This is a genomic window from Amycolatopsis sp. NPDC051102 (genome assembly GCF_040682815.1).
GTDB lineage: Bacteria > Actinomycetota > Actinomycetes > Mycobacteriales > Pseudonocardiaceae > Amycolatopsis.
The window spans coordinates 286585-397001 of record NZ_JBFBBT010000006.1 but is presented as its reverse complement, the minus strand read 5'-3'; the positions used below and the strand labels follow the sequence as shown (position 1 = coordinate 397001).

The 110417-nt window shown below is 72.0% G+C and carries 96 protein-coding genes, 1 tRNA gene and 1 pseudogene (1 of these 98 running past the window's edge); 61 read left to right on the top strand and 37 right to left on the bottom strand.

Features of this window, described 5'->3' with window-relative positions; genetic code table 11:
• Window positions 1-66: 66 nt before the first annotated feature.
• The 8 genes from AB0M93_RS20850 (at window position 67) to AB0M93_RS20815 (ending at window position 8038) form a co-directional block, all read left to right on the top strand.
• Window positions 67-996 carry an ABC transporter permease gene (locus AB0M93_RS20850; protein ID WP_364275769.1) on the top strand — a complete coding sequence of 310 codons (930 nt, stop codon included), beginning with the start codon at window positions 67-69 and terminating at the stop codon, window positions 994-996.
• Window positions 989-1942, top strand: coding sequence for an ABC transporter permease (locus AB0M93_RS20845; RefSeq protein WP_364275768.1), 954 nt, complete (start codon window positions 989-991; stop codon window positions 1940-1942). The genes AB0M93_RS20850 and AB0M93_RS20845 overlap by 8 nt, the downstream gene beginning before the upstream one ends.
• A gap of 5 nt (window positions 1943-1947) precedes the next feature.
• Entirely contained in the window at window positions 1948-2943 is a 996-nt protein-coding gene (locus AB0M93_RS20840; RefSeq protein ID WP_364275766.1) for an ABC transporter ATP-binding protein, read from the top strand.
• The gene (locus tag AB0M93_RS20835) at window positions 2936-3934 is read left to right on the top strand and encodes a dipeptide ABC transporter ATP-binding protein (protein ID WP_364275764.1); all 999 of its coding nucleotides are present in this window, start codon (window positions 2936-2938) and stop codon (window positions 3932-3934) included. The genes AB0M93_RS20840 and AB0M93_RS20835 overlap by 8 nt, the downstream gene beginning before the upstream one ends.
• Before the next feature lie 73 nt (window positions 3935-4007).
• Window positions 4008-5729 carry a S8 family serine peptidase gene (locus tag AB0M93_RS20830; RefSeq protein ID WP_364275762.1) on the top strand — a complete coding sequence of 574 codons (1722 nt, stop codon included), beginning with the start codon at window positions 4008-4010 and terminating at the stop codon, window positions 5727-5729.
• Window positions 5730-5793: 64 nt separating this feature from the next.
• A complete protein-coding gene (locus AB0M93_RS20825) occupies window positions 5794-6390 on the top strand; it encodes a hypothetical protein (protein ID WP_364275760.1) in 597 nt (198 codons plus the stop codon).
• Window positions 6391-6479: 89 nt separating this feature from the next.
• Entirely contained in the window at window positions 6480-7256 is a 777-nt protein-coding gene (locus tag AB0M93_RS20820; protein ID WP_364275758.1) for a hypothetical protein, read from the top strand.
• Window positions 7253-8038 (top strand): hypothetical protein, encoded by a 786-nt coding sequence (locus tag AB0M93_RS20815; RefSeq protein ID WP_364275756.1) that lies wholly within the window; start codon window positions 7253-7255, stop codon window positions 8036-8038. Before AB0M93_RS20820 ends, AB0M93_RS20815 begins: the two co-directional genes overlap by 4 nt.
• Before the next feature lie 37 nt (window positions 8039-8075).
• On the opposite strand, the gene AB0M93_RS20810 is transcribed toward AB0M93_RS20815, so the two are convergent.
• Window positions 8076-9569 carry a peptidase S10 gene (locus tag AB0M93_RS20810; protein ID WP_364275754.1) on the bottom strand — a complete coding sequence of 498 codons (1494 nt, stop codon included), beginning with the start codon at window positions 9567-9569 and terminating at the stop codon, window positions 8076-8078.
• A gap of 71 nt (window positions 9570-9640) precedes the next feature.
• Here AB0M93_RS20810 and AB0M93_RS20805 point away from each other — a divergent pair, with 71 nt between their 5' ends.
• The 4 genes from AB0M93_RS20805 (at window position 9641) to AB0M93_RS20790 (ending at window position 13454) form a co-directional block, all read left to right on the top strand.
• Window positions 9641-10324: a uracil-DNA glycosylase gene (locus AB0M93_RS20805; protein ID WP_364275753.1), complete on the top strand. Its 684-nt coding sequence runs from the start codon at window positions 9641-9643 to the stop codon at window positions 10322-10324.
• 84 nt (window positions 10325-10408) lie between these two features.
• Window positions 10409-11743, top strand: coding sequence for an NAD(P)/FAD-dependent oxidoreductase (locus tag AB0M93_RS20800; protein WP_364275751.1), 1335 nt, complete (start codon window positions 10409-10411; stop codon window positions 11741-11743).
• Between the two features lie 194 nt (window positions 11744-11937).
• The gene (locus AB0M93_RS20795) at window positions 11938-13260 is read left to right on the top strand and encodes a ricin-type beta-trefoil lectin domain protein (protein ID WP_364275749.1); all 1323 of its coding nucleotides are present in this window, start codon (window positions 11938-11940) and stop codon (window positions 13258-13260) included.
• Window positions 13261-13377: 117 nt separating this feature from the next.
• A tRNA-Leu gene (locus AB0M93_RS20790) sits at window positions 13378-13454 on the top strand.
• A 178-nt stretch (window positions 13455-13632) separates the two neighbouring features.
• Here the strand turns inward: AB0M93_RS20790 and AB0M93_RS20785 are convergent.
• Both AB0M93_RS20785 and AB0M93_RS20780 read right to left on the bottom strand, forming a co-directional pair.
• Window positions 13633-13827: a hypothetical protein gene (locus AB0M93_RS20785; RefSeq protein WP_364275747.1), complete on the bottom strand. Its 195-nt coding sequence runs from the start codon at window positions 13825-13827 to the stop codon at window positions 13633-13635.
• Between the two features lie 39 nt (window positions 13828-13866).
• The gene (locus tag AB0M93_RS20780; RefSeq protein ID WP_364275745.1) at window positions 13867-17694 is read right to left on the bottom strand and encodes a hypothetical protein; all 3828 of its coding nucleotides are present in this window, start codon (window positions 17692-17694) and stop codon (window positions 13867-13869) included.
• Window positions 17695-17834: 140 nt separating this feature from the next.
• Between AB0M93_RS20780 and AB0M93_RS20775 the strand changes: the two genes are divergently transcribed.
• Window positions 17835-18590: a PIG-L deacetylase family protein gene (locus AB0M93_RS20775; RefSeq protein ID WP_364275744.1), complete on the top strand. Its 756-nt coding sequence runs from the start codon at window positions 17835-17837 to the stop codon at window positions 18588-18590.
• Window positions 18591-18633: 43 nt separating this feature from the next.
• Here AB0M93_RS20775 and AB0M93_RS20770 read toward each other — a convergent pair whose 3' ends face one another.
• Complete coding sequence (locus tag AB0M93_RS20770) at window positions 18634-19998, bottom strand: sialidase family protein (protein ID WP_364275742.1); 1365 nt, start codon at window positions 19996-19998, stop codon at window positions 18634-18636.
• A 254-nt stretch (window positions 19999-20252) separates the two neighbouring features.
• Between AB0M93_RS20770 and AB0M93_RS20765 the strand changes: the two genes are divergently transcribed.
• The 10 genes from AB0M93_RS20765 (at window position 20253) to AB0M93_RS20720 (ending at window position 28624) form a co-directional block, all read left to right on the top strand.
• Complete coding sequence (locus AB0M93_RS20765; protein ID WP_364275740.1) at window positions 20253-22676, top strand: tetratricopeptide repeat protein; 2424 nt, start codon at window positions 20253-20255, stop codon at window positions 22674-22676.
• Window positions 22677-22805: 129 nt separating this feature from the next.
• Window positions 22806-22973: a hypothetical protein gene (locus AB0M93_RS20760; protein WP_364275738.1), complete on the top strand. Its 168-nt coding sequence runs from the start codon at window positions 22806-22808 to the stop codon at window positions 22971-22973.
• A gap of 73 nt (window positions 22974-23046) precedes the next feature.
• Entirely contained in the window at window positions 23047-23553 is a 507-nt protein-coding gene (locus tag AB0M93_RS20755; RefSeq protein ID WP_364275736.1) for a MauE/DoxX family redox-associated membrane protein, read from the top strand.
• Complete coding sequence (locus AB0M93_RS20750; RefSeq protein WP_364275734.1) at window positions 23553-24050, top strand: TlpA disulfide reductase family protein; 498 nt, start codon at window positions 23553-23555, stop codon at window positions 24048-24050. The genes AB0M93_RS20755 and AB0M93_RS20750 overlap by 1 nt, the downstream gene beginning before the upstream one ends.
• Window positions 24051-24052: 2 nt before the next feature.
• Window positions 24053-25849 (top strand): ABC transporter ATP-binding protein, encoded by a 1797-nt coding sequence (locus AB0M93_RS20745; RefSeq protein ID WP_364275732.1) that lies wholly within the window; start codon window positions 24053-24055, stop codon window positions 25847-25849.
• Window positions 25846-26268, top strand: a complete 423-nt coding sequence (locus AB0M93_RS20740) for a S26 family signal peptidase (RefSeq protein WP_364275730.1) — start codon at window positions 25846-25848, stop codon at window positions 26266-26268. The genes AB0M93_RS20745 and AB0M93_RS20740 overlap by 4 nt, the downstream gene beginning before the upstream one ends.
• A gap of 62 nt (window positions 26269-26330) precedes the next feature.
• Window positions 26331-26495: a hypothetical protein gene (locus AB0M93_RS20735; RefSeq protein ID WP_364275728.1), complete on the top strand. Its 165-nt coding sequence runs from the start codon at window positions 26331-26333 to the stop codon at window positions 26493-26495.
• A gap of 67 nt (window positions 26496-26562) precedes the next feature.
• Window positions 26563-27075 carry a sigma-70 family RNA polymerase sigma factor gene (locus tag AB0M93_RS20730; protein ID WP_364275726.1) on the top strand — a complete coding sequence of 171 codons (513 nt, stop codon included), beginning with the start codon at window positions 26563-26565 and terminating at the stop codon, window positions 27073-27075.
• Window positions 27072-27743 (top strand): OmpA family protein, encoded by a 672-nt coding sequence (locus AB0M93_RS20725; RefSeq protein WP_364275724.1) that lies wholly within the window; start codon window positions 27072-27074, stop codon window positions 27741-27743. The genes AB0M93_RS20730 and AB0M93_RS20725 overlap by 4 nt, the downstream gene beginning before the upstream one ends.
• 23 nt (window positions 27744-27766) lie before the next feature.
• Window positions 27767-28624, top strand: a complete 858-nt coding sequence (locus tag AB0M93_RS20720) for a helix-turn-helix domain-containing protein (RefSeq protein ID WP_364275722.1) — start codon at window positions 27767-27769, stop codon at window positions 28622-28624.
• Between the two features lie 55 nt (window positions 28625-28679).
• Here AB0M93_RS20720 and AB0M93_RS20715 read toward each other — a convergent pair whose 3' ends face one another.
• On the bottom strand, window positions 28680-29183 hold the full coding sequence (locus AB0M93_RS20715) for a MarR family transcriptional regulator (RefSeq protein WP_364275720.1): 504 nt from the start codon (window positions 29181-29183) through the stop codon (window positions 28680-28682).
• 128 nt (window positions 29184-29311) lie between these two features.
• Here AB0M93_RS20715 and AB0M93_RS20710 point away from each other — a divergent pair, with 128 nt between their 5' ends.
• On the top strand, window positions 29312-30253 hold the full coding sequence (locus AB0M93_RS20710) for an NADP-dependent oxidoreductase (protein ID WP_364275718.1): 942 nt from the start codon (window positions 29312-29314) through the stop codon (window positions 30251-30253).
• 19 nt (window positions 30254-30272) lie between these two features.
• On the opposite strand, the gene AB0M93_RS20705 is transcribed toward AB0M93_RS20710, so the two are convergent.
• Window positions 30273-30644, bottom strand: coding sequence for a cupin domain-containing protein (locus AB0M93_RS20705; protein ID WP_364275716.1), 372 nt, complete (start codon window positions 30642-30644; stop codon window positions 30273-30275).
• Window positions 30645-30790: 146 nt separating this feature from the next.
• On the opposite strand from AB0M93_RS20705, the gene AB0M93_RS20700 reads away from it, so the two are divergent.
• Window positions 30791-33433 (top strand): LuxR C-terminal-related transcriptional regulator, encoded by a 2643-nt coding sequence (locus tag AB0M93_RS20700; protein ID WP_364275715.1) that lies wholly within the window; start codon window positions 30791-30793, stop codon window positions 33431-33433.
• Here the strand turns inward: AB0M93_RS20700 and AB0M93_RS20695 are convergent.
• Window positions 33405-34472, bottom strand: a complete 1068-nt coding sequence (locus AB0M93_RS20695) for a HAMP domain-containing sensor histidine kinase (protein WP_364275713.1) — start codon at window positions 34470-34472, stop codon at window positions 33405-33407. The two genes, AB0M93_RS20700 and AB0M93_RS20695, sit on opposite strands and share 29 nt — an antisense overlap.
• 259 nt (window positions 34473-34731) lie before the next feature.
• On the opposite strand from AB0M93_RS20695, the gene AB0M93_RS20690 reads away from it, so the two are divergent.
• From AB0M93_RS20690 to AB0M93_RS20665, 6 genes are all read left to right on the top strand, one after another.
• The gene (locus AB0M93_RS20690; RefSeq protein WP_364275711.1) at window positions 34732-36234 is read left to right on the top strand and encodes a cellulase family glycosylhydrolase; all 1503 of its coding nucleotides are present in this window, start codon (window positions 34732-34734) and stop codon (window positions 36232-36234) included.
• Between the two features lie 91 nt (window positions 36235-36325).
• Complete coding sequence (locus AB0M93_RS20685) at window positions 36326-37135, top strand: serine hydrolase (protein ID WP_364275709.1); 810 nt, start codon at window positions 36326-36328, stop codon at window positions 37133-37135.
• Between the two features lie 216 nt (window positions 37136-37351).
• Window positions 37352-38485: a thioester domain-containing protein gene (locus AB0M93_RS20680; RefSeq protein ID WP_364275707.1), complete on the top strand. Its 1134-nt coding sequence runs from the start codon at window positions 37352-37354 to the stop codon at window positions 38483-38485.
• A gap of 206 nt (window positions 38486-38691) precedes the next feature.
• Entirely contained in the window at window positions 38692-39519 is an 828-nt protein-coding gene (locus AB0M93_RS20675) for an AraC family transcriptional regulator (RefSeq protein WP_364275809.1), read from the top strand.
• Between the two features lie 78 nt (window positions 39520-39597).
• On the top strand, window positions 39598-40431 hold the full coding sequence (locus tag AB0M93_RS20670) for a carbohydrate-binding protein (RefSeq protein ID WP_364275705.1): 834 nt from the start codon (window positions 39598-39600) through the stop codon (window positions 40429-40431).
• A gap of 124 nt (window positions 40432-40555) precedes the next feature.
• Window positions 40556-41302 (top strand): alpha/beta fold hydrolase, encoded by a 747-nt coding sequence (locus AB0M93_RS20665; protein ID WP_364275703.1) that lies wholly within the window; start codon window positions 40556-40558, stop codon window positions 41300-41302.
• A 49-nt stretch (window positions 41303-41351) separates the two neighbouring features.
• Here AB0M93_RS20665 and AB0M93_RS20660 read toward each other — a convergent pair whose 3' ends face one another.
• Both AB0M93_RS20660 and AB0M93_RS20655 read right to left on the bottom strand, forming a co-directional pair.
• Window positions 41352-42368 carry a glycoside hydrolase family 19 protein gene (locus AB0M93_RS20660; protein ID WP_364275808.1) on the bottom strand — a complete coding sequence of 339 codons (1017 nt, stop codon included), beginning with the start codon at window positions 42366-42368 and terminating at the stop codon, window positions 41352-41354.
• Window positions 42369-42759: 391 nt separating this feature from the next.
• Complete coding sequence (locus tag AB0M93_RS20655; RefSeq protein ID WP_364275701.1) at window positions 42760-43008, bottom strand: hypothetical protein; 249 nt, start codon at window positions 43006-43008, stop codon at window positions 42760-42762.
• Between the two features lie 313 nt (window positions 43009-43321).
• Between AB0M93_RS20655 and AB0M93_RS20650 the strand changes: the two genes are divergently transcribed.
• Complete coding sequence (locus AB0M93_RS20650; protein ID WP_364275700.1) at window positions 43322-43498, top strand: zf-HC2 domain-containing protein; 177 nt, start codon at window positions 43322-43324, stop codon at window positions 43496-43498.
• Between the two features lie 35 nt (window positions 43499-43533).
• Here the strand turns inward: AB0M93_RS20650 and AB0M93_RS20645 are convergent, their stop codons facing one another.
• A complete protein-coding gene (locus AB0M93_RS20645; protein ID WP_364275698.1) occupies window positions 43534-44481 on the bottom strand; it encodes an AsnC family transcriptional regulator in 948 nt (315 codons plus the stop codon).
• Window positions 44482-44589: 108 nt separating this feature from the next.
• Between AB0M93_RS20645 and AB0M93_RS20640 the strand changes: the two genes are divergently transcribed.
• Window positions 44590-45933 (top strand): MFS transporter, encoded by a 1344-nt coding sequence (locus tag AB0M93_RS20640; RefSeq protein WP_364275696.1) that lies wholly within the window; start codon window positions 44590-44592, stop codon window positions 45931-45933.
• On the opposite strand, the gene AB0M93_RS20635 is transcribed toward AB0M93_RS20640, so the two are convergent.
• The 3 genes from AB0M93_RS20635 to AB0M93_RS20625 form a co-directional block, all read right to left on the bottom strand.
• The gene (locus tag AB0M93_RS20635; protein WP_364261497.1) at window positions 45911-46318 is read right to left on the bottom strand and encodes a hypothetical protein; all 408 of its coding nucleotides are present in this window, start codon (window positions 46316-46318) and stop codon (window positions 45911-45913) included. The genes AB0M93_RS20640 and AB0M93_RS20635 overlap by 23 nt on opposite strands.
• Window positions 46319-46362: 44 nt before the next feature.
• Window positions 46363-47232 carry an oxidoreductase gene (locus AB0M93_RS20630; RefSeq protein WP_364275694.1) on the bottom strand — a complete coding sequence of 290 codons (870 nt, stop codon included), beginning with the start codon at window positions 47230-47232 and terminating at the stop codon, window positions 46363-46365.
• A 237-nt stretch (window positions 47233-47469) separates the two neighbouring features.
• Window positions 47470-48651, bottom strand: coding sequence for a glycoside hydrolase family 3 N-terminal domain-containing protein (locus tag AB0M93_RS20625; RefSeq protein ID WP_364275692.1), 1182 nt, complete (start codon window positions 48649-48651; stop codon window positions 47470-47472).
• 151 nt (window positions 48652-48802) lie between these two features.
• Here AB0M93_RS20625 and AB0M93_RS20620 point away from each other — a divergent pair, with 151 nt between their 5' ends.
• From AB0M93_RS20620 to AB0M93_RS20600, 5 genes are read left to right on the top strand one after another with little or no spacing between them, the layout of a single operon-like run.
• On the top strand, window positions 48803-49381 hold the full coding sequence (locus AB0M93_RS20620; protein ID WP_364275690.1) for a LuxR C-terminal-related transcriptional regulator: 579 nt from the start codon (window positions 48803-48805) through the stop codon (window positions 49379-49381).
• Between the two features lie 9 nt (window positions 49382-49390).
• Window positions 49391-50647, top strand: a complete 1257-nt coding sequence (locus AB0M93_RS20615) for an extracellular solute-binding protein (RefSeq protein ID WP_364275688.1) — start codon at window positions 49391-49393, stop codon at window positions 50645-50647.
• A 6-nt stretch (window positions 50648-50653) separates the two neighbouring features.
• Complete coding sequence (locus AB0M93_RS20610) at window positions 50654-51559, top strand: sugar ABC transporter permease (RefSeq protein ID WP_364275686.1); 906 nt, start codon at window positions 50654-50656, stop codon at window positions 51557-51559.
• Window positions 51556-52380: a carbohydrate ABC transporter permease gene (locus tag AB0M93_RS20605; RefSeq protein ID WP_364275684.1), complete on the top strand. Its 825-nt coding sequence runs from the start codon at window positions 51556-51558 to the stop codon at window positions 52378-52380. Before AB0M93_RS20610 ends, AB0M93_RS20605 begins: the two co-directional genes overlap by 4 nt.
• Complete coding sequence (locus AB0M93_RS20600) at window positions 52377-53774, top strand: GH1 family beta-glucosidase (protein ID WP_364275682.1); 1398 nt, start codon at window positions 52377-52379, stop codon at window positions 53772-53774. The genes AB0M93_RS20605 and AB0M93_RS20600 overlap by 4 nt, the downstream gene beginning before the upstream one ends.
• Here the strand turns inward: AB0M93_RS20600 and AB0M93_RS20595 are convergent.
• On the bottom strand, window positions 53733-57362 hold the full coding sequence (locus tag AB0M93_RS20595) for a BTAD domain-containing putative transcriptional regulator (RefSeq protein ID WP_364275680.1): 3630 nt from the start codon (window positions 57360-57362) through the stop codon (window positions 53733-53735). The genes AB0M93_RS20600 and AB0M93_RS20595 overlap by 42 nt on opposite strands.
• 388 nt (window positions 57363-57750) lie before the next feature.
• Entirely contained in the window at window positions 57751-60948 is a 3198-nt protein-coding gene (locus tag AB0M93_RS20590) for a BTAD domain-containing putative transcriptional regulator (protein WP_364275678.1), read from the bottom strand.
• 293 nt (window positions 60949-61241) lie between these two features.
• Between AB0M93_RS20590 and AB0M93_RS20585 the strand changes: the two genes are divergently transcribed.
• The 4 genes from AB0M93_RS20585 to AB0M93_RS20570 are packed head-to-tail and all read left to right on the top strand — an operon-like array spanning window position 61242 to window position 63752.
• Entirely contained in the window at window positions 61242-61487 is a 246-nt protein-coding gene (locus AB0M93_RS20585) for a WXG100 family type VII secretion target (protein ID WP_364275676.1), read from the top strand.
• A complete protein-coding gene (locus tag AB0M93_RS20580; protein ID WP_364275674.1) occupies window positions 61484-61729 on the top strand; it encodes a hypothetical protein in 246 nt (81 codons plus the stop codon). Before AB0M93_RS20585 ends, AB0M93_RS20580 begins: the two co-directional genes overlap by 4 nt.
• Before the next feature lie 46 nt (window positions 61730-61775).
• Entirely contained in the window at window positions 61776-62378 is a 603-nt protein-coding gene (locus AB0M93_RS20575; RefSeq protein ID WP_004560905.1) for a response regulator transcription factor, read from the top strand.
• A 48-nt stretch (window positions 62379-62426) separates the two neighbouring features.
• Window positions 62427-63752 carry an amidase family protein gene (locus AB0M93_RS20570; protein ID WP_364275673.1) on the top strand — a complete coding sequence of 442 codons (1326 nt, stop codon included), beginning with the start codon at window positions 62427-62429 and terminating at the stop codon, window positions 63750-63752.
• 190 nt (window positions 63753-63942) lie between these two features.
• On the opposite strand, the gene AB0M93_RS20565 is transcribed toward AB0M93_RS20570, so the two are convergent.
• From AB0M93_RS20565 to AB0M93_RS20550, 4 genes are all read right to left on the bottom strand, one after another.
• Window positions 63943-65097, bottom strand: a complete 1155-nt coding sequence (locus tag AB0M93_RS20565; protein WP_364275671.1) for a cell division protein DivIVA — start codon at window positions 65095-65097, stop codon at window positions 63943-63945.
• 198 nt (window positions 65098-65295) lie between these two features.
• On the bottom strand, window positions 65296-67290 hold the full coding sequence (locus AB0M93_RS20560; protein WP_364275669.1) for an SDR family oxidoreductase: 1995 nt from the start codon (window positions 67288-67290) through the stop codon (window positions 65296-65298).
• Window positions 67291-67389: 99 nt separating this feature from the next.
• Window positions 67390-68202, bottom strand: a complete 813-nt coding sequence (locus AB0M93_RS20555) for a class F sortase (RefSeq protein ID WP_364275667.1) — start codon at window positions 68200-68202, stop codon at window positions 67390-67392.
• Between the two features lie 4 nt (window positions 68203-68206).
• The gene (locus AB0M93_RS20550; protein ID WP_364275665.1) at window positions 68207-69667 is read right to left on the bottom strand and encodes a hypothetical protein; all 1461 of its coding nucleotides are present in this window, start codon (window positions 69665-69667) and stop codon (window positions 68207-68209) included.
• A gap of 316 nt (window positions 69668-69983) precedes the next feature.
• Between AB0M93_RS20550 and AB0M93_RS20545 the strand changes: the two genes are divergently transcribed.
• Both AB0M93_RS20545 and AB0M93_RS20540 read left to right on the top strand, forming a co-directional pair.
• Complete coding sequence (locus AB0M93_RS20545) at window positions 69984-70817, top strand: Bax inhibitor-1/YccA family protein (protein WP_364275664.1); 834 nt, start codon at window positions 69984-69986, stop codon at window positions 70815-70817.
• A 154-nt stretch (window positions 70818-70971) separates the two neighbouring features.
• Window positions 70972-71721, top strand: coding sequence for a hypothetical protein (locus AB0M93_RS20540; RefSeq protein ID WP_364275662.1), 750 nt, complete (start codon window positions 70972-70974; stop codon window positions 71719-71721).
• Window positions 71722-71780: 59 nt separating this feature from the next.
• Here the strand turns inward: AB0M93_RS20540 and AB0M93_RS20535 are convergent, their stop codons facing one another.
• The gene (locus AB0M93_RS20535; RefSeq protein ID WP_364275660.1) at window positions 71781-73001 is read right to left on the bottom strand and encodes an acetyl-CoA C-acetyltransferase; all 1221 of its coding nucleotides are present in this window, start codon (window positions 72999-73001) and stop codon (window positions 71781-71783) included.
• Window positions 73002-73114: 113 nt separating this feature from the next.
• Between AB0M93_RS20535 and AB0M93_RS20530 the strand changes: the two genes are divergently transcribed.
• The 6 genes from AB0M93_RS20530 (at window position 73115) to AB0M93_RS20505 (ending at window position 79984) form a co-directional block, all read left to right on the top strand.
• On the top strand, window positions 73115-74062 hold the full coding sequence (locus AB0M93_RS20530; protein WP_364275658.1) for a pentapeptide repeat-containing protein: 948 nt from the start codon (window positions 73115-73117) through the stop codon (window positions 74060-74062).
• Window positions 74063-74505: 443 nt separating this feature from the next.
• Window positions 74506-75876 (top strand): cystathionine beta-synthase, encoded by a 1371-nt coding sequence (locus AB0M93_RS20525; protein ID WP_364275656.1) that lies wholly within the window; start codon window positions 74506-74508, stop codon window positions 75874-75876.
• Between the two features lie 128 nt (window positions 75877-76004).
• Window positions 76005-77543, top strand: a complete 1539-nt coding sequence (locus tag AB0M93_RS20520) for a hypothetical protein (RefSeq protein ID WP_364275654.1) — start codon at window positions 76005-76007, stop codon at window positions 77541-77543.
• 351 nt (window positions 77544-77894) lie between these two features.
• Window positions 77895-78347 carry a hypothetical protein gene (locus AB0M93_RS20515; RefSeq protein ID WP_364275652.1) on the top strand — a complete coding sequence of 151 codons (453 nt, stop codon included), beginning with the start codon at window positions 77895-77897 and terminating at the stop codon, window positions 78345-78347.
• Entirely contained in the window at window positions 78348-78776 is a 429-nt protein-coding gene (locus tag AB0M93_RS20510) for a hypothetical protein (RefSeq protein WP_364275650.1), read from the top strand.
• Between the two features lie 50 nt (window positions 78777-78826).
• Window positions 78827-79984 carry a cystathionine gamma-synthase gene (locus AB0M93_RS20505; protein ID WP_364275648.1) on the top strand — a complete coding sequence of 386 codons (1158 nt, stop codon included), beginning with the start codon at window positions 78827-78829 and terminating at the stop codon, window positions 79982-79984.
• Between the two features lie 3 nt (window positions 79985-79987).
• Here AB0M93_RS20505 and AB0M93_RS20500 read toward each other — a convergent pair whose 3' ends face one another.
• Both AB0M93_RS20500 and AB0M93_RS20495 read right to left on the bottom strand, forming a co-directional pair.
• Window positions 79988-80464: a TIGR03618 family F420-dependent PPOX class oxidoreductase gene (locus AB0M93_RS20500; protein ID WP_364275646.1), complete on the bottom strand. Its 477-nt coding sequence runs from the start codon at window positions 80462-80464 to the stop codon at window positions 79988-79990.
• An 81-nt stretch (window positions 80465-80545) separates the two neighbouring features.
• Window positions 80546-80818, bottom strand: coding sequence for a hypothetical protein (locus tag AB0M93_RS20495; protein WP_364275644.1), 273 nt, complete (start codon window positions 80816-80818; stop codon window positions 80546-80548).
• Window positions 80819-80913: 95 nt separating this feature from the next.
• Between AB0M93_RS20495 and ilvA the strand changes: the two genes are divergently transcribed.
• Complete coding sequence (ilvA, locus tag AB0M93_RS20490; RefSeq protein WP_364275642.1) at window positions 80914-82116, top strand: threonine ammonia-lyase; 1203 nt, start codon at window positions 80914-80916, stop codon at window positions 82114-82116.
• On the opposite strand, the gene AB0M93_RS20485 is transcribed toward ilvA, so the two are convergent.
• From AB0M93_RS20485 to hppD, 6 genes are all read right to left on the bottom strand, one after another.
• Window positions 82113-82937: a ferredoxin gene (locus tag AB0M93_RS20485; protein ID WP_364275640.1), complete on the bottom strand. Its 825-nt coding sequence runs from the start codon at window positions 82935-82937 to the stop codon at window positions 82113-82115. The genes ilvA and AB0M93_RS20485 overlap by 4 nt on opposite strands.
• A gap of 3 nt (window positions 82938-82940) precedes the next feature.
• A complete protein-coding gene (locus AB0M93_RS20480; RefSeq protein WP_364275638.1) occupies window positions 82941-84509 on the bottom strand; it encodes a TNT domain-containing protein in 1569 nt (522 codons plus the stop codon).
• A 36-nt stretch (window positions 84510-84545) separates the two neighbouring features.
• A complete protein-coding gene (locus AB0M93_RS20475; protein WP_364275636.1) occupies window positions 84546-89096 on the bottom strand; it encodes a hypothetical protein in 4551 nt (1516 codons plus the stop codon).
• Window positions 89096-89404 carry a type VII secretion target gene (locus AB0M93_RS20470; protein WP_364275634.1) on the bottom strand — a complete coding sequence of 103 codons (309 nt, stop codon included), beginning with the start codon at window positions 89402-89404 and terminating at the stop codon, window positions 89096-89098. Before AB0M93_RS20470 ends, AB0M93_RS20475 begins: the two co-directional genes overlap by 1 nt.
• A 10-nt stretch (window positions 89405-89414) precedes the next feature.
• On the bottom strand, window positions 89415-89954 hold the full coding sequence (locus AB0M93_RS20465; protein WP_364275632.1) for a YbaB/EbfC family nucleoid-associated protein: 540 nt from the start codon (window positions 89952-89954) through the stop codon (window positions 89415-89417).
• Window positions 89955-90076: 122 nt separating this feature from the next.
• Window positions 90077-91276 (bottom strand): 4-hydroxyphenylpyruvate dioxygenase, encoded by a 1200-nt coding sequence (hppD, locus tag AB0M93_RS20460; RefSeq protein WP_364275630.1) that lies wholly within the window; start codon window positions 91274-91276, stop codon window positions 90077-90079.
• A 109-nt stretch (window positions 91277-91385) separates the two neighbouring features.
• On the opposite strand from hppD, the gene AB0M93_RS20455 reads away from it, so the two are divergent.
• Window positions 91386-91859, top strand: coding sequence for an Lrp/AsnC family transcriptional regulator (locus AB0M93_RS20455; protein ID WP_364275628.1), 474 nt, complete (start codon window positions 91386-91388; stop codon window positions 91857-91859).
• Between the two features lie 403 nt (window positions 91860-92262).
• Here AB0M93_RS20455 and AB0M93_RS20450 read toward each other — a convergent pair whose 3' ends face one another.
• From AB0M93_RS20450 to AB0M93_RS20440, 3 genes are all read right to left on the bottom strand, one after another.
• Complete coding sequence (locus AB0M93_RS20450; RefSeq protein WP_364275626.1) at window positions 92263-93075, bottom strand: MBL fold metallo-hydrolase; 813 nt, start codon at window positions 93073-93075, stop codon at window positions 92263-92265.
• A 52-nt stretch (window positions 93076-93127) separates the two neighbouring features.
• Window positions 93128-93628 carry a transcription elongation factor GreA gene (greA, locus tag AB0M93_RS20445; RefSeq protein WP_364275624.1) on the bottom strand — a complete coding sequence of 167 codons (501 nt, stop codon included), beginning with the start codon at window positions 93626-93628 and terminating at the stop codon, window positions 93128-93130.
• Window positions 93629-93823: 195 nt separating this feature from the next.
• On the bottom strand, window positions 93824-94279 hold the full coding sequence (locus AB0M93_RS20440; RefSeq protein ID WP_364275622.1) for a DUF4307 domain-containing protein: 456 nt from the start codon (window positions 94277-94279) through the stop codon (window positions 93824-93826).
• 134 nt (window positions 94280-94413) lie between these two features.
• On the opposite strand from AB0M93_RS20440, the gene mca reads away from it, so the two are divergent.
• Entirely contained in the window at window positions 94414-95331 is a 918-nt protein-coding gene (gene mca / locus AB0M93_RS20435) for a mycothiol conjugate amidase Mca (protein ID WP_364275620.1), read from the top strand.
• The gene (locus AB0M93_RS20430; RefSeq protein ID WP_364275618.1) at window positions 95328-95663 is read left to right on the top strand and encodes a hypothetical protein; all 336 of its coding nucleotides are present in this window, start codon (window positions 95328-95330) and stop codon (window positions 95661-95663) included. Before mca ends, AB0M93_RS20430 begins: the two co-directional genes overlap by 4 nt.
• 57 nt (window positions 95664-95720) lie before the next feature.
• Here the strand turns inward: AB0M93_RS20430 and AB0M93_RS20425 are convergent, their stop codons facing one another.
• Both AB0M93_RS20425 and AB0M93_RS20420 read right to left on the bottom strand, forming a co-directional pair.
• The gene (locus AB0M93_RS20425) at window positions 95721-98213 is read right to left on the bottom strand and encodes a polynucleotide kinase-phosphatase (RefSeq protein ID WP_364275616.1); all 2493 of its coding nucleotides are present in this window, start codon (window positions 98211-98213) and stop codon (window positions 95721-95723) included.
• Window positions 98210-99577 carry a 3' terminal RNA ribose 2'-O-methyltransferase Hen1 gene (locus AB0M93_RS20420; RefSeq protein WP_364275614.1) on the bottom strand — a complete coding sequence of 456 codons (1368 nt, stop codon included), beginning with the start codon at window positions 99575-99577 and terminating at the stop codon, window positions 98210-98212. The genes AB0M93_RS20425 and AB0M93_RS20420 overlap by 4 nt, the downstream gene beginning before the upstream one ends.
• Before the next feature lie 65 nt (window positions 99578-99642).
• Here AB0M93_RS20420 and AB0M93_RS20415 point away from each other — a divergent pair, with 65 nt between their 5' ends.
• Together AB0M93_RS20415 and AB0M93_RS20410 are read left to right on the top strand one after the other, a co-directional pair.
• Window positions 99643-101610, top strand: coding sequence for a thioredoxin domain-containing protein (locus tag AB0M93_RS20415; protein WP_364275612.1), 1968 nt, complete (start codon window positions 99643-99645; stop codon window positions 101608-101610).
• Window positions 101611-101695: 85 nt separating this feature from the next.
• Window positions 101696-102253: a hypothetical protein gene (locus AB0M93_RS20410; protein WP_364275610.1), complete on the top strand. Its 558-nt coding sequence runs from the start codon at window positions 101696-101698 to the stop codon at window positions 102251-102253.
• 171 nt (window positions 102254-102424) lie between these two features.
• Here AB0M93_RS20410 and AB0M93_RS20405 read toward each other — a convergent pair whose 3' ends face one another.
• Both AB0M93_RS20405 and AB0M93_RS20400 read right to left on the bottom strand, forming a co-directional pair.
• Window positions 102425-102853, bottom strand: a complete 429-nt coding sequence (locus AB0M93_RS20405; RefSeq protein ID WP_364275608.1) for a hypothetical protein — start codon at window positions 102851-102853, stop codon at window positions 102425-102427.
• Window positions 102854-102872: 19 nt separating this feature from the next.
• Window positions 102873-103595 (bottom strand): annotated as a pseudogene (locus AB0M93_RS20400) (DUF6745 domain-containing protein).
• Window positions 103596-104039: 444 nt separating this feature from the next.
• On the opposite strand from AB0M93_RS20400, the gene AB0M93_RS20395 reads away from it, so the two are divergent.
• The 3 genes from AB0M93_RS20395 (at window position 104040) to AB0M93_RS20385 (ending at window position 107945) form a co-directional block, all read left to right on the top strand.
• Window positions 104040-105413 (top strand): glycosyl hydrolase family 28 protein, encoded by a 1374-nt coding sequence (locus tag AB0M93_RS20395; protein WP_364275606.1) that lies wholly within the window; start codon window positions 104040-104042, stop codon window positions 105411-105413.
• Between the two features lie 80 nt (window positions 105414-105493).
• Window positions 105494-107383: an acyl-CoA dehydrogenase gene (locus AB0M93_RS20390; protein WP_364275604.1), complete on the top strand. Its 1890-nt coding sequence runs from the start codon at window positions 105494-105496 to the stop codon at window positions 107381-107383.
• A gap of 103 nt (window positions 107384-107486) precedes the next feature.
• The gene (locus AB0M93_RS20385) at window positions 107487-107945 is read left to right on the top strand and encodes a hypothetical protein (protein ID WP_364275602.1); all 459 of its coding nucleotides are present in this window, start codon (window positions 107487-107489) and stop codon (window positions 107943-107945) included.
• 57 nt (window positions 107946-108002) lie between these two features.
• Here AB0M93_RS20385 and AB0M93_RS20380 read toward each other — a convergent pair whose 3' ends face one another.
• Window positions 108003-108749 carry a PRC and DUF2382 domain-containing protein gene (locus tag AB0M93_RS20380; protein ID WP_364275600.1) on the bottom strand — a complete coding sequence of 249 codons (747 nt, stop codon included), beginning with the start codon at window positions 108747-108749 and terminating at the stop codon, window positions 108003-108005.
• Between the two features lie 308 nt (window positions 108750-109057).
• Here AB0M93_RS20380 and AB0M93_RS20375 point away from each other — a divergent pair, with 308 nt between their 5' ends.
• Window positions 109058-109531 (top strand): carboxymuconolactone decarboxylase family protein, encoded by a 474-nt coding sequence (locus tag AB0M93_RS20375; RefSeq protein ID WP_364275598.1) that lies wholly within the window; start codon window positions 109058-109060, stop codon window positions 109529-109531.
• An 88-nt stretch (window positions 109532-109619) separates the two neighbouring features.
• On the opposite strand, the gene AB0M93_RS20370 is transcribed toward AB0M93_RS20375, so the two are convergent.
• Window positions 109620-110285 (bottom strand): hemolysin III family protein, encoded by a 666-nt coding sequence (locus AB0M93_RS20370; RefSeq protein WP_364275596.1) that lies wholly within the window; start codon window positions 110283-110285, stop codon window positions 109620-109622.
• An 89-nt stretch (window positions 110286-110374) separates the two neighbouring features.
• Between AB0M93_RS20370 and AB0M93_RS20365 the strand changes: the two genes are divergently transcribed.
• Window positions 110375-110417, top strand: the 5' portion of a protein-coding gene (locus tag AB0M93_RS20365; protein ID WP_364275594.1) for an isoprenyl transferase. The gene runs 734 nt beyond the window's last position; the window shows 43 of its 777 coding nt (coding positions 1-43); it begins with the start codon at window positions 110375-110377; its stop codon lies beyond the right edge, outside the window.

Here is a 110417-nt window from a genome sequence, read left to right as displayed (position 1 = left end):
GAGTGGCAAGGCGAGTTCTAACTCGCCTTGCCACTCACGACGGCCGGCGCGCACTAGGAACTCGTCATGATCCGCTATGTCCTGCGACGGCTGCTCCAGCTGATCCCGGTGTTCTTCGGCACCACGTTCCTCATCTACGTCCTGGTCTGGGCGGTGCCCGGCGACCCGTTCTCCGGCAAGTGCGGGCAGACCGCCTGCCCGCCGTCCTACATCGCCCAGATGACCGAGAAGTTCCACCTGAACGACAACATCTTCGTGCAGTACTTCAAGTACCTGGGCAGCCTGTTCACCGGCGACTGGGGGGAGACCTTCAACGGCACCTCGGTCGGCGACCTGATCGCCACGTCGTACCCGATCACGCTGCGGCTGGCCGTGATCGCGGTGCTCATCGAAGCCGTCATCGGGCTGTCCGCCGGCGTGCTCACCGGCCTGCGCGGCAAGGGTTTCCTCGACAACCTCGTGCTGGTCTCGACGACCTTCCTGATCTCAATCCCGGTGTTCGTCACCGCGATCGTGCTGCAGCTCGCCCTGGGCGCCAACGGCCTCGGCTGGATCGAGGCGAGCGTCTCGGACGACCCGAGCATCGGCGAACTCATCGTGCCGGGCATCGCGCTCGGCAGCCTGTCCATGGCGTACGTGGCCCGGCTGGCGAGGACGAGCATCGCCGAAAACCGCCGCGCCGACTACGTCCGGACGGCGATCGCCAAGGGACAGCCGCAGAGCCGGGTCGTCCTCGTCCACCTGCTGCGCAACTCGGTCATCCCGGTGCTCACCTTCCTGGGCACCGACCTGGGCGCGCTGATGGGCGGCGCGATCGTCACCGAAGGCGTGTTCAACATCAACGGCCTCGGCGGGCTCATCTTCCGCGGCATCCAGAACCGCGAGAGCGCGACCGTCGTCGGGGTCGTCGTCCTGCTGGTGCTGGTGTACCTGCTGATGAGCCTGATCGTCGACCTGCTGTACGCCGTTCTCGACCCGAGGATCCGCTATGACTGACCCGAACCTGGTGGGCGGCGGCGGGGCCGACGCGGCCGAGCTGTCCCGTGTGGACGACTCCGCGACCGGCCCGCAGAAACCCCGCAGCCTGTGGAGCGACGCCTGGCGTCAGCTGCGGCGCAAGCCGGCGGTCATCGCCTCGGCGGTGATCATCCTGCTCATCGTGCTGATCGCGATCGCGCCCGGCCTGTTCAGCTCGCGCGACGCGGGGTTCAGCGATCTGACCCGCGCCAACGAAGGCCCGTCGGCGGACGCCTGGTTCGGCTACGACAACCAGGGCCAGGACGTCTACGCCCGCACGATCTACGGCACCCGCGCGTCGGTGCTGGTCGGGGTGTTCTCGACGCTGCTGACCGTGCTCTTCGGCTCGGTGGTCGGCATCCTCGCCGGGTACTACGGCCGGCTCGTCGACAGCCTGCTGTCGCGCTTCGGCGACATCTTCGCCGGCCTGCCGTTCGTGCTCGGCGCGATCGTCATCCTGACGACGTTCAACGCGCCCGGCACCAACCCCGGCGCGGTCACGATCATCGTCCAGGTGGTGTGCTCCATCGCGGTGCTGAGCTGGCCGGTCGGCATGCGGATCATGCGCTCGGCGACGCTGGTGGCCAAGCAGCTCGACTACGTCAAGGCCGCGCGCGGCCTCGGCGCGAGCACGCCGCGGATCATCTTCCGGCACCTGCTGCCGAACACGATCGCACCGGTGCTGGTGTACGGCACCATCGCGCTCGGCGCGTTCATCGGCGCCGAAGCCACGCTCGCCTACCTCGGCATCGGCGTGCGCGCGCCGGTGATCTCGTGGGGCGTGCTGATCGCCGACTCGCGGGACTACTTCCGGAACGACCCGCACATGCTGCTGTTCCCCGGTGCCTTCGTCACCCTGACCGTGCTGGCCTTCGTGATGCTGGGTGACGGCATCCGCGACGCGCTCGATCCGAAGTCGAGGTAGCTCCCTTGTCGGACAACGAACTCCTGCTCGAAGTCGAAGACCTGCACGTCGAGTTCCGGACCAGCGACGGCGTGGCGAGCGTGCTCAACGGCGTCGGCTACTCCGTGCACGCGGGCGAAACGCTCGCCGTGCTCGGGGAATCCGGTTCCGGCAAGAGCGTCACGGCCCAGACGGTGATGGGCATCCTCGACGTGCCACCCGGCGTGATCACCGCCGGTGCCGTCCGCTGGCGCGGCGAGGACCTGCTGACGGCGTCCGAAGAACGCCGCCGCGAGGTCCGCGGCAGCGAGATCGCGATGATCTTCCAGGACGCGCTGTCCGCGCTGAACCCGGTGTTCACCGTGGGGTTCCAGATCGAGGAACAGCTGCGCGTCCGGCTCGGCATGTCCAAAAAGGACGCCCGGAAGCGCGCGATCGAACTGCTCGACATCGTCCGCATCCCGGCCGCGGAACGCCGGATCAAGGACTACCCGCACCAGTTCTCCGGCGGCATGCGCCAGCGCGCGATGATCGCGATGTCGCTGGCGCTCGACCCGGACCTGCTCATCGCCGACGAGCCGACCACCGCCCTCGACGTCACCGTGCAGGCCCAGATCATGGACCTGCTGCACGAGATCCAGACCGAACGGAAGATGGGGCTCGTCCTCATCACCCACGACCTGGGCGTGGTCGCGGAGGTCGCGGACCGGATCGCGGTGATGTACGCGGGCCGGATCGTCGAGCAGGCCGACGCCGTCGAGCTGTTCCGCGCGCCGGCCCACCCGTACACCGCCGCGCTGATGGACTCCCTGCCCCGGCTCGACCTCAAAGGACAGACGCTGGAAACCATCAAGGGCCTGCCGCCCAGCCTGCTGGACATCCCGCCGGGCTGCCCGTTCCACCCGCGGTGCAAACGGGCCGAGGACCGGTGCAGCGTCGACGTTCCGCCGCAGCACGCGATCGGCTTCGGCCGCACGAGTGCGTGCCACTTCGCCGAAGAGGTGGTGAGCTCCCGTGCCTGATCCCATTCTCTCGGTCAAAGACCTGCAGAAGTACTTCCCGGTCCGCACCGGCATCCTGTTCAAGAAGACGATCGGCCAGGTCAAGGCGGTCGACGGCGTCTCGTTCGACCTGCTGCCGGGCGAGACGCTCGGCGTCGTCGGCGAGTCCGGCTGCGGGAAGTCGACGCTCGCCCAGGTCCTGATGCGCCTGGAGGAACCGACCGGCGGCACCGCGCAGTTCGAGGGCCGCGACATCTTCGCCATGCGCGGTGCCGAGCTGCGGAAACTGCGCCGCGAGATCCAGATCGTGCTGCAGGACCCGTACACCTCGCTCAACCCGCGGATGACCGTCGGCGACATCGTCGGCGAGCCGTTCGAAATCCACTCCGAAGTCGCCCCGAAGGGCTCGCGCGCGGGCAAGGTGCGGGAACTGCTGGAGGTGGTCGGGCTCAACCCCGAGCACCTCAACCGCTACCCGCACCAGTTCTCCGGCGGCCAGCGCCAGCGCATCGGCATCGCGCGGGCGCTCGCGCTGCGGCCCAAGGTGATCATCTGCGACGAGCCGGTGTCCGCATTGGACGTTTCGATCCAGGCGCAGGTGATGAACCTGCTCGGCGACCTGCAGACCGAGTTCGGCCTGTCCTACGTCTTCATCGCGCACGACCTTTCCGTGGTGCGGCACCTGTCCAACCGGGTAGCGGTGATGTACCTCGGGAAGATCGTCGAGCTCGGCACCGACGAGGAGATCTACGAACGGCCGTCGCACCCGTACACCCAGGCGCTGCTGTCCGCGGTCCCGGTGGCGGACCCGGCCGTGCGCGGGCGCCGCCAGGTGATCCGGCTGACCGGTGACGTGCCGAGCCCGCTGGATCCCCCGTCCGGGTGCCGGTTCCGCACGCGGTGCTGGAAGGCGCAGGACCGGTGCGCGACGGAGGTGCCGGAACTGGTGCCCAGGACGGACGGGCACTTGTCAGCTTGTCACTTCGCCGAGCAGAAGTCGGTTGTTCCATAACGTACTTTTTGCCGTTGTACGTGCTATGTCCGGTCTATACGGTGCAGGAACGCATTCTGCGAGGAGGAGAAACGTGAAGAGACCCAGGCTTCTGGCCGCGGTGCTGGCCGTGCCGCTGTTCGGCGCGGTGTCCGCGGTCGCGGTCCCGGCCGCGTCGGCGCAGCCCGCGCTGTCCGGCCCGGCGACCGAATTCACCGTGCTCGCCAAGGACGTCCAGAGCATCGCGACCGCGCAGCAGGCGATCAAGGCCGCGGGCGGCACGGTCCTGGAGACCAACACCGCCGTCGGCCTCATCAAGGCCAGCGCGCCGGCCACCGGGTTCACCGAGCGCGTGTCCGCGAACCGCGCCGTGTTCGGTGCGGCCAAGGCGCAGGTCATCGGCTCGGTGCCGAAGAACGGCAAGAAGACCAAGAGCGACAACGTCGAGAAGGAAGGCCGCGGCGCCGCCTCGCACAAGGCCGCCGCGAACAAGGCCGTCGGCATGGACCCGCTGGACGACCAGCTCTGGGGCCTCAAGTCCGTCCGCTCGGACCTCTCGCGCACCAAGCAGCCGGGCAGCAAGCAGGTCAAGGTCGGCGTCATCGACACCGGCATCGACGGCACGCACCCCGACATCGCGCCGAACTTCGACGAGGCCGATTCGCGCAACTTCACCCGCGACATCCCGACCGACGTCAACGGCGTCGAGGTCGACGGCCCGTGCGAGTTCCGCGGCTGCGTCGACCCGGTCAACCACGACGACGGCGGCCACGGCACGCACGTCGCCGGGACCATCGCCGCCGCGGCCAACGGCTTCGGCGTCTCCGGCGTCGCGCCGAACGTGACGCTGGTGAACATCCGCGCCGGCCAGGACTCGGGCTACTTCTTCCTGCAGCCGACCGTCGACGCGCTGACCTACGCCGGCGACGCCGGCATCGACGTGGTCAACATGTCGTTCTACACCGACCCGTGGCTGTACAACTGCACGGCGAACCCGGCGGACTCGCCCGCCGAGCAGGCGGAGCAGCGCACGATCATCGAGGCGACCCAGCGCGCGCTGAACTACGCGCACCGCAAGGGCGTCACGATGGTGGTCGCGCTGGGCAACCAGCACACCGACCTCGGTGCGCCGCAGCCGGACACCACCAGCCCGGACTACCCGGCCAACACGACGCACCCGCGTCAGGTGGACAACAACTCCTGCCTCAACCTGCCGGTCGAGGGCAACCACACGATCGGCGTGAGCTCCTTCGGGCCGTCCCAGCGGAAGGCGGACTACTCGAACTACGGCCTCGAGCAGATCTCGGTGTCGGCGCCGGGCGGGTTCTTCCGCGACGGCTTCGGCACGCCGTGGTACCGCACGGTCGAGAACGAGATCCTCTCGACCTACCCGAAGAACGTCGGTGTCGCCGAGGGCAACATCGACGCGGACGGCAACATCACCGAAGCCGGCCTGGCGGCGGGCGTCAAGAAGGCGACCGCCCCCGACGGCCGCGTCGGCTACTACCAGTGGCTGCAGGGCACGTCGATGGCGACCCCGCACGCGACCGGCGTCGCGGCGCTGATCATCTCGCAGTACGGCAAGAAGTCGCACGGCGAGTTCGGCATGGACCCGGACAAGGTCCAGCGGGTCCTCGAGGGCACGGCGGCGAAGATCGCCTGCCCGGTGCCGCGCACGGTGGACTACCTCAAGGAGGGCCGCGACGCGACGTTCACGGCCACGTGTGAGGGCGACCCGTCGTTCAACGGCTTCTACGGCCACGGCGCGGTTGACGCCTACGCGGCGGTGACGCGCGGTTCGCAGTACCTGAAGTAGCGATCGCGGAAACGGCCCGCCCCGGCCCCGGGGTGGGCCGTTTTCCGTGCGAGGGGGAGACGGGATGGACTCGGGCGACCTGCGGGACACCGTGCTCGCGGCGCTGCAGCGGTTCTGGGCGCCGATGCTGTTCGACGACCTGGCCATGGTGCTGGCTCTGGAGCACGACGTCGACGTCGACGAAGAAACCCTGGCGGCGCTGGCGGCCGCGGACCGCGCGGACTTCGCGGCCGGGGTCGAGCGGCCGGTCTGGCTCTGCCCCGCGCTGGAGTACCGGAACGGCGAAGCCAACGACGAGTTCCTCACCCGGTCCGACTGGCCGGTCACAGCCCGGGTCGTCCGCGAGGTGCTGTCGGAAAGCCAGGAACTGTGGCTGCTCAAGCAGTTCCTGGTCATCCCGGACCGGACGGACCCGTCACCGCAGCTTGACCGGCTGCACGAACGGATCCAGGACCTGAGCATCCACCTGCCGCCGGAGCGGATCGCGGAGAAGAAGGCGGACCCCGACTGGGACGAGCAGCGCATCGACGAGCTCGAGCTCTGGTGGATGCTCGCCGAGGACCTGCACGGCGAGCTCCGGCGCCACGAGCGCATCGCGGAGGCCGGCGCCATCGGCGCGCTCGAAGCGCTGCCCCGGCTCGAGCGGTACTTCGGCGCCTGAGGCAACCTCTCCTGCGCGGCGCGCGTGTACGGGGGATGCGTGGACCGGCGAGCCGACCCGGCGGTCCACGGCCGGTGAGGGGGGAACGCATGGTGGTGCCGGATCAGCTGACGGCCGCGGAGGCCGACCTGACGAGGGCGTGGCTCGCGCGTCGCGGCGTCGAGGTGGACCGGCCGACGCCGCTGCTGGCGCTGCGCGTCGGGGCTCGCGAGCAGGCCCGGCGGTCGTACCCGCTCTACGGGGCCCTCCTCGGCGCGATCTGGGCCGTCGTCATCCTGCTGCCGCCGATTCCGGTGCCGGCCAAGTTCGTGCTGGTCAGCGTGCTCTTCACGGCGTATTCGCTGCTGCAGTGGCGCCGGGTCCGCCCGCGCGAACGCCTCGCCGCCCGGCTGGCTCCCGGGGGCGCCCGGCCGTCGTTGCGGACCACGGCCGCCCAGGTGGGCTGGTGGTACCTGGCGTCGGTGGCGATCACGTTCGCCGGCGGCGCGGTGCTGTGCGCCGCGCGGTTCGCGACCAGCCCCGCGGCCGGCGCGGGCTGGGCAGCGGCGCTGGTGATCGGCGCCGCCGGGACGGCCCTCGTGCTCGGTCCGGTGCTGCGCGCCCCGGTGATCGCCGAGGACCCGGCGTCGCTCGGCGTCGACGCGGCCTTGCGCGCCCTGGATGCCCTGAGCTTCGCGCCCGCAGTGGGCATCACCATGCTCGCCTGGATCGACCTCGACGCCACCTGGCCGTCCGTGCCGCCGTGGTTCCCGGTGCGGGTGGGCTACCTCGTCCTGGCGTTCGGGGCGATGATCGCCGCCGCGGTCCGGTACCGGCGCCGGTACCGCCGGCTGCCGCTCGGCACCTACGGAACGGCGGCCCGGTGAGCGCCCCGGTGGTGACGGACACCGAGCGCGCGGCGGCCGGCCGCTGGCTGGTCCGGCACGGCGTCGAGGTGCCCACGCTGACCGACCTGCTGGCCCTGCGCCTCGGTATCCGCGGTGGCGCCCGGCCACCCCGATGGTGGCGGTGGGCGCTCGTGGCCACGTTGACCGCGGTCGCGGCCAACGTGGGTTACGCGTCCCTGGACTACCTGCCCGGCGTCCGCGGCGCGGAACTGACCGACAGCGCGTTCGTCTTCTTCGTCGTCATCGCCCTCGAGCTGGTCAACTGGCGGGCGGTGCGCCTGCGTGACCGGCAGGCACTGGCGTCGCTCGGCACGCGGGCGATCGAGCGCCCGCCCGGTCCGGGGCTCGGCGCCTGGGACGTCGCGGCCCTGCTGATCACCTTCGCCGGCGGCGCCGCGCTCGGCGTCACGATCTTCGTGACGACGCCGTTCCGGGCATACGCGTGGAGCTGGCTCGGCCTGCTGGCGCTCGGCGGCGTGGTGACGGCGGTCATCCTGACCGGCGTCCTCCGGCGCCCGGTCATCGCCGAAGACGGGACGTCCCTCGCGGTGGACAGCGCCGTGCGGATCCAGGACCTGCAGCTCGCGATGCCCGCGGCCTACGCGGTACCCGTGCTCGTCGACCCGATCACCGAGCACGCGCAGCCGCCGGCGTACACGCCGTGGCTGATCGGGTACGCGGTCCTCGCCGTGGCGACGCAGGCCGTCGCCGGCTTCGTGAACGTGCGGCGGCGCCGGGCGATCCTGGCCGCGGTGGCCTGACGGTGGTGCCCGGCCGCGCCGGGCACCACCGCGGCCCTCAGCGGTTCGACGCCCGCTTGACGAACTTCGCCAGGTCCTTCGACTGCTGCACCCGGGTCGGCTCGTGGACGTACATCATGTGCCCCGCCGGGTAGTACGCCGTGTCGATGTTGTCCCGCAGTTCCTCGGGGATCTGCAGGTGGGCCAGCACGTGCTCGGCCGCGAAGTACGCCGTCGCGCCGTCGTAGTGGCCGAACGCCACGTGCACGCGCAGGTGCGGGTTCGCGCGCATCGCCGCGCTGAGCGAGTCGACCACCGACACCGAGCGGCCCTCGAAGTCCGAGTACGACCACGCCTTGAACGTGTCTTCGCTGATGAGCTCGTACGGCAGGTCGTTCTCGTAGCCGAGCTCGGCCCGCACGTAGTGGTTGAACGCCGCCGCGTACGCGCCGACCACGCGGGAGATCGACGGGTCGTCGCTCATGTGCTCGCGGCCGCCGTCCGGCTCCCACGTCGTGAACCGGCCGTCCATCCGGCCGACCGTCAGCCCGCGGTCGCGCAGCAGCTCGGTGAAGAACCGGACGTGCTCGATCCGCAGGTTCACCCGGTCCACATAGGACTCGGACAGCCCGGTCAGCGACGCCAGCGTGGCCACCGCCTCCGCCTTGTCCTGAGTGGACAGCCGGGCGCCGCGGGCCAGCGCCCACGGCAGCTCCTTCGCCGCGAAGTCCTCCGCGTCGGCGAGGACGTCGTCGAGCGGGCGCTCGCCGTGCAGGCCGTGGTAGTGCGCGATCGCCGCGTACGTCGGCACGTACAGCGAGTAGGGGAGGTCGTTGCCCTCGGTGAACTGCAGCGTGCCCAGGTCGAGCACGGACGAGATGAGCAGCAGGCCGTTCAGGTAGAGCCCGTGCCGGTCCTGCAGGTGCGCGGCCAGCCCGGCGGCGCGCAGCGTGCCGTAGGACTCGCCGGCCAGGAACTTCGGCGACAGCCAGCGCTGGTGCCGCGACACCCACAGCCGGATGACTTCGCCGACGGACTCGATGTCGCCCTTGAAGCCGTGGAAGTCCTTGGTCTCGCCGCCTTCGGACGCGCGCGAGTAGCCGGTCGACACCGGGTCGATGAACACCAGGTCGCTGTGCGCCAGCAGCGTTTCGGGGTTGTCGGCCAGCCCGTACGGCGGCGGCACCAGGTCGTCGACGTCGCCCGAAAGCACCCGGCGCGGCCCCAGCAGGCCCATGTGCAGCCAGATGCTCGACGAGCCGGGGCCGCCGTTGAAGGCGAACGTCACCGGCCGGGAGCCGGGGTCGGCGTCGTCGAGGGTGTAGGAGGTGACGAAGACCTCCGCCTTCGCCTTGAAGCCCTCGGACTTGCCGTCCTTGACGATCTCCTTGCGGAGAACGATCCGCCCCGCCTTCGCCGTGTACGCGAGCTTCTTGCGCTTCACGGTCAGGGTGTGCCGGGTCGTGACGATGTCGTCGGTCGGCTCGGCCGGGATCTCGGTCGTTTCCGCGGCCTTCTGCTCAGGAGCCTCTTCGGGGGTCGTGTCCGCCATGGAGACAACTTAGTCGGCGGCGGCGCGGGCCTGTGGCAGGGTGACTTGGTGCACACCGAGGACGCGCCGCGATGAGGTCACTGGCCGAGCTGGACGCCGCGGTCGCCGGCTGCCGGGCCTGCCCGCGGCTGGTCGCCTGGCGGGAGGGCGTCGCGGGCACCAAGGCCGCCTTCCGCGGCGAGCGGTACTGGGCCCGCCCGGTGCCGGGCTTCGGGCCGCCGGACGCGTCGCTCGCCGTCGTCGGGCTGGCACCCTCGGCGCACGGCGCCAACCGCACCGGCCGCATGTTCACCGGCGACCCCTCGGGCGACTTCCTCTTCCGGGTCCTGCACGAGGTCGGCCTCGCGTCGCAGCCGACGTCGACGGCGATCGGCGACGGGCTGGAGCTCTACGGCACCCGGCTCGTCTCGCCGGTGCGCTGCGCCCCGCCGGAGAACAAGCCGACCCCGGCCGAGCGCGACACCTGCCGTCCGTGGCTCGCCGAAGAACTGGCACTGTTACGTCCGACACTGCGCTCGGTCGTGGTGCTCGGCGCGTTCGGGTGGCAGGCGTTGCTGCCCGTGCTCGAGGCGGCCGGCTGGGCGGTGCCGCAGCCGCGGCCGGCGTTCGCGCACGGTGCCGTCCTCGAACTCGGCGACCTGCGGGTTTTCGGCTGTTATCACGTCTCGCCGCGCAATGTCCAGACACGGCGCGTGACCCACGCCATGGTGGCGGACGTCTTCCGGGCCGCGACCTCGGTGACAGGTCAGAACTGAATCGTTACGGAAACCGCAGCGACGCTGGTCACAGCCGGATGGGGCCCCCGAGCGAGGTCGCGGCGAAGGTGTCACCATGAGGACATGGCTGCTGCGAAGTCGAAGTCGGAACCGACTCGGATCCTCGTCCTCGGTGGTGGGTACGTCGGGCTCTACACGGCGTACGGCCTCCAGAAGATGCTCCGGGCCAACGAGGCGTCCGTGACCGTCGTTGACCCGCAGCCCCACATGACCTACGCGCCGTTCCTCCCGGAGGCCGCGGCCGGCGCGATCGAGCCCCGGCACGTGGTCGTGCCGCTGCGGCGGGTGCTCAAGCGCTGCCACGTGCTGACCGCGCGCGTCACCAAGATCGAGAACGAGAAGAAGTCCGTCACGGTCGAGGCGGCCGACGGCCACGTCGAGCAGCTGGGCTACGACATCCTGGTCGTCGCGCTCGGCGCCGTCGCGCGCATCCTGCCGATCCCGGGCCTGGTCGAGGAGGGCATCGCCTTCAAGACCATCGGCGAGGCGATCTACCTGCGCAACCACATCATGACCAAGCTCGACGAGGCGGCCAGCACGCTCGACCCCGAGCTGCGCAAGCGCCTGCTGACCTTCACCGTGGTCGGCGGCGGGTTCGCCGGCATCGAGGCGCTGGCCGAGCTCGAGGACATGACCCGGTTCGCGGTCGAGAACTACTACCCGAACATCAAGGTCTCCGACATCCGCTGGGTGCTCGTCGAGGCGGCCGGCCGGATCCTGCCCGAGGTCCGCGAGACCCTGGGTGTCTACACGGTCGAGCAGCTGGAGAAGCGCGGCATCGAGGTCTACCTGTCGACCGCGGCGAAGTCGTTCGAAAACGGCCACGTCGTGCTGTCGGACGGCACCGAGTTCGACACCGACACGATCATCTGGACCGCCGGCGTCAAGGCCAACCCGGTCGTGGGCCAGTCGGACCTGCCCGTCGACAAGCGCGGCCGCCTCGAGGCGACCGCCGCGATGCAGGTCGTCGGTCACCCGGACGTGTGGACCGCGGGCGACAACGCGGCGATCCCGGACCTCTCGCGCACCGAAGAGGACCCGACGGCGACCTGCCCGCCGAACGCGCAGCACGCCGTCCGCCAGGCCCGCCTGCTGGCGAAGAACATCATCAAGGTCCTGCGCGGCGGCAAGCCGAAGGACTACTACCACAAGAACCTCGGCGCAGTGGCGAGCCTCGGCCTGCACAAGGGCGTGGCCGACGCGCTGAACCTGAAGATCAAGGGCTTCCCGGCCTGGCTGTTCCACCGCGCGTACCACCTCAAGGCGATGCCGACGTGGAACCGCCGGATCCGGATCCTGTTCGACTGGATCCTGGGCGGTCTGTTCCGCCGCGAGGTCATCTCGCTCGGCCAGATCAACAACCCGAAGGACGAGTTCGCGCGCGTCTCGAAGTCCTGACGCTTTCCGCTCGGCTGCCCCCGGTCCTCGTGGCCGGGGGCTTTCGGCGTTTTCGGGGTTATTGCACGGAAAGCCCGGCTGTGTGCCGGTGAGCGGCATGGTCTGGACAACTGGGCCGGTGGGCGGGTAAACCCTTTCTTCACAACGCGGATTAAGTCCGCTCCCGCTCCGCCCCTCGGTCCCCTGGAGCCTCCATGTCCTTCACCCGTACCAGAGCTGCCCTCACGGCGGCGGCGCTGAGCGCCGCGGTCGTCGCGGTGCCCTCGGCCGCCGCGGCCGGGCCGGCGTTCCCGGCCCACTACGCCGCGCCGTACCTCCAGATCAGCGACGCCGACGCCGGCGACATGGCCGCCGACCTCAGCGCCACCGGCACGAAGTTCTTCACGCTGGCCTTCCTGACCCCGCAGTCCGGCTGCACGCCGGTGTGGGAGGCGAACGGCACCGGCGTCGGCTCGTTCAAGTCCCAGATCAGCGCCCTGCAGGCGGCGGGCGGCAACGTCATCCCGTCGTTCGGCGGCGCGGAAGGCGGTGAACTGGCCCAGACCTGCACGAACACCGCCAGCCTGACCGCGGCGTACGCGAACGTGGTCAACACGTACGGCACGCCCCGCCTGGACTTCGACATCGAAGGCGGCGTCCTCGGCGACACGGCGTCGAACCAGCGTCGCAACTCGGCGCTGGCGGCGCTGCAGCAGCAGAACCCGGCGGTCCAGGTGGACTACACGCTGGCGGTCGACCCGTCGGGCATCCCGTCGAACGAGCTCGACCTCCTGCGCGACGCGAAGAGCAAGGGCGTCAAGGTCAGCGTGGTCAACCTGATGGTGATGGACTTCTACGACGGCCAGCCGGTCCTGGGCGACGCCCTGTCGGCGGCGCGCGCGTCGGCGTCCCAGCTGGCGAGCCTGTACGGGATCTCGACGTCGGCGGCGTACGCGATGATGGGCCTGACACCGATCGCGGGCCGCAACGACGACGGCGCCCAGTTCAGCCAGTCCGACGCCCAGCAGCTGGAGACGTTCGCGGCGCAGAACGGCGTCGCGGAGCTGTCGTTCTGGGAGCTCCAGGACTACGACCGCGCCACCGGTTACGCATACTCGCGCATCTTCAACGCCATCTCCGGAAGCACCCCGCCACCACCGGCGGGCGGCGGCACGATCACGGGCTACGGCGGCAAGTGCGTCGACGTGGCGGGCGCGTCATCGGCAAACGGCACGGCGATCGACCTGTACACGTGCAACGGCACGAACGCCCAGCAGTGGACGTCGACGTCGGGAACGCTGCGGGCGCTGGGCAAGTGCCTGGACGTGGCCGCGGCGGGCACGGCGAACGGGACGAAGGTCCAGCTCTACGACTGCAATTCCACGGGCGCCCAGCAGTGGAGCCGCTCGGGAAACCAGCTGGTGAACCCGGCCTCGGGCAAGTGCCTGGACGCAACAGGCCCGAGCTCGGCGGACGGCACCCCGCTGCAGATCTGGACATGCACGGGCGCGGCGAACCAGTCCTGGACCTTGAACTGACGACGCGGGTGGCCTCCGGGGTTGGGGGCCACATCGCGGAAGCGTTGCGTGTGCTGAAGTCGCCGCAATGTCAGGGTTACCGGACAGAAGCAACCCTGATCACCTAGAGTGTGCGGTGCCCCCGTAGCCCAACCGGCAGAGGCAGTCGACTTAAAATCGATTCAGTGCGGGTTCGAGTCCCGTCGGGGGCACCAAACACGCTGGTCAACGGCTCGATGCGGGGCGCGGTGAAGATCAAGAGCCCAACTTTCCCCGGCCCTCGGCGCCCACGCGACCGGAGGGCGGCTGCAGTGGGGTCATAGACCGAGGGGGAATGTTCTCGCCTGACGGGCAGGTTTTCGAGACGGCCGCGTCGGGCTCAGGAGACTGAACTCAGTCTTCGACGACCTCTTCGACGTGGCGCACGTAGGCATTGTCGCGGCGTTTGGTGCGATCGAAGATGAATTCGTTCGACAGGCCCCTTCCTTGCAGGACGGGAATCGCTTCGGCCATGTCATCGGATTCGGCGGTCAGTGACCCATCGGAATGAAGGGTCATCAGCCTGATTTTTTCTCCCGTGTCCGACATGACTGCATAAAGTATACGAGTCGGCATCAGAAACTCCATTCACTCGCCCCAGCGGCTTTGCTTTTTGATTTCCGCGAAGCGCTTCATCATATCATCGTACCACTCGCTTCGGTACGGGAGGAACTCCGATCGAAGGGCTTGGAGTGCGCTTTCGAACTGATCGATCTCGGCGCGACTCAAATCATTCTTGCGCCAGCGGTTGTTCTTGAAGTCGTAATATGCCCTGGCGAAGGTCTTGTGTGTCCAGCCGGAGAGGTTCTTGCCGGCCTCCGACCATGCTTCGCCCTGGTCGATGCCGACGACCTCGCCGTTGACGATCATGAAGTTTCCGGGGTTTCGGTCCTCATTGCCGATCAGTGCATCCAGCAGCCCGAGTCGCCGTCCCGATCCGGTTGCCATCAGCCGCTCCAGTTCGGGGGTGTTGCCGTGCAACGTTCGTCCGCGGGTTCCTTGGACGTAGTCCATCAACAGCTCGGTCTCCGAATAACGGAATGCCGCGGGTACCGGGGTTCCGATGGCGCGCGCGACGAGGAATCCAAGTCGCTCGGCCTCGGCGCGGTCATCTGCGCTCCGCATGGACCGGCGTTCGGCCGTGGTGGCACTGGCCATGTAAGGGGTCTCGTCGAACGCGACTTTGCGTATCGCCTTCTCGCCGGTCGCGAACGTCAGCAGCTCCACCTCGGAAGAGCCATCTTCCATGGGCTCCCGCCGGGTGACCAGCCGGTCCACCCCCTTGGTCAATTCGACCAGATGCCTGATTCCGTCGTAGGTCTTGTGCCAGAGGTTGACCGGACCGCTCTTCTCCTCCGGGCTGTTCGAGCCGGCAAAACGGAGCGTGGTCTTCTTCGGTCCGAAGCTCTCGATGATCAGCGACAGTCGCTTGATCTTGTGCTTGCGTCGGATCGACGGCAGTTTCTTGTCGATGTCCGCGACGCTCGCGCCGGGATGCGCAAGGGCCTTGGCTTCCCGGAGGGCCTTGGCCACAGCGTCTTTGGCCGGACGGTCGCGCTTGTCCTTGTCAGGCTTGCCGGGTTTGGTGGCGTCGCGAGGCCGAAGCGGTCTGTCCCGCCTGGGCTTGCGAGTTCGACGGCGACCGTCGGGGCGCCTCGGCCTGCGGGGTCGGGTCTTCTTGGGATGGCGCTTGGGCTTGATCTTGCTCCACAGCTTCTTGACCAGGCCGACGATCTTGTCGATGACCCAGTCGATGGCCCGGTTCACCGGGCGCGCAAGCTTCTGGAAAACCTCCTTGACCTTCCCGGCGATCCCACCGATACCCAGCAGGGCCGCCAAAGCGCCGATCAGGACCGGGATCGCGCGGGCCAGCGCGCGTTCCACCAGCGCCGGAACGCCCCCCGTGCCGCCGCGGGCGATCGCCAATACCGCGTCCAGGACCGCGTTGACGAATTCGATGATCTGGCGGGCGTTGGTCACGATGAACCGGATGATGTCGATGATCATCTTGCACGCGCGGATGAACGCCGATGCGGGGTTGAACAGGGACACGATCCAGGTGATGCCCGCGACGATGATCGTGGGGAGCAAGTACGAGACCAGATTGCCGATCAGGTCCTTCTTCAGGTCGCCGACGCGGGTTTTCAGGTCGTCCCACATTCCCGCCACGCCTCGGCGTTTGACCTCGGCGACCAGCGGGACCGCGGTCTCCGCGGCCACCAGGGCCTGGTTGGGGACCTTGCGGGCCAGGCGGGCGCGGATGTTGGGCCAGGAAAGGCCCAGGATCGCGGCGATCAGGCTGAGGATGCCGAGGAGGTCGAACGTCTTGGGCAGTTGCAGGCCCATGGTCGCGCCGGTGCCCAGCAGCCACGCCAGTACGCCGGCCTCCAGGTGGCGGCCTGCGTTCTTCATGAACAGCTTCAAGCCGCCGCCGACGCCGGTGACGAGGTTGCCGAGGAAGCCGATCGGGTCCTTCAGGATGGCGCCGATGGCCGATACCGCCTTGCGCAGGACGCCCAGCAGCATGCGGCCCAGCTCGAGGATGGCCGTGATGGCGCCGCCGATCGCTTCGGCTGCCTTGGCCACCAGGCCCTTGTTCTTTTCCTTTTCGGCGGCGATTTCGTCGTCTACTGCCTTGACCGCGTCGGTGTACTTCGTGGCCAGGGTGTCGACCAGTTCGGTGCCCTTGTCGTCGACGGTGTCCGTGAGTTCGTCGAACTTGCTTTCGAAGTCCGTCGCTGCTTCGCGGCCGATCGCCTTCAGGTCGGCCGGGAGTTTGTCGACTGCGGCCTTCAGTTCGTTGCGGCCGGTGGCGATGCGGTCCTTGGCGCGTTTCAGTTCGGTTCCCACCGTGTCGGCGATTTCGGTGATGATCCGGTCCATCGCCGCGAGGTAGTTGTCCCGCGCGTGTTCGTAGATGCGGTTGGCTTCCTCCGGGAGGCCCGCGAACAGGTCGTTGGTCCACCGTGCCCAGCCGAGCGGGCCGCTGTAGCGCTCGTCCTTGTACCGCTCCATGCCGTCTTCGTGCTCGCGGGTGAAGCGGTCCCGTGCTTGCTTTTCCTGCGTCGTGAACTGGTCGTCGACCTTCTTGTCCAGGTCGGTCAGGATCTTCTCGACGTCGCACTTGGTCTGGTCGAAGACCTTCTGCAGGAGGTCGGTGACCTCTTTGCGCTTGTCCTCGTCGGTCTTCTTCGTTGCCTGCTTGCCGGTGCCGACCTGCCGGCCGGTGGCGACGCGGGCCGCGTGGATGCCGGCCATCGCGGCGGAACCCCGGGTGGCGGCGGTGTTCTTGACCTGGTCGAGCTCGCCGCCCTCGTGGGCGCGCAGCTTCTTCGGGGCGGTCTCGGAGTGTGCCTCCATCGTCTTCTTGTCGTTGACCGCTTTGTCGAACTGTGGTTCGCGGGAGTTCTTGAACGACAGCTGTTGGTCGGTGACCTGCGCCTCGGCCATCTGCCGGTTGACCTGGTCCGGGCCGGCCGACAGGTCCGTGGCCGACGGGGGCAGCCGGTCCGGGGCGGCCTGGGCGGGGTCGGGGGTGCCCGGTCTGGCCGGCACCTTGTCCGCGGCCATGGGCACGACCTGCTTGGCGTCCGGAGCCGGCTCCGGTGGTGCCGCTGTCGTTTCCGCGATCTCCCGCGCCGAGGCGTCGGTGCCTTCGCCGACCTTGCCCTGGACCTCGGTCTTGATCTCTTCGGCCTTGCCCGACTCCCCGAACTTGTCCGCCTCGTCCAGGTTCTTCGGCGCCTTGTCGGCCACGGCTTTCTTGACCGCCTGGATGAATTCCTGCTTGTCGAACTCCTTGGGCCGGGCGGCGTCCATGTCCTCGGCGTGGGCGGCCTTGCCGCGCGCCTCCTGGTCGTCCGCGGGGGCTTCCGCAGCGTCCTGGGGCGCGGCCGCCTCAGCAGCGGCGGGCGGGTGGCTCGCGCCGATGGCCTTCTTCTTGGCGGTGACGTCCTTTTTCAGGGCATGGAACTTCGGATCGGCGCCCGGTGAGCGTGGGCCGGTGCCTTTCTCCGGCTTCTCCTGGCGTTGCTCGGACGTCTTGCCGGTCGCCAGGTCCTTCTTGTCCGGGGCCGGGGCGGGCTGCGCCTCGGTCTTCCGGGCGGTCGGCTTGGCGGGCGAGGGTTTCTTCGGCGCAGGTGCGGGCTTGGCCGGGGCAAGCGCCGTAGCTTGGTTCGCGACGGCCTGGTTGCCCACGAGATTCTGGCCGGCCAGCAGCAGCTGCGTGGTCCACGCGGACAGCCGGGGCTCGGCACCGCCGGGCAGGCCGCTCATCGCGGCGGTCACGGCGGCGTTGCCCAGCAGCGCGCGGGCGCGGACCACGTCTGAGGGGCCCGGTCTGGGAGTTTCCAGGCCGCGGAGCCCGACGGCCGGCAACGCGGCCGGGGCGGGCGGTCGTGGACCGCGGGCGGTCAAGAGTGGGGGCATCCGGCGCCTTCGCTGGTCAGCTCGGGGTTACCAGGCGAGCGCAGGATGCCGTTCCGCCCGTCGCGCCGCCGCGATCCGGGCGTTGCCGGAGCATCACCGGACCGCCGCGACGCCCGGGATGCGGCAGGATGCCTGCCATGACCCTGCCTGCCCTGCCCGAGGAAACCTTCCGGCGCGTGCTCTGCGTCGTCGCGCATCCCGATGACATGGAGTACGGCGTGTCCGCCGCCGTTGCGCGGTGGACCTCTCGGGGGGTCGAAGTCGGCTATCTCCTGCTCACCCGGGGGGAAGCCGGGATGCCGAATCCGCCCGAGGAGACCGCGCGGCTGCGTGTTGCCGAGCAGCGGGCCGCTTGTGACGTCGTCGGGGTCGAGCGGCTGACCATCCTCGAACACCCGGACGGTGTGCTCGTCTACGGCCTCGACCTGCGCCGGGACATCTGCCGGGAGATCCGGGTGTTCAAGCCCGATGTCGTCTTCGGGTCCGCCTTCGACGTCGAGACCAAGTTCGGCTTCGACCAGGCCGATCACCGGGCTGCCGGGCTGGCCACCCTCGATGCCATCCGGGATGCCGGCAACCGGTGGGTTTTCCCCGAACAGGTCACCGATGAAGGCCTCGAACCGCACTCCGTGCGCTGGTACCTCCAGCCCGGCCACACCGACCCCACCCACGGCGTCGACGTCACCGGTGAGCCGCTGCGCCGCGGTGTCGCCTCGCTCGAGGCGCACGCCGCCTACCTGGCCGCGCTGCCCGACCACCCCGCTCCGGGCGACTTCATCCCGCAGTTCGCCGCGATGAGCGGGAAACTCATGGGCGTCGAGCACGCCGTCCTGTTCCGCGCCCACGATCTGCAGGCGCCGCCCGGCTTCGACGCCGAAGACTGACGGGCCCGCGCCCACCTCCGGCGCGAGGTGGGCGCGGGAGCCGTCACGCCAGTGGCAGGCCGCCGGCCGGGGCGAACATGCCCATGGTGAACGTCGAGCCGCTCGGGGCCGACGCGATCGGGATGATCGGGAACGCGTTGCCGCCCGCCCGGACCGAGGTCGAGATGTAGTCGCCGAACATGCGGCCCTGGGAGGTGTTCGGGATCCACGACAGGCTCATCGGGCCGGCCACCTGGGTCGCCGTGGTCCAGCTCGTGCCGCCGTTGGTCGAGGCGATGAACCCGACGTCGAGCTGGCACGTTGCCGCCGTGCAGTTGGCGTTGGGGTAGAAGTAGTACGTCAGGCCGATCCGGGCGCTCGTGCCCGAGGTCGACGGGTCGACGCCGATGCCCGGGACGAAGTGGTCCACCGTGCTGGTCGTGGCGTCGATCGGGATGCGCGCCGGCGCCGACCAGGTCGTGCCGGTCGCGGACTTGCTCAGCACGATGTCGTTGCTCGGGCAGCCGCTGCGGAACCGGCAGTCCGACCACGCCACGTAGACCGTGCCCGTGCCGTCGATTTCGGCGCTGGGCAACGCTTCTTCGCGCAGTCCGCCCGCCGCGTCGTGGTGGCTGATCGTGGCAACGGCGACGGTGGAGTTCCAGCTCGCGCCGCCGTTGGTGGAGCGGAAGCTGCGGATCTGGTCGTTGAGCGACAGGTACGGGACCACGACGGTGCCGTTGGGCTGCACGACGGGCTGGCCGCCGAGCCCGGTGTGGGCGCCGGCGGGTGCGTGGGCCGGGCCCCACGTCAGGCCGCCGTCGCTGGAGGTCTTCATGCGGATCGAGTCGCCGGAGCTGGTGATGTCGTATTCGGTGTAGCAGTTGCCGAAGAACGGGCTGGACGCGGTGTTGTCGCAGACGATCCAGTTCTTGTCCAGCGAGCCGGTCGCCGTGGTCACGGGGTTACCGAAGGTCTTGCCGCCGTCGGTGGAGCGGCTGGTGAGCACCGGCTCGCCGGCCGGGCAGTTGACGCCGAGGGAGGAGATCAGCCAGACGTTGTGCTTGGCGTCGAAGGCGACGGCGGCGTCGCTGATCTGGCCGCAGGGACCGCCGGTGTTGCCCGTGGTGCCGGGCAGGAAGCCCGAGGTCCAGGTGGCGCCGCCGTCGGTGGAGGTGGCGAAGCCGATGTCGGACGACCCGCCGCCGGACACGCGGCCGACCTGGAAGGCCGACACGATGGTGTTGCCGAAGGCGAACGTGTCCGGTTCGACCTCGGTTCTGTGCTGGGCCTGGGCGTCGGTGAACGGATCGGCGCTGACCTGGGTCACGGCGACGTTCGCGGCCGCGGACGTCGCGGAGACCAGGAGGCCGCCGGCCACGGCGGCGGGCAGCAGGGTGGCGGTGAGGATACTTCGGGGAAGCGGCATGGCACGGTCACCTTCTCCATCGAGGTGAGGCTGTGCGGCGGGCAGCGGGGTCCCCGCTGCGGGCCATGACGTCTGTCGATCCAGCCACCCGGAACGCGCGCCGTAAAGGCTCTCGACCGATCCAGACCCCGTTCGGCGGCGGGCGGACGCGGACGATTTGACCCTGCGCTTACCTGGTCCCGGGTGGACAGTCCGGGAACGGCGTTCTGCGAAAAGCGTGGCCGCGGCCGTGAACCGCTGCCGACAATGGCGGTATGGCGTTCACCGAACCACCCGATCCCGGTCACGCGCGCACGCTGGCCGAGCTCATCGCGCAGCTGCGGCTGCTCAAGGCGTGGGCGGGCGGACCCTCGTACGCGCAGATCGCCGAGCGGGTGAACCGGCTCTGGACCGCCGCCGGGCGGCCGGCCGCCGAGCGCACCGCGCGGACCACCGTGGCCGACTGCTTCAAGGCCGGGCGCGCCCGGCCGAACACCGATCTGCTGCTGGCCGTCGTCGAGGTGCTGCACCCGGACCCGGGGTACGTCGCCGGCTGGCAGGACGTGCTGCGGGTGGTGCGCGGCCGCGCCGAGGCGGCGACCTTCGTGCAGGCCCAGCTCGGCCTGCCCGAGGCCATTCCGGACTTCACCGGGCGCGGGCCGGAACTCGCGGGGCTGGCCGAGGTGCTCGGGGACGGGCGGGTGGCGGCGATCGCCGGGATGGCCGGGGTCGGCAAGACCGGGCTGGCCGTGCACGCCGGGCACGAGCTGCTGCGCGCCGGCCGGTGCGACAACGCGCTGTTCGTCAACCTGCGCGGGTTCCACCCCGATCCCGGCCGGCCGCCGGTGGACCCGGCCGCGGTGCTCGACTCCTTCCTGCGGTTGCTCGGGGTCCCCGGGCACGCCGTGCCCGCCGACCTGCCCGGCAAAACGCGGCTGTACCAGGAACGATCGGCCGGGCGGCGGCTGCTGGTCGTCCTCGACAACGCGCGCGGCGAGGACCAGGTGCGGCCGCTGCTGCCCGGCGAGCGGGGCGGCCCGGTGCTCGTCACCAGCCGCATGGCGCTCCCCGGGCTGGCCGGGGCCGCGCACGTGCGGCTGGACGCGCTGAGCCCGGACGAAGCGCTGGCCTATCTGCGGCGGACCGTCGGCGCCGAGCGGGTCGACCGGGCGCCCGCGGTGGCCCGGCGGATCACCGCCGAACTCGGGCGGCTGCCGCTCGCGCTGACGCTGGCCGCGTTGTGGATGACCGCGCCGGCCCACCGGTCGTGGCTGCTGGCCGACCACCTGGAACGGCTCGAGCAGCGGCGCGCGCACCTGCGGCTCGACAACGCCGTGGACGCGTCGATCAGCCTGTCCTACGACCAGCTCGGCGAGCCGGAACGGCGGGCCCTGCGGCTGCTCGCCCTGCACCCGGGCGCGGACCTGGACGCCTACGGCATCGCCGCGCTCACCGGGACGGACCTGGCCGAGGCGACGCGGATCGCGGACCGGCTCGCCGCCGCGAGCCTGGTGCGGCGCGGCGAGGGCAACCGGTTCGAGCTGCACGACCTCATCCGCGCGTTCGGGATGGCGCGGGCCCAGGACGAGGACGCCCCGGCCGGCCGGAAGGCCGCGCTGTCGCGGCTGCTCGACTACTACGTGTTCGCCTCCGCGACCGCGATGGACCACTACGCGCCGCGCACGCGCCGCCACCGGCCGGACGTCCCCGATCCCGGCCTGCCGATCCCGCCGCTGACCGGCCGCGACCCGGCGACCGCGTGGCTGGACGCCGAACGCGCCAACCTGGTCAGCGCCGGCGTCCACGGGGTGGCGTCGGGGCACGCGGGACTGCTGTCGCGGCTGCTGTTCCGCTACCTGCAGACCGCCGGCCACATCCGGGAGGCGCTGGCCCTGCACGCGAGCGCGACGGAGTCGGCGGACCCGGTCGCCCGCGGGCACGCCCTGACCAGTCTCGCGGCCACCCACAGCCAGGTCGGCCGCTACGAGGTCGCGACGCGGCACGCCGACGAGGCACTGGCCTGCTTCCGCGCGGCCGGAGACCGCACGGGCGAGTGCCGGGTGCTCGGCACGCTGGGCGCGATCGCCTCCTGGAACGGCGACTTCCTGCGGTCGGCGGAGGTACTGGGCGAGACGTTGAGCCTGGCCCGCGAGCTGGGCGACCGGGTCGGCGAACGCACCGCGCTGACCAACCTCGGCTACGTCTACGGCCGGCTGGGCTGGTACGCCGAGGCGCTGGAGATCCACGGGAAGGCCCTGGCCATCGACCAGGAGACCGGCGACCTGTGCGACGCCGGGCGCACCCTGCTCAACATCGGTGACACGCACCTGCGGTCGGGTGACCACGAGCAGGCCTGCGACCACTTCCGCCGCGCCACGGCCATCGCCGAGCAGGCGGGCGACCGGGACCTGCACGTGGAAGCGTTGCTGTGCCTCGCGGACGCGTCACTGGACCTCGGCGACCCCGGCCACGCCCGGACGACGCACGAGTGCGCGCTCGCGATCGCGGCGGACCTCGGCAGCCTGCACGCGGCGGCCCGCGCGCACACCGGCCTCGCCCGGGCCCTGACCGAGCTGGGCGAGCGGGAGCGGGCCCGCGAGCACTGGCTGGCGGCTCGTGAGCACCACCGTGAGCTGGGTCTGCCGGAACCGGCCGAGATCAGCGAGGGGGCCGGCCGGACGGTGCCGGCCGGCGGGTGAGCGCACCGGCGTCCGGGTTCGTCCGGGATTGCTGCCCGCGGACGCGGCGCACCGCAATGCTCGCAGCCGGCGCGGGCGGCGGGAAACCGCTTCCCGCACCGTGGACACCCACCGTCGAAGGGAGACACCATGGGGCGCCTGATCGACCGCGTGCTCAACCGGATCGTGCCCACCGCCCAGGCTTCCGCCTGCGCAGGCGGCTACTTCTGCAACGCGCAGGGCCACCCCGGCTACTGGTACCGGTTCTGCTGCCCGCAGACCGGTTGCGAGTGGTCCAAGGTCCGCAGCTCCTGCTGATCCGCACCGGCCAGCGTGCCGGGCGGTGTCCGCCGCCTTCCCCGCGGACACCGCCCGGCGTCGAGGGAGTCACATGGAGTACCTCCGGGCCGCCTGCGCGGCGCTGATCGCCGTCGTGTTCGCGGCCTCGTCGGTGTCGAAGCTGCGGGACTTCCGCGGATTCGCGCGCTCGGTGCCGGCCCTGGTGCCACTGCCCGCGCGCTGGGTCACGCCGGTTTCGGTGGCCGTCGTCGCCGCCGAAGCGGGCAGTGCGCTCCTCGTGGTCGTGCCGGCCACGGCGGCCGTGGGCTTTCTCCTCGCCTCGGCGTTGCTGTTTGCCTTCACTGCTGCCATCGCCGCTTCGCTGCGACGCGGGAGGGTCGCCCCGTGCCGCTGCTTCGGCGTGACCGAGACCCCGATCGGCCCGCGTCACCTGGTCCGCAACAGCCTGCTGCTCGGCCTCGCCGTCCTCGGCGCGCTCGCGCCGGCGCACCTGCCGCCGCTCGCCGGGGCCGCCGTCGCGGCCGGCGCGGGCGTGGTCGTGGCCGTGCTCGTCATCGCGATGGATGACATCGCCGTCGTGTTCGCAAGGAGTTCCTGATGCCCTTCGTCGTCGCCGCCCTGGTGCTGCTCGGCCTGCTGTGCCTGCTGAACCTGCTCCTCACCGTCGGGATCCTGCGCCGGATGCGCGCCCAGACCGCCACGGCGTCGCCTTTCGCGCTGCGTCCCGGTTCGGCCGTCGGCGAGTTCGCCGCCACCACGACCGACGGCGAGCCGCTCACCGCCGCCACGCTGGACGGCACGGTCGCGTTCTTCTCCGCCGACTGCCCCGCCTGCCACGACAGCCTGCCGGACTTCCTCGCCTACGCCCGCGAACAAGGCCGTGACCGCGTCTTCGCCGTCTTCGGTGGGGACGACCCGGAGACCGTGCGCGCGCTCGCCGAAGTCGCGCACGTCGTGCCGGCGGACCTCGACGGCGGCCCGGTCGCCGCCGCGTTCCGCAACACCTGGACACCCGCGTTGTACTTGGTGGCGGGCGGCCGGGTGGTCGCGACCGCGGGCCGGGTGCACGAACTGCCCGTCCCCGCCGGGCGGTAACCGTGGGGGAAACGGGCCAGGTGCGCGCCGCGGCCGCGGCCGCCACCGTGCTGCTGTGGCGTTCCGGCCGGGCGCGGCTGCTGGCGCTGCTGCTCATGACGGCGGCCGCGGCCACCGCGCCGATCGCCACCGCCTGGCTGACCAAGCTCGTCCTCGATCGCCTGACCGAGCGCACCGGCGCGGTCGGCGGCCTCGCCGCGGCGCTGGTGCTCGCCGGGCTCGCCGTCGCCGCGCTGCCCGTGGTGGTCCACTACGTCCGCGCGCAGATCGGCCGCGCGGCGAGCACGGTCGCCACCGACGGGCTGTTCGACGCGCTGGGCCGCCAGGTCGGGTTGCGCACCTTCGAAAACCCCGCCTACCAGGACCGGCTGCGGCTGGCCCAGGAAAGCTGCGGCCGGATGCCGGAGATCGTCGACGGCGTCGGCGGCACGCTCAGCGGGACGCTGTCGCTGGCCGGGTTCCTCGGCTCGCTGCTCCTGCTGAGCCCGGCGATGACCGGGGTCGTGCTGGCCGCCGCGGTTCCCGCGCTGCTCGCCGAACTGCTGCTGGCGCGGCGCCGCGCCGTGGTGGAGTGGCGCATCGAGCGGTTCGCCCGCCGGGAGTTCTTCTACAGCCAGCTGCTCACCGGCATCGCCGCGGCGACCGAGATCCGGCTGTTCGGCATCGGGGCGTTCCTGCGCGCCCGCATGATGGACGAGCGCCGGAGCGCCGACGAAGACCGGCGCCGCATGGACGAACGGGAGCTGTGGACCATGGGCGGGCTGACCGTGCTGAGCGCGGGGGTCGCCGGGGCGGGGCTCTGGTGGGCGATCACGTCGGCGCGTGCCGGGTCGCTGAGCGCCGGCGACGTCTCGATGTTCGTCGCGGCGGTGGCCGGGGTGCAGGCCGCGCTGGGCACGCTGGCGTCGTCGATCGCCAACGGCCAGGCCCGGCTGCTGTCGTTCGCGCACTACGTCGCCGTGGTCCGGGCCGAGCCCGATCTGCCCAGCGGGAGCGTTCCGCTTCCCGCGCTGCGGCAGGGGCTTGAGCTGCGGGACGTCTGGTTCCGGTACAGCGACGAACACCCGTGGGTGCTGCGCGGGGTGAACCTCACCATCCCGCACGGCACGGCGGTCGCCCTGGTGGGGTTGAACGGCGCGGGCAAGAGCACGCTCGTGAAACTGTTGTGCCGCCTGTACGACCCGACGCGCGGGCGGATCCTCTGGGACGGCGCCGACCTGCGGGACGTGCCGCACGCGTTGCTGCGCAACCGGATCAGCGCCGTGTTCCAGGACCACATGAACTACGACATGACCGCGGCCGAGAACATCGGGCTGGGCGAGTTGCCGGCGATGGGCGACCGCACCCGCCTGGTCGACGCCGCGACCCGCGCCGGCGCGCACGACCGCATCGCCGCCCTGCCGAACGGTTACGACACGCCGCTCACCCGGATCTTCGAGATCGGCACGGAGGACACGACGACCGGCGTCGTGCTCTCCGGCGGCCAGTGGCAGCGCCTGGCACTGGCCCGGTCCCTGGTCCGGGAGGGCCGGGACCTGATGATCCTCGACGAGCCGAGTTCGGGCCTCGACCCGGAGGCCGAACACGAGGTGCACGCACGCATCCGCGAGCACCGGCAGGGCCGCACGAGCCTGCTCATCTCGCACCGGCTGAGCGCGGTGCGCGACGCCGACCGCATCGCCGTCCTCGAGGACGGCCGGATCACCGAGCTGGGCACGCACGAAAGCCTGCTTGCCGACGACCGCGGTTACGCCCGCCTGTTCCGTTTGCAGGCCGACGGTTACCAGGCGGTGCCGTGAAAGCGCTGGCCCTCGCGGGACTGCTGGCTGTCTTCGCCGCCCGCCGCCTGCTGATCCTGACCACAGTGGACGGTCCGAGCATGACACCGGCGCTGCAGCCGGGCGACCGCGTCCTGGTCCGCCGCACCCGCCGCCCCCGGCGAGGCCAGGTGGCCCTGCTGCGGTTCCCGCAGCTGCCGAGCGGAGCACCGACGGGCGACCAGCTGCTCCTCAAGCGCGTGGTGGCGGTGGCGGGCGACCGGATCCCCGCGGGCTGGGCGGAGCCGGACATCCACGGCCTGGCGGGAGCGCTGGTCCCGGCCGGCTGCACGGTGGTGCTCGGCGACAACCGGCCGACCAGCTGGGACTCGCGGCACTACGGGTTCGTGCCGCGGGAGCAGCTGGTCGGCGTGGTGGTGCGGCACGTCTCGCGGGGGTAGGCCGTTCGAGTGAACCTGCCGCGGACCGTTCGCGGCGGAGTACCCGGCCGCCCCTGGATGGCATGACGCGAGTGAACAAGCGGCAGCCGGACGGGTCCGCACCGGTCGACCGGCTCTTCGTCGGGGCCGGGTCGATCTACGTCGTCACCGGTTCGACGGCGGTCACGCTCGCGGTCGCCGCCCTGGCGGTGGCGCTCGCGGTGTTCGGCCGGCACCTCAGGGTGTGACACGGTGACCGCGTCCGCCGACTCATGCCACGACCCCGCCCTGCTCTCGGCCACTCTCCGGAGATCCATGACCGGCAAGCAATCGTCCGCGTGTGCGAGTTACGAAGACTTCTATCGTTCGCATTTGCCGCGGGTCATCGCCCACCTCCTCTACCTCGGCTTCCCGAAGCACATCGCGGACGACGCGACGCAGAGCGCGATGGTGGACGTGCACCGGAACTGGCATCGGATAAGGAAACCGCACCTGTGGGCCCGCAAGGCCGCCGAGCACCACGCCGGCCGGGCGTCGCAGAAGATCCGGAACGAGGTGCCCTGGCCGGACGCCTTCGACCGGCCCGTGGCCGAGGACCCGGAAATGGCGTACGTGGTCGAACGGCACAGCAGGCTGGTGTCGCTGGTGAACGAGCTGCCCGACCCGCTCAAGACGGTGTTCGCCCTGCACCTGGACGACCTCGGCACGAAGGAGATCGCGGAGTACACGGGAGTTTCGGTCAGAGTGGTCCAGAAACGCCTGAAGCAGGCCCGCGAGCTGTTGCAGAGCAACTTCGTCGGCGACGGACGATGGGAGGGTAACCGGTGAACGACGACGAGTTCGACGAGATGGTGCGGGAGCAGCACCGCCTCTTCACGGCCGACATCTCCCGTATCGTCGAACGTCGCCCGGTTCCGGTCCACGTGTCCAGGCGCCATCGGGTGACCGGGGTGCTCTCGGTGCTGCTCGGCGGTCCGCAGCCCGCCTGGTGGGTGGGCGGCGCGCGGACCGGGGCCGCGCTGGTCGCGCTGGGCTTGGCCGTGGTGGCTTTCGCCGTCCTGCCGGTGCAGCCGAGCCGGCTGTCCGCCCGGCCGGAGGTCGACGCACCCTCGCCGAGCGTCATCCACCCCGGGGGCAGCGGCTGTCCCTGTGCCGTGGCGCCGGGGCCGGCGAAGTTCGGTTTCCCGGTCCTGTTCCTGCCCGACAGTGCCGAACTCACCCCGGAAGCGAGGGAGCTCATCATCGCGTCGGTGCATCGGATCGGTCCGGGCGACCGGGTTCTCGTGGTCGGGCACACCGCCCGCATCGGGGAGGCCGAGTCCGCTCGCTCGTTCAGCGTCCGGCGCGCGCGGGCGGTGGCCGACCTCCTGGTCAGCCTCGGCGTCGCGGAAGACCGGCTGACGGTGCGGGGCGCCGGGTTCGATCAGTCCCCGCCCGGACAGAACGCGATCGCCCCGAGCCGCCGGGTCGACGTCGATGTCGTGGCTCCTGACTGATCGGGGCCGGGCACACTGGCGTCGTGGCTCTGCACGATCTCGGGACGGCCGTGCGCTGGTGGCGCGAGAACACCGACCCCGCCGCCCTCGGGTTGCCGACCGGTCGGGCCAGGCGGGCGCCCGGGCTGCGGCGGGAGGAGCTCGCCGAGCTGGCCGGGGTCTCCGCCGACTACGTCCGGCGGCTGGAACAGGGGCGCCGGCAGCCCTCGGCCGGGGTGGTCAACGCCCTTGCCCGGGCCCTGAACCTCGGGCGGGCCGAGTACGAACGGCTCTGTGCCCTCGCCGGGTACGCCGCCGCCGACGGGCACGTGCCGCGCCACGCCGGGCCAGGGGCGCTGCGGCTTCTCGAGCGGTTCGGTGACACCCCCGCCTTCCTGACCGATGCCGCGTGGAACGTCGTTGCGGTCAACAATGCCTGGCTGGCGCTGCAAGCCGGGGCGCCTGCCGCGCACGCGCGGGACTGGAACGTCGCCTGGCGCACCTTCCGCAACGCCCTCGGCGGGATCAGCCGGACCGGCGATCGCGCTGCCGGGTTCCAGGCGATGCTCGCCGCGCGGCTGCGTGACACCGCCCTGCGCTATCCCGGCGACGACTCCCTCGCCGGGCTCGTCGACGACCTGCGGCGCACGAGCCGGCCGTTCGACACCCGGTGGCGCACGCCGGAAACCGTTTCCAGCTACGAAAACCGGGCCGTGTTCCAGCACCCGGACGGTGCCGCGATCACGCTCGACGGCAATCTCCTGCACGTGCCCGGGGACGACCTGATGGCGGTCGTCCTCACCGCGGCCCCGGGCTCCGCCGACGCCGCGCGGCTCGGCGAAGTCGTCCGCGCCGCCGGTGCGCCGGCCGTCGTGAAGGTGGGCCAAGCCGGCCCAGGCTGATCGCTCCGCGGGCCGTGATCATGGATCCTCGGTGGATCGAGGAGGACGGATGGACTCAGGCTCCGTCCTTGCGGCGGCGAGACGCGGCCGAGCGCGGCGGCGTCGCTCGCATGTGTTCGCGCACCGGCGTCAGCAGGGCGGCCAGTGCCTCGACCTGGTCCCGCGCCAGCGGTTCCAGCAGCAGGCTGCTGACCACCTCGATGTGCCCGGGCAGCACCTTGCCGAGCAGCGCGCGCCCGGCGTCGGTGATGGTGACCGTGACGCTCCGCTCGTCGTCCGGCGACGGGGCGCGGACCACCAGCCCCGCCTTCTCCAGCAGTCCCGCCTGGTACGTCAGGCCGCTGCGGCTGTAGACGACGCCGTCGGCCAGGTCGGTCATCCGGTGGCTGCCCGCCGGCGCGTCGCCGAGCCGGGCCAGGAGCTGGAACTGCACGTAGCTGAGGTCGCCGGCCTCGCGCAGCTGCTGCTCGACCGCGTGCCGCAGCAGGCTGGCCACCTCGATCAGGGCGAAGTAGGCGCCGAGCTGCACGGGGTCGAGTGACGGGGACGAGTCGGGCACCCCCGCAGTCTACTGCTTCGAATTCGAAGGTTTGTCAAGGTGAGCGACCTCACTTGCTTCGAATTCGAAGTAGCCGTACTGTCAGTCGCAGATGCTTCGAATTCGAAGCAAGAACGGGAGAGAGTCCGATGAAGGCAGTGCGGTTCCACGAGTACGGCGACCCCGGCGTCCTGCGCTACGAAGACGTCGAGCAGCCGGTCCCCGGCGCCGGTCAGGTCCGGCTCCGCGTCGCGGCGACGTCGTTCAACTCCGTCGACGGCAACATCCGCGGCGGCTTCATGCAGGGCCCCATCCCGGTCGCGCTGCCCCACACGCCCGGCATCGACGTCGCCGGCACGGTCGACGCGCTCGGCGAGGGCGTGACCGGCCTCGCGGTCGGCGACGCCGTCGTCGGCTTCCTGCCGATGGACAAGAGCGGCGCCGCCGCGGAGTACGTCCTCGCCCCGGCCGAAGCCCTGACGCCGGCGCCTGCGAGCGTCCCGCTGCCCGACGCCGCCGCGTTGCCGCTGGTCGGCCTGACCGCGTACCAGGCCCTGTTCGACCACGCCGGCCTGCAGGCCGGGCAACGCGTGCTGATCAACGGCGCCGGCGGCGCGGTCGGCGGCTACGCCGTCCAGCTGGCGCACAACGCCGGCGCGTACGTGATCGCCACGGCCGGCCCGCGCAGCGGCGACGCGGTCAAGTCCGCCGGCGCCGACGAGATCATCGACCACACCACCACCGCGGTGACCGCGGCGGTGACCGAGCCGGTCGACGTCGCCCTCAACCTCGCGCCGGTCGACCCGGCCGTGCTGGCCGCGCTGGTCACCGTGGTCCGTCCCGGCGGTGTCTTGGTCAACACGACGGTGTGGATGCCCGCGCCCGGCGACGAAGCGCGCAACGTCCGCGGCATCGACCTGTTCGTCCGCAGCGACGCCGGCCAGCTGGCGAAGCTGGTGGCGCAGGTCGACCGCGGCGAGCTGCGCGTCGACGTCGCCGAGCGGGTGCCGCTGGCCGAACTGCCGGCGCTGCACGCCCGGGCCGCCGAGGGCGCGGTGCACGGCAAGGTCGTCGTCGTTCCGGGCGCCTGACGCGCGCGGCGGCGGACGTTCAGAAGGTGACGCCGACGCGAGCGGCTTCGGCGTCGTCGAGGAAGTCCTGCTCGATGCGCGGCGAGGCGTGGATGCACATCATCCGCAGCGGCTCGGGGCCGATCGCGCGGAACGCGTGCGCGGTGCCCGCGCCGACCACCACGACGTCGCCCTGGTTCGCCGTCACCTCGCCGTCGGACGTGCGGACGAGGGCCTCGCCGGCCAGCACCACCCAGGTCTCCGAGTACGGGTGCACGTGGGCACCCGGGCCCTGACCTTCGGTGTTGTGCACGTGGAAGAACGAGACGCCGGAGCCGTACGCCTCGCCTTCGAACCGGGCCGTGCGGCCGGTGCCGATGCGCAGGTCGTCTTCCTTCGCGATGACCACCACGGGAGTTCCCCTTCCAGGAGTGTTTCCGGACTGGTCGCCATCCTTCGGCGGCGGCCACTCCCGGACATCCGTGGTGACCACGGAACCTGCCACGGAGATCCCGGCACAGACCCGGCGACCAGGCACGATGCGGCATACTCGGCGCCATGCCGACCGCGCCGTCGATCTCGCCGCGCGAGCGTGAGGTCCTGCTGGCCGTCGCGGACCACCTGACCAACGCCGAGATCGCCGGCCGGCTCTACGTCTCGGTGCGGACCGTCGAAAGCCACGTTTCCGCGCTGCTGCGCAAGCTCGGCGCCCGCGACCGCCGCGAGCTGGCCGCGCGGGCGCCGGGACTCGCCGGGGCGGACGCGCCGGACCGGCCGGCCGGGTTGGTGGTCGGCGCTCCGCAGCCGCCGACGAGCTTCGTCGGGCGGACAGCCGAACGTGACGCCGTCGTGCGGCTGGTGGGCGAAAGCCGGGTGACGACCGTCCTCGGCCCCGGCGGGGCCGGGAAGACCCGGCTGGCCCTGGCCGCGACCGAGGCCGCCGCCGCGGGGTTCCCCGGCGGCGCCACCTTCGTCAACCTCGTGCCGGCCCGGCCGGGTTCGGTGCTCGAGTCGGTCGCCGCCGGGCTCGGCGTCCTGCCGCGCCCGCAGCAGCCGCTGCCCGACGCCGTCGCCGGGCAGCTGACCGGCCGGGCCCTGCTGGTGCTTGACAACTGCGAGCACGTCGCGGACGACGTCGCCGACGTCATCACCGCGCTGACCGGCGCGAATCCGCGGCTGAGCGTGCTGACGACCAGCCGGGAACGGCTCGGCGTGCCGGGGGAGACCGTGCTGCAGCTCGGCCCGCTGCCCGCCGATGCCGAGGCGGTGGCCCTGTTCACCGAGCGGGCGAAGGCGGTCGATCCGGCGTTCGACGCCGATCCCGCGCAGGTGGCCGAGCTGTGCCGCGAGCTGAACGGCTCGCCGTTGAACATCGAACTCGCCGCCGCGCGGGTCGCGTCGCTGGGCGTCGACGGGCTGCGGGCCGGCCTCGCTGACGATCCGCTGCGCGTGCTGGCCACCGGGCGCGGCGAAACGCGGCACCGGTCGCTGCGCTCGGTCATCGAGTGGAGCCACCGGCTGCTGACCGGCGAAGAACGCACGGTGCTGGCGCGGGTTTCCCGGTTCCGCCACGGCTTCGACCTCGACGGCGCCGCGGCGCTGTCGCCGGAGCTGTCTGTCGGCGCGGTGTCCGACGTGCTCGGGCGGCTGGTCGACAAGTCGCTGGTCACCGTGCACCGCGAGCCGGTTTCCTGGACGCTCCTCGACGGCGTCGCCCGCTTCGCGCGCGAGCAGCCCGAAAACTCGGCCGAGGTCGCCGCCCGATACCGGCAGTGGGCCGCGAGCCGCGCGCGGGACCTGATCGGACGGCTCGGCGGCGACTGGCGCGACGAGTTCGACCGGGTCGCCGACGACCTGCGTGCCTGCGTCGCGGAAGAACCGGAGTACGCCCTGGCCGCGGATCTGGCCCGGCTGGCCTACGCGCGTGGCTTCCTCGCCGAAGCGACGGCCCACTGGCGCACGGCCGCCGACCGCGCCGCGAGCCCCGCGGCCGCCGCCGCGGAGCTGGCCCGCGCGGGCAGCTGCGTGCACCTGCTCAGCCAAGCCCGCGATCACTACGACTTGCTGCTCGTCGCGGCCGGCCGGGCGGCAGGCGACCCCGCCACGCGGGCGGTCTGCCTGGCCGACGCCGTCGTGCTGGCCGAACGGTTCCGCGGCGCGGGCTTCATCACCGATCCGGTGCCGATGTCCGAACTGGACCGGATGCTCGCCGAGGCCACCAGGCTGGCCGAAGACTCGGCGCACGTCGCCGTCGCCCGAGCCTGGCATTCCGGCCCGGCTCCGCAATCGGTCACCGCCGAGGCCGCCGAGCAGGCCGTGACGGCGGCGGCCGGGGATCCGTTGCTGCTCAGCGCCGCGCTGGACGCCCGGTGCGCCGCCGAGGCCCTCGCCGGCCGCCCGGACCTGGCCCACCGCACGACGCAGGAGCGCGTCGGCCTCGTCACGAAGGCGGATCGCACCGATCCGCACGCGGCGCTGGAGGTGCTGGACGCGTTCCGGTCCGCGATCACCTACGCCGTCGCCACCGGAGCGCTGTCCGACGCGCTGTCGGTGAGCAGGCGGGCGGCCACCGACCCGGCGCTGGCCGGGCACCCGTACTGGGGCCGCAGCGGCCTGGTCACCACCCTCGCGCTCACCGGCCGGTTCGCCGGCGCCCTCGCGCTCGCCGGCGAGATGTGGCGCGCCACGGCGGGGAACGGGCCGCCGCGCAACGCCACCCTCGGCGTGCCGCTGCTGGCGGCCGCGCTGGCCGCGGGCCTGTCCGGCGACGAGCCGGCGATGACCCGGTGGCGGGCGCGCGCGGCCGACGTCGCGGGCGTGGCGACGCCGGCCGGGTCCGCCAACCTCGCCCCGCTGGACGCCTTCGTCCGGGCCCGGGTGGCCCTGCACACCGGCGCTCCGCCGGCGGACCTGCTCGCCGAGGTCGGCGCCGAGTTCGCCCCGGGCCGGTTCGACGGGTACGCCGCCGGCCTGGCCGCCGAACTGGCCGTGGTGCTCGACGCCGACGCCGGGCACCACCTCCGGCGCGCCGAGCGGCACGCGGTGCACAACCGCTGGACGGCAGCGGTCCTGACCCGCGCCCACGCCCGCCGCCAAGGCGACGCCGGGCTGCTGAAGGAGGCCGCGGACCGGTTCGCCGGGCTCGGTGCCGCCTTCGAAGCGGAAGTGACGGCTACCGCGGTGTGGGCAGGCGGATCGTGACGAGGAGGCCGCCGGCCGCGCGGGGCGTCAGCTCCAGCATCCCGTCGTGGGCCCGCACGATGCTGTGCACGATCGCCAGCCCGAGGCCGACGCCGGTCTGCTCGCCGGCGCGGGTGCGTTCCGCCCCGCGCTGGAAGGGCTCGACGAGGGTCGGGACCAGGTCCGGGGCGAGCGGCCGGCCCGTGTTCTCGACCTGCAGCACGCTCGCGTAGCGCCGCGTTTCGGTGTGGACGGTGATGGTGCCGCCGTCCGGGAGGTTGTGCACGATCGCGTTCTGCATGAGGTTCGTCACCATCCGCAGGATCAGCGCCGGTGAACCGGCCGCCCGGGCCGGCTCGCCGGTGACGTGGAGGGTGATCCGGCGCTGTTCGGCCAGCGGCAGCAGCGTTTCGGCGGCTTCTTCGGCGACGAGCGACAGGTCGACGGGCTCGCGGGTGAAGTTCCGGCCGTCGCTGCGGCTGAGCAGCAGGAGCGCCTCGGTGAGGTCGATCGCGCGCGCGTTGACAGAGTGGAGGCGTTCGACGAGTTCACCGCAGTCGAACTCGGGATCCTTGCGGGCGACGTCGAGCAGGGCCTGGGAAATGGCCAGCGGGGTGCGCAGTTCGTGGGACGCGTTCGCGGCGAACCGCTGCTGTTCGGCGACGCGCGATTCGAGCCGTTCGAGCATCGCGTCGAAGACGTCGGCGAGTTCGCGGAACTCGTTGCCCGGGCGGCCGCCGAGCCGGATCCGGTGCGCCAGCGACCCGCCGGCGGCCAGCCGCGCCGCGTCCGTGATCCGGGTGAGGGGCGCCAGCATCCGGCCGGCCAGGAGCCAGCCGCCGAGCAGCCCGAACACCAGCAGGAAAGCCAGCGCGACGGCCGCGGCGGGGGTGAACACGCGCACGAGGAGGAACCGGTTCGGGGCGATCCCGAGCAGGCCCTGGTCGTTGTCGGGCACGTAGCGCAGCAGGTACGCCCACACCACGGCGAGCAGGACCGCGCCCGCGAGGAGCAGGAAACCGGCGTAGCTGAGGGTGAGCTTGAGCCGGGCGCTGGGCATGGCCGGAGCTTAAGCGGGGCGGGTTATCGCGGGCGTATGCGTCGGCGCCGACCGAGGCGGTGCCGCCGCCCGGGGCAGCCGCCTGCGGTCGTTGGCGGAACGCGGCGGACGCTGTTCGCCCGAATCGGCCGTTGGTGATTGACAACCCGAGGCTGGGCAGCGACGGTGTGGACGGGCGTCTGGGAACGCTCCCAGACCTTTCGCTGTCAGTGTGCACAAGGGAGTGCCGATGTGGGCAAGAGCCGGAAAACGTCCTGCCGTGCTTGCGGTTGCGGGTCTCGCCGCCGCGGCCGCGTGCGTCGTCACGTCGACGACGGCCGTGTCGGCGGCGAATGAACCGAGCGCGGCCGCCGGGGCGTTCGCGTGCAAGGTCACCTATGCGGCCAACGACTGGGGAAGCGGTTTCAGCGCCACCGTCGGGATCGCGAACGTCGGGTCGTCGGCCGCGAACGGCTGGACTCTGACGTACTCCTACACCGGGAACCAGACCCTGCAGCAGGGCTGGTCGGGCACCTGGACGCAGTCCGGCAAAACGGTCACCGTGGCCAACGCGAGCTGGAACGGCACCATCCCGGCCGGCGGCTCGGTGAGCACCGGCGCCAATTTCTCCTACAGCGGCACCAACACCACACCGGCGGACTTCGCCGTCAACGGCGCCGCGTGCACCGGCACCCCACCGACCACAGTCACGACCCCCAGCACGAAACCCACGACCCCGACCACCACGACGCCGCCGCCGCCCGGGCCGGCGCCCGCGCTGCACGTGTCGGGCAACAAGCTGCTGACCGCCGACGGGAAGACCTACCGGCTGCTGGGCGTCAACCGCTCCAGCGGCGAGTTCGCCTGCGTGCAGGGCAAGGGGATGTGGGACAGCGGCCCGGTCGACCAGGCTTCGGTCGACGCGATGAAGGCGTGGAACATCCACGCGGTGCGGATCCCGCTGAACGAGGACTGCTGGCTCGGCCTGTCCGGCTCGCCCAGCGGTCCCGCCTACCAGCAGGCCGTCAAGGACTACGCGAAACTGCTGGAGGCGAACGGGATCAACCCGATCCTCGACCTGCACTGGACGCACGGCGCGTACACCGGCAACTCCTCGGCCTGCACCGACGTCAACGCGACCTGCCAGAAGCCGATGCCCGACCGGCAGTACGCCCCGGCGTTCTGGACCCAGGTGGCGACGGCGTTCAAGGGGGACGACGCCGTGGTGTTCGACTTGTTCAACGAGCCGTACCCGGACGCGGCCGCCGGCTGGTCCGACGCGGCCGCTGCGTGGAAGTGCCTGCGCGACGGCGGCACCTGCACCGGGATCGGCTACGCCGTCGCGGGGATGCAGGAACTGGTGGACGCCGTCCGCGCCACCGGTGCCACCAACGTGGTGATGACGGCCGGCCTGACCTGGACCAACGACCTGACCCAGTGGCTGGCCTACCGCCCGGCCGACCCCGCGGGCAACGTGGTGGCGTCCTGGCACTCCTACAACTTCAACGCGTGCGTCACGGTGTCCTGCTGGGACAGTCAGATCGGGACGGTCGCCGCGCAGGTTCCGGTGCAGGCCGGCGAAATCGGCCAGAACAGCTGCGCGCACGACTACGTCGACCAGGTGCTGGCGTGGCTGGACGCGCACAACCTCGGGTACACCGCGTGGACGTGGAACCCGTGGGGCTGCAGCGGCGGCAACGTGCTGATCGAGGACTACGCGGGCACGCCGACGAAGACCTACGGCGAGGGCTTCAAGGCCCACCTGCTGACCGTCAACCCGTGAGGCGAGCCGGCTGACCCGGGTGCGGCGAGTGCCTGCTCGCCGCACCCGTGCCAGTCTTCGGGTGGAACAGCCACTCGGACCGGGAGACCTCATGGGCAAGCTCGTGCTCGCCGCGCTGCTGGCGGCGCTCGCGCTGGCACCGCCGTCGAGCCCCGGGCCGGGTGACCCGTTCGGCCCGGACCTGCGGGCGCGGATCGCGCGGGCGCAGGCCTACGCCGACAGCCGGCCGGGCGTGACCGGGATCGTGCTGCGGGACCGGTGGACCGGCGCCGTCTACCGCAGCCGGGCGGCCGGGACGCTGATCTGGGCGTGTTCGACGCCGAAGCTGGCCATGGCCGTCGACCTGCTGCTGCGCCAGGACGCCGGTGCGGTCGTGCTGACCGCCGGGGACCGCGACCTGATGCACCGGATGCTGCACTCCAGCGACGACGACGCCGCCCACGCGCTGTGGACCCGCTACGGCGGCGAGGCGCAGTTCGCCGCGCGGTTCCCCGCGTACGGGCTGACCGACATGCGGTTCAGCGACCGCCACCCGCACCACTGGGGCTGGATCCGCACCACGGCGGACGACCTGGACCGCCTGATCGGCTACGTCCTGACGCGCCTGCCCCCGCAGCACCGCGATTACCTCGTCCGGGAGCTGCGGACGGTCGACGTCAACCAGCAGTGGGGCGTCTGGGGTGCCGGGGCGGCCGCGCAGCCGGGGAACAAGAACGGCTGGTCCGACGACAACGACGATGGTTCGTGGATCATGAACTCGGTCGGTTTCGCGGGTCCGCAGGAGCGCTACACCCTCGCCCTGATGAACGACACCCAGGTCGTCGCGGACGGCGAAGCGACCGGTCGCGAGACGACCACCCGGATCGCCGGAATCCTGTTCGACGGGTATTTCGGACGCTGACATCGGTGCCCCGTTCTGCGGGATTCCGGGCGAATCCGTATTTGGAGGGGCACCCTGCGTAGCGTCTGTGGAGTCTGTGTAAGCTCCGGTGTCGCTTGACCGGGTGATCACTCACCCGAATCAGTGGCCGCCGTGGTCGGGGATTGTGATCTCACGCGGCCCTAACGGCGTGGTTCGGGCTCGGATAGGAGATTTATGCAGGTCAGGTCAGCTCTCGTGCGTGGCGGGATCGCGGTGCTCGCCGCGGCCGCCGCAGTCATGGTCGGTGCTCCCGCGGCCCTCGCGGACGACGGTGCCGCTCGCGGCCGGGTCGACGAAAACGCGGGCACGGTCGGCTACCGGATCAACCTCGACGGCGGTGGTGACTACATCACCAAGCTGTTCGGCTTCAAGCTGTCGGACGGCAAGTCGCTCAAGCTCTACTGCGTGCAGATCACCGTCGGCCTGCGTGCCGACGTGGACATGGTCGAACAGCCGTGGAACGCCTACCCGGGCGCGAACTCGCCGTTCAAGAAGAACAGCGACAAGATCAACTGGGTGCTCCACCACGGCTACCCGGGCGTCAAGCTGGACGCGATCGAAGACGCCCTCGGCAAGCAGGGCGTCAAGGCGCACGACGGCATCTCCGAGCGCGAGGCGATCGCCGCGACGCAGGCCGCGGTGTGGCACTTCAGCGACGGCGTGAACCTCAACCTCCAGAAGCCGCTGGCCGAGAACAACCCGGCCGAGGCCAACGCGGACGTCGCCGCGCTGTACAGCTACCTGATCGGCGACCAGAACAAGGGCATCGGCGCGCAGCCGAAGCCGACGCTGAACATCGCGTCGCCGAAGGGTGACGGCAAGGCCGGCACCAAGATCGGCCCGTTCGAGGTCGCCACCTCCGGTGACGTCACGTCGCTGACCACCGAGCTGCCCGACGGCGTCAAGGTCACCGACGCCGACGGCAAGGAGCTGAAGACCGCGGACGTCAAGGACGGCAGCAAGCTGTTCGTCGACGTCCCGGCCGCGACGAAGCCGGGCAACGGCTCGTTCTCGCTGAAGGTCACCGGCGAGCTGGACACCGGTCGCCTGTTCGTCTCCGAGAACTACGCGAAGCAGCCGGCGCAGTCGCTGATCGTCGCCGACTCGGAGAAGACCCAGGTGGCCGCGAAGGCGACCACGGCCTGGACCGAGGCCGGTGCCGTCCCGAGCACCACCCCCGCGCCGACCACCCCCGGTGGCGCTCCCTCCGGTGGCGGCGAGCTGGCCAACACCGGTGTCGACGCCGCGGTTCCGTTCACCGTCGGCGGCCTGCTGCTCGGCGGCGGCGCGCTGATGCTGCTGCTGAACCGGCGCCGCAGCCGCGCGTAAGCAGTACTGAAGCAACTCCGCGAACCGGGGCCGGTCCACAGTGGACCGACCCCGGTTTTTCGCGTCCGGCACCCGACGATCGGATTGCGATCTTCGGGGCAAAAGCGGCGAACCGCACAGGAATTGGTCTAGACTTTTCGGCCATGCGCGGTACGACCGTTCCGCCCGGTACGCCCTGCCTGCCGCCCCGGGCGGGGGAACTGCCGATGCACCGCCTGGAGGTGCCGGCCCCGCACGCACCGCCGTTCGCCGTCGGCACCTTCGACGCGCTCGGGCCGCTGGCGCGCGCGGAGTTCCCGCACCGGCACACGTTCCACGAGCTCGTCCACGTCACCGGCGGCACCGGCGCGCACGTCGTCGACAGCGCGCGCTGGCCGCTGCGGCCGCCGCACCTCGGCGTCATCACGCCCGGCCAGGTGCACCAGTGGGCAGGCGTGCGGGGCCTCACCGGCCACGTCGTGCTGTTCACCGACGACTTCCTCCTCGACCACCCGGCCGACCGTGAGCTCCTGCGGCGGCTGGGCGAACGGCCGTGGCTGCGCCTGGACGACCACGCGGACGCCGGCGTCACGCGGCTGATCGCCGAGCTGGAGGACGAGCACCGCCGCGGCGGCGACGGCGCCGAGTCGGTGCTGCGGGCCCTGGTCCACGTCCTGGTCGTGCGGGCGGGCCGGCTGCTGGGCACGCCGCCGCCCACGCCCGCCGGCGCGGTGGCGGCGGAGTTCGTCCGGCTCGCCGGCCGCCCGGGGCCGGGCCCGTGGTCGGTCACCGAGCACGCCGAACGCCTCGGCGTCACCCCCGGGCACCTGACCGAGGCGGTGAAGGCCGCGACCGGCCGCACGGCCGCGCAGCTGCTGCGGGAGGCCCGGACCCGGGAGGCCCAGCGGTTCCTGCTCCGGACCGACCTCACGGTCCGGCAGGTCGCCAGCCGCGTCGGGTTCGCCGACCCGGCCTACTTCTGCCGGTTCTTCCGCCGGGAGACCGGGCTCAGCCCCGGCGACTTCCGCCGCGGCGGGGAGAAGCACCACGACTGACCGGTCCAGTCCATCGTCGGCCACCGGGTGCGCTGCCTACGTTCGAGGGGATCCCCGACCTCCCCACGAGGAGCAGGCATGGACGAAGAAACCAAGCTCAGCCGCAAGACGGTGCTGAAGGCCGCGCTCGCCGCGGGCGTCGCCGCGCCGGTCGCGTTGTTCGGCGGCCCGGCGCTCGCCCGCACGAACGCCGCCGGCGGCTCCGCACCGGAACTGACCCCGTCGTGCCACGACGACGACGAACCGACGATCGAGCAGACCGAGGGGCCGTACTTCAAGCCGAACTCGCCCGAACGGACCAACCTGGTCACGCCGGGCACCCAGGGCACGCGGCTGACCGTGACCGGCTACGTCTTCGGCCGTGCCTGCCTGCCGGTGAACCGCGCGCTGCTGGACTTCTGGCAGGCGGACGTCAACGGCGCGTACGACAACACCGGCTACACCTTCCGCGGCCACCAGTACACGAACGCCCAGGGCGCGTTCACGCTGTCGACGATCGTGCCGGGGCTCTACCCGGGCCGGACCCGGCACATCCACGTGAAGGTCCAGGCCCCCGGCCGGCCGATCCTGACCACGCAGCTCTACTTCCCCGGCGAGCCGCGCAACAACACCGACACGATCTTCGACGCGCGGCTCCTGATGACCGTGCGGGACAACGGTTCCGCGAAGGAAGCCGCGTTCGACTTCGTGCTCGACGTGCCGCAGACGCCGACGTCGGCCCCGCCGACGTCGACGACGACCGGCGCGCCGACCTCGACGCCGCCCGGGGACACGTCCTGGGCGGCGGGCACCGCCTACGCGGCGGGCGCCCGGGTCACCTACGGCGGCCTCGCCTACGTATGCCTGCAGGCGCACACCGCCCAGCCCGGATGGGAACCTCCGGCCGTTCCGGCGCTGTGGCGGGCGGCGTGAGTCGGTCCGCCTGAGGAGGGAGGGAGAACCGGCAGGCCCCGGCCGCATCCCGGGGCCTGCCGCTCACCCGGACTGTGCACCTTAGGGGTCGACGCCGGCCCGGCGGCCTGCCAGATTGGGGGCCATGACGATTTCCCTCGACGCTTCGCAGTGGGTCCGGCGATTCCACGCGGCGCCGTCGGCCGCCGCGCGGCTCGTGTGTTTCCCGCACGCCGGGGGATCGGCGAGCTACTTCCACCCGGTTTCCGCGGCGCTGGCGCCCGCGGTCGAGGTGCTGGCCGTGCAGTACCCGGGCCGCCAGGACCGGCACACCGAAGCCCCGGTGGACGACCTGTTCGTGCTCGCCGACCGGCTGGCGGACGTGCTCGCGGCGGAAACCGCCGGGCCGGTCGCGTTCTTCGGCCACAGCATGGGCGCCAGCCTGGCCTTCGAGGTCGCGCGGCGGCTCGAAACGCGGGGCACGCGGCTGCAGGCCCTGTTCGTCTCCGGCCGTCGCGCGCCTTCGGCGGTCCGCGACGAGCGGGTCCACGAAAAGGGCGACGACGCGCTGCTGGCCGAGGTCAAGCGGCTCGGCGGCACGGACACGGCGGTGCTGGACGACGAAGACATCCGCGGCCTGGTGCTGCCGGCGCTGCGCAGCGACTACAAGGCGGCGGAGCTCTACCGCTACCGTCCCGGCCCGGACGTCAGCTGCCCGATCGTGGCGCTGATCGGCGACAGCGACCCGAAGGTCACCGAAGCCGAGACGCGCCCGTGGGCCGAGCGCACGTCCGGGGCGTTCGAGCTGAAGACGTACCCGGGCGGCCACTTCTACCTCAACGACCACGCCGGGGCGGTCATCCGGCTGATCGGCGACCGGCTCGCCGGCTGAGCAAGCGGGCGGGGTGCGCCGCGATCCGGCGCACCCCGCCCGCGTCACCTCAGCAGTAGAGGTTCGCGCCGGGGTCGACGCCGAGGATCGAGCTGATCTGGCGGTACTTCGAGACGCGGCTCTCGACCTGCGCCGGGTTGCCGCCGTTGCACTCGATCGAGCCGTTGATGCTGCGGATGGTTTCGCCGAACCCGCGGCCGTTGACCATCGCGTTGTGCGGGGTCATCGTGCCGGGGCCGGTCTGGGTGTTCCAGTACCAGAGCCCGGTCTTCCACGCGACGGCCGAGTTCTGCTCGACCTGCCAGGGGTTGCCGAGCAGGTCGATGCCCAGTGCGTCACCGGCGGCCTTGTAGTTGAAGTTCCAGCTCAGCTGGATGGGGCCGCGGCCGTAGTAGGCGGACTGGCCGGCGGGGCAGCCGTAGGACTGGCTCCAGTCGCAGTAGTGCGGGTAGTTGGCGGTGTTCTGCTCGACGATGTAGACGAGCCCGCCGGTTTCGTGGTCGACGTTGGCCAGGAAGGCCGCGGCTTCCTGCTTCTTCACCGTGTCGCTGCCGGTGGTGGCGAAGCCCGGGTACGCCGAGAGGGCCGCGGTGAGGCCGCTGTAGGTGTAGAAGGAGTTCCGGCCCGGGAACATCTGGTTGAACTGCGCTTCGCTGACCACGAACGCGCCGGGGTTGCCGGGGTCGGTGCCGCCGCCGCAGCTGTAGGGCTCCCAGTACCAGGTGCTGATCACGGGGTCGTAGCCCGGGTTGGCGTTCTTGGCGCGGTAGTAGCCGCCGTCGGTGTACCGGACGATGGCGCCGACGTCGTACCACTGGCCCGCCACCCAGTTCGGGTAGCTGCAGGTGCCGGGGTCCGTGCCGCCGCAGCTGTAGGGCTCCCAGTACCAGGTGCTGATGACCGGGTCGTAGCCCGGGTTGGCGTTCTTGGCGCGGTAGTAGCCGCCGTTGGTGTACCGCACGACCGCGCCGACGTCGTACCACTGACCGGCGACCCAGTTCGGCGCGCTGCACGCGGCGGCGGCGGCCTGCGGGGCGTGCCCGGTGACGGCGGGCCCGCCGAACACGAGCCCGGCTACGGCGGCGACAGCGGACAGGACCGCGACAAGACGTCTTCTCAAGATTCGCTCACTCCTTCGGCCACGACGGAATCCGGGCGCGCGAGGCGCCCGGTGTCGGGTGTGGGGGGTGCTCATCCGGCCGAGACGAACGTGACAACGGTCACTAGAGCAGATTGGTCTAGTCCAGTCAAGAATGCCGGGGGTGAGGGGCAACGGTTCTGCGCGAACGTCCCCTCGGCTCGTGGGTGCGCGTTTCGCGGGCGAGCCGGCGTGGCAGCAGATGGGTTCGGGCTGCCGGGTTCCCGCCCGGCGCGGATCTTGCCGGGCCGGCTCGGTTTCGCCACGGTGCGGGGCGGACGACACGGTGCGGAAGCAGCCGCGCGGCCCGCCCGGTCCGTCACCGCGCTTGCGGAATCCGCACCTGCGTGGCCGGGGCGACGTGCAGGATGCGCTGCAGCCTGGCCCGGCTCAGCCGGTGGAGCATCTCCCCGAGCTCCTCCGGCGCGATGCTCTCTTCGAGGTCGATCCGCGTCGTCCGGACGACGCGATCGATCTCCGAGGCGGGAAGCCGCCCCGCGAACTCCCCGGCCAGCCACACCCCGACCTCGTCCACGACGTCGTCCGCCCGGTGGCTCCGTACGGTCATCGCTCTCCTCGTTTCGGATCGCCTTGTTGCCCAGGTCGAAGCCGGAAAATCCCGGCCCGACGCAGGTCCGACGAGCGAGTGCGGGAGCCATGACGCCGAATCGGCGAAGTCGGTCGCACAAAAGCTCACGGTGATCGAACCGGTGAGATCCGTGACCGCCACCGTCACTCACATGGGCTGTTCGCCATCCGAAGTTGTCGGCCGTTCGGGTAGAAATCCGCGGAACCTTCCCGCTCGCGCGCCCGGCTCAGGACCCTGGAGACGTCCGACAGAGCGGGCGTTCCTCGCGGGACGCGGAACGGAGACGCGATCCATGGGCCGGTACGACCGGACCGACCTCGGGGCGTACAGCCTGGGGTTGCTCGACGCGGCCGACGCGGCCCGGGTGGAGCGGCACCTGGCGGCGTGCCCGGACTGCCGCCAGGAGGTCCGGGAGTTCGAAGCCGTCCGCGGCATGCTGGACCACCTGGTCGAAGTCAAGTCCACTTAGGACCGCCGGCGGCCCGCCCGGGGTGACCGGCCGGCTCACCGGGAAGCCGCCGCCTTCACGGTCCGCAGCACCGGCGCCGTCTCCAGCGTCCGGATGGCGTCGAGCGCGCCCAGCCGGTGGGTCAGGTAGTGGTGCAGCGCCGCCGCGTCCGGGCAGAGCGCCTGCGCCACCAGGTTGGCCGGGCCCGTCGTGTGCGCGACGATCGCCAGTTCCGGGTGCTTCGCCAGCGTCTTCGCCACGCGGTCGAGGTGGGCCGGCGCCACCGCCATCCAGAGCAGCGCCTGCGTCGTCGCGCCCAGCAGCGCCGGGTCGATCTCCAGGTCGAAGAACACCGTCCGGCCGGCCTGGAGGTCGGCCAGCCGGCGCGCGACGGTCGCCGCCGACCAGCCCGTGGCCGTCGCCAGCTCGGCCAGCCCCGTCCGGCCGTCGCGCTGCAGTGCCGCCATCAGTGCGGCATCGTCGCCGGTCAGCGGCTTGCCCGGGCCCGCGTACACCGGGGTGAGGGCCGCGATCTGTGCCGCGTCGAGCGAGTTCGCGCGGCCGAGCCAGGCGGCCGGGCCGCCGAAGTAGCGGTGCAGCAGCTGGTGCGCCGACACCGCCGTGACGCTCGCCGTGCGCGGGATGTCCCGCAGCAGCAGGGAGTGGTCGCTCGCGGCCGGCGTCTGCACGTTCACGCAGATCTCCGTGCCGCCGGACATGAGCTTGATCCACGCCGTGTCGGCGCGGCGCGCGAGCGCCTGGGCGAGGTCCTGCGCGGTGTGCGGGGTCGCGGTCAGGCGGACCATCCACTCGGCCTGCCCGGCACGCTGCGGGTCCGGCAGGCCGACGACGCGAAGCGACGCCTCCGCGCGAAGCCGGCGGTAGCGCCGCGCCACCGTCTGCGTCGAGACGCCGAGGACGTCGCCGATCTTCGTGAACGGCGCCCGCCCGTCGATGTGCAGCGCGTGGATCAGTGCGCGATCGACGTCGTCCAGCGTGGTCATATCTCTCATTAGAGCGCACAAGACGGAAGAAATCCGCTACCTGATGCCGCTGGCTGGAACGAGAGGTGATCACGCCGTCAAGGTGGGCGCCGAACGAAAGGAGCCCCCGTGCCCACCATCACGCGTTACCGGCGGCGCTGGGCCGCGCTGGCCGTGCTGCTCGTCGCCGAAGCGATGAACCTGCTCGACGCGACGATCGTCCAGGTCGCCGGCCCCGCGATCCACGCCGAACTCCCCGGCCCGGCCGCCGACGTCCCGTGGTTCAGCGCGGCCTACACGCTGCCGTTCGCCGCCTTCCTCATCACCGGCGGCCGGCTCGGCGACATCCTCGGCCGGGCCAGGGTCTTCCGCATCGGCGTGGCGGGCTTCGTGCTCGCGTCGCTGGCCTGCGCGGCCGCCCCGGGCGCCGGGCTGCTGATCGGGGCGCGCGCGGTCCAGGGCGCGGCGGCCGCGCTGATCATCCCGCAGACCATCGGCCTGATCCGTGCCCTCTTCGACGGCGACGAGCGCGCGAAGGCCCTCGGCACCATCGGGCCGGTGATGGGCCTGTCCGCGGTCACCGGGCCGCTGGTCGGCGGCCTGCTGACGCAGTCGGTGTCGTGGCGGGCGGCGTTCCTGGTGAACGTCCCGCTCGGGCTCGCGGTGCTCTTCGCCGGGCGCCTGCTGCGAGAGGACCGGGCCGCCACCCGGCCCCGGCTCGACCTGGCCGGCACGGCACTCGTCGTCGCCGGCGCCGGCCTGCTCGTCTACCCGCTGATCGACCCGGCCGGGACGAACTGGGCCCTGCTCGCGGCCGGTGCCGCACTGCTGGTGGTGTTCGGCTTCCAGCAGCGCCGCGCGGCGGCGCCGCTGGTCGAGCCGAGCCTGTTCGCCCACCGCGGGTTCCCGGCCGCGCTGGCCGGGTCGCTGCTGTTCTTCGCGGTGATGACGGGCCTGATGCAGGTCGTGCCGATGCAGCTGCAGCTCGGCCTCGGCGCCGACGTCCGCACCGCGGGCCTGACGCTCCTGCCGCTCTCGGCCGGCCTCGCGGTGTCGTCGTACTTCGCCGGCGCCCGCCTGGTGCCGAAGTTCGGCGCACGCGTGATGTTCGCCGGCCTCGCCCTGCTGACGGCGGGCATCCTCGCCGCCCTCGGCTTCGGGGTGGGCGCGTACCCGTGGGCGCTGGGGCTGTGCGGGCTCGGGATGGGGACGTTCACGGTGCCGTTCTTCACGGCCGCCCTGGACCGGGTCAGCCCGCCCGAGACGGGCTCGGCCGCCGGCCTGCTCAACGCGGTGCAGCAGCTCGGCGGCACCCTGGGCGTCGCCCTGCTCGGCGGCCTCTACCTGGGCACCGGTTCGGCGGCCACGGCGCTCGGCTCGGGTGCCGTGCTGGCCGTGGCCGCCGCGGTGGCCGTGGTGCCGCTCACCAGCCGTCGGGGGCCGGGGCGTCTCAGTAGTCGTCGCGGCCGGTGAACTGCTGCTCCAGCAGCTCGGCCGCGCCGGCGACCAGCTCGAGGGGGTCGACGAACTCGTTGATGTCGAGGTTGATCAGCGGCAGCGAGTGGCGGAGGACGACGTGCTCGCCCATCACCGCGATCCCGCCGACCACGATCGCCTCGCCGACCTCGGTCAGCACCTCGAGGAGGTCGACCTCCTCGTGCCGGGCGAACGGCGTGGCGATCTGGACCCAGTCCTCGCGCTGGTCGAGGATCTCGCGCGCGATCACGACGATCTGCGCCCGCTGCTCGGTGTCGGGATCGTCGCCGAACACCAGGCGGATGCGCAGCTCGTCGGGCTCGTCGCGCACCACCCGGTACGCCTGCCTGATGTAAGCGACCAGATCGCCCCACTCCGCCACGCTCGACTCCGTCCTCGTGCCTGTCCGAGCGCCCAGCGTAGCGATCAGGCCGTGCCGATCCGCTCGAGATCGGCGAGAACGTCCGCGGGCAGTTCGAGCTCGGCGGCGGCGAGGTTCTCGCGCAGGTGCTCCGGCGACGACGTCCCCGGGATCAGCAGCATCGACGGCGACCGCTGCAGCAGCCAGGCCAGCGCGACCTGCATCGGCGTGGCACCGACCCGGGCGGCGCAGTCGTCGAGCAGCCCCGACTGCAGCGGGCTGAACCCGCCGAGCGGGAAGTACGGCACGAAGGCGATCCCTTCGGCGGCGCACTTGTCCACCAGGTCGTCGCTTTCGCGGTGCGCGAGGTTGTACTGGTTCTGGACGCACACCACCGGCGCGATCGCCTTCGCTTCGTCGAGCTGCCCGGCGGTGACGTGGCTGACGCCGAGGTGCCGGATGAGCCCCTGCTCCCGCAGGTCCGCGAGCACACCGAACGGTTCGGCGAGCGACATCGCCACGGGGTAGCCGCCCGAGGCGTCGCTGAGCCGCAGGTTGACGACGTCGAGCGCGTCGACGCCGAGGTTCCGCAGGTTGTCGTGCACGGCCTGGGTGAGCTCCTCGGCCGACAGGGCGGCCGGCCAGCCCTTGTCGGCACTCCGCCGCGCCCCCACCTTCGTGACGATGACGAGCGAGTCCGGGTAGGGGTGGAGCGCCTCCTTGATCAGGGCGTTCACGGTGTGCGGGCCGTAGTAGTCGCTGGTGTCGAGGTGGGTGACACCGCGTTCGACGGCCTCCCGCAGCACGGCGACGGCGGTGTCGTGGTCCCGCGGCGGCCCCCACACCCCGGGCCCGGCCAGTTGCATGGCGCCGTAACCCATCCGGGTCACGGGAAGTTCGCCGCCGAGGGAGTACGTGCCGCCGAGGTTCGCCATGCTGCTCCTTGCTCCGGGGTGCCTCCGCGAAAGTCTAGGGGCGGTGGCCCGGGTGTTCGCGCCAGCCGTTTCTGTCGGTGCCCTCCGGTAGGCTGGAAATCGGGGGCTGCTCACGTCGATTCCCTTGTGCCGCAACGGAAATCTCCGCCCGGCTTTCACCCGGTTCAGCGATGATCTTTCGCACGCGTGTTCGGTAGCGTCGTTCAGGTGACCGCGAAAGGAGATCACGTGAAAACGTCAACCGCAGAGGCCCTTGCCCCGCAGCACCCGAGCCACCGACTCCTGCACGCGGGCCGGGGGCAGTTCCCCGGCCTGCACCGCCTTCACCAGGCGGTCGAGCACCTCGTCCACCCGGCCCCCGGAGGACCACAACGCCTCGTCCGCGCCCGCCTGCAATGCCTTCAGGACCGCGTCCGGCAGCGAATACTGCGCCGTGATCGCCTTCATCGCGCCGAGATCGTCCGTCACCACGGGCCCGGTGAAGGCGAATTCGCCGCGCAGCAACCCATAGGCGGCCGGAGACAGGGAAGCCGGGACCCCGCCGGTCAGGTCGGGCACGTCGAGGTGACCCATCATCACCGCGACCGGGCCGTAGCCGGCCAAACCGCGGTACGGCACCAGGTCGACCGCCCGCAGCTGGGCGAGCGGCGGCGTGACCACCGTGCCCTTGTGGGAGTCGCCCGAGCCGTGGCCGTGGCCCGGGAAGTGCTTCAGCACCGGCTGCACACCCGCGTCGCGGAGCCCGGCCGCGAACGCGGTCGCGTACGTCTTCACCCGCGCCGGGTCCGGGCTGAACGACCGGTCGCCGATCACGTCGTCGTCCGGGGCGTCCGTGACGTCGGTGTCCGGGGCGAAGTCGACCGTCACCCCGCGGGCGCGCAGCTGGCGGCCCCGCTGGGCGGCCAGCGCGCGGACCTCGTCGGGCGACTTCGTCGCGGCCATCGTCCGGGCCGACGGGAGATCGCCGTCGAGGTCGTCGATGCGCTGGACGCGGCCGCCTTCCTCGTCGACCGACACCGCCACCGGCACCTTGGCCGCGGCCTGGACGGCGGCGAGCGCCCGGTCTTTCAACAACGGTGTTGCGCTACCGCCGATGAAGATCCCGCCGACCTGGTGGTCGCGCACCATGGCCACGGTGGCGGCCGGATTGTCGCCGGAGACGCCCACGACGACCAGCTGGGCGACCTGGCTGCGGACGTCGAGGCCGTTCGCCAGGGAAGCGCAGTCACCCGGCCGCGCGAGCCGGGAGGTCGGCACGGACGTGCCGGGCGCCGGAACGGCCGGGACGACGGCCGGTGGCGTGGAGGCCAGGGGCAGGGCCAAGCCGGACACGGTCCGCGGCTGCAGCCCGGCGACCAGCGAACACCCGGCCACGATGGTGAACGCCACCCCGAAGGCGGCAAGACGTCGGCGGTTCATCGGTCCCTTCACTCGTCCGTGTGTCACCCGACCGTAGTCGACGCCCAAACTTCACGGCGTGAAGAATGGCTCCGTCCGCCTTAGAGATTTCGTGAAGGCACCCTCAGCAGACTGACGCTGTCAGGGATCGGCGTGCGCGGAGGAGGGGTCGATGGACCAGGTGCGAGTGGCGGCGTGGGCGTCGGACCCGATCGCGCTGACCGGGCTGATCAACCACCTGAAGGCCCGCCCGGAGCTGCTGGTCCTGCCGCGTGCCCGCCGGGGCGAGGCGGCCGTGCTGGTGTTCGCCGTGGGAGAGGTCGACCGTGAGGCCGTCGCCGCGCTGCGTGCCGCGGCCGCCGAGTCGCCCGCCGCGATCGTGCTGGTCGCGGGGCACGTCGACCCGGCGCACGTGAACCTGCTCACCGAGTGCCACGTCTCGGCCGTGCTGCCGCGGACGGCGCTCGACCGGCTCACCGCGAGCGTGCTCGCCGCCGCGCGCGGCCGGTCGGCGCCGCTGCGCGAGCAGGTCGAGGCCCTGGCCGGCGAGGGCGGCGGTGCGGCGCTGACGCCGCGCGAGGTGGATGTGCTTCGCCTGATGGCCGAAGGCTGGGACACTGCCGAGATCGCGGGCAAGCTCTGCTACTCGGAACGGACCGTGAAGAACGTCATCTACGCCATGACCAACCGGCTCAACCTGCGCAACCGGCCGCACGCGGTCGCGTACGCCGTACGGGCCGGTGTGATCTGAGGAAGCCTGTTGCGCACGATCGCCCGCCGGACCGCCCTCGTGGTCGCCGCGTTGATCCCGCTCGCCGCCTGCAGCCCCGCTGACACCGGGGGGAAGACGAAGCTCACCATCGCGACCTTCGGGGAGTTCGGGTACGCGCCCCTGATCGCCGAGTACGAGAAGCTGCACCCGGACATCACGGTCCAGAACCGCGTCACGGACTTCGACACCCACCACAAGGGTCTCGCGACGCAGCTCGCCACCGGGCACGGCGCGGCCGACGTGGTCGCGATCGAAGAGCAGTACATGCCGCAGTACCGGAAGGCGAAGGACAAGTTCACCGACCTCGCCGCCTACGGCGCCCGCGACCTCGAACGTCAGTGGGCGCCGTGGAAGTGGGCGCAGGGCACCGACGGCGCCTTCGTGCTCGGCCTCGGCACGGACATGGGCAGCCTCGCCCTCTGCTACCGGCGTGACCTGTTCCAGGCCGCGGGCCTGCCGACCGACCGCGACGAGGTCGCGAAGCTGATGCCGGACTGGAACGCCTACGCGGCCACGGCGGAACGGTTCACCGCCAAGACGCCGGGCGTGAAGTTCGCCGACTCGGCCGGCACCGTCTACACGGCGATGCTCAACCAGTCGCCCGAGAACTACTTCTCGCAGCGGGACGACTCCTTCATCGCCGACCGCAACCCGAGCGTCCGCGGCGCTTTCTTCCTGGCCGGCGGCATCGCGGCGAAGAAGCAGACCGCGGCGGCCACCACCTTCACGCAGGCGTGGAACGTGGCGATCAAACAGGGTTCCTTCGCCACCGTCGCCTGCCCGGCCTGGATGCTCAGCCAGATCAAGGAAGCCGGCGGCGAGGGCGCCCGCGGCAAGTGGGACGTCACGACCGTGCCCGGCCGGAGCGGCAACCAGGGCGGCTCGTTCCTGACCATCCCGAAGCAGGGCCAACACCCGAAGGAGGCGTACGAGCTCGCCCGCTGGCTGACCGCCCCGGAACAGCAGAAGAAACTCTTCCTGTCCGACGGCATCCTGCCCAGCGAACCGGCCGTCTACCAGGATCCGCAGGTCGTCGCGCACACCGACGCCTACTTCGGGGACGCGCCGATCGGACGCATCTTCGCCGCGTCGGCCGATCAGCTGCGCCCGAACTACCGCGGCCTGCGCGACGCCGACGTCCGGCCGGAGTTCGGCCGCGCTCTCGGGCGGATCGAAGACGGCACCGAGACCGTCGACCAAGCTTGGGCGAAAGCCGTCCAGCAGGCGCAAGCCGTCCTGAAGTAGCCGCGCGTGCAGCACCGGCTCGCCCGTTTCGACCGCAAGGTCACGCCGCTGCTGCTCGTCGCGCCCTTCTTCGCGCTGTTCGTCGTCTTCGGCGCCTTCCCGCTGCTGTACACGGCGTGGGTTTCGCTGCACGACTGGAACCTCCTCGAAGGCGACCAGGGTTCCTTCGGCGTCGCGAACTACGGGAATCTGCTCACCGACCCGGACTTCTACAACGCCCTCACCAACACCGTGAGCATCTTCCTGCTCGCCGCGATCCCGGAATTCCTGCTGGCGCTGGGCATCGCGGCGCTGCTCGACCGGCCGCTGCGCGCCGCGACCTGGTGGCGCACCGGGATCCTGCTGCCGAACGTCGTGTCCGTCGTCGCCGTCGGGCTGGTGTTCGGGCAGCTGTTCAGCCGCGACTTCGGCGTCGTCAACGAAGTCCTCGGCTGGTTCGGCGTGGCGCCGGTCAACTGGCAGGCGACGACGTGGTCGTCGCACTTCGCCGTGGCGAGCATGGTGCTCTGGCGCTGGACCGGTTACAACGCGCTGATCTACCTGGCCGCGATGCAGGCCGTCCCGGACGACCTGTACGAGGCCGCGGAGCTCGACGGTGCCTCGCGGTGGCGGACGTTCTGGTCGATCACCGTGCCGGGCATCCGGCCGGCGCTGGCCTTCACCGCCATCGCCGGCACGGTCAACGGCCTGCAGCTGTTCGCCGAGCCGCAGCTGTTCGACGCCGGCGGCTTGGGCGGGACGGGCGGCAACGACCGCCAGTTCCAGACGCTCGCCATGTACCTGTACGAGAAGGGGTTCACGCACCTCGACGCCGGCTACGCGGCCGCCCTGACGTGGGTGATGTTCGTGATCTGCGCGCTGTTCGCCCTGGTCCACTACCGGCTGGTGCGCCGGTTCGTGAGGTCGGCGTGACGTCCCGGCGCCGGCCCGGCGGCTGGGTGTACGCCGTGCTGACCGGGGTGCTCGGCGCGTCGGTCTTCCCGCTGTACTGGTCCTTCGTCGTCGCCACGCGCGACAACTCGGCGATCGGGGAGACGTCGCCGTTGCTGCTGCCGGGCGGGCACCTCGCCGAGAACGTCCGGCGGGTCTTCGGCACCGTCGACTTCTGGCTGGCCATCGGGAACTCGCTGATCGTCGCGGGCACCGTCACGGTGGCCAACGTCGTGCTGGCCGGCCTCGCCGGCTTCTCCTTCGCGCGGCTGCGGTTCCGTGGCCGCAACACGCTGTTCCTGCTGGTCGTCGGCTCGGCCATGGTGCCGGCGCAGCTCGGTGTCATCCCGCTGTACCTCGTCGTCGGCGACCTCGGCTGGTACGGGCGGCTCGAAGCGGTGATCGTGCCGGCGCTGGTCAGCGCCTTCAGCGTGTTCTGGATGCGGCAGGCGTGCGAGAACGCGATCAGCGCGGACCTCGTCGACGCCGCGACCGTCGACGGCTGCTCGATCCTGCGCACCTACTGGCACGTGGCGGTGCCCGTGCTCCGCGGGCCGGCCGCGGTGCTCGCGATGCTCACGTTCACCGCCACCTGGAACGACTACTTCTGGCCGCTGGTGGTCCTCGACCCGAACGAGACGCCGACCGTGCAGGTCGCCCTGTCGCAGCTGGCCAGCGGCTACTACACGGACTACGCGCTCATGCTCACCGGCGCGACCGTCGCCGTCGTGCCCGTCATCGCGCTGTTCCTGCTGCTGGGCCGCCACATCGTGCGGGGCATCTTGAGAGGGGCACCGGTATGACCTTCCCGGCGGGTTTCCTGTGGGGCGCGGCGACCGCGTCCTATCAGGTCGAAGGCGGTGTCACCGAAGGCGGCCGCGGGCCGTCCGTCTGGGACACCTTCGCGGCGGCCGACGGCAAGGTGCTCGGCGGCGCGACCGGTGCCGTCGCCTGCGACCACTACCACCGCTACCCCGAGGACATCGGCCTGCTGGCCGGTCTCGGCCTGAACGCCTACCGGTTCTCGGTCGCGTGGCCGCGGGTCATGCCGGACGGCCGGACGACGTCCGCGGCCGGGCTCGCCTTCTACGACCGGCTGGTCGACGAGCTGCTGAGCCACGACGTCGTGCCGGTGCTGACGCTCTACCACTGGGACCTGCCGCAGGCCCTGGAGGACGCCGGCGGCTGGCCGGAGCGGGACACGGCCGCGCGGTTCGCGGACTACGCCGCGGTGGTGCACGCCGCGCTCGGCGACCGCGTGCAGCAGTGGACGACGCTCAACGAGCCGTTCTGCGCGGCCTTCCTCGGCTACGGCAGCGGCGTGCACGCACCGGGCGTCCAGGACCACGACACGGCGCTGGTCGCGGCCCACCACCTGCTGCTCGGGCACGGCTTGGCGATGCGTGCGCTCGCCGGGCAGGCGCGGCCGGGCCACCGGTTCTCGCTGGCCCTGAACTTCGCCCCGGCCATCCCGGACGGCGACACCCCGGCCCACCGCGAGGCGGCCCGCAAGTTCGACGGCATCCACAACCGGTTCTTCCTCGACCCGGTGCTGGGCCGGGGTTACCCGCAGGACGTCGTGGCCGGCGCCGAACACCACGGCGGCCGCTTCGCCGCGGCGGTGCGCGACGGCGACACCGACATCATCGCGGCCCCGATCGACTGGCTGGGCGTGAACTACTACGCACCCGCGCGCGTCACCCCGCTCGACGACCCGCTCGCCCCGAGCAACTGCCCGCTGCCGGCGTTGCGCGGCTTGGACGTCCTGCCGGCACGCCCACCGCTGACGGCGTTCGGCTGGGAGCAGGCCCCGGCCACGCTGACGGACCTCCTGCGGTGGATCGACGCCCGCTCCGGCGGTCTCCCGCTGGTGGTGGCCGAGAACGGAGCGTCCTTTGTGGACGAGGTGGTCGACGGCCGGGTCCACGACACCGACCGGGTCGCCTACTTCGCGGCCCACGTTCGCGCGGTCCACGACGCGATCCGCGCGGGCGTCGACGTTCGCGGCTACTTCGCCTGGTCCCTGCTGGACAACTTCGAGTGGGCGATGGGCTACACCCAGCGGTTCGGCCTGGTCCACGTCGACTTCGAGACCCAGCAGCGGACGGTCAAGGACTCCGGCCGCTTCCTCGGCCGGATCGCGAAGGCCAACGCGCTAGGTGCGGCGGCGGACGGCGTCGGCGACGCCCGAGCGTGACGGCGTCTCCAGCTTGCCCAGCAGCCGCGCCACGTGGGCCTGGACCGTCCGGCGCGGCAGCGACAACTCCGCCGCGATGTCCGGGTTCGAGCGGCCCTCCGCGACCAGGCCCGCGATGCGGACCTCGATCGGCGTGAGCGAGTCCCAGCCGTGGCCCGGGCGGATCGGGGAGAACAGCGCGCCGCGGCGGACGCCGAGGCGGCGCAACCGCGTTTCCGCCCGTCGCAGGTCCCAGCGCGCCGCCAGCGCGGTGTACAGCTCGGCGGCCTCCTCGAACGCCGCGTGCGCCGCGTCCAGGCGGCCCGCGCGGGCCAGCAGCACCGCCGCGTCCTCCAGCGCCGCGGCCAGTTCCGGGCGGCGGCCGACCGCGCGGAAGTGCTCGGCCGTCGTCAGCACCGGGGCCGGGTCCTCCTCGATCAGCCCCCGGCACCACGAGGCCGCCGCGTGGGCCCGCGCCGGACGTCGTTCCTTCGCGGCCTCCTCCTCGCACACCGCCAGCGCCCGGCGCGCGCGGGCGGTGTCGTCCTGCTCCATCGCCAGCCGCACGAACGCCGGCAACCACTGGTGCCGCAGCATCATCTGCGCGTACGTCGGGTTCAGGATCGGTTCGAGGACGGCCATCGCGCGGACGCGGTCGCCGCGCTGCTCCGCCGCCAAGGCGTCGGCGACGAGCAGGAAGTCGAAGCTCTCGCGCTCGGCGCCGGTGGCCGGGGCGTACTCCTCCGCCGCGTCCAGGTGGGCCGCCGCCTGCGCGCGGTCGTCGCGGCGGCCCGCGATCAGCGCCGCGACGCCGTGCAGCAGCAGCGCCGCCGGGCCCGGTTCGCGCAGGCCGTTGAACGTGATCGCCGGGCCGTCCTCGATGACCGTGTCGAGCTCGACCAAAGCCTCGTCCCAGCGGCCTTCCCAGTACCGGTGCACCGCGGCGGACACCTGCAGCCCGACCGGCAGCGCGTGCCGCGCGGCGACTTCGCCCGCCGCCCGCAGCGCGTCGCCCGCCTCGGCCAGCCGGTCCAGGTTCTGCAGGGTGAACACGCGGTTGTCGAGCAGGTCCAGGTGCAGGTCGGCCAGCTCGTGCTCGTCGCCGACGGCCTCGATCGCCGCGTCGATGTGGCCGAGCGCGCGCTCGTGCTCGCGGCGCACCGAATCGACCAGCCACAACGACTGCAGCGAGTGCGCGGTCAGGTAGCGGTCACCGCCGGCGAGCGCTTTCGTCTCGTGCGCGGTCCGCTCCGCAGTGTCCAAATCGGACAGTGAGCCGCGGCGGAAGTTCGCCAGCAGCTGCCGGTGCTTGACCCGCCAGAGCTCCGGCACGGCCGGGTCGTCGACCGACGCGGCGAGCGTCGCGACGGCGCCTTCGGTGTCGCCACGGCGGTGCCGCAGCGCCGCGAGCACGTGCCGCATCTCTTCGACGGCGTCCGGCTCGACGGCGACTTCGAGAGCCTGCCGCGCCAGCGCTTCCGGGCTGCGTTCCAGCCGGAACAGCACCTTGACCAGCGCCACCAGCAGCGTCTCCCGGCGCGGGTCGCTGCCGGCGCACGCGGCCAGCGCGCGTTCGAGCAGCTCGACGGCGATCAGCGGCGCGCGGGTCGACACGGCGGCGTGGTGCGCGGCGAGCCAGTCCAGCACCCATTCGTCCACTGTGGCCGGTGCCGCCACCAGCTGCTCGGCGACGCGCTTCACCGGCGCGCCGATCCCGGCGAGCGCCTCGGCCGCCTGCCGGTGCAGCGCCGCCCGCGTCCCGGCCAGCAGCCGGTCGTACAACGCCTGGCGCAGCAGGGGATGACGGAACGCCAGCTGCGTGCCGGTGTCGATGAGCACGTTCGCCGTCACGGCTTCTTCCAGCGGTTCCAGCAGGTCCGACGGCCGGGAGCCGAGCACCGCGGCGACGTCGCCGACGGCGAACTCCATGCCGAGCAGCGCACCCCAGCGCAGCACTTCCTGCGTCCGCGCGGTCAGGAAGTCCAGCCGCCGGTCGACCGCGGCGACCAGCGACCGCGGGGCCTCGAACTCCGCCGGGTCGTCGACGTCGGCCTCGCCGCCGTTGACCGCGACCGCGCCGGCGCGCTTCAGGACGTCGACCATTTCCTTGACGTACAACGGGTTTCCCGCACCACGGGCGGCCAGCTCGCGCAGCCCCGGCCCGGGCGGCGCCCCGAGCTGGTCCTCGATCAGCCGGCCGACGTCGTCGCCGGTCAGCGGGGCGAGGTCGAGCACCACCCCGTCGCGCGCCTGGACGCCGCGCCGCAGCTGGGCGAGCTCGGCGCGGTCCGGCGCCGGCCGGGTGGCGGCCACCAGCAGCAGCGGCAGCTGCCGGGTCGCCGCGCAGAGCCGGTGCCAGACCAGCACGGACGCCTCGTCCGCCCACTGCAGGTCGTCGAGCACGAGCACCTGTGGCGACTCCGCGCACAGCTCGTCGACCAGGGCCAGCAGCCGGTCGACGGCGCCGAGCACCGGGTCGGCCGGACCCCAGCTGCGCCGCACCGGCCCTTCGCCGGCGAGCTCCGCGGCGACCCGCGCGCGCCGCGGGTCGGGCGAGTGCACGTCGATGGCCAGGCACTCCAGCACGACCTGCAGCGGGAACCGGGTGCTCAGCTCGTCGGCGGCGGCCCAGAGCCGCTGGAAGCCGGGCCCGTCCGGCAGCGAGCTGGCGAGCAGCTCGGACTTCCCGATCCCGGCGTCACCCTCGATCCAGACGGCCCGCCCGCGCCCGGCGCGCACGTCGGCGACGAGCTCGGCGAGCCGCGCGGTCTCGGCTTCCCGCCCGAACAGCCGGTGCCGGGTGACGACGACGGGCGCCGCGGGCACGTCGAGCGCGGGATCCTGGGCGAGGATCTGCCGCTGGAGCCGTTGCAGCGCGGGGCCGGGTTCGACGCCGAGTTCCGCGACGAGCGTGGCGCGGGTGTCGCGGAAGACGTCGAGCGCGTCGGCGGGCCGCCCGCTGCGGTAGAGGGCGAGCATGAGGGATTCCCGCAGGGATTCCCGCAGCGGGTGTTCGCCGGCCAGCACGGCCAGCTCCGGCGCGAGATCGAGGTGCCCGCCGAGGGCGAGCAGGGCTTCGGCCCGCCGTTCGAGGGTGGCCAGCCGGAGTTCGGTGAGGTATTCGCGGTGCCGCTCGGCGAACCCGCCGGGCACTCCGGACAACGCTTCGCCCTGCCAGAGCCCGAGCGCGGCGTCGAGCTCGGTGACGGCGGCCCGCGGATCACCCCGGTCGAGGTGCCGTCGCGCGCGTTCGCGGTGCCGTTCGAACAGGGCCGCGTCGAGCGCGTCTTCGCCGAGCAGCAGCGAGTACCCGGCGGGGTCCGACACCAGGACGCTGGCCGCCGACCAGCGCGACCGGCCGGGTTCGAGGGCGCGCCGCAGCCCGGAGACGTAGGTGTGCACGCTGCCCTCGACGCTGGCGGGCGCGGAATCACCCCACACCCCGGCGATCAGCTCGGCCCGGGGGACCGGACGGCCGGCGTTGACCGCGAGAACCGCGAAGATGGCGCGCTGACGGGCGGGGCCCAGGCCGATTTCGGCCGCCCCGCGCCAGGCCCGCAGCGGGCCGAGCACGCCCACCCGCAGGCCGGTGTCCGCATCCCCTGGCATCTCGTGCCGTCCCCTCTGGGGCGCCGCCCCAGACCCCGATTCCCCCAGGGACATCTCGGTACCGAACTACTCAGCTGACCTTACCGACGTGGCAACCCCCGGCAAGGTTGCGTGTTCAACTGCCGAACGGGGGAGCGAGGTCGGCGAACGGCACATCGAGGGACCGCGGGGACCGCCGGGCGGGACGAGGGGGCGTGCGGCGGGGGTGCGGCGAAGCGAGGCGGGGCGCGCTGCGGCGGTGGGGCAGGGAGGTACGGAGCAAGGTGGCCGCATGGCGTGGCGGCCGAGGTGCGGCGGGTCGCGGGGCGGGCTGTGCGGAGCTCGGGCCGCCTGCATGGCGAGGGGGCCTAGCCTGGGCAAGGCCTGCGTGATGCGGCAGCTCCCGGGGTCATTCCCCCGCGACGGCCCGCGACCGCACCGGATGCGCCCGCCGGATGCCGAACGGCTGCATCCGGGCCTCCGCGCGCCGCACGTCCCACACCGCGCCCATTCCCGTGTACGCCGTCAGCGCCGCCCGGAATGCCGTGCGCGCCTCGGTCAGCTCTCCGGACTCCGCCAGCAGGATCGCCGCGTCCTCGGTCGCCTTCGCCTGCTTCAGCAGTCGGCCCGCCGCCCGGTAGTGCCCCGCTGCCGTCAGGACCGGTGCCGGGTCTCCGGCGACCAGCCCCCGGCAGTGCGCGGCTGCCGCCGCGTGGGCCGGTGGGGTGTCGCCCTCGGGCTCGAGCAGGCGCAATGCCTCCTGCACGCGCTGCCCGTCGCCGAGGGACAACGCGATCCGGATCAGGTCGGGGAGCCACTGGTGGCGGGCCGCCGGCGGGTAGTTGTCCTCCAGCAGCGGCAGCAACGCCGTCAGCGCCGCCTCCGGCCTTCCCTCCTGCTCGGCCAGCAGGGCTCGGGCCGCGAGCAGGAAGTCGCCGCCGTCGGGTTCGAGGCCCGGTGGCCACTGCCGGCTGTCGGCCGCGTCCAGGTGCGTTCTGGCCTGGGCCGGTTCGCCGCGGTGACCGGCGATCAGCGCGCCGACGCCGTGCACCAGCAACGCCGAACCGGGGCTGCGGAGCACGTAGGACGCGGTCTCGGCGCCGTCGCGGATCACCGCGTCCAGCTCGGCCAGTGCCGCGGGCCAGCGGCCCAGCCAGTAGTAGTGCACCGCGCCGGCCAGGTGCATCTCGCCCGGGACCGCGCGGGTCGCGGCGATGCGCCGGGCGGCGTCGAGCGGCTCGGCGGCCTCGTCGAGGCTGTCCAGGTTCGGCACGGCCAGCGCCGCGTCGTCCAGCGGGTGCAGCCCGGCCGGGGCCAGGGCCGTCTCTTCGCCGAGCTTCTCGAGCGTGGCCAGCAGGGCCTCGTGCCGCCCGCGCCACATCTCCGGGACGTCGGCGTCGTCGAGGGTGCGCTTGAGCTCGGCGGTCGCCTCGGAGAAGTCGCCGCGGCGGTAGTAGACGTAGGCCAGGATCCAGCGCATCTCGGCCGCGCGCCGGCTGTCGGATGTTCGCGCTACCACCGAGCGCGCCTCGGCTTCGGGTTCCCGGCCGAGCCAGAACAGCAGCCGGGCCAGGGTCGCGGTCAGCGTCTCCCGCGCGTCCGGCGGCAGCGTGCCCTGCGTGACGGCGTGGCGCAGCAGGTCCACCGCAACCCGCGGGGTCTCGGTCGCGACCGTGCCGATGTGCTCCAGCAGCCACGCGGTCACCCACGGATCCACCTGCGCGGGCGCCGCGGCGAGCTGCCCGGCGACGCGGTCGGCGGGCACGCCCGCGGCGGCGAACGCCTCGGCCAGCTGCCGGTGCAGCGCCACCCGCATCGCCGCGGGCGTCTTTTCGTAGAGCACGCGGCGCACCAGCGGGTGCCGGAACGCCAGCCGGTCGCCCGACTCGACGAGCACGCCGGACGCGATGGCCTCGTCCACCGCGCCCACCAGCGCCGTCGGCGGCCGCTCGGTGGCGACGGCGATGTCCGCCAGCGTGAACTCCCCGACCAGCAGCGCGGCCCAGCGCAGGGTGTCGCGGGTCCCGCTGGACAGGAAGTTCAGGTACAGCGTGATCCGCGAGCCCAGCGGTGACGGGATGCTCTGGCACGAGTCGCCGTCCAGGTGCGCGTGGACGCCGTCGAGCACGATCATCGCCTGCGCGAGCAGCGTCTCGACGATTTCCCGGACGTAGCGCGGGTTCCCGGCCGCGTAGGACACCAGCAGCTGCAGCCCCGGCCCGGGCGGTGCGCCGACCAGCTCGGTGGCCAGCTCGCGCGCGGCCGTTTCGGCCAGCGGCGGCAGCGCGAGCAGGGTGATGTCATCGTTGTCGAGCTCGGCACGCAGATCGTCGAGCGCGGCCGGCCGCGGCACCGGGCGGCAGGCGCCGACGAGCAGCAGCGGCAGCTGCCGCGTCTCCCGGCTCAGGTAGCGCCAGACGCGCAACGTCGTGTCGTCCGCCCACTGCAGGTCGTCGACCACCAGCACCAGCGGCGCTTCCGCGCACAGTTCGCGGACGAGCTCGAGCACGCCGTCGACCGGGTCCTCGCCCGACTGCGACGCGAGCGCGGCCCGGCGCTCGTCGGTGGCGCGCGGGTGCACGCCCAGCGCGTCGAGCAACGGCCGCAGCGAAAACCGCTGGTCCAGCGCGTCTGCGGCGGCGAAGGCGGGGTGGCGGTCCCGGGTCATCGCGAGCAGTTCGGCGAGCAGCGCCGTCCGGCCGCTGCCCGGCTCGCCTTCGAGCCACACCGACCGGCCCACGCCGGCCTCGAGGCCGTCGACGGCCTCGCGCAGCCGGGCCAGCTCGGCCTCGCGTCCGACGAAGATCTCCGCGCGTTCCGGCCTCGCCGCGGCCGGGAACCGCGCCGGACGCGGCGGTGGCGGCGGATTCGGCGGCGGTGCCGCGGGTTTCTGCAGCAGCTCGTCGTGCAGCCGCCGCAGCGCCGGGCCCGGTTCGGTGCCCGACGCCTCGACGAGCCGGTCGCGGATGTCGGCGTACACCGCGATCGCCTCGGTCCGCCGGTCGGCCTTGACCAGGGCCCGCATGAGCAGGCCCCGCAACGTTTCGCGGAACGGGTGCTCGCGGGTCAGCGCGGTCAGTTCGGCGACGAGCTCGGCGTGCCCGCCGGAGTCCAGCACGACTTCGGCGCGCCGCTCGATCGTCGCCAGCCGCACTTCGGTCAGCCGCGCGCGCTGGGCGGCGGCGAACGGTCCGGGCAGGCCGGACAGCGGAACGCCGTGCCAGAGGCCCAATGCCTCGTCGAGTGCTTCGCGTGCGCCGCGGAGATCGCCCGCCGCCTGCCGGCGTTGCGCCTGCTCGCGCAGGGCTTCGAACCGGTGGACGTCGATCGCGCCGGCGTCCAGGCGCAGCGAATAGCCGGACCCGATCGACGCGAGCAGCTGCGGGCCTTCACCCTTGGCGCGACCGGGTTCGAGCGCGCGCCGCAGCCCGGAGACGTAGGTGTAGATGGAGCCCTGTGCGCTCTGCGGCGGCGCCTCGCCCCAGACGGCGTCGATCAGCTCCTCGCGCGAGACCGTGCGGTTCGGGTGCATCGCCAGTGCGGCGAGGACCGTCCGCCGGTGCGCGGAGCCGAGGTCGAGCTCCACATCGCCCTGGAAGGCCTTCATCGGGCCCAGCAGCTGGAGTCTCAACGACGCGGTTGGGGGGTCCAGGGGGGCTCGCCCCCCGGCTGGGGTCTGGGGCTCGGCCCCAGAAGGGGGCAGCGCGGAGCCGTCCGCGGCCGACATCGGTCTCCCTTCGTGCGCGACGAACCGTCACGCGCCGGATGCCTGCCGTGAGCATACGCGGAAGCCGTGAACCGGCAGGCAAGGATGGCGGACATTCGGGCAACGCCCGCGCGGGCGGGTTCCGCGCCGGCCCCGCGGTGCGCGAGGCTCGGGGAGCCCGAGAGGAGCTCCGCATGCCGACCGATGACATGCAGCGGGCCGCTGCCAGCTTCGCGTACGCCCTCGACGCAGCCCGCTCTCGCCTTCGCGACGTCAACAGCGAGATGGCGATGGCGCAGGCGTCGTGGCGCGGCGAGGCGTCGGTGCGGTTCGGCCAGGCGATGCGCGACTGGGAGCAGGAGTACGACGTGATCCTCTCGCGGCTGGCGGAGCTGCTGGAGACGACCGGCGGCCCGATGCCGCGGCCGCGCCTGCCGTGACCCGGCTCGACTTCAGCTTCGCCGGTCTGGTGCTGGACCGGATGGACGGCATCTCCGGCGAGCTGGGCGAGCTGCTCGCCGAACTGGAGTCCCGGGTGGAGCCGGGGCTGGCCGGCTGGACCCCCGAGGCGCGGGAGGAGTACCTGCGTGCCCGGCGCGACTGGGCGCGCGCGGCCGCGCGGCTGCCGGACTGCCTGGAGCGGGCGCGGGCGGCGTTCGGGGAGCTGTCTTCACGCGCGTGAAGGCGGAATAGGGACGGCGTGAAGACGTCCCGGCCACACTGCGGGCATGAAGCCCGTCGAAGTGAGCGTCCTCGCCTCGGACCCGATCACGCACGCCGGCGCGGTGAGCCTGCTGGACGCGCACCCGGACGTCCGGCTGACCGACCTCGTGCCGGACGTGCTGCTGGTGATGGAGGACCACGTCACCGAGGCCGTCCTGGGCGAGATCCGCGCGGCGAAGGCGTCCCACGTCGTGCTGGTGGTCGAGCACTTCCGCGAGAGCGACCTGATGGCGGCGCTGGAATGCGGCGTGGTGGCGGTCCTGCCGCGCCGCGAGACGGGCGGCGCCGAGCTGGTGACGGCGGTGCTCGCCGCGGGTGACGGGACGGCGAACCTGCCGCCGCGGCTGCAGGGCGCGCTGCTCGCGCAGGTGCAGCGGATGCGCAAGGACGTCCTGGAACCCAACGGCCTCACGCTGTCCGGGCTCGCGGCGCGCGAGTGCGATGTGCTGCGGCTGGTCGCCGAGGGGTTCGGGACGGAGGAGATCGCGGCGAAGCTGTGCTACTCCGAGCGGACCGTGAAGAACGTCCTGTACGGCCTGATGACCCGCTGCGGCTTGAACAACCGCGCCCACGCCGTCGCCTACGCGCTGCGGGCCGGCGCCATCTGAGACGTTTTCTTTGCCACTGTCACCTTTTCGTGGGTTAGGGTCGCGATCATGGTGCTCACGGCAGTGGAGATCGCGGCGTCCGTCCGGGCGGGCAAGCTCGATCCGGTGCGGGTGACCGAGGAGGCCCTGGAGCGGATCGCGGCGGCGGACGGCGTGGTCGGCGCCTTCCGGCGGGTGCGCGCCGAGGAGGCGTGCAAGGAAGCCGCCGAGGTGGCCGCGCGGCCCGATCTCGCGTCGCTGCCGCTGGCCGGGGTGCCGGTCGCGGTCAAGGACGTCACGGAGATCGCCGGCGAGTACGCGACGCACGGTTCGCTGGCGGGGCCGTCCACGAAGGCGACTGCGGACGACGTGATCGCGGCGCGGCTGCGCGCGGCGGGCGCGGTGCTGGTGGGGCTGACGCGCGTGCCGGAGCTGTGCATCTGGCCGATGAGCGACGACCCGGACGGCATCGTCCGCAACCCATGGGACCCGACGTACGCCTCGGGCGGTTCGTCGGGCGGCAGTGCGGCGGCGGTGGCGGCGGGCATGGTCCCGCTGGCCCACGGTTCGGACGGAATGGGCTCGGTCCGGTTGCCGGCGGCGATGTGCGGCCTGGTCGGCCTGAAGCCGGGCGCGGACCTGCTGCGCGAAGGCGGCTGGTTCGGCATGTCGGTCCACGGCCCGCTGGCCACGACGGTCGCCGACACGGCGCTGCTGCTGTCGGTGCTGGCTGCCGCGCCTTCGCTGGCTTCGGTGCCATCGCCGTCTTCGGTCCGTATCGGCATGTCGACAACGGTCCCGTTGCTGCACACACCGGTCCCGAAGGAGCTGGTGGCGGCGGTCTCGACGGCGGCGGGCGTGCTGGCCGCCCAAGACCACACGGTGACCCCGGCGGCCCCGCGCTACCCGCCGACGATGGTGCTGGGCATGACGGCCCGCTGGCTGGCCGGCCCGGCGGAGCAGGCTCGCGGCTTCAGCTTCGCGGCGTTGCAGAAGCGGACCCGAGCGCACGTCCGCGCGGGACGGCTGGTCCAGCGGGCGGGCTTGATCCGCGAGTCCACGCAGCGGCGCTGGGTGTCGCGGGCGGAGGAGTTCTTCGCGGAGCACGACGTCCTGCTGACACCGACGCTGTCGCACTGGCCGGTGAAGGCGGGCCGCTGGCACGAGCGCGGGTGGCTGCCGAACGTCCTGCCGTCGACGCGCTTGGCGGGCTTCACGGGCCAGTGGAACTTCGCGGGTTATCCGGCGATCACGGTCCCGACGGGCCGCTCGGCGGTTTCGGGCCTGCCGACCTCGGTGCAGCTGGTGGCGCGTCCGGGGGAGGAGTCCCTGCTGCTGGGCTTGGCGGCCCAGCTGGAGTCGGCCAACCCCTGGCCGCGAACGGCCCGCAACTAGCCACCCACCGAGCCGAGCCGAGCCGACACCGGCCAGGGAACTGCCCGCCGGTGGAAGAGCGGCTGCCGGCCGCGGCTGACGATCCGAAACTGTCGGTCCCCACCGGTAGCGTGGAAAACGGGGGCTGCTCAGCCCCGGAAAGCAGCAAAGGCCGCCCCGATCGCTCGAGGCGGCCTTCGCGAAAGGGTGCTCAGGCCCCCGGCTTGCCCGCCGCGGGCGACAGCGGCTTCGCGCCGTTCCCGTTCGCCGGCTTGGTCGCCGGTCCGTTCTGCTTCGCCGGCGCGTTCCCCGGCTTCGGTGCCGCCTTCGCCGCCTGCGGCGCGGGCTTCGGCGCCGGGGCCGCCTTCGGAACCGACGGCTGGACCACCGGCACGACGGGCGCCGACGGCGTCGTCGCCGACTCGTCCCCGTCGCCGCCCACCAGCCTCGACGCCTGCGGGATCACCGCTTCCTCCGGCAGCGCCGCCAGCTGCGTCTCGCTCCGGTTGAGGATGTCCTCCGCCATCGCCAGGCTCTTGCGCGCCTGCTCGCGGATCTCCGCCAGCCGCTCGACCTTGCGGTTCGCCGCCGTCGTGCGCTGGGCCGCCTGGGTGGTCGCCTCGTCCAGACGCCGCTTGGCCTCCGCCGTGGCCTCGTCGAGACGTCGCTTCGCCTCCGCCGTCGCCTCCGCGAGCCGGCGCTCGGCCTGGTTCTTGCTCGCCGTGCGCTGGTCCGCGACGTGCTTCTCCAGCGCCGCCTTCTGGGCCGCCAGGGACGCCTCGAACTCGCGCTCCAGCTTCCGCCGCTTGCGCTCCGCCTCGTTGTCCAGCAGCTCGCGCCGCTGGGCCGCCTCGACGGTCAGGCGCTGGACCTCCGCGCGCGTCTCCGCCAGGGCGCTTTCGTGCTCCGAGTGCAGCAGGTCGGCCTGCTTGTCCAGCTCCGCGACCAGCTTCGTGTACCGCTCACGCAGCTTCGTCGACGCTTCCGTCGAGGCCGCCCACGTCTTCTCCGCGGCCACCTCGGCGCGCTTGATGATCTCGTCCGCGCGGGCCTGCGCGAGGGTGACCGTGCGCTGCATCCGCTCGTCGAGGTCCTCGAGCCGCTCCGGCGGCTTCTTCAGCTCCTCCACGCGGGCTTCCAGCGAGGCGACCTGCTGCCGGACGGCCTCCACGTCGCGGGTCGCGGCGGCGGCCTGCGCCACCGCGGCGTCGCGTTCGCTGAGCACCCGGCGCAGCTGGCCTTCGATGTGGTCGAGGTACTGCCGCACCTCGTTGCGGTCGAAGCCGTGCCAGGCCTGGGTGTACTCACGACGGAGGGGGAGGAGGCCGTTGAGGGCGGTTGCGGCGGGGTCGCGCTCAGGAACCATGGGCCCGACCGTACCCGGGCACCCGCCGCCTCCGCCTTCCGGCTTAACGAATCACCAACACGTGTCGCCGTGTCGCCGGAATGGCCTCACCCCGGAAACCCTCAGTGAGGCTTATGCAGCCGTCGGCCGCCGCATGACATCTGTGCTGACCAGCGGTCTGCGCGCGGGGTGCGGCGGCCTAACCCGAATAAGCCTCAGTTACCAGTGGAACCCGCGCGAAAGCCGGGCCAAGGCCATCGCCGCGCGGGAGAGGTGTTTCTCGCCACGTCCGATCTTGAGCTCGCCCGAACCGCCCGCCGCGGCCGAATCCGGGAAGATCCGGAAACCCTGGTACGCGACGGCGTCGGTGAGGCCCGGCGTGAGCGTGTAGGCCAGCCCGATCGCCTGCCCGGCCGGGGTTCCGATGTGCTTGGGCCGCTCGATGAGGGCCTTCATCACCATGTCCGCGGCCTGCTCCGGCGACTTCGTCGGAAACGCGTCGTAGATCTTCGTCGGGCGGATCATCGGCGTGCGCACCAGCGGCATGTGGATGGTGGTGAACGTGATCCCGTCGCCGTGCGTCTCGGTCGCCGCGATGCGCGAGAAGTAGTCCAGCGCCGCCTTCGACGCCGCGTACGCCGAGAAGCGCGGCGCGATGCCCTGCACGCCGATCGACGACACGTTCACGATGTGCCCGAACTTCCGCTCGGACATGTGCGGCAGCACCGCGAGGATCAGCCGGACCGCGCCGAAGTAGTTGATCGCCATCGCGCGCTCGTAGTCGTGCATCCGGTCGTAGGACAGCTTGATCGACCGGCGGATCGACCGGCCGGCGTTGTTGACCAGCATGTCGATCCGGCCGTGCTCGGCCAGCATCGCGTCGACGGCCTTGCGCACCGAGTCCTCGTCGGTCAGGTCCGCCGGGTACACCGACGCGGTGCCGCCGGCGGCGACGATCTCGTCGCGGACCTCTTCCAGCTCGTGCTGGCGCCGCGCCACGAGCAGCGGGACGCCGCCCGCCGCCGCGACCTTCAGCGCCGTCGCCCGGCCGATGCCCGATGACGCGCCGGTGATGATCACGCGGCGGCCGTCCAGCTCGCCGCGCGGGCCGTGCTTGCGGGCGCGGAACGGGTCGAGGTGCTCGCGCCAGTAGCGCCACAGCGTCGGCGCGTACTCCTCCAGCCGCGGGACCTCGACGGTGCCGGCCAGCGCTTTGCGCGTCTCGGCCGAGGAGAACACCGAGGGGAACGCCATCGTGTCCAGCAGCACCGGCGGGATGCCGAACCGCTCCATGACGGCGTCGCGGGCGATGGTGACGCCGGGGATGTGCTCGGTCAGCTTGACCAGCCCGACGATCCGCTTCGAGATGCCTTCGCCGAGCTGGACGGTGATCGTCGGCGCGCCCGCGGCCCGCGCGAAGGCGTTGTACACCGAGACGACCGGCTGCGGCTCGGGGTTGACCAGGTGGAAGGCGTGGCCGTCGAGCCCCGGCTTGACCACCAGCTCCAGCAGCGCCTTGGCGACGTAGTCGACCGGCACGATGTTGGTGTCGCCGAGGTCCGGGCCGACGATCGGCAGCACGTCCGGCAGCCCGGAGAGCCGGTTGATCGCCGGGAAGAGGTAGTACGGGCCGTCGATCTTGTCCATTTCGCCGGTCTCGGAGTGCCCGACGACGACGGCGGGCCGGTACACCCGCCACGGCACCCGGTCCTGCTCGCGGACGATCTTCTCGGCCTCGAACTTGGTCCGGTGGTACGGCGTGACCAGCCGCTGCCCGGCGTCGAACATCTCCTCGGTGAAGACGCCTTCGTGGTCGCCCGCGACGGCCACCGACGACACGTGGTGCAGGCAGCCCGCGCGCAGGTCCGCGGCGAGGTCGACGACGGCCTGAGTGCCGTCCACGTTGGCCTTGATGCTGGCTTCGTCGTCGGCGGTGAGGTCGTAGAGGGCGGCCAGGTGCACGATGTGGTCGACGGTTCCGCGCAGCTCGTCGCGGTCGGCGTCGGACACGCCGAGCAGCGGCTCGCCGAGGTCGCCGGTGACGAGCGTGACGCGGTCGGAGTGCGGCCACTGGTCGACCAGCGCGGCCAGCTTGGCCCGGGAGGACGCGCGCACGACGAGGGCGACGCGGTCGTCGTCGGGACGGGAGAGGAGCAACCGGGTGAAGTGACGCCCGATCAGTCCGGTCGCCCCGGTCACCAAGAACGTCGCCATCCGACTCACCTCTCGCTCCGCAGCCCTGACCCTGGGCATTCTGCTGCATGGCGAGATCGGTGACCACCGTGTCGAAACGTGATGTTACCCACGAGTAACTTATTCGGGCTCCGCGGTGACGACGCGGTTCTCCTCGTAGCCGTCCGCGCCGCCGACCCAGCGGCCGCCGCAGGTCACCAGCACCACGCGGTGCGGGCCGGACGGGCCGAACAGGTAGTCCGCGCGCGCCGGCAGGTCGCTCTTGTGCACGGTGACCAGCTGCGAGATCCGGTACCGCCACGTCTTGCCCGCACTGTCCACAATGGTCACTTCGGCGCCGATCCGGGCGTTCCACAGCTCGGCGAACGGCCCGGTCGCGCCCCGCCAGTTCACGTGGCCGGCGAACACGCTCGCCCCGCCCGCCGCGTCGAGGGCGGCGCCCCACCAGGTCGCCTGCCCGATGTCGGTGGGCACCGGCAGCTCGCCGCCCGGGCCGAGGTCGGTGCGCACCAGCGTCGCCGTCCCGCCGCCGGGCAGCCGGAGGGTGCCCGGCCGCTGCGGCGGCGGGGACGGCGGTGGTGCCGAGGGCGACGCCTGCGCGGCCGGCACGGCGGGAGCCGTGGACGCCGCGGGTGCCGTGGTGGTGCCCGTGGTCGCCGGGGCCGCGGCTCCGGCGGCGCCGGCGGCGGGCAGTGCCGTGCCGGCCACGACGGCCACGGGTGGCGCGGTCACCGCGGTGGCGCCGAACTGCGCCGCGAGCACCGTCGCCGCGCCGAGGGCGAAGCCGGCGAGCAGCCGGCCCCGGCCGGGTTTCGGCGCGCGCCGATCCCGGGGGCCGGGCGGCTCGTCGTCGGCGACCGCCCAGCCGGTGCCCCGGTGCCATTCGTCGGCGAACCAGTGCGAGTCCTGCCAGTCGTCGTCGTGGTGCGCCACGCCGTTACCGCCGGGACGCCCGCCGCGCGGCGAACCCGATCAGCCCGGCCGCCAGCAGCACGAGCAGGCCGAGCCCGGCCACGCCCGGCACGGAATAGCTCGTTTCGACGACGCCCTGTGCCCGCGCGACCGGCTGGTCGCCTGCCGGGATCGCGCGCGGGACCTCGTTGGCCTTGTTCGTCACGGTCAGGGCGAGCGTCTCGCCCGGTTTCACGGTGCCGCAGGCCGAAGGGGGGTTCTGCGGGTCGAAGGCGTTCGTGTAGCCCGGCGGCGGGCTCGCTTCGACGACGCAGATCTCCTGCGGGGCGCGCAGGCCCTCGACCGTCACGCTCCCGGTCTTGCCGTCGGTGGTGACGACGGCGGGCTTGCCGTCGGCCCCGGTGAGCGGCTTGCCGTCCTGGCCGAGCGCCGCGGAGGTCTTGTCCTTGCCGGTGATCCGCAGGACGGCACCGCCGACGCCCTGGCCCGTGGTCGCGTCCGTCTTGGTCACCTGGACCTGGCCGGGCTTCGCGACGTTGACGACGCCCTGGGCGGTCAGCTCTTTCTCACCGCCGGTGGAGACCACGCGCTGCGCCGTGGTGTCGACCGGCAGCCGGACGTAGGGCCGGTCGGCCGGCGCGGTCAGCGAGGCCACCAGCTTCGGCTTGTCGCCGGTCGGCGTCAGCTTCACGCGCACGGTGCCGTCGGCGCCGGTCTTCAGCGTGACCTCCTTGGCGGCGGCCTGCGGGCTCGCGTTGCCCGCGGTGCTGTCGGCCTTCTCGCCGTCGAGGGTGGCGGCGGTCGCCGTCAGCTTCACCGCGACGCCCTCGACGCCTTCGCCGTGGGCGTTCTTCACGGTGGCGGTCCACTCGGCCGCTTCGCCGAGGTGGGAGTCGCCCTTGGGCGTGGTCACCGAAGCGGTCCACGGCCCGCGGTTGGTCTCGGCGTCGGTCTGCAGCCGCTCGACGGCGTCGGCCGCGGCGGGGAAGTGGTCGCGCATGAAGTGGAGGTGCCCCGGCGCGTCGTAGGCGATCTTGTCCGCGGGCAGGCCCGGGTCGAGGTCGGCCGGGGTGCGCGGCGCCGCGGTCCACGAGTGCAGCAGGTGCGCGAGCGCGGTCGCCTCGTCCGCGTTCTTCGTGTCGCCGTAGCGCAGCAGCAGGTACGAGATGTTCGCCGCCTGGTCGGCGGGGAGTTTCGTGCCCCACTTCGTGAGCAGCTCGTCGCCGGGCTTGTACTGCTCGTCGGTGTCCGGCGCGCGGAGCAGGAAGCTCACGCAGAACACCTGCTGCCCGCCGACGACGTAGGACCCCAGCCAGACCTCGTGGCCGGAGCCCTGCTGGCCGCCGACCCGGTGCCCGGCGCCCTCCTGGCTCGCGGCCGAGGCGGCGGGGGCGCCGGCGGTCACGGAGAGGGTGCCGAGCAGGGCCGCGGCGACGAGACCGGTGAGCGCGCGAGCGACCGCGCGCGGGCGTGGTGACCACCCCATGTGTCAATGCTCCTTCGTCGGACGCGCGTCATCACACGGCGTCTCTGCAGGTCACACGACTGATCAAGTCCCCGACGCGCATTCGGTGAACGTCCGAGCACGCGAAGTGAGCGTTGCGCCACCGGGCAAAACTGTGTACCGCTCTTCGGGTGGCTGTCGCCGAACGGTCGTGACCTGCGTCGCTTACTGTGTCGATCGAGGTCGGTGGGCCACCGGCAGGTAAAGTGTTCTTTACTCGACGGGAACCGCTGGTCCCCGGCGGTCGTTGGACCCGATGCAGCGACGAAAAACGAAGCAGCAGATCCAGGAGGATCAGGTGCGTTCCAGTAGCAACCCGGCGTTCCGCAACCTGCCCGGCGGCGGAACCCAGACTTACGGGCAGTACGGCCCCCCGGTGGGCTTCAACCAACCCCAGGGCGGCGTGCCCGGGTACGGCCCCGGCCGGGCCACCTCCGGCGAGGGCGATCGCCCGATGACGGTCGACGACGTCGTCGTCAAGACCGGCCTGTCCCTCGGTACCGCGCTGCTGTTCGGGGTGATCACGGCGATCTGGGCGCAGGTCCAGCTGGCCGAAACCGGCAAGCTGTCCGGCGCGCTCGTCGGCGCGATGATCGGCGGCCTGGTCGTCGGGCTCGTCGTCTCGCTCGTGATCATCTTCCGGCAGAAGCCCAGCGGCGCGCTGACGCTGACGTACTCGGCGGCCGAAGGCCTGTTCCTCGGCGCGCTGAGCGGCGTGTTCGAGGTGATCTACCCGGGCATCGCGCTGCAGGCGATCATCGGCACCGTCGGCGTGTTCATCGGCATGCTGGTGGTCTACAAGACCGGCGCGGTCAAGGTCACGCCGAAGCTGACGAAGTGGATCGTCGGCGCCGTCGTCGGTGTCGCGATCCTGATGCTGTTCAACCTGATCAGCTCGCTGTTCTTCGGCTTCAACCCGCTGCGCGACGGCAGCCCGCTCGCCATCGCCTTCAGCATCCTCTGCATCGGCATCGCGGCCTTCAGCTTCCTGCTCGACTTCGACCAGGCGGACCGGATGATCCGCGAGGGCCTGCCGTCGAAGTGGGCCTGGTACACCGCCTTCGGCTTGATGACGACGCTGGTCTGGCTGTACCTGGAGATCCTGCGGCTGCTCTCGTACCTGCGTGAGTAATCTGCGCACAGTCCCGCAGTGAAGGCGCTCCGTAACCGGCGGGGCGCCTTTTCTGTGGGTAATTCGTGCATTTGTGGACCCCGCTGCAGACCGTGCTCACCCTGCGTGTTTGATGTCCCGGTCGGTTCTTCTCTTCACATGTGTGAGGTTCACAGTGAGCGTTCCCCCTCCGGCCCCCGGGGGCCAGCAGCCGGTGGGTCAGCCCGATCCCTACGGTCCGCCTCCGGGCGGCCAGCCGCAGCAGCCGTACGGCCAGCCCGGCCCGTACGGCCAGGCGCCGCAGGGTCAGCCCGGCCAGTTCGGTCCGCCGCCCGGCCAGTTCCCGCCCGGGCAGTTCCCGGCGGGCCAGCCGGGCTTCCCGCCCGCGCCGCCGGCCCCGCCGAAGCGCTCGCGGGTCAAGGGCCTGATCGTGGGCGGGATCGGCGCCGTGGTGGTGATCGCACTGGTCGTCATCGGGATCATCTCGTTCATGAAGTCGCCGGCCACCTCGAACGCCGGTGACTGCCTCACCATCACCGAGTTCACCCAGGGCGGCGACGACCCGGCGAAGGCCGACTGCAACGACCCGAAGGCGAACGTCAAGATCGCCAAGAAGCTCGACAGCGCCTCCGACGACTGCCCCGGCGGCTCCAACGCCGGCTACGACACCTACTCGGTGAGCGGCCGCAGCTCGTACAAGCTGTGCCTGATGATCAACGCGAAGCAGGGCGACTGCCTGGCGAACTTCACGTCCCAGACCAAGGGCTACCTGAAGGTCCCGTGCACGGACCCGACCAAGGACGGCGAGCTCGTCAAGGTCGTGACGGGCCAGGCCGACAAGAACGTCTGCGAGGGCACCGACGCCACGCGCGTCGCGGTGTACCCGGAGCCGGCCACGACGATGTGCGTCAAGACGAACGAGTAACCACGGGCAACGAAGAAGGCCCCCTCGCTCCGCGCGAGGGGGCCTTCTTCGTCACAACGTCAGGAAAGGCGCTCGATGATCATCGCCATGCCCTGGCCGCCGCCGACGCACATCGTCTCGAGGCCGAACTGCTTGTCGTGGTGCTGCAGGGAGTTGATCAGCGTCGACGTGATGCGCGCCCCCGTCATGCCGAACGGGTGGCCCACCGCGATCGCGCCGCCGTTGACGTTCAGGCGGTCCAGGTCGATGCCCAGGTCCCGGTAGGACGGGATGACCTGCGCGGCGAACGCTTCGTTGATCTCGACCAGGTCGATGTCGCCGATCGACAGGCCCGCGCGGGACAGCGCCTGCTTGGACGCCTCGACCGGGCCGTAGCCCATGATCTCCGGCGAAAGCCCGGTGACGCCGGTGGAGACGATCCGTGCCAGCGGCGTCAGGCCCAGCTCACGCGCCTTCGTGTCGGACATGACGACCAGCGCCGCCGCGCCGTCGTTGAGCGCGCAGCAGTTGCCCGCCGTGACCCGGCCGTCCGGGCGGAACACCGGCTTCAGGCCGGAGACGCCTTCGAGGGTCACGCCGGCGCGCGGGCCGTCGTCCTTCGAGACGACCGTGCCGTCCGGCAGTGTCACCGGGGTGATGTCCTTGGCCCAGAAGCCGTCCGCGATGGCCTTCTCGGCCAGGTTCTGCGAGCGGACGCCGAACTCGTCCATCTCCTCGCGCGTGACGCCCTTCAGGCGCGCCAGGTTCTCCGCGGTCTGGCCCATCGCGATGTAGACGTCCGGGACGTCGCCTCCGGTGCGCGGGTCGGTCCAGGTGTCGGTGCCGGACTCCGCGGTCGCCTTGGTGCGGGCTTCGGCGTCGGCGAACAGCGGGTTGTGCGTGTCGGGCCAGGAGTCCGAGCTGCCCTTGCCGAACCGCGAGACGGTCTCGACGCCGGCCGAGATGAAGACGTCGCCCTCGCCGGCCTTGATCGCGTGGAACGCCATCCGGGTGGTCTGCAGGCTGGAGGAGCAGTACCGGGTGATGGTGCAGCCCGGCAGGTGGTCGTAGCCCAGTTCGACGGCGACCGCGCGGCCCATGTTGAACCCGGACTCGCCGCCCGGCAGGCCGCAGCCCAGCATCAGGTCGTCGATGTCGGCCGGGTCCAGCTGCGGCACCTTGGCCAGTGCCGCCTGGATCATCTGCACGGTCAGGTCGTCGGGCCGCATGCTGACCAGCGAGCCCTTGTTGGCGCGCCCGATCGGCGAGCGCGCGGTGGAGACGATGACGGCTTCAGGCATGACGTGACACATCCTCGTATCGCGAGCTAAGCAGTTGCTCACCATACTGCCGGGTACGCCGCCCGGGTCAAAGCCGAACGCGACCAAGGCAACACGTGGAATGATCCGATGACGTGCCGAACGACCTCGAACGGGTGCTGCGGACCAGGACGATCCTGCTGTGGGGAGCCGGCCTGCTCGTGGTGGCCGCGGTCGCCGCCACGCTGCTGCTGACGCTGCTGGGCGGGGGTCGCCCGGAGGACTCCGCCCGGCTGGACGCGCTGAAGACCGCCGCCAACATCGTCGTCGGCACCGGCGGGGCCGCCGCCCTGCTGCTCGCCGCGCGGCGGCAGCGCTCGGCCGAGCTGGACCTGGTGCAGAAGGACCACGACGCCACCGAACGCCGCGTCACCGAGATCTACGGCAAGGCCGCCGACCAGCTCGGCAGCGACAAGGCCCCGGTCCGGCTCGCCGGCCTGTACGCCCTCGAACGGCTCGCCGGCGGGTACGCCGAGCACCGGCAGACCATCGTCAACGTGCTGTGCGCCTACCTCCGGATGCCCTTCGGCGACCCTGAACACGATCTCGAGGAGCTGCAGGTCCGCAAGACCGCCCAGCGCATCCTGCTGCTGCACCTGCGCGCCCCATCGGCGGACCAGCCCGGCGAGGCTTTTTGGCCGGACATCGACCTCGACTTCTCGGGGGCGCACCTCGTCGGCCTGACGCTCACACACTGTTCGATCCGGTCGATCAGCTGCCACCGCACGGTGTTCTCCGAACTGGCGGCGTTCCGCGGCACCGAATTCCGCACCAAGGCCGTTTTCAACCGGGCCCGTTTCGACGACCGCGCCGATTTCCGCGGGACGGTTTTCACCGGTGGCTGCGAGTCTTTCAATGGCGCCGTTTTCGCAGGTCCCGCCAATTTCGGCACCAAGTCGGCCGCGCGGCTCGCGGGTGCGAAGGCCAAGCAGGGCTTCGCCCGGACCTGGCCGTCGGGCTGGGAAGAACGGCCGGACGCGGCCGAGCCCGGCTGGATGGAATTGACACGAAAGGACGAACCCGGGGAACCGGCGGCCCGATAGGATCGTCGCAACGGAAGAAAGGTCGCCATGCCACGCGGGAGGTGAACTGGCGATGATTACCACTCGGGCCGCCTACTGGCTGTCCAAGGCCATTCGGACGGGCTGCCCCCGGGTCAGCAGCGCCGGGCGGGACCTCCGGGACGGCGTGACGGCTCAGTGTGCAGCGGCCCTCGGGCCGGAACCGGCGCGGACGAGCGGCTTGGTGGCCGCCTGAGGTCCGGGCCGGACGGCCCGACCTCGCGCTCACTGCCCCGTATCGCCGACGCGCACCCGGAGTCCGCCCGGGCTCGATCGCGCACGATTGGACAAGTCCGGCGGTCAGCTGGTTGCCGATCCGGCCAAAAGCAGGCCGCCCCGCCGGGCGGCAGGTGACCTGCGCTTGAGAGCCATGCGGCCGTGACTGTGGCCGGATCGGCAACGATCGGCACAGTAGGCTGGCGGTCGTGGAGTATGCAGAGCACATCGCAGACCTCGTGGGCAACACCCCGCTGGTCAAGCTGAACTCGTTGACCAAGGGGCTCAAGCCGCTCGTGCTGGCCAAGGTCGAGTACCTGAACCCGGGTGGCTCGGTCAAGGACCGCATCGCGCTGCGCATGATCGAGGCCGCCGAAGCCTCCGGTGAGCTGCGCCCCGGCGGCACGATCGTCGAGCCGACGTCCGGCAACACCGGTGTCGGGCTGGCCATGGTCGCGCAGCGCAAGGGCTACCAGTGCGTCTTCGTCTGCCCGGACAAGGTCAGCGAGGACAAGCGCAACGTGCTCAAGGCCTACGGCGCCCGGGTCGTGGTGTGCCCGACGGCGGTCGCGCCCGAGCACCCGGACTCCTACTACAACGTCTCCGACCGCCTGGTCCGCGAGATCGACGGCGCCTGGAAGCCCAACCAGTACGCCAACCCGCAGAACCCGGAGAGCCACTACCTCTCCACCGGCCCCGAGCTGTGGACGCAGACCGAGGGCAGGATCACGCACTTCGTCGCCGGCGTCGGCACCGGCGGCACGATTTCGGGCACCGGCAAGTACCTCAAGGAGGCCAGCGACGGCCGCGTGCAGGTGATCGGCGCCGACCCCGAAGGCTCGGTCTACTCCGGCGGCAGCGGGCGCCCGTACCTGGTCGAAGGCGTCGGCGAGGACTTCTGGCCGGACACCTACGACCGCACGATCGCCGACGAGATCATCCCGGTCTCCGACGCCGACTCGTTCCAGATCACCCGGCGGCTCGCGCTCGAGGAGGGCCTGCTCGTCGGCGGCTCCTGCGGGATGGCCGTCGCCGCCGCGCTCAAGCTCGCCGAGCGGCTCACCGAGGACGACGTCGTGGTCGTGCTGCTGCCCGACGGCGGCCGCGGCTACATGACGAAGGTGTTCAACGACACCTGGATGTCCTCCTACGGCTTCCTGCCGCCCGACTCCTCCGGCGCCACGGTCGCCGACGTGCTGACCAAGAAGAGCGGGCACCTGCCGGCCCTGGTGCACTCGCACCCGAACGAGACGGTCGCCGAGGCCATCGCGATCCTCTCCGAGTTCGGCGTCAGCCAGATGCCCGTCGTCAGCGCGGAGCCGCCGGTGATGGCCGCCGAGGTCGTCGGCGCCGTCAACGAGCGCGATCTGCTCGACGCCCTGTTCACCGGCAAGGCGCAGCTGGCCGACCGGCTCGAGCAGCACATGTCCCCGCCGCTGCCGACGATCGGCGGCGGCGAGCAGGTGAGCGCCGCGATGACGGCACTGGAAGGCGCGGACGGCGCGCTCGTGCTGGTCGACGGCAAGCCCGCCGGGGTCGTCACCCGGCACGACCTGCTGGGCTTCCTCGCCGGTCGCTGAGCAGGAGCTGTGAAAGTACTTGATCGGCGAACCCGGCCGGGCCGTTACGAGCGCCCGGCCGGGTGATCCGATAGCGTGAGCGCGAGTACAGAACTTTCGCGTCCTCGTCAAGGGGGTTCAAGACCCACATGAGTGCACCGCAGCCACCGAACCAGCCGTGGGGTGGCGGCCAGCCACCTCAGGGCCCGCCGAGTGGCCCCCAGCCGCAGCAGGACAACCCGTTCGGCAGCCCGGAGCCGACCCAGGTCGTGCAGCCCGCCCACCAGGAGGGCGGCTCGCCGTTCGGGGAGACGCCGGAGCCGACCCAGGTCGTCCAGCCGGCCCAGCCGGGTGACGGCGGGGCGGGCGCGACCCAGGCGATGCCGCCGTTCGACGCGAACGCGACCCAGATGGTGAACCCGGCCGGCGGCGGTGACGCGCCGGTCGCGGACTCGACGCAGCTGGTGCCCCCGGGCTCCCAGCCGCCGGCGATCCCCTACACCCCGCCGCCGAGCGCGGCCGACAACCCGGGCGCGGCGTTCGGCCAGCCGGGTGGTTACGGCCAGCAGCCGGGCGGGTTCGGGCAGCCGGGCCAGCCTGGCCAGCAGGGCGGGTTCGGCCAGCAGCCGGGCTTCGGCCAGCCGCCGCAGGGCTTCGGCGGTCCCGGGTTCGGCGGTCCGCAGCAGGGTGGCTTCGGCGGTCAGCCGCCGCAGTTCGGCGCACCGGCGCCGGGCGGCAACCGGCAGCTCTTCGGCTACATCGCCGGTGGCGTGGTCGCGCTGCTGGCCCTGATCGCGCTGATCTACGCGTTCGTCTACATGGGCGACGCGAGCCGCTACTCGGCGTTCTTCGACCGCGCTCCGAACGAGGAGGCGATCGACCGGGCGCTCGACGCGGCCGGGATCGTCGGCCCGGGCACGGTCTGGTTCTACGTGATCATGATCCTGCTGGGCGCGCTGGTCTCCCTGGCCGGCGGCGTCGGCCTGGCCCTCGCCGGCCGGCTCGGCGGGATCCGGAAGTTCGTCCCGATCGCCGTCGTCGCGGGCGGTGCGCTGCTCACGCTCTTCGCACTGCTGCTCAAGATCGGCATCACGCCGAACGCCGAGACGCTCGCGCAGGCTTCGGCGTCCGAGAAGGACACTTTCGGCCTCGGCCTCCCGCCGCTGATCCTCGGCGTGCTCATCCTGATCGTGGGTGTGCTCGCGCTGATCCCGGCCACCGCGCAGTTCGTCGGCCTCGGTGGCGGCGGGGCCGCGCCGGGCGGGCCGCAGGGCTTCGGCGGACCGCCGCAGGGTTTCGGTGGCCAGCAGCAGCCGGGCGGTTACGGCCAGCCGGGCCAGCCCGGTCAGCCGGGCGGGTTCGGGCAGCAGCAGCACCAGCCGGGCGGTTACGGCCAGCCGGGTCAGCCGCCGCAGGGCTACGGGCAGCAGCCCGGTGGCTACGGCCAGCCGGGCGGGCACAACCCGGCCAGCGGCGGGTTCCCGCAGCCGTCGAGCGGTGGCTTCCCGCAGCCGGGGCAGCCGCCGCAGCAGCCGGGCGGCTACGGCCAGCCGGGCCAGCCGCCGCACGGCTACCCGCAGCAGCCGGGGCAGCCGCCGCAGGGCTGGGGCCAGCCGCCGGGCCAGCAGGGCCCGCCGAGCGGCGGGTTCGGCCAGCCCGGCCAGCCGCCGCAACAGCAGCAGTGGTGACCTGATCCACGCACCCGTGCCCCGGAGCCCGAATCGGCTCCGGGGCACGCTGCATTTCCGGGCCGGTCGCGCAATGGTCCGAAATGGACAATGAACGGCCAGTAGTGGCTCCGCCGTGATCGCGTGACATGATTTCTGCCGTTACCGCACAAAAATGATCTTGGGTTCCGCCGTCCGGCCGAATTCCGTTCTTTTTCCGGTCTGTCCCCCGTTATTCCGACTAGGGTGAGCGCCGTTGTCCCGTGCTCGGCTGATGGGGGAGTTGTGACCGGTACGTACGGCCACCCGGTGTCGCATTCGCATTCGTATTCATCGACTCGGCCATCCGGCGTAACGGCGGTCCTCGCCGGCGTGCTCGGATTTCCGGCCGCGGTCGCCGCGGGATACGTGCCGGTGAAGATCTTCCTCGACATGCCGGCGGAATTCAGCCTCGGCGCGCTGCCGGGGTGGGTGCTGGTGGACCTTGCCGGCTACGTCGTGGCGGGACTCGTGCTGCTGCTCGGTTCGCTGGCGACGCTGTTCCGCGCGACGGCGGGGGCGGTCCTGCTCGGCCTGGGTGCGCTGCTGGCCATCGGTGCCCTGCTCACCGAGCCGCTGTCGGTGGGCGTGCCGCCGGCCCGGTTCGCCGACGCGATGTTCACCCACGGCGGGCTCGCCATGGCCGATCGAGTCGGCCTGGCCGCGCTGGCCGTGCTCGTGCTGGTGCTGGCGTTCCTGCCGCCGACGTTCCGCTACCTGCGGTACCGCACGTCCACGCTGCCCGTCCTGTCCGGCCAAGGCGCCTACTCCTCGCGGAGCTGGTGAGTGGCCGTCGCAGCCCCGCCGGAGCCCCGGGCCGCGACCGCCGTCGTCGCCGGGGTGCTCGCCCTGCTCGGCGGGCTGTGGTTCGTGGCGGGTGTCTTCATGTTCGGCTGGGTGGGCTTGAGCCAGGAACCGCTGCTGATCCCCAGCCAGGTCACCGACGCCTTCGTCGGCCTGGTGCTCCTGCTCGGTGGGACCCTGCTGCTCGCCCGCACGGAGCTGGGCCGGGCCCTGACGCTGATCGGCGCGGTGCTCGGCCTGGTCGCGCCGATCGTCGGCACCGTGCTGCTCCACCAGCGCATCTACTTCGTCGCGGGCGGCCCGACGGGGATCGAGCAGCTGGTGCTGCGCCGGGTCGTCGTCGCCCTGCCGTTCGTGGCGATCCTGGTGCTCACCCTCCTGCCGGTCACCCGCCGGTGGACGCGGAACTGAGATCCGTCCCACCTGACGGGAATGCCGGGGCCGCGCCGTACGCTTGACCAATGGTGGACGACTACTCCGTACTGGGCTTCGAGACGCGCGCGATCCATGCCGGTCAGAAGCCTGACCCCCGCACCGGCGCGGTGATCGTGCCGATCTACCAGACCTCGACCTACGCCCAGGACGGCGTGGGCGGGACCCGCGAGGGCGACTACGAGTACTCGCGCACCGCGAACCCGACCCGCTCGGCGCTGGAGGAGGCGCTGGCCTCGCTGGAAGGCGGCCGGCACGCGCTGGCCTTCGCCTCCGGCATGGCGGCCTCCGACGTGGTGCTGCGCAGTACCCTGCGCCCCGGTGACCACCTCGTGCTCGGCAACGACGCCTACGGCGGCACGTTCCGCCTGATCGACAAGGTGCTCAGCCTGTGGGGCGTCGAGCACACCGTCGCCGACCTGGCGAACCTCGACGAGGTGCGCGCGGCCATCCGCCCCGAGACGAAGCTGATCTGGTGCGAGTCGCCGACCAACCCGATGCTCGGCATCGCCGACATCGCGGCGCTGGCCGGCGTCGCGCACGACGCCGGCGCCCGCCTGGTGGTCGACAACACCTTCGCGACGCCGTACCTGCAGAACCCGCTCGCGCTCGGCGCGGACATCGTCCTGCACTCGACGACGAAGTACCTCGGCGGCCACGCCGACGTCGTCGGCGGCGCGATCGTCACGAACGAAGACGAGCTGCGCGAGCAGTTCTTCTTCCTGCGCAACGCCGCCGGCGCGGTGCCGGGCCCCTTCGACGCGTGGCTGACGCTGCGCGGCCTCAAGACGCTGGCCCTGCGCATGGAGCGTCACAGCGACAACGCCGAGAAGATCGTCCAGGCACTGGTCAAGCACCCCAAGGTGGCCAAGGTCTACTACCCGGGCCTGCCGGAGCACCCGGGCCACGAGACGGCGGCGAAGCAGATGCGCCGCTTCGGCGGGATGGTCTCCTTCAGCCACGTGGACGGCGAGCAGGCCGCGCTGGAGGTCGCTTCGCGCACGAAGCTGTTCATCCTCGCCGAGTCGCTCGGCGGCGTCGAGTCGCTGCTCGAGCACCCGGGCAAGATGACCCACGCGGCCACGGCGGGTTCGACCCTCCAGGTCCCGGCCGACCTCCTCCGCCTGTCGGTCGGCATCGAGGACGGCCGCGACCTGGTCGCGGACCTGCTGGCCGCGCTGGGCTGAGCCTCAGGCACCCACGTCGAGGCCGCCGCCGTAGAGCCGGTCCACCCGGAGCGTGATCACCACGCGGCGGTCCTCGACCATGTTCCGCAGGAACGCGGCTTCGTCTTGCGCGTCGGCGAACGGCGCCTGCATGGCGAGCAGAGCCCGGCCGGTTTCGTCGCCGGGCACCGAACTGACCGGCGACACCTCCGCCACGCCCTCCGCGACCGCGAACGCCAGGTGGTCGGCACTGCTGACGTAGAGCGAAGCGCGCGGGTTGTTCGCGAGCTGGCGAACCTTCGCGCGTCCCGCCGCGGACCCGATCCGCACCACGCGCTCGTCCGGGTCCCAGGCGTAGGCGACCGTGGACAGGTGCGGGTGGCCCGCGCGGTTGACGGTGGCCAGCGCACCGAGGTTGTGCTCGCCCAGCAGGCGGCGCACGGCGTCCTCGGACGGCTTGGCCGGCCCGGGACCGCGGCCGGGTTCGTAGACGGTGGTCATGGGGTGATCATCGGCGACCGGCGGAAACCGCGGAAGAAGGCACTTTCGTGTGCCCTGGGCACACCGGGGTAACTCCCCTGGTCAGGGGTTGTAGTTGCCGTGCACGACGCCGCCGGTGGCCGGGCCGCGGGTGGCCGGCAGGCTCGAGCCGTCGACGCAGCCGCCGACCAGCTCGACGTGGCTGTCGTGGCGGATGTACTGGGCCGGGGCGCCGCAGCTCGCGCTGTCCACGGTGAAGTACGCCGCTCCGGTGAGCGCGGCCGCCGAAGCCACCCCGATCACCAGGGGGAGCAGGCCGGCGGAGCGGGTGGCGCGAGCCCGTCGGGCCGTTTTCGCGTCGTTCCCCGGTGCCATGGTTGCTCCTTGTTTACCGCGTGTTGACGCGACCCAGGGTACCCGGCTCTCGGTCCGGTCAACCTGTGGAGTTCCTGAGTGGCATAGTCCGGCCCATGGAACTCGTCACCCTCGAGCGGATCCAGGCCGCCCGGGAACTCCTCAAAGGAGTGACCCGGGTGACGCCGATGGAGCACGCGCGCGACCTGCGCCGGCTCCACGGCGGTCCGGTGTACCTGAAGTGCGAAAATCTGCAGCGGACGGGGTCGTTCAAGATCCGCGGCGCCTACACCCGCATCCACGGCCTGACGGCGGCCGAACGCGAGCGGGGCGTCGTCGCGGCCAGCGCCGGCAACCACGCGCAGGGCGTCGCGCTGGCCTCGTCGCTGCTCGGCGCCAAGTCCACGGTCTTCATGCCGCTGCGGGCGCCGCTGCCGAAGCTGGCCGCCACCCGCGGTTACGGCGCCGAGGTCCACCTCCACGGCGCCCTTCTGGAGGAGACGCTCCACGCCGCCATCGAGTTCGGCGAGCGCACCGGCGCGGTGTTCATCCACCCCTTCGACCACCCCGACGTGATCGCCGGCCAGGGCACGGTCGGCCTCGAGATCCTCGAGCAGGTGCCGGGCGTGAAGACCATCCTGGTCGCCACCGGCGGCGGCGGGCTGGCCGGCGGGGTCGCGTCGGCGGTGAAGGCGCTGCGCCCGGACGTCCGCGTCGTCGGCGTCCAGGCCGAGGAAGCCGCGGCGTACCCGCCGTCGCTGGCCGCGGGCGCGCCGGTCCGGCTGAGCCAGACGGCCACCATGGCGGACGGCATCGCCGTCGGCGAGCCCGGCCTGGTCAGCTTCGCCCACGTCGAAGCCCTGGTCGACGACGTCGTCACGGTGACCGAGCAGTCGTTGTCCCGGGCCGTGCTGCTCTGCCTGGAACGCCGGAAGCTGGTGGTCGAGCCGGCCGGCGCGGCGACGGTCGCCGCGCTCCTGCAGCACCCGGGCGTCTTCGAGCCCCCGGTGGTGGCCATCCTCTCCGGCGGCAACGTCGACCCGGTGCTGCTGCTCCAGATCATCCAGCACGGCATGACGGCGGGCGGCCGCTACCTGCGCCTCCACCTGCGCGTCCCGGACCGCCCGGGCTCCCTGGTCGGCGTGCTGAAGTGCGTCAGCGAGCTGGGCGCGAACGTGCTCGACGTCGAGCATTCCCGCATCTCCGGCAGCCTCGACCTCGGCGAGGCCGACGTCGTGCTGGCACTGGAGACCCGGGGGCCGGAGCACTGCAAGGACGTCGAGGTCGCGCTGACGAACGCGGGTTACACAGTCGTCTAACTCGCGGTGATCGCGGCCAGGGCGAGGTCTTTGGCCGCCTCGGTGACCTCGGCCGGGGCGGCGAAGCGCCGGGCGCGGAGGTGGGCGACCAGCTCCGGGTCCGGCGGCACGCCGTGCTCCCGCAGGTAGTACGCGACCGCGCCGGGCCACGCCCAGATGCCGTCCGTGCGGAAGTTCAGCGGCACCGCGTCCGTGCGCGCCGGGTCGAACGCGTCGGGCCCGTTGCTGCGGGACGCCAGGATCACCGGGGCCGCGTCCAGGTAGGCGAGCACCGGCTCGAGCTCGGCCGGCGGCAACGGCGGCCGCCGGACCAGCGGACGGCCCGCCGCGTCGACGCCGTCGTGGATGCGGGGTGTCCGGATCCCTTCCGGCGTCGGCGCCGGGCCCGCGGCCCGCCGGCGCATCCACGCCGGGACGTGCTGGTCGGCGCGCGGGAAGGCGCGCAGCTCGTCCTGGAAGCCGATCGGCGGTGGCGTGCGCCGCCACTGCGGTTCCCGGTCGAACACGAAGTCCGCGCCGACGCCGTGAACGGGGTCCACGGTCAGCACCGCGCCCAGCCAGGTCCCGGCGCCCGGCCGGTACATGCCCGTGCGCAACGCACCCAGGAGCTGGAGCAGCTCCGCGGGCGGCTGGACCGCGCGGGGCACGCCGTCCTGTCCCGTGACGACGACGTCGGCCTCGATGTGCCTGCCGACCGCCCGGTACTCGGTCCGGATCTGCCGCCAGGTGCCGGGCGGCGCCATCGACGCCAGCCCGTGCCCGATCCGGTTGACGAGCTGTTGCTGCTGGTCCGGGCTCAGCGGCACCGGCGGTGTGGTCATGGCTCAGCCCTGCTCCGGCGACGGCGGCCGCGTGGTCGCCTGCGGGACCTCTTCGGCGGCGCCGTCGGCCAGGAGGTCGGCGAAGGGCCGCTCCAGCACGTAGGCGGTCCCGCCACCGGGCTGGTCGTACCAGGAGATGACGGTCCCGGTGACCGCGCGTACGGGCCGGCGCAGGCGGTACACGTGGTACGCCCACTCGCGGACTTCGTCGGGTTCCGAACGGTGGGGCCACTCGGTCCGGGCGGCGTACGCCGTGTTACCGGTGGGGGCGCCGTAGCGGTCCAGTTCCGTCCCCGGCGGCAGGGTGACCAGCCGTTTCCCGCCGTACATCTGCAGGCCGGCGTCCCCGCCGGCGGGCTGGATCGGCCAGTCCGCGGTGGGACGCTTGGCGTCCGGCGGCAGTTCGCCGCGCAGCCCGGCGCGGTTCAGGTAAAGGTGCCCCACGAAGTAGCGGACGGCCGCGGCTGCCGCCGGGAAGGTCGCCGCTTCGAGGCGGTCGTCGCCCCTGGCCAGGAAAACCGCCCAGCCGTCGCCCTCGCGCACCAGGCACCAGGCGCCGTCGGCGACCTCGCCGATCCGGTAGCGGGCCGGGGGAATCTCCAGCTCGGCCGCCGCGTCCTCGGCCGCGCGCAGGGCTTCCTTGGTCGCCGTTTCCGGATCCGCCGCGGCGGACGGCGTCGCCGCGGGGCCGGTCACTTCGGCCAGCCAGTCCGGCAGCGCCTCTCCGGTCCGGGGGAACTGCGCGAGCTCACGGGCGAACTCGGCCACCGGCCGCGGCCCGTCCCACGCCGGCTCGTCGTCCCACGTGTAGGTGTACTCGACGCTCGAGTCCTGCCCGACGTGCGCGACGGCCTGGAACCAGGTCCCCCGGCCGTCGTGGTACATCGCGGCCCGCAGCTCGGCCAGCAGCTCGGCGACCTCCCGCGGCGGCTCCCACAGGTACAGGCCGCCGTCGGTGGCCCGGCGGACCATCACCGGCAGCTCGGTGTACCCGCCGATCGCCCGGTAGGTCAGCATCACCTGCGTCCAGTCCGCCGGCACGGACAGCGCGACGATGTTCGCGATCTGGTCCCAGTACCAGTTCTGGTCCGGCGGTGCCAGCGGCGGCCGTGGCCGCGCGACCGGGACGTCTTCGGGCACCGGACGGCCGGCTTCGGCGAGCCGCGCGCGCAGCCAGGGCTGGATGTTCTCCGCGTCGCGTGGGTACGCGCCGAGGTCGCGCACCCAGCCCGCCGGGTCGATCGCGGGTGTCCAGTGCGGGTCCCAGTCCAGGTTGAACAGCGTCTGGATGCGCCCGGGCGGGTCGATCATGTACCGCATCGAGAACCAGGTGCCCTCGCCCGGCACGTAGAACGCGTCGCGCATGCGGCGCACGGCGGGCACAACCCGCTCCGGCACCGCGACCGGGACCGTGCTGCCGTCGGCCAGCAGCACGGTGAGCACGAAGTCCTGGACGTCGACGTTGACCCGGCTCACCAGGTCGATCCGCCGCCATCCCGGCGGCGCGACGTCGACGAGGGCGTTGCCCACTTCGTGCGACTGCTCCCGCCACTGCGAGGCGTCACGAGGCATGAGTGCCGGTCCTTTCTGGTGCCGCGGCCGGGTGCATCAGGGCGTCCCGGCCGGGGTGTTGGGGAAGCTGCGCAGGTGGACGCTCCGGTTGCCGGCGGCGTCCACTTCGACCCACCGTACTTGGATGGTGTGCGGCACCAGATCGCCGTCGTTCCGCAGCGGAAACACGTCGATCCCGTCGATCCCGCCGCCCTTCCGGAGGTGTTCGGCGAGGTCGGATTCGAACGCGTACCAGTGGTCGGGCCCGGCCTGGCTCGGCCAGCCCTGGTTCTGCGGCCGCCACTGGGACATCATGTTGACCAGCTCGCCGGGGCCGCGGAACTGGTTGCCGGCGATGTGCCCGCCGTCGTACTGGCCCATGCCCGCGCCCAGCCGGCCCGACTGGCCCTGTGCCGTGCCGTCCCGCCGCAGGAACTCGTGCTCGGGCGCGAGTTCCGGGTTCCTCGAGTGGCCGTGCACGGTCTGGGCCGGGCCGCCGGTGACCTCGGGGCCGGTCTGGTAGGTGAACCGCCCCTCGTCCACGTGGTAGACCATGTTCGGCGCGGGGTTGTTGAGGTCCGGGTGGTGCGGCCGGAAGGTCTCGACCACCGCGACCCGCCCGTGCTCGTCGGTCCAGTACACCGACCGCGCGTGGTCGATCGTCTTGTCGCCGTCCTTGTATTCGCTGTGCACGACGTACTTGGAGTTCGGCTCGAGCTTCGGGCTGCCGTCGGGGTTCTTCGGCTGCGCGTCCAGGAAGGACTTGCCCTTGGGCACGTCGACGTCGTGCTGCGTCGCGCCGCGGAACCGGTCCGGGTCCCGGACCCCTTCCCCCGGCACCTCCGCCTTCGGGTCGATCCCCTGGCGCAGGTGGATCTCGGCGTCGCGCGGGACGAACTTCGGGTTGTCGATGCCCTTCCAGTCCGGGTTGGTCCGCGCGATCCGGCCCGAGTCGACCTCCGCCCACCGCACGTGTCCCTCGGCGTCGGTGTAGAAGGTGCCGCGGTGGACGCCCTTCTTGTCGACGACCTCGTACTTGGTGTGCGGGTCGTAGGGACCGCCCTCGGCGAACGAGCTCTTCGGTCCGGGCGCGCGCGGGTCATCGGCCTTGATCGGGACGGACGGGCCCTCGAAGTCCGGCCGGTGGAACTGCACCGAGGGGTGCGGCACGCCGTTCGCGTCGGTGTGGAAGGTCTGGTGGTGCCCGTCGATCTCCACCCGGTAGGTGGTGTCCGGGTGGGGGTGGCGGACGTCGGGGTTCGGGTGGTAGTCCGGGTTCGGCTTGAACGCCGGGTCCGCCTGGCCGGTGGGGATCCGCGGCGGCACGTTCGGGTGGGACGTGTCGATGTGCGTGACCCGGCCGGTGCCGTCGGTGTGGTAGGTGCCGCGCGGGTTCCCGGCGGCGTCGACCACCTGGTACGACCGGTTCGGCTGCAGCGGCTGGTCGGTCGGGAAGCGTTCCCCGGCGCGCGGCGGCCGCGGCGCGTCGGGGTGCGTGCTGCCCGGCCCGACCGGCACGTGCTCGCCGCCGGTCGGGGTGAAGTCCGTGCCGTGCTGCGGGTTCCGCCGGACCTCGGCCTGCCGCTGCGGATCGGTGAGGTCGTGTTCCTGCTGCTCCGACAGCGGGTTCCGGTCCCTGGGAACGTGCCGCGGCGCGTCGGGGTCCGCGTCGGGCGCGGGGTTGTGGCGCTGCCGGGTGTCGTCGTCCCCGCGGTGCCGGGCGCTGTCGGCGTCGACGTCGTACGGATCGTGGTGCCGGGTGTCGGGCGCGAACCCGCTGTCCCCGGCGGCGTGCGTGGAGCCGTCGGGGTGGTGCACGCTCCACTCGCCGTCCGGCGGGATCCGCGGCCGCATCTTCCCGTCGGGCCCGATTTCGTAGTCGGACGAGAAAACCCGCCCGTGCGAGTCGGTCCACGCGGGCTTGCTGGGCGCGAGGACTTCGGTGTCGAGTTCACGCGACAGCCGGTGCGCGAAGTCGTTCGAGCCGGCGTCACACCCGATCAGCCGGACCGGCCGGCCGTCGTAGCCGGCGTTGCGGCGCAGGACGTCCGCGAACTCCTCGGGCGTGTAGAGGCGGTCCCCGATCCGGGCGTGGCCATCGGGCGTGACGTGCACGTCGACGGTGTAGCGGCCGTCCGGGTCGGGCTGCACCCGGTGCGGCAGGTCGCCCATGTCGGGGTCGCCGGCGTGGTAGGAGCTGCCCGCGGGGGTGCTTTCGGCGTGCCGGGCGTTGACCTCGTCCGGGGGGAGGGGGTCGTGCGGGGTCGGCGCGTCGGGGTCCGGGGGCGTGCCGTCGTGCGGGGTGTGTCCCGGGGTGTCGGGGCCGTGGGTGTCGGATGCGGTGCTGCCGGGGTGGCCGGGGCCGTGGTTGTCGGGGTGGCCGGGTCCGGAACCGGCCGGGCGGGTGTCCGGGCCGGGTGCGGAGCCGCCCGGCCGGGCGCCTGCGCCATGGGGGTCGGGCCCGGGGCGGCCGGGCGCGGAAGTGCCCGGGCGGGTGCCGGCGCCGTGGGTATCGGGCCCGGGGCGGCTGGGCGCGGACGTGCCGGGGCCGTACCCGCGGGCCGCCGGGGCGGGCGCGTCGGGCGTGCGTGGGCGCCCGCCGGGCAGGTCACCGCCGGGGCGGGGCCGTGCGGGGGCGTCGACGTGCGGGGTGGCGGCCCCGGGGCTGCCCGGGGTGCCGGTCCAGCCGCCACCCGCGCCGCCGGAGCGCGGGGAACCGCCGCCGAGACCACCACCGCCACCGCCGGGAGCGCCACCGCCGGGCGGCATGCCGCCCATCGCCGGCTGTCCGCCCTGCGGCGGAACACCGTCGCCACCCCCGCGCGGCGACGGCACGGAAGTGCCGGGCTCACCGGTCCGCGGAGCGGTGGGGGCGGTCCCGCTGGCCGTGGTGGAGCCATCGGTTCGCGGCGCCGCGGCACTGCTCGGGGTATCGCCACCGGAGTGCGCCCCGGGCCCATCGGTCCGGGCACCGGGCGACGACCCGGAGTGCGCGGGAGCCGCACCACTGTCGCCGACCTGCGACGGCGACCTGGTCGGCGAGGGGCTGGTGTCGCCCGGATGCGACGGTGAGCCGTCCCCGCCCCTGGTGGGCGCGGGTCCACTGTCGCTGACGTGCGACGGGCTGCTGTCTCCCGCCCTGGCGGGCGAGGCGCCGGTGTGCGACGGCGAGCTGTCGCCGCTCCTGGTGGGCGCGGGTCCACTGTCGCTGACGTGCGACGGCGAGCCATCCGCGCCCCGGGTGGGTGCGGGGCCACTGTCGCCGACGTGCGACGGCGAGCCATCCGCGCCCCGGGTGGGTGCGGGGCCACTGTCGCCGACGTGCGACGGCGAGCCATCCGCGCCCCGGGTGGGCGCGGGACCGCTGTCGCCGACGTGCGACGGGCTGTTGTCTCCCGCCCTGGTGGGCGAGGCGCCGGTGTCGCCGGAATGCGACGGCGAGCGGGTCGGCGAAGGCCCGCTGTCCCCGACGCCGTCTCCCGTGTGGGCCGGCGCCGGACTGTCGTCGCCGACGTGCGACGGTGAGCTGTCCCCGCCGCGTCCCGCCGGAGAACTGCCGTCCCCGGACCGGGTGGTGGACCCGCCGTTGTCGCCCGAGCGGCCCGCCGAAGGACTGCCGTCCGGCGAACCCTCTCCGTCGCCCGAGTGCGATGGCGAGTCCCCGTCCGCATGACCGCCGTCCGGGGTGTCACCCTCGCCGGAGGAACCGCCTTCCCCGTGGGCGCGTGTGTGGACCCCGCCGCCCTCCTTCGGGATCTTGTGGACGAAGCCGCCTTCCTTGACCTTCAGCCCGTCGAGCCCGCTGACCTTGCCCAGGACCTTCCCGAAGACCTTCGCGATCTTCTCGAACAGGTCCACCAGCTTCGACAGCAGCGGCGACACTTTCCGGATCGTGTCGGTCAGCTTCTTGAGCAGCTCGCCGATCTTCTTGCCCCACTTGGCGATGGCCGCCGACGCCTGCGCCACCACGACCGGCGTGCCGAAGCCGAGGCTGAAGACCTCCTCCATCACCCACGAGATCAGCTTGCCGACCAGGTCCGCGATCAGCTGCCGCACCGTCTCGCGGACGAACGACACCACCTGGCCCATGATCATCGTGACCGTGCTGATCGCGCCCGCGACCGTCGCCGCGCCCGACAGCGCGTCCGAATGCTCCGCCGCGAACTTGCGGTAGGCGTCCGCGCCCGCGCCGGTCCAGCCCGTCGTGCCGTTCTTGACCGCGTTGTCGAAGTCCGTCTTGCGCTCGCCGAGCGCCTTCGAGACGTTGCCCCAAGTGTCCGCATAGGACTGGATCACCGGCGGGTTGCCCGCCACGGAGTCGAGCATGTCCTTCAGCGGCTGCACGTGCTCCATCAGGAACGACGCCACCGACGACATCAGGTACCCGAACGGGTCGATCGCCGCGCCGGCGATTTCGCCGGCCAGCGACAGCATGCCGAGGCCACCGGAAACCCAGTCGCCGTCCTTGATGCCGTTGAACGCGTCCATCGACGACTCGGCGATGCCGATGCCGCCGGCCCAGCCGTAGTCGCCGTTGCCCGCGGTGAACGCGCCGGGCCCGTCCGGGTCCTTCTTGGCGTCGACGACGAGCGGGTTCCCGTCCGGCATCAGGCACCGTCCACGGACTTGTTCAGGTCGTCGGCGACGCCGCCTTCGTACTTGTGGTAGGCCGCCGCGGCCTCGCGCACCTTGCCGGAGACGGCCGTCATCGCCTGCACGGCGTCCTTGAGCGCATCGATCCCGTACTGCTCCACCGGGTCGAGCAGCATCCGGAACGGCTGGCAGAGGATGCCGTACGCGTCGGTCGGCATGCTCACCTGGGTCGCCGCGTCGACGGCCTGCTGCAGCCCGTCACCGATGGCGTCGAGCTGCTGCGCGTGCGCCGTCAGGTCGGTGCTGAGTTCCACATCCGTCATCGGTTCCCCCTCAGGAAAGAATCGGTCCGCCGAAGTCGTCGTCGTCCTCGTCGCCACCCGGGCGGCGACGGCGGGGTGGCGGCGGCGGGGTCCGCGGCGCCGCGGGCGGCGGCTCCTCGGTGTCCTCCGGCAGGAACCGGCGGACGCGGTCGGGTTCCGGGAACGCGGGCTCCGGCTCGGGCGGCGGCTCCGGGAACGTGCTCTGCGCCTCGCGGACGATCTCGGCCGCGGCCTGGTCGCCGGTGCCGGTGGTCTCGGTCATGGCCTGCTGCAGCAGCTCGGGAATCCGCGCCTGCGCCCGCTGCACCAGCTGCATCACCTGCGCGGACACCTCGGCCATCCGCTTGCCCGCCGCGGTCTCCGCGATCACGAGGTTCTTGAGCAGCCCGCGCGAGTCGACGGTCACCTGGACGGTGCCGTCCTTCGACCGCTCGGTGACCGTCTGGCCCTGCATGCGATCGGCCAGCGCCTGGTACCGGGCGGCGTTCTCCTCGAGCCGCTTGGTCCAGTTGTCGATCATCGCGTCGCTGGCGTCGATGCTGTCCGGCATCACGGCCCCTTCTCTCTGCTTCCCCACACTGACGGATCCGGGCCGCCCTCGGTTCCCGATTCACGTCAAAGGCCACCATAGGGGACCCGCAGGTTCCCGATGGTGGCCTTCGCCGAGATGTGTCAGAGGTTGCCGCGGCGCTCCTGTTCACGCTCGATCGCTTCGAACAGCGCCTTGAAGTTGCCCTTGCCGAAGCCGAGCGAGCCGTGCCGCTCGATCAGCTCGTAGAAGACGGTCGGGCGGTCGCCGATCGGCTTCGTGAAGATCTGCAGCAGGTAGCCGTCCTCGTCGCGGTCGACCAGGATGCTGTGCTCCTTGAGCGTCTCGATCGGCACGCGGACATTGCCGATCCGGGCGCGCAGCTCGGGGTCGTCGTAGTAGGAGTCCGGGGTGTCGAGGAACTCGACGCCGGCGGCGCGCATCGCGGTGACCGTGGCGATGATGTCGTTGGTGGCCAGCGCGATGTGCTGGCAGCCGGCACCGTCGTAGAACTCGAGGTACTCGTCGATCTGCGACTTCTTCTTCGCCACGGCGGGCTCGTTCAGCGGGAACTTGACCCGGTGGTTGCCGTTCGAGACGACCTTGCTCATCAGCGCCGAGTACTCGGTCGCGATGTCGTCGCCGACGAACTCCGCCATGTTCACGAAGCCCATGACGCGGTGGTACCAGTCGACCCAGTAGTCCATCTTGCCGAGCTCGACGTTGCCGACGCAGTGGTCGACGGCCTGGAACAGCCGCTTCGGCGCGCCTTCCGGCCGCTTGACCGTGCTCTCGCGCGGCTCGTAGCCGGGCAGGTAGACACCGTTGTAGCGCGACCGGTCGACCAGCGAGTGGCGGGTTTCGCCGTAGGTCGCGATCGCGGCGACGCGCACGGTGCCGTGCTCGTCGGAGACGTCGTGCGGCTCCTCGAGGATGGTCGCGCCTTGCGCGCGGGCGTGCTCGACGCACTTGTCGACGTCGGTGGTCTCCAGCGCCAGGTCGATGACGCCGTCGCCGTGCTTGCGGTGGTGGTCCAGCAGCGGCGAGTCCGGCTTCACGCCGCCGGTGATGACGAACCGGGCCGAGCCGGACTTCAGCACGTAGGACTTGCGGTCGTAGACGCCGGTCTCGGGACCGGAGTACGCGACGAGCTGCATCCCGAACGCGATCTGGTAGTACCAGGCGGTCTGGGTGGCGTTGCCGGCGATGAACACCACCGCGTCCATGGCCTTGACCGGGAACGGGTCGGTCGAGGCGTCGTGGTCGACGAGCCCGACGAGCTGACGCAGCTGGTCGTAGCTGACGTCGTCGAGTGCACCCTGGGGTTCGGCAGTCTGGGTCATACCTCGAAGGATCATCCCTGTGAGGCAAGATGCGCAATGGTGTCAGTTTTCGCTGGACAAGATGACCAGTGGCTGCGGGGTATCGGCCGTCATCGTGGACAATCTGCGTATGCCGGAGAACCTGGATGCGCTGGATGCGCGCCTGCTGCTGTTGCTCACCGACTCGCCGCGCCTGGGGGTGCTGGAGTGCGCGCGCCGGCTGGGCGTCGCCCGCGGCACGGTCCAGGCCCGCCTGGACCGCCTGACCGAGCGCGGCATCCTCGGCGGTTTCCCGCCGGAGCTGGACCTGGCGGCGATGGGCTACGGCCTGACGGCGTTCGCGGTGCTGGAGATCGCGCAGGGCCGCCGCACGGAGGTCGCGGAGGCCCTGGCGGCGATCGACGAGGTCTGCGAAGTCCACGCGACGACCGGCCAGGGCGACCTGTTCGTCCGGATGGTCGCGCGCGGCAACGACGACCTGCAACGGGTGATCGACAACGTGGTCGGCGTCCCCGACGTGCTGCGGACGTCGACGTCGATCGCGTTGTCGACCCCGGTGCCGCCGCGGGTCCGCCCCCTGCTGGAGCGGACCGCGCGGGGCTGACTCCGCACGACATGCGGGAGGCAGGCCGCGCAGCCGGTCGGCGGGGGTCCGCCGGGTCGGCTCGGGCGGCCGACGCCGGTGCCGCCGCGGGGGTGGCGCTCGCCGCTGTGCGCCGGGGCCAGCCGTCGGAACGAGCCGGGCGGGCATGCGCCCGGCGGCTTGCGCGGTCCGTGCCCGGGCGGACGTTCGCCGCGCCGCGCCAAGCGGCGCGAGGCTCGAAGGCGGCCTCGCCGCACCGCGCCGACCGAGTGCGAATGGCGGCCGCGACACCGCGCCGGGCGGCCGGCCCCGGTGCCGCCGCGGGCCCGCCCCCGCAGGAGCGGACCGCCCGCGGCTGACCAGGTGGGCACTTTCACGTGAAAGTGCCCACCTGGGGGCGGGGCTTATCGGGGGAAGGGCGCGGTCAGGCTTCGTCGGCGACGTGGGCCAGGTAGCGCTTGGCCGAGCGCTGGACGACCTCGAAGCCGTCGGTGCGCACGATCGCGTCCCACCAGGCGCCGTAGATCGCCTCGAAGCGGTACCCCGCCAGCAGCTCCGCCGCGCGGCGCACGATGTGCGGGCGCTCCGGGACCAGGTTCGGGTAGCTGTACATGAAGCCGACGTGCGTGCGGTCCGGGATGACCTGCACGATGTCGCCGGACAGCAGCGCGCCGCGGCCTTCCTCGCCGTCCGGCCAGTGCAGCACCGTGCCGCCGGCGAAGTGCACGCCGAGGTTGATCAGCCGCAGGTCGTCGGCGACGTCCAGGGTCGTGCCGGACCACAGCTTCACCGCGGGGTTGGGCCGGCCGATCCACTGCTGGTCGGCTTCGTGCACGTAGACCGGGACGTCGAAGGCGCGCGCCCACTCGACCATCGTCGTGTAGTAGTGCGGGTGGCTGATCGCGATGCCGGTGATCCCGCCCAGGTCGCGGACCTGCGCCGCCAGCGCGTCGTCGAGGTACGCCGCGCAGTCCCAGAGGAAGTTGCCCGAGCGGGCCCGCACCAGCAGGGCCCGCTGCCCGATCGCGAAGCCGGGGTTCGAGCCGACGCCGACGATGCCGGGGCCCTGCTCCTCGATGCGCGGGGTGTACGTGCCACTTTCGCGGAGCGCGGAAAGGTTCGTCCACTGCTGCCCGGACTGCGGGACGTACTGGCGTTCGTCCTCGCAGATCGGGCAGTTCTCGCGGGCCGCGGCGTACTGCATGCCGCAGGCCTGGCACATCGGTTCCGTGCTCACAGCTTTGTCCTCCCAGAATGTGGATCCTGGGAGGACACGCTAGCCGCGGTGGTCAGGCGTCGGTGTAGGGAACCGCCTTGACGAGCGTCACTTTCTGGACCTTGCCGTTGGGCAGCTCGTACTCGCGGGACTCGCCCTCCTTGGCGCCGAGCAGGGCCTTGCCCAGCGGCGACTCCGGGGAGTAGACGTCGAGCTCGCCCTCGGCGCCCTCCTCGCGGGTGGCGAGCAGGAACTTCTCGTCCTCGTCGTCACCCTCGTACCGGACGGTGAGCACCTTGCCGGGGCCGGCGGTGCCGTCGTTCGCGGGCTTCTCGCCGACCTTGGCCGACCGCAGCAGCTCCTGCAGGTGCCGGATGCGCGCCTCGGCCTGGCCCTGTTCCTCGCGGGCGGCGTGGTAGCCGCCGTTCTCCTTGAGGTCGCCTTCTTCGCGGCTGTCGTTGATGCGCGCGGCGATGACCGGCCGATTCTCGATCATTTCGTCGAGCTCGTGCTTGAGCCGGTCGTAGGCATCCTGGGTGAGCCAGGTCACCTTGGTGTCGCTCACGGTCACCATCTCCTCGTCGGGCCTGCCAGGCTTGCGTGTTCAAGCCGGCCCACGCGGGCCTAGGTGCCCGCGTGGCTGAGATAAAGGAAAAACACGGCCCGTCGCGGGCCGTGCTGAGGGCTCAGAGTATCACGGCGCGAGAGGTCGACGCCCGTTATTTCCCCGCACCCTGGGCGTTGAGCGCGCGGTTCACCCCGTTGGCCGCTATGGGGTTGACAGATAGCGTGGTATGTCGTACGAGCAGCCGAAGACGTCGGCGGTCACCGGTTCCCCGATGCTCTTGATCGTCGTGCTGATCCGGTTGTACCTCGCGCCGGCGGGGATCAGGAGCTCTTTGCGGCCGCTCTCGGCGCCGGTCTTGTCGCGGGCGCGGACGACGCACACACCCGGCCTGCTGTCGTCGTCCCGGGTGACGTTGAGGGTGATTTCCATCGCGTTGCCCGGTTTCTCGCTGAACGCGATGCGCTCGGCGTCGATCGGCGCCGAGCCGAGGTTCACGTACGCGACCCACGCGATCAGGCCGCTGACCAGCAGGGCGATGGCCAGGAACAGCCAGCGGCGCCAGCGTCGCGACGTCGTCGCGCGCCGGGTGCCGTACCGGCCTTCGGGCAGCGTGGACGCGCTGCTGCCGACGGCCGTTTCCGCCGGTCCGCCTGCCAACCCGGGCCTCCCGCTCGTTCTTGTCGTACCCGTGGGGACAATGGTGACGCGGGTACGTCCCGAGTATCCGCCCGCTGGGTGGGCGGCCCGCAGGTGGGTCGCGGAATAAGGGCAGAAGGGGAGTCGTTCGGAGCATGGTGGACGCCGACGAGCTGAGGAACACCGCCAACCCGCGCCTGCGCATGATGGCCGTGCACGCGCACCCCGACGACGAGTCGAGCAAGGGCGCCGCCACGATGGCGCGCTACGCCGCCGAGGGGCACGAAGTGCTGGTCGTCACGTGTACCGGGGGCGAAGCAGGCAGCATCCTGAACCCGGCCATGGACCGGCCCGAGGTGCTGGCCAACATGAGCGAAATCCGCCGCGAGGAGATGGCCCGGGCGGCCAAGATCCTCGGCGTGAGCCAGCACTGGCTGGGCTTCGTCGACTCCGGCCTGCCGGAGGGCGACCCGCTGCCGCCGGTGCCGGAGGGGTCGTTCGCGGTCGTGCCGCTGGAGGAGTCCACCGAGGCGCTGGTGCGCGTGATCCGGGAGTTCCGCCCGCACGTGATCACCACCTACGACGAGAACGGCGGCTACCCGCACCCCGACCACATCCGCACCCACGAGGTGTCGATGGCGGCGTGGGACGCGGCGCCGGACCCGGACCGCTTCCCCGACGCCGGCGAGCCGTGGCAGCCGCTGAAGCTGTACTACATGCACGGCTTCTCGCGGGCCCGGATGCTGGCCTTCGACTCCGCGCTGAAGGAGGCCGGGCTCGAGTCGCCGTACACCGAGTGGCTGGCCAAGTGGGACCCGGACAAGGCCGATGTGATGGAGCGGGTGACGACCCGCGTCGAGTGCGGTGAATACTTCGAGGTGCGGGACGAGGCGCTGAAGGCGCACGCCACGCAGATCGACCCGACCAGCCGCTGGTTCGCCGTACCGCTGGAGATGCAGCGCGACGTCTGGCCGACCGAGGAGTACGAGCTGGTCAAGTCGCAGGTCGACAGCACGTTGCCGGAGGACGACCTGTTCGCCGGCATCGGCATCGAGGAGAAGGTGAACACATGAGTCTGACGCTGCCGGCCGGCGTGGCCCTTCCGGTGACCGCGTCGGCGCTGGTGCTGACGCAGCAGCCGGGCAACGGCGACAACGGCGGGCAGGGGGAGGACTTCGGCAAGTCCTCCCCGGTGGGCTTCCTGGTGCTGATCCTGTTCCTCATCGCGGTGGCGTTCCTGGTCCGCTCGATGACGAAGCACCTCAAGCGCGTCCCGGCCAGCTTCGACGACCCGCCGGCCGGGGAGAAGGCCGAGGCGGGCGAGCCGCCGGCCGAGACCCCGGCACCGGCACCGGCCCCGGAGAAGAAGCAGCCGAACGGCGCCTCCTCGGCCAAGTCGGACTAGCCGGCCCCCGAGCGCACCGGAGTGGCGTCGGGTGCCCCAACGCCACTCCGAAGCGCATCACAGCCGCGGGTCCACCGGGTCCGACTCCAGCGCGAGCACCGCGAACACGCACTCGTGCACCCGCCACAGCGGCTCGCCGCGCGCGACGCGCTCCAGGGCCTCCAGACCCAGCGCGTACTCGCGCAGCGCCAGCGTGCGCTTGCGGTTGAGGCCGCGCTTGCGCAGCCGCTCCAGGTTCTCCGGCAGCGTGTAGTCCGGGCCGTAGATGATCCGCAGGTACTCGCGGCCGCGCACCTTCACCCCCGGCTGGACCAGGCCGCGCGGGCCGCGGGTCAGGTTCGCCGCCGGCTTGACGACCATGCCTTCGCCGCCGTCCGCCGTCAGCTCCTCCCACCACGCGACGCCCCGGGCCACGGACTCGGCGTCCGTCAGGTCCACCTCGAGGGTCCGGGTCCGCTGGAACCGCGGCCCCGCGAGGCCGTCGAGCAAGGACAGGTGCCACGCGTGCGGCCGGTCGTGGTGGGCCGCGCCTTCGGACGCCAGCAGCTGGAACGGCGCCAGCCGGACGCCGTCCAGCCCGGACGTCGGCCAGCAGTACCGCCGGTACGCCGTCCGGTAGGAGTCCACTGTGGACGACCGAGTTGCCGTGCGCGCCAACAGCTCCGAGACGTCGATGCCCCGCGCGGCCGCCGTCGCCAGTGCCGAGACCGTCGCCGGCAGCACCGCCTGGGCGGCCGCGCCCACCGACGCGTACTGGGAAGCGATCAGCGAGCCCGCCTTCGCGCTCCACGGCAGCAGCTCGGCGTCGAGCAGCAGCCAGCCCGAGTCCAGCTCCTCGAACAGGCCGGCCGCCGCCGTGCGCACGTCGGCCAGCAGCTCGGCGTTCTGCGCGGCCGAGAAGAACGGGCGCCCGGTCCGCGTGTACACCGCGCCGCCGCCGTGGATCCCGAAGCGGCGGTACGCCACTTCTTCGTCCCGGCAGACCAGCACCACGGCCCGCGAGCCCATGTGCTTCTCTTCGCACAGCACCGCTTCGACCCCGGCCGCCCGGTACTCGGCGAACGCCTCTTCGGGGTGCTCCAGGTGATCCGAGCGCGACGACGTCGAGCACGGCGCCATCGTGGGCGGCAGGTACGCCAGCCACCGCGGGTCGACCGCGAACCGGCTCATCACCTCCAGCGCCGCCGCCGACTGCTCCGCCGAGACGCCGACCCGGCCGTGGTGCGCGGTCTGCACGATCCGCTTCCCGGCGACGTCGGCCAGCTCCAGCACCGCCGGCTCGCGCCCGCCCAGCGGCCGCGAAGCGTCCAGCGGCCGCGACGGCTCGTACCAGACCCGGTGCGCCTTCACCGAGACGACTTCCCGCTCGGGGTAGCGCAGCGCGGTCAGCTTCCCGCCGAACACGGCGCCGGTGTCGAGGCACATCGTGTTGTTGACCCACTCCGGCTCCAGCGTCGGCGTGTGCCCGTAGAGCACCATCGCGGCGCCGCGGTAGTCGCGGGCCCACGGCAGCCGCACCGGCAGGCCGTACTCGTCGGTCTCGCCGGTCGTGTCGCCGTACAGCGCCATGCTGCGCACCCGCCCCGACGCGCGCCCGTGGTACCGCTCGGGCAGCCCCGCGTGCGCGACGACGAGCTTGCCGCCGTCGAGGACGTAGTGCGCGATCAGCCCGTCGCAGAATTCGTGCGCCTGGCGGCGGAACTCCTCGCTCTCCGCGCCGAGCTGCTCCAGCGACTCGGCGAGCCCGTGGGCGACGTTGACCTTCCGTCCGTGCAGCGCGCGCACCAGCTTCTGCTCGTGGTTCCCGCACACGACCAGCGCGTTGCCGGCCGAGGCCATTCCCATCACGCGCCGCAGCACGCCCGGGGTGTCCGGGCCGCGGTCGACGAGGTCGCCGACGAACACCGCGGTCCGCCCGTCCGGGTGCACGCCGTCGGCGTACCCCAGCTCGGCCAGCAGCTCCTCGAGCTCGGCCGCGCAGCCGTGGACGTCGCCGATCACGTCGAACGGCCCGGTCAGCTCGCGCTTGTCGTTGCGCAGCGGCTCGACGACGATCTCGGCCTCGGCCACCTCGGCTTCGCTGCGCAGCACGTGCACGCGCCGGAACCCCTCGCGCTCCAGCGACTTCAGCGACCGGTGCAGCTCACCGCGCTGCCGCCGGATGACGTGGTCGCCGAACTCGCGGTCGGTGCGCGAGGCGTTGCGGGCGGCGCAGACGGCCACCGGCAGGTCCAGCACGATCGCCGTCGGCAGCACGTCGTGCTCCTTCGCGAGCTTCACCAGGCTCGCCCGCGAAGCGCGCTGGACGTTCGTCGCGTCGATGACGGTCGTCCGGCCGGCCGCGAGCCGCTTCGCCGCGACGTAGTGCAGCGCGTCGAAGGCGTCGGCGCTTGCCGACTGGTCGTTCTCGTCGTCGGCGACGAGCCCGCGGAAGAAGTCGCTGGAGAGCACCTGCGTCGGCGCGAAGTGCGTGCGCGCGAACGTCGACTTGCCGGAGCCGGAAGCGCCGACGAGCACGACGAGCGCCATGTCGGGGACGGTCAGCTTCACGCGGCCACCTCCTTTTGGGTGGTGAAGACCGCCAGTTGGGTCGGCGGTCCCGATTCCTGGTCCTCCGGTCCGATCGGCAGGTACCGGACGTCGTAGCCGCGCCGGGTCGCGACGCCGTCCGCCCAGGCGCGGAACTCGGCTCGCGTCCATTCGAACCGGTGGTCGGCGTGCCGGAAATGCCCCATCGGCAGGAATTCGAACAGCCGGTTGTACTCCGCGTTGGGCGTCGTGACGAGCACCGTGCGCGGCGCCGCGACGCCGAACACGGCGTGTTCCAGCGCGGGGAGCCGCTCCTCGTCGACGTGCTCGACGACCTCCATGAGCACGGCGGCGTCGTACCCGGCCAGCGCCGGATCGGCGTAGGTCAGCGCGGACTGCCGCAGCGTGACGCGCGAATTGTCCTTCAGCCGCTTCTCCGCGATGGTCAACGCGCTGCTGGAGACGTCGACGCCGACGATCTCGGTGAACGACCGCTCCTGCTCGAGGACGCGCAGCAGCGCGCCGGAGCCGCAGCCGAGGTCCAGCACACGCCGGGCGCCCGCGGCCCGCAACACGGCGAGCACGCTGCCGTGCCGCTGCGACGCGAGGCTCTCGGGCTTGTCCGGCACCTCCGTGACCAGCGCTTCGGCCTCCGCCGGGACGTCGTCCGCCTCGGCCAGCCGCGAAAGCGCGTACGCGACGACCGGGCGGCGCCGCTCGAGGTAGCGGTTCGTGATCAGCGTCCGCTCGGGGTGCCCGGCGAGCCAGCCGTCGCCGGCGCGCAGCAGCTTGTCGGCCTCGTCCTGGCCGACCCAGTAGTGCTTGTCGCCGTCGAGCGCGGGCAGCAGCACGTAGAGGTGACGCAGCGCGTCGGCGACCCGCTGGGTGCCGGTGAGCGTCAAGTCGACATAGCGGCTGTCGCCCCACTGCGGGAACTGCGGGTCGAGCGGGATCGGCGTGGCCGAAACGCGCCACCCGAGCGGCTCGAACAGCTTGTGCACGACCTCGGCCCCACCGCCGGCGGACAGCGACGGCAGCCGGATCTCCAGGTCGAAGGGTTCGCCGACCAGCTCCGGGCGCGCCGAGCACCGGCCCGCGAGCGCCGTGGTGAAGGCGGCCCGCAGCGCGACCGCGAGGTACGAGCCACCGGCGTACGGCCGGTCGTTGACGTACTGGGTCAGCGACGTCCCGCCCCCGCGCACGAGCTCGACGGGATCGATCTCGACGAACAGCGCGGCGGTGCAGCGCGCCGGCGACGCCTCCGGGTAGAAGACGTGCGCGGTCCCGGCCGACAGCGCGACCGACTGCGCCTTCTCCGGGTGCTTGTGCAGGAGGAAGCCCAGGTCGGTGGCGGGGTTCCGGGTGGTCGTGATGGTCAGCAACACCGGCCCAGTGTGGCGGAGCGGCCGGTGACCGCGCGCCCGGTTTTCCCGGGTGCGACCCTGGATCCATGAACCGCCTCGCGCACGCGACCAGCCCGTACCTGCTCCAGCACGCGGACAACCCGGTCGAGTGGTGGCCGTGGGGGCCTGACGCGCTCGCCGAGGCGCGGCGGCGGAACGTGCCGATCCTGCTCTCCGTCGGCTACGCCGCCTGCCACTGGTGCCACGTCATGGCGCACGAGTCGTTCGAAGACGCCGGGACCGCCGCCCTGATGAACGGGCACTTCGTCAACATCAAGGTCGACCGCGAGGAGCGGCCGGACATCGACGCCGTCTACATGGCCGCCACGCAGGCGATGACCGGGCAGGGCGGCTGGCCGATGACCTGCTTCCTGACCCCGGACGGCGAGCCGTTCCACTGCGGCACCTACTACCCGCCGTCGCCGCGGGCGGGCATGCCGTCGTTCCGGCAGCTGCTGGTCGCCGTGGCCCAGGCGTGGCAGGAGCGGCCGGACGAGCTGCTGGACGGCGCCAAGCAGATCGTGGCGCACATCGCCGAGCAGACCGGGCCGCTCCAGGAGTCCGTTGTGGACGAAGCCGTGCTCGCCGGCGCGGTCGGGAAGCTCCAGCAGGAGGCCGACGACGTCAACGGCGGGTTCGGCCGCGCCCCGAAGTTCCCGCCGTCGATGGTCCTGGAGTTCCTGCTGCGCCACCACGAACGGACCGGCTCGCAGGTCGCCTTGTCCCTTGTGGACAAGACGGCCGAGGCGATGGCCCGCGGCGGCCTGTACGACCAGCTGGCCGGTGGCTTCGCGCGCTACTCCGTCGACGCCGAGTGGATCGTGCCGCACTTCGAGAAGATGCTGTACGACAACGCGTTGCTGCTGCGCTTCTACGCCCACCTCTGGCGGCGCACCGGCTCCGCGACGGCGTTGCGGGTCACCACCGGGACCGCGGAGTTCCTCTTCGAAAGCCTCCGGACGCCCGAAGGCGGCTTCGCGTCGTCGCTGGACGCGGACACCGAAGGCGTCGAAGGCCTGACGTACGTCTGGACGCCGTCGCAGCTGCGTGAGGTGGTCGGCGACGACTCCGCGGCCGAGCTCTTCGGCGTCACCGAGGAGGGGACGTTCGAGGAGGGCGCCTCGACGTTGCGCCTGTTCGGCGACCTGCCGGAACCGCTGCGCGTCAAGCTCCTGGAGGCGCGCGCGAAGCGGCCGCAGCCGGGCCGGGACGACAAGGTCATCGCGTCCTGGAACGGCCTGGCGATCACGGCGCTGGCCGAGGCCGGCGTCGCCCTGGATCGTCCACAGTGGATCCAGTGGGCCGTTGACGCGGCCGAGTTGCTGCTGCGGGTGCACGTCGTCGACGGCCGGCTGCGGCGCAGCTCGCGTGACGGCGTCGTCGGCGAATCCGCCGGGGTGCTGGAGGACTACGCCTGCGTCGCCGACGGTTTCCTGGCGCTGCACCAGGCCACGGGCGAGGCGAAGTGGCTCACCGAAGCGACCCGGCTGCTCGACCTCGCGCTGGCGCACTTCGCGTCCCCGGACGTCCCCGGCGCGTACTTCGACACGGCCGACGACGCCGAGACGCTGGTCCAGCGCCCGGCCGACCCCGGCGACAACGCGAGCCCGTCGGGGGCGTCCGCGCTGGCCGGGGCGTTGCTGACGGCGTCCGCGCTCGCGGGACACGCCGATTCGGCCCGGTACCGGGAGGCGGCCGAGCAGGCGCTGCGCCGGGCCGGGGTGCTGGCCGGGCGGGTGCCGCGGTTCGCCGGGCACTGGCTGTCGGTCGCCGAAGCGTTGCAGGCCGGCCCGGTGCAGGTCGCGGTGGTGGGTGAGGACGCTTCGCTGCGGCTGGCCGCGGCTCGTGGCGTGCACGGCGGCGGCATCGTGCTGGCCGGTGAGCCGGACGCGCCGGGCGTGCCGTTGCTGGCCGACCGTCCCCTGGTCGACGGCGTCCCGGCGGCGTACGTGTGCCGGGGTTACGTGTGCGACCGCCCGGTGACGTCCGCCGAGGAGCTGGCCGCCCAGCTCTGATCGCCCTGGGAGAACGCCGTGTCGATCGGCCGGGATCCGGCGTAGCTTCGGTAGCGATGTAATCATGTAATCGCGGAGGTACGACATGGGACGCGGATGGCGCGGAGGCCGGGGCTGGCAGCAGGCCGAGGTACCGGCGGCGGACGACGCGGCGGCCTGGTTCGGCGGGCGCCTGCCCGACGGCTGGTTCACCGGCGCGCCGGAGATCACGGTCGACCGTGAAGAGATCATCGTGGTCGGCGAGCTCCCGGCGCTGACCGAGGAGTACGCGGACGACGCCGCCCGCGCGGCGGCCGAGGACGGCCGGATCAGCCGGTTCCGCGAGGAGACGCGCGACGAGCGCATCGAGATCGCCCGCCAGGCGGAACACCGCTACCAGCGCAAGGTGGCCTGGGGCGCGCGCCTGGGCGGCACGACGGCGCTGTTCACGACGCATTCGGCGCCGGTGATGACCCGCCTGCGCCAGCCGGAGCGCCTGGTGCTGGACACGCTGGTGGACGCGGGCGTGGCGCGGTCCCGTTCGGACGCGCTGGCGTGGGCGGTCCGGCTGGTCGGGCAGCACGCGGACAGCTGGCTGGACGAGCTGCGGGAGGCGATGAGCAAGGTGGACGACCTGCGCTCGAAGGGCCCGGATCTGGCGTAGGCCGTGGGGTGCCGCCCCCTCGGCGGCACCCCACGGTTCCACGCGACGACCCGACATGGCTCGCGCGGTACTGCCCTTCGGCGGCACCGCGCGGTCCGCGTCGTGGGTCGAACCGTGGCGACCGGATTTCGATCCGGTGCCGCGCGCTGCTGCCCGCGGCACCGCACCCGGTCAGTCCGCGATCAGCACCGGCTTCCGGAACCCGGCTCCCAGCTCCCGCTGGCGCCGCACGAACCACGCCCCGGGCGCGATGCCGGTCGCCCCGTGCTCCGGGTGGATCAACCACACCGGGGCCGTGTTCTCGAACACCGCGATCGCCAGCCGTTCGGGGTCGCCCAGCCACGTTGTCATGCGGCACGTTCCGCGGTCCGCGACGAGCGTGTGCGGGTTGTTGCCCGCCTCGCCGCGGACCAGTTCGCGGCCTTCGGCCGGCAGCTCCCACCAGTCGCGGCGGGAGGGCAGCCACCCCAGCAACGCCAGCGGCAGCACGATCAGGTCACCTTGGGCCTGGAGCCCGTCGATCACCGGGACGGTGACCTGGCGGTCCAGGTGGTCGAGGACGTCGAGTCCGGTCCGGTCGAGCAGTTCGGCAAGAAACATGTGATCACCTCGGGGCAGCTCAGGTCCGGCGCTGCAGGCGCGCGTACTGGGCTCCGGTGAGCCCGTACGACCAGCCGGCCGCGTCGAGGGGATGGTCGAATTCGGCGGGCACGCGCAGCCCGTAGCGACGGCGGGTGCCGTCGCGCTCCACCGAGCCGTTGACCGCCAGGAGCAGCCGCGAAGGCGCGTGCCACTTCTGGGCCGGCAGGTCGTAGAGCCGGAGTTCACAACCCGGGTTGCCGGGGTCGGGCGCCCGGCTCAGGATCCGCAGCCCGGCCTGCTCGATGTAGGCCGGCCAGCCCAGGTGCTCGACCGCGCACCGCCGTACCTCGACGTTGAATTCCCGGTTGATCCGGTCCGCGGTGGGGTCGTCGATCACCTAGGACGGCACCCGCGTGCCGTGCCAGGCGTGCACGCCCCAGCCGTCGGGGTAGACCACCGCGGGCCCGGACGCGTTGTGCAGCCGGTGTTCGCCGTCGGTGTGGATCGCCAGCGGCCGTTCGGCGACGACGCAGACGCCGTCGCGCGGCCACCACCAGCCGCAGGACCGCACGAGGTCCGCCCACAGGTCCAGCTCCGGGTCGCCCGAGCCCGGCGTCACCCAGTACGCGTCCTGCTGCCCGTACCAGTGCAGGCCGAGCGAATGCGGGATGGCGGCGCGGATCAGCGCGGCGACGGATTCCTTGACGTGCTGCCGTGCGTCGGGCGAGACGTCGCCCCGGCGTCTTCGCAGCGCGGCCACCCGGGCCGCCAGCCGGGCTTCCACCGGTTCCAGCGCGACGGCCGGCGACGGCGGCACCTGGGTCAGCGCCGCGAAGGGCGAACGCACCCAGATGAACTGCGGCGGCGGTTCGCCGAGCAACGCGTAGAGCCGGGTGATGGCGTCTTCGGCCACGGGACGATCCGCGGAATACGTGCAGAAGGCGTGGCTCAACCACAGCGAAATATCAACACGTCGGCGGTCCGGCCGCCGCGAGGCGCTCAACGCGCGAGGGCGCGCACGCCCTTTCGAATCGACATGCTCCGATCATGACAGCCTTTTCGCCGATCGCGCAAGCGGCTTCTCGAGGGCTCTGGCCGGCACAGCCTGGACCTGGAGCCCTTGCGCGCCTAGAGTTCGTCGTGCCCGCGGTCCGTGCCGCGGTTCCGCCGTCGCACCACGACTTTCTGCGAGAAGGAAGTGTCCATGGACGGCAGGTTCACCCGGCGGCAGCTGATCAAGGGCGGGCTCGCGGTGGCGGCGGTGCCGCTGCTCCCGGCCGTCGCCTCGGCGGCACCCCGCACCAACGTCCCCACGCTCCCGTGGCCGGCGGCGAACGACATCGTCGCGAACACGACGATCCCGGTGTTCCCGGACCGCAGTTTCCCGATCACCGGTTACGGCGCGAAGAACGACGGCAAGACCGACAACACCGCAGCCATCGCGAAGGCGATCGACGCCTGCGCCGCGGCCGGCGGCGGCCACGTGGTCGTGCCGGGCGGCGGCAGCTTCCTCACCGGGGCCATCGCCCTCAAGAGCAACGTCGACCTGCACCTCGAAGCGGGCTCGGTGCTGAAGTTCAGCGGCGACGCCGCGAAGTTCCCCAACGTCCTGACGCGCTACGAAGGCATCGAGTGCGTCAACCACTCGCCGATGGTCTACGCGTACGGGCAGAAGAACATCGGCCTCACCGGCAGCGGCACGCTCGACGCGGCGGCGACGTCGTCGTGGAACAAGGGCAGCGACCGGGCGTACCTGGAAACGCTGGTGGCCAAGGGAATCCCGCCGGAGAAGCGGGTGGTGCCGGGTTCGGGGCACACCATGCGGTCGGCGTTCGTCGAGCCGTACGCCTGCGAGAACGTGCTGATCCAGGGCGTCACGCTGAAGAACTCCATGTTCTGGCAGCTGCACCCGACGCTGTGCCGCGACGTCACGGTCGACGGCGTCAGCACCGACCCCAGCACCGCGCACAGCAACACCGACGGCTGCGACCCGGAGTCGTGCGACCACGTCGTCATCGCGAACTGCACCCTCGGCGCGCACGACGACAACATCGCGATCAAGTCCGGCCGCGACGCCGACGGGCGCCGGGTGAACGTCCCGTGCCAGAACCTCGTCGTGGTGAACTGCGTGATGAACGGCAACTGGGGCGCGATCACCTGCGGCAGCGAGCAGACCGGCGGGATCCGGAACGTCTACGCCTACCGGCTCACCGTGAAGGGGGACACGAAGTTCGCGCTGTACGTGAAGTCCAACACGCTGCGTGGCGGATTCTCCGAAAACATCAACCTCGACAGTGTTTCCGGCACCTTCGCGCGGAACTTCGTGTACGTGACGTCCACTTACAACAGCCAGACCGGCAGTTACGTCCCGTCGTTCGGGCCGTTCACGATCAGCAACTGCTCGAGCACGAAGATCGCGGGCAAGACGTTCGACGTCAGCGGGCTTTCGAACGCCCACGTGCACGGGTTCGCCGTGGCGAACTCCACGTTTAAGGGCGTGTCGGACACGTCGAACACGCTGAAGTACGTGGACAGCGCCCGCTTCACGAATGTGACGGTGAACGGGAAGCCGATCTGAACCTGCGGGATCGGCGGGGCTGCGGCAGGCTTACTACCAACGAGTAGGAAGCCTGCCGTTCGTCCTTTCCGGAGGTAGCCGTGGACGTCCCCGAAGTGCCCTCGAAGGTGGATCCGGACGCCGTGACCGCCGTCCTCGACGGTCGCTGGGCCGAACTGCGCCGCGGGGTGCGGGCGCAGATGGCCGGCGCGGAGTTCCGGGACCCGGTGGACCTCGGCATCGAGGCGCACCGCGCCCAGGTGCTCGACCAGCTGCGCGCGCTCGCCGCGACCGACCGGCCCGGCCTGGGCTTCGACCCCGCGTACGGCGGCGGTGGCGACGTCGGCGGCTCGGTGACGTCGTTCGAGATGCTCGGCTACGGCGACCTGTCCCTGATGGTGAAGGCCGGCGTCCAGTGGGGCCTGTTCGGCGGCGCCGTCCAGCTGCTCGGCACGCAGCGCCACCACGAGCGGTACCTGCGCGCGATCATGGACCTCGACCTGCTCGGCTGCTTCGCGATGACCGAGCACGGTCACGGTTCCGACGTCCAGCACCTCCGCACCACGGCGACCTTTGTGGACGGCGGCTTCGTCGTCCACACGCCGGATGCCATGGCACAGAAGGAATACATCGGCAACGCGGCCCGCGACGGCCGGATGGCGGTGGTCTTCGCGCAGCTGGTCACGGGCGGGGAATCCCGGGGCGTGCACGCGTTCATGGTGCCGATCCGGGACGAGGACGGCAAACCGATGCCGGGAGTGTCCATCGAGGACTGCGGGCCGAAGGCCGGCCTCAACGGTGTCGACAACGGACGGTTGAGCTTCGACAACGTGCGGGTGCCGCGCGAGGCCCTGTTGAACCGCTTCGGTGACGTCGCCGAAGACGGGACGTACTCGAGCCCGATCGAGAGCGACAGCCGCCGGTTCTTCACGATGCTGGGCACCCTGATCCGCGGCCGGGTGAGCGTCGCCGGCAGCGCGGGCAGCGCCACGAAACGCGCGCTGACGCTGGCGATCCGCTACGGCGAGGTCCGCCGCCAGTTCGCGAAGCCGGACGGCGACGAGGTCGTCGTCCTCGACTACCTCGCCCACCAGCGGAAACTGCTGCCGGCGCTGGCGAAGACGTACGCGCTGCACTTCGCGCAGGAAGAGCTGGTCTCGAAGCTGCACGACATCGACTCGTCGGCGCCCGAGGAGGAGCAGCGCGAGCTGGAGTCGCGCGCCGCCGGGCTGAAGGCGCTCGGGACGTGGCACGCGACGGCGGCGATCCAGACCGCGCGCGAGGCGTGCGGCGGCTCGGGCTACCTGGCGGAGAACATCCTGCCGGGCCTGAAGGCCGACACCGACGTCTTCACGACGTTCGAGGGCGACAACACGGTGCTGCTGCAGCTGGTCGCGAAGGGCCTGCTGACCAGCTACAAGCAGGACTTCGAGGACCTTTCGCCGCTGGCGACGGCCCGGTTCTTCACCGACCAGGTGGTCAGCGCGATCCTGGAGCGGACCTCGGTGCGCAAGGCGGTCGAGTCGCTCACCGTGGGCTCCGACGCGGAGGTCTTCTTCCGTCGCGAGTGGCAGTTGCGGTTGTTCGAGGACCGCGAGGAGCACGTCGTGGAAGGCGTGGCGAAGCGCCTGCGCAAGGCGGCCGACGACCCGTTCGGCGTGTTCAACTCCGCGCAGGACCACGTGCTGCGCGCCGGCCGCGTCCACGTCGAGCGGCTGGTGCTGGAGGCGTTCACGGCGGCCCTGGAGCGCTGCGAAGACCCGGACGCCCGGACGCTGCTCGAGCGCGTCTGCGACCTGTACGCGTTGTCGGCGATCGAAGCGGACTTGGCGTGGTTCCTGGGCCACGGCCGCCTGACGGCGTCGCGCGCGAAGGCCGTCACCTCGGCGGTCAACCGGCTCTGTTCGGAGCTGCGCCCGCACGCGCGCACGCTGGTGGACGCGTTCGCGATCCCGGAGCAGTTCCTCGCGGCGCCGATGCTGGTGTCCTGATCGGCCGTTTTGCGTGTTTTCCCTGGTAGGGGCGCGGGGGAGCGGCGCGTGCACGTCGTCTAGCGTTGCGCTTCCGCTCTCCGCTCTCCCCGAAGGAACCCCCATGGGCGCACGCCGCGAAAGACGTTTGCTCGAGACCGCCGCACCGATGATGCAGCCGGGTGAATCGCCCGAAGTGATCGCCATGGCCAAGGTCGGCTCGCTGCGGAAGGTGCTGGGCCGGCACTTCGCGCTCGCCGCCGCGACCGCGGTGCTGAGCGGCGGCACGATGTTTTCCATCACCACCCAGCGCGAGCTCTACCTGCTGCTGACCGACCGTCAGCTGCTGTTCTTCGAGGCCGACGCGTACACCGGCGGCCCGGGCAAGGCGCTGTTCGGCGTCCCGCGGACGCACGTGGCGATCACCGAGCCGCGAGGCGGCGTGCTGCTGAAGTTCGAGCTGTACATCCACGGCTGGGACCAGGCGATGGCGTTGTCGATGCCGCCGTTCCCGCCGTCGCTGCGCAAGAAGGGCCGGCAGCTGCTCGCCGGCCTGCCGCGGCTGCAGGCCGAGGCGGGGTGACCCGGGAGGGTGGCCGGTGTCGGGGACCGGCCACCCACCCGGGAGTCTTCAGCACGGTCAGGATCGACGGTGCTTGCGGTCGTCGTCGGTGACTTCGAACTGCTCCTTGCGCACCTTGCCGGAGACGGTCTGCTCGTCGGTGACCGTCTCCTTCCGCAGCCGCGCCCGCTCGACCGGCACGGTTTCCTTGCGCACCACGGGTTTCTCGGCGTGCAGGACGACGTCCTGCTCGGCCTCGCCGATCTCCGCCCGGCCGTCGCCGCGGGTGATCGGCTCCCGCTCGATGCGCACCTCCTCGCGCCGCACCGGCACGGTGACCTGCTGCTCTTCGGTGACCACGTACTTGCGCAGCCGCACGTGCCCGGTCTCGACCTGCTCGGTCCCGACGTTCAGCCGCTCCTCCGACCGCGTCATGCTGCGGTCGTCGCGCTTGTCGCGCCCGCCCATGGCGGCCTTGCCCCGGTCCGTCCGCCCGTCCGCCGAAGCGCGCGGCACCGGCAGGCCGTAGTGGCGGTAGAGCTGGGTGCTCTCCTCGGGCGAAAGGTGCCCGTCGGCGTCGATGCGCGGCGCGTCGGAGACGCTCTCCTTGTCCACCTGGACGTGGATGCCGTCCCGGTCGGTGTGCGCGCCGGAGAGCGGGACGAAACTTTCCTTGGTGCCGAACAGGCCGGTCTTGACGGTGATCCACTCCGGCTGGTGCGTCGCGTCGGCGAGGTAGACGTTGCCGACCTTCCCGAGCTTGTTGCCTTCGGGATCGACCACCGCGCTGTCGATCAGTTCCTGCGGCTGCATGGTGCTGGCCATCGCGGTCGTGCTCCTTCCACGCGTTGGGGTCTGGTGAGGCCCACGGTCGGCCGTCCCGCAGCGGGCGGCAACCGTCGTGGTGTCCCCGTGGGTGACCCCTGAACGTGAGCGTTTGAAGCGGTCTCGGCTGGCCATACCGGCACGGATGCCCTGGTGGAGCGCGGTGTCCCCGGCGTGACCGGCGGCCGCGGCGGTGGCGCGAAGGTGTGTACCTGGATTCGCCGTGACCGGCGTCACCAAGGCGGCTGTCACAACGCCGCCACCTGGGTCGTCAGAGGGGTGAAGCAGCCGAGGAAAGGGGAACGACCATGGAAGCGCGGCTCAACATGTTCGAGAACGAGGTCGCCGGCAAGTTCGTCAAGCGCCTGATCGCGGCGTCCCGCCCGGTCGAGGAGTCGTCGCTGCCGAAGGCGACCCAGGAGCTGGTGAAGATCCGCGCGAGCCAGATCAACGGCTGCGGAATGTGCCTGGACATGCACACGAAGGACGCGGCGGCGGCCGGCGAGACGGCGGTCCGCCTGGCAATGGTGGCGGCGTGGCGCGAAGCGGTGGTGTTCACCGAGGCCGAGCGCGCGGCCCTGGCACTGGCGGAGGAGGGCACCCGCCTGGCGGACACGCACACGGGCGTCAGCGACGAGACGTGGGCGGCGGTGCGGAAGCACTACGACGACGAGCAGATTGGCGCGCTGGTGGCCCTGGTGGCGATGATCAACGCGTGGAACCGCTTGAACGTGATCGTCCGCAACCCGGCGGGCGAGTACCAGCCGGGGATGTTCGGCTGAGCACCGGCGCCGAAGGGGACACTCGCAATCCCGGAAAAGCGAAGCGCGGCCACTCATCCGAGCGGCCGCGCTTTCGTTCTGCGGACAGTCAGGCGTACATGGCCAGCCAGATCGCGATGTAGTGCGAAACCGCAGCCAGCACAGTGCAAGCGTGAAAAAACTCGTGGTAACCAAAGGTCTCAGGCCAGTGGTTGGGCCACTTCACGGCGTAGAACACGGCCCCGAGCGTGTAGAACAACCCGCCCACGCAAAGCAGCACCAACGCAGCAATCCCGGCATGCGAAGCCAGCTCAGGGAAGACGAACACCGCAACCCACCCGAGCGCGATGTAGATCGGCACTCCCAGCCACCGCGGCGCAGTCGGCCAGAGCATCTTCAGCGCCACCCCGGCGATCGCTCCGCCCCAGACGATCGACAGGATCACGTAGCCGGTCGGCTTCGACATCGCCAGCAGCGTGAACGGCGTGTACGTCCCGGCGATGAACAAGAAGATCATCGAATGGTCGGCGCGCTTCATCCACTTGTACGCCCGCGGGCTCCAGAACCGCCGGTGGTACAGGGCACTGACCCCGAACAGTCCCAGCACCGTCAGGCCGTAGACCGACGTGGCGAGAGCGGCGATCGGGGACACTGTGGACGCCGCCAGGCTGATCAGCGCCGCCGCGGCCGCCAGGGCTCCGAAGAACGTCCAGAAGTGGATGTGCCCGCGCAGCCGGGGGCGGAGGTCCACTACGGGTTCGGGTGGTTCCGTCATCAGGCTCACCCTTCCAGGTTACGGGACCGTAAGTTGTCCGGCAGCGGTCGAGTCACGCGCCTCACACCGGGTGCGTACGCTGGCTCGACGTGAGTGTTCGCTCGTTCTTGTCCGACGTCGTGTACAGCGCCT

Bases quoted from the DNA above. Each gene is read 5' to 3' on its own strand.
- AB0M93_RS20590 (WP_364275678.1), bottom strand. From the start codon at position 60,948: ATGAAGGCCTTCCAGGGCGATGTGGAGCTCGACCTCGGCTCCGCGCAC.
- AB0M93_RS20500 (WP_364275646.1), bottom strand. From the start codon at position 80,464: ATGACCACCGTCTACGAACCCGGCCGCGGTCCCGGGCCGGCCAAGCCG.
- AB0M93_RS20595 (WP_364275680.1), bottom strand. From the start codon at position 57,362: ATGCCAGGGGATGCGGACACCGGCCTGCGGGTGGGCGTGCTCGGCCCG.
- AB0M93_RS20385 (WP_364275602.1), top strand. From the start codon at position 107,487: ATGGGCGCACGCCGCGAAAGACGTTTGCTCGAGACCGCCGCACCGATG.
- AB0M93_RS20455 (WP_364275628.1), top strand. From the start codon at position 91,386: ATGCCGGAGAACCTGGATGCGCTGGATGCGCGCCTGCTGCTGTTGCTC.
- AB0M93_RS20565 (WP_364275671.1), bottom strand. From the start codon at position 65,097: ATGGTTCCTGAGCGCGACCCCGCCGCAACCGCCCTCAACGGCCTCCTC.
- AB0M93_RS20535 (WP_364275660.1), bottom strand. From the start codon at position 73,001: ATGCCTGAAGCCGTCATCGTCTCCACCGCGCGCTCGCCGATCGGGCGC.
- AB0M93_RS20750 (WP_364275734.1), top strand. From the start codon at position 23,553: ATGCCCTTCGTCGTCGCCGCCCTGGTGCTGCTCGGCCTGCTGTGCCTG.
- AB0M93_RS20655 (WP_364275701.1), bottom strand. From the start codon at position 43,008: ATGACCGTACGGAGCCACCGGGCGGACGACGTCGTGGACGAGGTCGGG.
- AB0M93_RS20585 (WP_364275676.1), top strand. From the start codon at position 61,242: ATGCCGACCGATGACATGCAGCGGGCCGCTGCCAGCTTCGCGTACGCC.
- mca (WP_364275620.1), top strand. From the start codon at position 94,414: ATGGTGGACGCCGACGAGCTGAGGAACACCGCCAACCCGCGCCTGCGC.
- AB0M93_RS20620 (WP_364275690.1), top strand. From the start codon at position 48,803: ATGGACCAGGTGCGAGTGGCGGCGTGGGCGTCGGACCCGATCGCGCTG.
- AB0M93_RS20820 (WP_364275758.1), top strand. From the start codon at position 6,480: ATGGTGGTGCCGGATCAGCTGACGGCCGCGGAGGCCGACCTGACGAGG.
- AB0M93_RS20430 (WP_364275618.1), top strand. From the start codon at position 95,328: ATGAGTCTGACGCTGCCGGCCGGCGTGGCCCTTCCGGTGACCGCGTCG.
- AB0M93_RS20795 (WP_364275749.1), top strand. From the start codon at position 11,938: ATGTCCTTCACCCGTACCAGAGCTGCCCTCACGGCGGCGGCGCTGAGC.
- greA (WP_364275624.1), bottom strand. From the start codon at position 93,628: ATGGTGACCGTGAGCGACACCAAGGTGACCTGGCTCACCCAGGATGCC.
- AB0M93_RS20755 (WP_364275736.1), top strand. From the start codon at position 23,047: ATGGAGTACCTCCGGGCCGCCTGCGCGGCGCTGATCGCCGTCGTGTTC.
- AB0M93_RS20570 (WP_364275673.1), top strand. From the start codon at position 62,427: ATGGTGCTCACGGCAGTGGAGATCGCGGCGTCCGTCCGGGCGGGCAAG.
- AB0M93_RS20850 (WP_364275769.1), top strand. From the start codon at position 67: ATGATCCGCTATGTCCTGCGACGGCTGCTCCAGCTGATCCCGGTGTTC.
- AB0M93_RS20485 (WP_364275640.1), bottom strand. From the start codon at position 82,937: ATGACCACACCGCCGGTGCCGCTGAGCCCGGACCAGCAGCAACAGCTC.
- AB0M93_RS20550 (WP_364275665.1), bottom strand. From the start codon at position 69,667: ATGGGGTGGTCACCACGCCCGCGCGCGGTCGCTCGCGCGCTCACCGGT.
- AB0M93_RS20470 (WP_364275634.1), bottom strand. From the start codon at position 89,404: ATGACGGATGTGGAACTCAGCACCGACCTGACGGCGCACGCGCAGCAG.
- AB0M93_RS20520 (WP_364275654.1), top strand. From the start codon at position 76,005: ATGAGTGCACCGCAGCCACCGAACCAGCCGTGGGGTGGCGGCCAGCCA.
- AB0M93_RS20410 (WP_364275610.1), top strand. From the start codon at position 101,696: ATGGGACGCGGATGGCGCGGAGGCCGGGGCTGGCAGCAGGCCGAGGTA.
- AB0M93_RS20800 (WP_364275751.1), top strand. From the start codon at position 10,409: ATGGCTGCTGCGAAGTCGAAGTCGGAACCGACTCGGATCCTCGTCCTC.
- AB0M93_RS20710 (WP_364275718.1), top strand. From the start codon at position 29,312: ATGAAGGCAGTGCGGTTCCACGAGTACGGCGACCCCGGCGTCCTGCGC.
- AB0M93_RS20760 (WP_364275738.1), top strand. From the start codon at position 22,806: ATGGGGCGCCTGATCGACCGCGTGCTCAACCGGATCGTGCCCACCGCC.
- AB0M93_RS20395 (WP_364275606.1), top strand. From the start codon at position 104,040: ATGGACGGCAGGTTCACCCGGCGGCAGCTGATCAAGGGCGGGCTCGCG.
- AB0M93_RS20825 (WP_364275760.1), top strand. From the start codon at position 5,794: ATGGACTCGGGCGACCTGCGGGACACCGTGCTCGCGGCGCTGCAGCGG.
- AB0M93_RS20495 (WP_364275644.1), bottom strand. From the start codon at position 80,818: ATGGCACCGGGGAACGACGCGAAAACGGCCCGACGGGCTCGCGCCACC.
- AB0M93_RS20810 (WP_364275754.1), bottom strand. From the start codon at position 9,569: ATGGCGGACACGACCCCCGAAGAGGCTCCTGAGCAGAAGGCCGCGGAA.
- AB0M93_RS20785 (WP_364275747.1), bottom strand. From the start codon at position 13,827: ATGTCGGACACGGGAGAAAAAATCAGGCTGATGACCCTTCATTCCGAT.
- ilvA (WP_364275642.1), top strand. From the start codon at position 80,914: ATGGAACTCGTCACCCTCGAGCGGATCCAGGCCGCCCGGGAACTCCTC.
- AB0M93_RS20685 (WP_364275709.1), top strand. From the start codon at position 36,326: ATGGGCAAGCTCGTGCTCGCCGCGCTGCTGGCGGCGCTCGCGCTGGCA.
- AB0M93_RS20695 (WP_364275713.1), bottom strand. From the start codon at position 34,472: ATGCCCAGCGCCCGGCTCAAGCTCACCCTCAGCTACGCCGGTTTCCTG.
- AB0M93_RS20370 (WP_364275596.1), bottom strand. From the start codon at position 110,285: ATGACGGAACCACCCGAACCCGTAGTGGACCTCCGCCCCCGGCTGCGC.
- AB0M93_RS20630 (WP_364275694.1), bottom strand. From the start codon at position 47,232: ATGGCGAACCTCGGCGGCACGTACTCCCTCGGCGGCGAACTTCCCGTG.
- AB0M93_RS20845 (WP_364275768.1), top strand. From the start codon at position 989: ATGACTGACCCGAACCTGGTGGGCGGCGGCGGGGCCGACGCGGCCGAG.
- AB0M93_RS20670 (WP_364275705.1), top strand. From the start codon at position 39,598: ATGGACGAAGAAACCAAGCTCAGCCGCAAGACGGTGCTGAAGGCCGCG.
- AB0M93_RS20700 (WP_364275715.1), top strand. From the start codon at position 30,791: ATGCCGACCGCGCCGTCGATCTCGCCGCGCGAGCGTGAGGTCCTGCTG.
- AB0M93_RS20765 (WP_364275740.1), top strand. From the start codon at position 20,253: ATGGCGTTCACCGAACCACCCGATCCCGGTCACGCGCGCACGCTGGCC.
- AB0M93_RS20375 (WP_364275598.1), top strand. From the start codon at position 109,058: ATGGAAGCGCGGCTCAACATGTTCGAGAACGAGGTCGCCGGCAAGTTC.
- AB0M93_RS20600 (WP_364275682.1), top strand. From the start codon at position 52,377: ATGACCTTCCCGGCGGGTTTCCTGTGGGGCGCGGCGACCGCGTCCTAT.
- AB0M93_RS20475 (WP_364275636.1), bottom strand. From the start codon at position 89,096: ATGCCGGACGGGAACCCGCTCGTCGTCGACGCCAAGAAGGACCCGGAC.
- AB0M93_RS20575 (WP_004560905.1), top strand. From the start codon at position 61,776: ATGAAGCCCGTCGAAGTGAGCGTCCTCGCCTCGGACCCGATCACGCAC.
- AB0M93_RS20560 (WP_364275669.1), bottom strand. From the start codon at position 67,290: ATGGCGACGTTCTTGGTGACCGGGGCGACCGGACTGATCGGGCGTCAC.
- AB0M93_RS20645 (WP_364275698.1), bottom strand. From the start codon at position 44,481: ATGACCACGCTGGACGACGTCGATCGCGCACTGATCCACGCGCTGCAC.
- AB0M93_RS20405 (WP_364275608.1), bottom strand. From the start codon at position 102,853: ATGTTTCTTGCCGAACTGCTCGACCGGACCGGACTCGACGTCCTCGAC.
- AB0M93_RS20625 (WP_364275692.1), bottom strand. From the start codon at position 48,651: ATGAACCGCCGACGTCTTGCCGCCTTCGGGGTGGCGTTCACCATCGTG.
- hppD (WP_364275630.1), bottom strand. From the start codon at position 91,276: ATGACCCAGACTGCCGAACCCCAGGGTGCACTCGACGACGTCAGCTAC.
- AB0M93_RS20805 (WP_364275753.1), top strand. From the start codon at position 9,641: ATGAGGTCACTGGCCGAGCTGGACGCCGCGGTCGCCGGCTGCCGGGCC.
- AB0M93_RS20665 (WP_364275703.1), top strand. From the start codon at position 40,556: ATGACGATTTCCCTCGACGCTTCGCAGTGGGTCCGGCGATTCCACGCG.
- AB0M93_RS20465 (WP_364275632.1), bottom strand. From the start codon at position 89,954: ATGCCGGACAGCATCGACGCCAGCGACGCGATGATCGACAACTGGACC.
- AB0M93_RS20770 (WP_364275742.1), bottom strand. From the start codon at position 19,998: ATGCCGCTTCCCCGAAGTATCCTCACCGCCACCCTGCTGCCCGCCGCC.
- AB0M93_RS20415 (WP_364275612.1), top strand. From the start codon at position 99,643: ATGAACCGCCTCGCGCACGCGACCAGCCCGTACCTGCTCCAGCACGCG.
- AB0M93_RS20380 (WP_364275600.1), bottom strand. From the start codon at position 108,749: ATGGCCAGCACCATGCAGCCGCAGGAACTGATCGACAGCGCGGTGGTC.
- AB0M93_RS20735 (WP_364275728.1), top strand. From the start codon at position 26,331: ATGACGCGAGTGAACAAGCGGCAGCCGGACGGGTCCGCACCGGTCGAC.
- AB0M93_RS20480 (WP_364275638.1), bottom strand. From the start codon at position 84,509: ATGCCTCGTGACGCCTCGCAGTGGCGGGAGCAGTCGCACGAAGTGGGC.
- AB0M93_RS20650 (WP_364275700.1), top strand. From the start codon at position 43,322: ATGGGCCGGTACGACCGGACCGACCTCGGGGCGTACAGCCTGGGGTTG.
- AB0M93_RS20505 (WP_364275648.1), top strand. From the start codon at position 78,827: ATGGTGGACGACTACTCCGTACTGGGCTTCGAGACGCGCGCGATCCAT.
- AB0M93_RS20730 (WP_364275726.1), top strand. From the start codon at position 26,563: ATGACCGGCAAGCAATCGTCCGCGTGTGCGAGTTACGAAGACTTCTAT.
- AB0M93_RS20675 (WP_364275809.1), top strand. From the start codon at position 38,692: ATGCACCGCCTGGAGGTGCCGGCCCCGCACGCACCGCCGTTCGCCGTC.
- AB0M93_RS20775 (WP_364275744.1), top strand. From the start codon at position 17,835: ATGCCTGCCATGACCCTGCCTGCCCTGCCCGAGGAAACCTTCCGGCGC.